The sequence below is a fragment of the Paenibacillus contaminans genome (assembly GCF_003285015.1).
GTDB lineage: Bacteria > Bacillota > Bacilli > Paenibacillales > NBRC-103111 > Paenibacillus_V > Paenibacillus_V contaminans.
This window is the reverse complement of record NZ_QMFB01000006.1, coordinates 1-115343: the sequence shown is the minus strand read 5'-3', so window position 1 is coordinate 115343 and position 115343 is coordinate 1. Positions and strand designations below refer to the sequence as shown.

General features: G+C 50.4%; 86 protein-coding genes, 1 pseudogene and 3 riboswitches. Of the genes and pseudogenes, 15 read left to right on the top strand and 72 right to left on the bottom strand.

Annotated elements, in window-relative coordinates:
* Positions 1–453: 453 nt before the first annotated feature.
* From DQG23_RS12500 to DQG23_RS12485, 4 genes are all read right to left on the bottom strand, one after another.
* Entirely contained in the window at positions 454–1386 is a 933-nt protein-coding gene (locus DQG23_RS12500) for an aldo/keto reductase (RefSeq protein ID WP_113031186.1), read from the bottom strand.
* 5 nt (positions 1387–1391) lie between these two features.
* The gene (locus DQG23_RS12495) at positions 1392–2399 is read right to left on the bottom strand and encodes a Gfo/Idh/MocA family protein (RefSeq protein WP_113031185.1); all 1008 of its coding nucleotides are present in this window, start codon (positions 2397–2399) and stop codon (positions 1392–1394) included.
* 326 nt (positions 2400–2725) lie between these two features.
* A complete protein-coding gene (locus DQG23_RS12490; RefSeq protein ID WP_113031184.1) occupies positions 2726–4528 on the bottom strand; it encodes an NHL repeat-containing protein in 1803 nt (600 codons plus the stop codon).
* A gap of 737 nt (positions 4529–5265) precedes the next feature.
* Positions 5266–6618: an MFS transporter gene (locus DQG23_RS12485; RefSeq protein WP_238177867.1), complete on the bottom strand. Its 1353-nt coding sequence runs from the start codon at positions 6616–6618 to the stop codon at positions 5266–5268.
* Between the two features lie 202 nt (positions 6619–6820).
* Here DQG23_RS12485 and DQG23_RS12480 point away from each other — a divergent pair, with 202 nt between their 5' ends.
* Positions 6821–7096: a hypothetical protein gene (locus DQG23_RS12480; protein ID WP_113031182.1), complete on the top strand. Its 276-nt coding sequence runs from the start codon at positions 6821–6823 to the stop codon at positions 7094–7096.
* A gap of 431 nt (positions 7097–7527) precedes the next feature.
* Here DQG23_RS12480 and DQG23_RS12470 read toward each other — a convergent pair whose 3' ends face one another.
* The 23 genes from DQG23_RS12470 to DQG23_RS12360 form a co-directional block, all read right to left on the bottom strand.
* Positions 7528–7926, bottom strand: coding sequence for a FixH family protein (locus DQG23_RS12470; protein WP_158560431.1), 399 nt, complete (start codon positions 7924–7926; stop codon positions 7528–7530).
* Between the two features lie 159 nt (positions 7927–8085).
* Positions 8086–10527 (bottom strand): bifunctional diguanylate cyclase/phosphodiesterase, encoded by a 2442-nt coding sequence (locus DQG23_RS12465; RefSeq protein ID WP_238177866.1) that lies wholly within the window; start codon positions 10525–10527, stop codon positions 8086–8088.
* A 353-nt stretch (positions 10528–10880) separates the two neighbouring features.
* Positions 10881–11531 carry a L,D-transpeptidase family protein gene (locus tag DQG23_RS12460; protein WP_238177881.1) on the bottom strand — a complete coding sequence of 217 codons (651 nt, stop codon included), beginning with the start codon at positions 11529–11531 and terminating at the stop codon, positions 10881–10883.
* A 109-nt stretch (positions 11532–11640) separates the two neighbouring features.
* Positions 11641–12645, bottom strand: coding sequence for an ROK family protein (locus DQG23_RS12455; RefSeq protein ID WP_113031177.1), 1005 nt, complete (start codon positions 12643–12645; stop codon positions 11641–11643).
* Complete coding sequence (locus tag DQG23_RS12450; protein WP_113031380.1) at positions 12624–13274, bottom strand: D-sedoheptulose-7-phosphate isomerase; 651 nt, start codon at positions 13272–13274, stop codon at positions 12624–12626. Before DQG23_RS12450 ends, DQG23_RS12455 begins: the two co-directional genes overlap by 22 nt.
* A gap of 544 nt (positions 13275–13818) precedes the next feature.
* Positions 13819–14028 carry a hypothetical protein gene (locus tag DQG23_RS12445; protein WP_113031176.1) on the bottom strand — a complete coding sequence of 70 codons (210 nt, stop codon included), beginning with the start codon at positions 14026–14028 and terminating at the stop codon, positions 13819–13821.
* A 185-nt stretch (positions 14029–14213) separates the two neighbouring features.
* The gene (locus DQG23_RS12440; protein ID WP_113031175.1) at positions 14214–14933 is read right to left on the bottom strand and encodes a hypothetical protein; all 720 of its coding nucleotides are present in this window, start codon (positions 14931–14933) and stop codon (positions 14214–14216) included.
* 77 nt (positions 14934–15010) lie between these two features.
* Positions 15011–16102 carry a sialidase family protein gene (locus DQG23_RS12435; protein WP_113031174.1) on the bottom strand — a complete coding sequence of 364 codons (1092 nt, stop codon included), beginning with the start codon at positions 16100–16102 and terminating at the stop codon, positions 15011–15013.
* 40 nt (positions 16103–16142) lie between these two features.
* Entirely contained in the window at positions 16143–17033 is an 891-nt protein-coding gene (locus tag DQG23_RS12430; RefSeq protein WP_113031173.1) for a carbohydrate ABC transporter permease, read from the bottom strand.
* An 11-nt stretch (positions 17034–17044) separates the two neighbouring features.
* The gene (locus tag DQG23_RS12425) at positions 17045–18013 is read right to left on the bottom strand and encodes an ABC transporter permease (RefSeq protein ID WP_238177865.1); all 969 of its coding nucleotides are present in this window, start codon (positions 18011–18013) and stop codon (positions 17045–17047) included.
* 29 nt (positions 18014–18042) lie between these two features.
* A complete protein-coding gene (locus tag DQG23_RS12420; protein ID WP_238177880.1) occupies positions 18043–19602 on the bottom strand; it encodes an extracellular solute-binding protein in 1560 nt (519 codons plus the stop codon).
* 157 nt (positions 19603–19759) lie between these two features.
* On the bottom strand, positions 19760–22117 hold the full coding sequence (locus tag DQG23_RS12415; protein ID WP_113031170.1) for a helix-turn-helix domain-containing protein: 2358 nt from the start codon (positions 22115–22117) through the stop codon (positions 19760–19762).
* Between the two features lie 241 nt (positions 22118–22358).
* Entirely contained in the window at positions 22359–23543 is a 1185-nt protein-coding gene (locus DQG23_RS12410; RefSeq protein WP_158560430.1) for a M20 family metallopeptidase, read from the bottom strand.
* Between the two features lie 155 nt (positions 23544–23698).
* Positions 23699–25432 carry a dihydroxy-acid dehydratase gene (locus DQG23_RS12405; RefSeq protein WP_238177864.1) on the bottom strand — a complete coding sequence of 578 codons (1734 nt, stop codon included), beginning with the start codon at positions 25430–25432 and terminating at the stop codon, positions 23699–23701.
* Between the two features lie 109 nt (positions 25433–25541).
* Entirely contained in the window at positions 25542–26747 is a 1206-nt protein-coding gene (locus tag DQG23_RS12400) for a Gfo/Idh/MocA family protein (RefSeq protein ID WP_113031167.1), read from the bottom strand.
* A gap of 49 nt (positions 26748–26796) precedes the next feature.
* Positions 26797–27675: a carbohydrate ABC transporter permease gene (locus DQG23_RS12395; RefSeq protein ID WP_113031166.1), complete on the bottom strand. Its 879-nt coding sequence runs from the start codon at positions 27673–27675 to the stop codon at positions 26797–26799.
* Between the two features lie 17 nt (positions 27676–27692).
* Positions 27693–28634 carry an ABC transporter permease subunit gene (locus tag DQG23_RS12390; protein WP_113031165.1) on the bottom strand — a complete coding sequence of 314 codons (942 nt, stop codon included), beginning with the start codon at positions 28632–28634 and terminating at the stop codon, positions 27693–27695.
* A 73-nt stretch (positions 28635–28707) separates the two neighbouring features.
* A complete protein-coding gene (locus tag DQG23_RS12385) occupies positions 28708–30444 on the bottom strand; it encodes an extracellular solute-binding protein (protein WP_113031164.1) in 1737 nt (578 codons plus the stop codon).
* A 157-nt stretch (positions 30445–30601) separates the two neighbouring features.
* A complete protein-coding gene (locus DQG23_RS12380; RefSeq protein WP_113031163.1) occupies positions 30602–31447 on the bottom strand; it encodes a response regulator transcription factor in 846 nt (281 codons plus the stop codon).
* A gap of 2 nt (positions 31448–31449) precedes the next feature.
* Positions 31450–33210 (bottom strand): sensor histidine kinase, encoded by a 1761-nt coding sequence (locus DQG23_RS12375; protein ID WP_158560429.1) that lies wholly within the window; start codon positions 33208–33210, stop codon positions 31450–31452.
* 443 nt (positions 33211–33653) lie between these two features.
* Positions 33654–33971, bottom strand: a complete 318-nt coding sequence (locus DQG23_RS12370) for an EamA family transporter (RefSeq protein WP_113031161.1) — start codon at positions 33969–33971, stop codon at positions 33654–33656.
* The gene (locus tag DQG23_RS12365) at positions 33961–34290 is read right to left on the bottom strand and encodes an EamA family transporter (RefSeq protein ID WP_113031160.1); all 330 of its coding nucleotides are present in this window, start codon (positions 34288–34290) and stop codon (positions 33961–33963) included. Before DQG23_RS12365 ends, DQG23_RS12370 begins: the two co-directional genes overlap by 11 nt.
* Before the next feature lie 341 nt (positions 34291–34631).
* Positions 34632–36209: a sulfatase-like hydrolase/transferase gene (locus DQG23_RS12360; protein ID WP_146762295.1), complete on the bottom strand. Its 1578-nt coding sequence runs from the start codon at positions 36207–36209 to the stop codon at positions 34632–34634.
* A 156-nt stretch (positions 36210–36365) separates the two neighbouring features.
* Here DQG23_RS12360 and DQG23_RS12355 point away from each other — a divergent pair, with 156 nt between their 5' ends.
* From DQG23_RS12355 to DQG23_RS12340, 4 genes are read left to right on the top strand one after another with little or no spacing between them, the layout of a single operon-like run.
* Positions 36366–37964, top strand: a complete 1599-nt coding sequence (locus DQG23_RS12355; protein WP_337589398.1) for a spore germination protein — start codon at positions 36366–36368, stop codon at positions 37962–37964.
* On the top strand, positions 37915–39147 hold the full coding sequence (locus DQG23_RS12350) for a Ger(x)C family spore germination protein (RefSeq protein ID WP_113031157.1): 1233 nt from the start codon (positions 37915–37917) through the stop codon (positions 39145–39147). Before DQG23_RS12355 ends, DQG23_RS12350 begins: the two co-directional genes overlap by 50 nt.
* Positions 39148–39149: 2 nt before the next feature.
* Positions 39150–39377, top strand: a complete 228-nt coding sequence (locus tag DQG23_RS12345) for a hypothetical protein (protein WP_113031156.1) — start codon at positions 39150–39152, stop codon at positions 39375–39377.
* A gap of 21 nt (positions 39378–39398) precedes the next feature.
* A complete protein-coding gene (locus DQG23_RS12340) occupies positions 39399–40481 on the top strand; it encodes a GerAB/ArcD/ProY family transporter (protein WP_113031155.1) in 1083 nt (360 codons plus the stop codon).
* 108 nt (positions 40482–40589) lie between these two features.
* Here the strand turns inward: DQG23_RS12340 and DQG23_RS12335 are convergent, their stop codons facing one another.
* The 4 genes from DQG23_RS12335 to DQG23_RS12320 form a co-directional block, all read right to left on the bottom strand.
* A complete protein-coding gene (locus DQG23_RS12335) occupies positions 40590–41468 on the bottom strand; it encodes a carbohydrate ABC transporter permease (RefSeq protein WP_113031154.1) in 879 nt (292 codons plus the stop codon).
* A gap of 15 nt (positions 41469–41483) precedes the next feature.
* On the bottom strand, positions 41484–42413 hold the full coding sequence (locus DQG23_RS12330; RefSeq protein WP_113031153.1) for an ABC transporter permease: 930 nt from the start codon (positions 42411–42413) through the stop codon (positions 41484–41486).
* A 12-nt stretch (positions 42414–42425) separates the two neighbouring features.
* A complete protein-coding gene (locus tag DQG23_RS12325; protein WP_113031152.1) occupies positions 42426–44072 on the bottom strand; it encodes an extracellular solute-binding protein in 1647 nt (548 codons plus the stop codon).
* 167 nt (positions 44073–44239) lie between these two features.
* Positions 44240–46510 (bottom strand): helix-turn-helix domain-containing protein, encoded by a 2271-nt coding sequence (locus DQG23_RS12320; RefSeq protein WP_158560428.1) that lies wholly within the window; start codon positions 46508–46510, stop codon positions 44240–44242.
* A 372-nt stretch (positions 46511–46882) separates the two neighbouring features.
* On the opposite strand from DQG23_RS12320, the gene DQG23_RS12315 reads away from it, so the two are divergent.
* Positions 46883–52258, top strand: coding sequence for a glycoside hydrolase family protein (locus DQG23_RS12315; RefSeq protein ID WP_113031150.1), 5376 nt, complete (start codon positions 46883–46885; stop codon positions 52256–52258).
* Between the two features lie 43 nt (positions 52259–52301).
* On the opposite strand, the gene DQG23_RS12310 is transcribed toward DQG23_RS12315, so the two are convergent.
* The 9 genes and pseudogenes from DQG23_RS12310 to DQG23_RS12270 all read right to left on the bottom strand — a co-directional run bounded on the left by DQG23_RS12310 (position 52302) and on the right by DQG23_RS12270 (position 62077).
* Positions 52302–53384 carry a sensor histidine kinase gene (locus tag DQG23_RS12310; RefSeq protein WP_113031149.1) on the bottom strand — a complete coding sequence of 361 codons (1083 nt, stop codon included), beginning with the start codon at positions 53382–53384 and terminating at the stop codon, positions 52302–52304.
* A gap of 119 nt (positions 53385–53503) precedes the next feature.
* The gene (locus DQG23_RS12305; RefSeq protein WP_113031148.1) at positions 53504–54517 is read right to left on the bottom strand and encodes an SGNH/GDSL hydrolase family protein; all 1014 of its coding nucleotides are present in this window, start codon (positions 54515–54517) and stop codon (positions 53504–53506) included.
* A gap of 42 nt (positions 54518–54559) precedes the next feature.
* Positions 54560–56044: a hypothetical protein gene (locus tag DQG23_RS12300; RefSeq protein WP_146762294.1), complete on the bottom strand. Its 1485-nt coding sequence runs from the start codon at positions 56042–56044 to the stop codon at positions 54560–54562.
* Positions 56045–56236: 192 nt separating this feature from the next.
* Complete coding sequence (locus tag DQG23_RS12295) at positions 56237–56515, bottom strand: hypothetical protein (RefSeq protein WP_113031146.1); 279 nt, start codon at positions 56513–56515, stop codon at positions 56237–56239.
* Positions 56516–56576: 61 nt separating this feature from the next.
* Positions 56577–57743 (bottom strand): alanine racemase, encoded by a 1167-nt coding sequence (gene alr, locus DQG23_RS12290; protein ID WP_113031145.1) that lies wholly within the window; start codon positions 57741–57743, stop codon positions 56577–56579.
* A gap of 25 nt (positions 57744–57768) precedes the next feature.
* Complete coding sequence (locus DQG23_RS12285; RefSeq protein WP_158560427.1) at positions 57769–58800, bottom strand: glutamate cyclase domain-containing protein; 1032 nt, start codon at positions 58798–58800, stop codon at positions 57769–57771.
* 75 nt (positions 58801–58875) lie between these two features.
* Positions 58876–60282 carry a hypothetical protein gene (locus DQG23_RS12280; RefSeq protein ID WP_113031143.1) on the bottom strand — a complete coding sequence of 469 codons (1407 nt, stop codon included), beginning with the start codon at positions 60280–60282 and terminating at the stop codon, positions 58876–58878.
* 158 nt (positions 60283–60440) lie between these two features.
* A pseudogene (locus tag DQG23_RS12275) lies at positions 60441–60950 on the bottom strand (alanine dehydrogenase); the annotation flags it as partial.
* Between the two features lie 8 nt (positions 60951–60958).
* Entirely contained in the window at positions 60959–62077 is a 1119-nt protein-coding gene (locus DQG23_RS12270; RefSeq protein WP_113031142.1) for a hydantoinase B/oxoprolinase family protein, read from the bottom strand.
* Positions 62078–62283: 206 nt separating this feature from the next.
* On the opposite strand from DQG23_RS12270, the gene DQG23_RS12265 reads away from it, so the two are divergent.
* Positions 62284–63189 carry a LysR family transcriptional regulator gene (locus tag DQG23_RS12265; RefSeq protein WP_158560426.1) on the top strand — a complete coding sequence of 302 codons (906 nt, stop codon included), beginning with the start codon at positions 62284–62286 and terminating at the stop codon, positions 63187–63189.
* Positions 63190–64195: 1006 nt separating this feature from the next.
* Here the strand turns inward: DQG23_RS12265 and argC are convergent.
* Positions 64196–65146 carry an N-acetyl-gamma-glutamyl-phosphate reductase gene (gene argC, locus DQG23_RS12260; RefSeq protein WP_113031140.1) on the bottom strand — a complete coding sequence of 317 codons (951 nt, stop codon included), beginning with the start codon at positions 65144–65146 and terminating at the stop codon, positions 64196–64198.
* 286 nt (positions 65147–65432) lie between these two features.
* Positions 65433–65774 carry a zinc ribbon domain-containing protein YjdM gene (locus DQG23_RS12255; protein WP_113031139.1) on the bottom strand — a complete coding sequence of 114 codons (342 nt, stop codon included), beginning with the start codon at positions 65772–65774 and terminating at the stop codon, positions 65433–65435.
* 237 nt (positions 65775–66011) lie between these two features.
* Here DQG23_RS12255 and DQG23_RS12250 point away from each other — a divergent pair, with 237 nt between their 5' ends.
* The 3 genes from DQG23_RS12250 to DQG23_RS12240 all read left to right on the top strand — a co-directional run bounded on the left by DQG23_RS12250 (position 66012) and on the right by DQG23_RS12240 (position 69018).
* Positions 66012–67094: a Gfo/Idh/MocA family oxidoreductase gene (locus tag DQG23_RS12250; RefSeq protein ID WP_113031138.1), complete on the top strand. Its 1083-nt coding sequence runs from the start codon at positions 66012–66014 to the stop codon at positions 67092–67094.
* A gap of 199 nt (positions 67095–67293) precedes the next feature.
* A complete protein-coding gene (locus tag DQG23_RS12245; protein ID WP_113031137.1) occupies positions 67294–68199 on the top strand; it encodes a helix-turn-helix domain-containing protein in 906 nt (301 codons plus the stop codon).
* Positions 68200–68205: 6 nt separating this feature from the next.
* Positions 68206–69018 carry an ADP-ribosylglycohydrolase family protein gene (locus DQG23_RS12240; RefSeq protein ID WP_113031136.1) on the top strand — a complete coding sequence of 271 codons (813 nt, stop codon included), beginning with the start codon at positions 68206–68208 and terminating at the stop codon, positions 69016–69018.
* Between the two features lie 105 nt (positions 69019–69123).
* Here the strand turns inward: DQG23_RS12240 and DQG23_RS12235 are convergent, their stop codons facing one another.
* Positions 69124–69888: an amidohydrolase family protein gene (locus DQG23_RS12235; RefSeq protein ID WP_113031135.1), complete on the bottom strand. Its 765-nt coding sequence runs from the start codon at positions 69886–69888 to the stop codon at positions 69124–69126.
* Complete coding sequence (locus DQG23_RS12230; RefSeq protein ID WP_158560425.1) at positions 69888–70655, bottom strand: amidohydrolase family protein; 768 nt, start codon at positions 70653–70655, stop codon at positions 69888–69890. Before DQG23_RS12230 ends, DQG23_RS12235 begins: the two co-directional genes overlap by 1 nt.
* 325 nt (positions 70656–70980) lie before the next feature.
* Between DQG23_RS12230 and DQG23_RS12225 the strand changes: the two genes are divergently transcribed.
* Together DQG23_RS12225 and DQG23_RS12220 are read left to right on the top strand one after the other, a co-directional pair.
* Entirely contained in the window at positions 70981–71811 is an 831-nt protein-coding gene (locus DQG23_RS12225; RefSeq protein WP_113031133.1) for a phytanoyl-CoA dioxygenase family protein, read from the top strand.
* Positions 71812–71920: 109 nt separating this feature from the next.
* Positions 71921–72388 carry a pentapeptide repeat-containing protein gene (locus DQG23_RS12220; RefSeq protein ID WP_113031132.1) on the top strand — a complete coding sequence of 156 codons (468 nt, stop codon included), beginning with the start codon at positions 71921–71923 and terminating at the stop codon, positions 72386–72388.
* A gap of 46 nt (positions 72389–72434) precedes the next feature.
* Here DQG23_RS12220 and DQG23_RS12215 read toward each other — a convergent pair whose 3' ends face one another.
* The 7 genes from DQG23_RS12215 to DQG23_RS12180 form a co-directional block, all read right to left on the bottom strand.
* The gene (locus DQG23_RS12215; protein ID WP_113031131.1) at positions 72435–72818 is read right to left on the bottom strand and encodes an iron chaperone; all 384 of its coding nucleotides are present in this window, start codon (positions 72816–72818) and stop codon (positions 72435–72437) included.
* A 520-nt stretch (positions 72819–73338) separates the two neighbouring features.
* Positions 73339–75672 carry a universal stress protein gene (locus DQG23_RS12205; protein ID WP_113031129.1) on the bottom strand — a complete coding sequence of 778 codons (2334 nt, stop codon included), beginning with the start codon at positions 75670–75672 and terminating at the stop codon, positions 73339–73341.
* Positions 75673–75989: 317 nt separating this feature from the next.
* The gene (gene kdpC, locus DQG23_RS12200; RefSeq protein WP_113031128.1) at positions 75990–76598 is read right to left on the bottom strand and encodes a potassium-transporting ATPase subunit KdpC; all 609 of its coding nucleotides are present in this window, start codon (positions 76596–76598) and stop codon (positions 75990–75992) included.
* 26 nt (positions 76599–76624) lie between these two features.
* On the bottom strand, positions 76625–78655 hold the full coding sequence (gene kdpB / locus DQG23_RS12195; protein ID WP_113031127.1) for a potassium-transporting ATPase subunit KdpB: 2031 nt from the start codon (positions 78653–78655) through the stop codon (positions 76625–76627).
* A gap of 20 nt (positions 78656–78675) precedes the next feature.
* Positions 78676–80355, bottom strand: coding sequence for a potassium-transporting ATPase subunit KdpA (gene kdpA / locus DQG23_RS12190; protein ID WP_113031126.1), 1680 nt, complete (start codon positions 80353–80355; stop codon positions 78676–78678).
* A gap of 29 nt (positions 80356–80384) precedes the next feature.
* Positions 80385–80462 carry a K(+)-transporting ATPase subunit F gene (gene kdpF, locus DQG23_RS43745; RefSeq protein ID WP_113031378.1) on the bottom strand — a complete coding sequence of 26 codons (78 nt, stop codon included), beginning with the start codon at positions 80460–80462 and terminating at the stop codon, positions 80385–80387.
* 132 nt (positions 80463–80594) lie between these two features.
* Positions 80595–81020 carry a hypothetical protein gene (locus tag DQG23_RS12180; protein ID WP_113031125.1) on the bottom strand — a complete coding sequence of 142 codons (426 nt, stop codon included), beginning with the start codon at positions 81018–81020 and terminating at the stop codon, positions 80595–80597.
* Positions 81021–81176: 156 nt separating this feature from the next.
* A riboswitch (cyclic di-AMP (ydaO/yuaA leader) is annotated at positions 81177–81352 on the bottom strand.
* A 135-nt stretch (positions 81353–81487) separates the two neighbouring features.
* Positions 81488–81686, bottom strand: a riboswitch (cyclic di-AMP (ydaO/yuaA leader).
* Between the two features lie 334 nt (positions 81687–82020).
* Positions 82021–82190: riboswitch (cyclic di-AMP (ydaO/yuaA leader) on the top strand.
* Positions 82191–82326: 136 nt separating this feature from the next.
* On the opposite strand from DQG23_RS12180, the gene DQG23_RS12175 reads away from it, so the two are divergent.
* Positions 82327–82839, top strand: a complete 513-nt coding sequence (locus tag DQG23_RS12175; RefSeq protein WP_113031124.1) for a hypothetical protein — start codon at positions 82327–82329, stop codon at positions 82837–82839.
* A 125-nt stretch (positions 82840–82964) separates the two neighbouring features.
* Here DQG23_RS12175 and DQG23_RS12170 read toward each other — a convergent pair whose 3' ends face one another.
* From DQG23_RS12170 to DQG23_RS12100, 15 genes are all read right to left on the bottom strand, one after another.
* Positions 82965–85175, bottom strand: a complete 2211-nt coding sequence (locus DQG23_RS12170; RefSeq protein WP_158560424.1) for a tail fiber domain-containing protein — start codon at positions 85173–85175, stop codon at positions 82965–82967.
* Positions 85176–85987: 812 nt separating this feature from the next.
* Positions 85988–86638, bottom strand: coding sequence for a phage tail-collar fiber domain-containing protein (locus DQG23_RS12165; protein ID WP_113031122.1), 651 nt, complete (start codon positions 86636–86638; stop codon positions 85988–85990).
* Between the two features lie 35 nt (positions 86639–86673).
* Complete coding sequence (locus DQG23_RS12160) at positions 86674–87051, bottom strand: sensory rhodopsin transducer (protein WP_113031121.1); 378 nt, start codon at positions 87049–87051, stop codon at positions 86674–86676.
* Positions 87052–87215: 164 nt separating this feature from the next.
* Positions 87216–88241, bottom strand: a complete 1026-nt coding sequence (locus DQG23_RS12155; RefSeq protein WP_113031120.1) for a mannonate dehydratase — start codon at positions 88239–88241, stop codon at positions 87216–87218.
* A gap of 27 nt (positions 88242–88268) precedes the next feature.
* The gene (locus tag DQG23_RS12150) at positions 88269–89132 is read right to left on the bottom strand and encodes a phytanoyl-CoA dioxygenase family protein (protein ID WP_113031119.1); all 864 of its coding nucleotides are present in this window, start codon (positions 89130–89132) and stop codon (positions 88269–88271) included.
* Between the two features lie 6 nt (positions 89133–89138).
* Positions 89139–90344, bottom strand: a complete 1206-nt coding sequence (locus DQG23_RS12145) for a M24 family metallopeptidase (protein WP_113031118.1) — start codon at positions 90342–90344, stop codon at positions 89139–89141.
* A 57-nt stretch (positions 90345–90401) separates the two neighbouring features.
* Entirely contained in the window at positions 90402–91880 is a 1479-nt protein-coding gene (locus tag DQG23_RS12140; RefSeq protein ID WP_113031117.1) for a hypothetical protein, read from the bottom strand.
* A complete protein-coding gene (locus DQG23_RS12135) occupies positions 91877–92728 on the bottom strand; it encodes an amidohydrolase family protein (RefSeq protein ID WP_113031116.1) in 852 nt (283 codons plus the stop codon). Before DQG23_RS12135 ends, DQG23_RS12140 begins: the two co-directional genes overlap by 4 nt.
* Positions 92725–93510 (bottom strand): amidohydrolase family protein, encoded by a 786-nt coding sequence (locus DQG23_RS12130; protein ID WP_113031115.1) that lies wholly within the window; start codon positions 93508–93510, stop codon positions 92725–92727. The genes DQG23_RS12135 and DQG23_RS12130 overlap by 4 nt, the downstream gene beginning before the upstream one ends.
* An 18-nt stretch (positions 93511–93528) precedes the next feature.
* Positions 93529–94566: a phosphotriesterase family protein gene (locus DQG23_RS12125; RefSeq protein WP_238177878.1), complete on the bottom strand. Its 1038-nt coding sequence runs from the start codon at positions 94564–94566 to the stop codon at positions 93529–93531.
* Between the two features lie 72 nt (positions 94567–94638).
* Positions 94639–95523: a carbohydrate ABC transporter permease gene (locus tag DQG23_RS12120; RefSeq protein WP_113031113.1), complete on the bottom strand. Its 885-nt coding sequence runs from the start codon at positions 95521–95523 to the stop codon at positions 94639–94641.
* A 19-nt stretch (positions 95524–95542) separates the two neighbouring features.
* Positions 95543–96442 carry an ABC transporter permease gene (locus DQG23_RS12115; RefSeq protein WP_113031112.1) on the bottom strand — a complete coding sequence of 300 codons (900 nt, stop codon included), beginning with the start codon at positions 96440–96442 and terminating at the stop codon, positions 95543–95545.
* 152 nt (positions 96443–96594) lie between these two features.
* Complete coding sequence (locus DQG23_RS12110; protein WP_113031111.1) at positions 96595–98262, bottom strand: extracellular solute-binding protein; 1668 nt, start codon at positions 98260–98262, stop codon at positions 96595–96597.
* Between the two features lie 212 nt (positions 98263–98474).
* Positions 98475–100145, bottom strand: a complete 1671-nt coding sequence (locus DQG23_RS12105; protein ID WP_158560423.1) for a response regulator transcription factor — start codon at positions 100143–100145, stop codon at positions 98475–98477.
* Positions 100120–101892, bottom strand: coding sequence for a sensor histidine kinase (locus DQG23_RS12100; RefSeq protein WP_113031109.1), 1773 nt, complete (start codon positions 101890–101892; stop codon positions 100120–100122). Before DQG23_RS12100 ends, DQG23_RS12105 begins: the two co-directional genes overlap by 26 nt.
* A gap of 256 nt (positions 101893–102148) precedes the next feature.
* On the opposite strand from DQG23_RS12100, the gene DQG23_RS12095 reads away from it, so the two are divergent.
* Positions 102149–103378 carry an RNA polymerase sigma factor gene (locus tag DQG23_RS12095; RefSeq protein ID WP_113031108.1) on the top strand — a complete coding sequence of 410 codons (1230 nt, stop codon included), beginning with the start codon at positions 102149–102151 and terminating at the stop codon, positions 103376–103378.
* Between the two features lie 71 nt (positions 103379–103449).
* Here DQG23_RS12095 and DQG23_RS12090 read toward each other — a convergent pair whose 3' ends face one another.
* The 6 genes from DQG23_RS12090 to DQG23_RS12065 form a co-directional block, all read right to left on the bottom strand.
* The gene (locus tag DQG23_RS12090; RefSeq protein WP_113031107.1) at positions 103450–104778 is read right to left on the bottom strand and encodes a glycoside hydrolase family 125 protein; all 1329 of its coding nucleotides are present in this window, start codon (positions 104776–104778) and stop codon (positions 103450–103452) included.
* Positions 104779–104868: 90 nt separating this feature from the next.
* A complete protein-coding gene (locus DQG23_RS12085) occupies positions 104869–105693 on the bottom strand; it encodes a carbohydrate ABC transporter permease (RefSeq protein ID WP_238177862.1) in 825 nt (274 codons plus the stop codon).
* On the bottom strand, positions 105686–106573 hold the full coding sequence (locus DQG23_RS12080) for a carbohydrate ABC transporter permease (RefSeq protein WP_113031106.1): 888 nt from the start codon (positions 106571–106573) through the stop codon (positions 105686–105688). Before DQG23_RS12080 ends, DQG23_RS12085 begins: the two co-directional genes overlap by 8 nt.
* Positions 106574–106640: 67 nt before the next feature.
* The gene (locus DQG23_RS12075; protein WP_113031105.1) at positions 106641–107972 is read right to left on the bottom strand and encodes an ABC transporter substrate-binding protein; all 1332 of its coding nucleotides are present in this window, start codon (positions 107970–107972) and stop codon (positions 106641–106643) included.
* Between the two features lie 123 nt (positions 107973–108095).
* Positions 108096–109703, bottom strand: coding sequence for a response regulator transcription factor (locus DQG23_RS12070; RefSeq protein ID WP_238177861.1), 1608 nt, complete (start codon positions 109701–109703; stop codon positions 108096–108098).
* Entirely contained in the window at positions 109678–111459 is a 1782-nt protein-coding gene (locus tag DQG23_RS12065) for a sensor histidine kinase (protein WP_113031103.1), read from the bottom strand. The genes DQG23_RS12070 and DQG23_RS12065 overlap by 26 nt, the downstream gene beginning before the upstream one ends.
* Positions 111460–111697: 238 nt before the next feature.
* Between DQG23_RS12065 and DQG23_RS12060 the strand changes: the two genes are divergently transcribed.
* Positions 111698–114934 carry a beta-galactosidase gene (locus DQG23_RS12060; RefSeq protein WP_192894584.1) on the top strand — a complete coding sequence of 1079 codons (3237 nt, stop codon included), beginning with the start codon at positions 111698–111700 and terminating at the stop codon, positions 114932–114934.
* Positions 114935–115343: the final 409 nt, after the last annotated feature.

The following is a 115343-nucleotide window of genomic DNA, read 5'->3' as shown; positions in this document are numbered from 1 at the left end:
ATTGCATGCGCTGCAGTCACGTTTTACCCACTTGGAATCGAGCTCGGCTTGCTTTCCCCGTCTGCAATCCGAAAACGCCTGTTTACAGCGGGTATTTTGCTCGGCACACCGGCAAATCGGTCTTCTAAGCCGGCAAAATCTGACTCCAGCGTAAGGCCAACCTCGACTTCTTGCTCCAAGTCGGCTATTTCGGACTACGCATATTGAAGAGTTTTATGGACAGGTATGTGTATCGATGAAATGTAAAACAAATAGATTCGTTGATATCACAAGGATAACCGGCTACGCCGTCCTTAAGGACGCGCGCGTTTACCGAGAAGTCGAACAATCAACGGAGGATTTACTTTCTGCGACTTTACAAAAGAACCTTCATTTCCACTTCTATCGTGGTCATGAAGGTTCTTTTTTATCTTCAGCTGCATGGCCGCTTAGCCGTACGAATAACCGTTAAGCCTAATCGGCCGACAAATCCAGCCATGCGAGCTCTTCTTTCGTTAACCGCACGTCCGCCCCCACTTTGCAGGAGTCCATTTCTTCCTGATTTTGCGGACCGATCAGCGCTGCCGACGGGAATAGCTGATTCAAAACATATGCGAGCGCGATTTGAATCGTCGTTAATCCTTTGTCGCGGGCCATCCGCTCGGCACGGTCAAAGCGCTCCCAGTTGGCGTCGTTATAAAAGACGCGGACCAGATCCGTATTCTCCAAGTTATCGCGCGTAAAACGGCCTGTAAAGAAGCCCCGTGCTTGCGACGACCAGGACAAGAGCGGAAGCTGGGTCGCTTCATGCCAGCGGCAGGCTTCTTCGTCGACGGAAACGCATCCCGGCCAATACGGTTCTTTCGCTTTCGCCAGGCTTAAGTTCGGACTGCTGAAGCTGAAGCCTACAAGACCGTTCTTAGCCGCGTAATCGTTCGCTTCCTGAAGCCTCTCGTGCGACCAGTTGGAGCCGCCGATCGCCCGAATGCGGCCGGCTTCGATATGCTCGTTTAACGCTTCCAGTATAACGCCGACCGGCATCTCCGGATCGTCTCGATGGAGAGCGTATAAATCGACGTAGTCCGTCCGCAAACGCTCTAGGCTTATCGCCAAATCGTGGTCGATGCACGCTTTGTTGACCCGCGGCCCGTTCGCGTCATGATGCGCGCCTTTCGTCAAAATGACGATATCGTTCCGGTTGCCGCGATCGGCCATCCAATTGCCGATCGCTATCTCGCTAAGCCCCCCGCCGTAGCCATATGCGGTGTCCAACGTATTGCCGCCGATCCCGATATATAAATCAAGCAGTCCGTTTACCTTCTCCTGAATTTCCGGCTTGTAATAGTCGGTACCCATGATGAGCTGGGTAACCTTCTTATCGAGTCCCGCAATGGTAATTGCATTCATTTGTCCTATTCCCCCAATTGTACGCGAATGCGCTGATCGGCAGACTGCAGGCAGGCATCCAATATTTTCATATTGTGAACGGCATCTTCAGGCGCGAATCGAGGTTGTCCTCCCCATACGGCTTGAGCGAAATCATCCGCCTGAAGGGCATATTGATTGACGGGCTGGAACGTTTCCTCACGCTGCTCGCCGCCTACGAAAACCGAGAAAGCGGATGCTTGATCCGGCGCGGCTACAAAAGCGGATGGAAGATAAATGCGTCCTTCCGTCCCGAGTATTTCCAGCGTATTTCGGCCGCTCGCCCACATCGCGCAATCGAAGGTCAACCCGATGCTGTCCGGGAACTCGACAAGACCCGACGCCATCATATCCACGTCTCCATGCTCCGGCGAGAAAAACGCCTGAACGGTCGCCGCAACCGGCTCCTTGCCCAATATGTAACGAGCGGCGGAAAACGGATAGCAGCCGATATCGTAAAGCGCCCCTCCGCCCATATGGCGATGGAAGCGGACATTTCCCTTTGCCCCGGACGCATTAAACGTAAATGTGCCGTGAATGCCGCGGATCGTTCCGATCTCGCCCGATTCGATAATTTCTTTAACCCGGTCATATCTCGGATGGTGGCGATACATGAACGCTTCCGCCAAATGTACGCCTGCTTTCCCGCAGGCGGCGACCATTTCTTCGGCTTCCGCCGCATTCAGGGCGAACGGCTTCTCGCAAAGCACGTGTTTCCCCGCTTCCGCCGCGCGGATCGTCCATTCTTTATGCAAATGATTAGGCAATGGGATATATACCGCATCTATCGATTCGTCTTCAAGAAGCGCTTCATAGCTGCTGTAAGCGACTGGAATGCCCAAGCTGCCGGCCGTCGATTTTACCTTCTCTTCATCGCGGCTGGCAATGGCCGCTACCTCGCCTGTCTGCGACTGCATAATCCCTGGAATGACAGAACGAATCGCGATGCCGGCGCAGCCGATAATTCCCCATCGAAGCTTTTTCCCGTTGTTCATCCTTCTCACCTCGTATGATATTAGTACGACTATATTGACATTATAGATTGGCGTTAATTAAATGGAAATAATATTTTATTGATCGAAGATAAAACAATATTGTCATCTGTACGATTCCTCAACAAGCACCCTGTCCATTCCTCAGGTCAAGCGCAGGTTTCTGCGATTCATCCGCCAGGATAAACGGCTTCTTCGTCCTAAACGCTTTCGAAAAAAACGTCTTCGTAAGCATACGCTAAGTAAAAACTTGATAAGTGAAAATATAAAAAACTTATATTAAAAAAGAAACGAAGCACCCTAACCTGGGTACGTTCGTTTCTACGAAATCACTTTTTATGCAGTGCGTATAAAGAAGTTTGGACCGAGAAATAAATATCTCCGGATTCCGTAACGGTCGCGCAGCGAATCTTGCCTGGCAGACCGGCGATTAAAGAGGCCTCTCCGGTCATCACATCGATTTCGAGAAGCTCCTTCCCGCAAAATGCCCCAATTTTCCGGTCATCCAGCTTGACGATCCAGTTGCATTCCGTTTGTGTAGGTATAGTGTGGCCAAACGATTTCGCGGCAACATCGAACAAGCGTATTTCTTTCCCGACGGCAAGAGCGACTATTCCGTTACCGGCAGCGATGCCATATCCGGTTTGTTCGCCTTCGGGAAGCTCGACCTGATGCACCAGACCTTCGCCGGGCTTCCATATACCGAACCGGCAGCCGATATCTTTGCGGAAGGCAAGTCCGCTAGCGCCGCCGTTGGTCGTAAAATACACATACTCGCCGTCAGCAGCCACCCCCGCTACCTGCTGCTCCGGAATCGGGTCGTACCAGCTTTCCACTTCCATCGTTTCGGGATCCAAGCGGGACAATCCTCCTCTGTACGTCCCGTATTTCGCAGACCATCCTGTCCATATGGCGCCGTCCGGTCCGATGACGCTTCTTCCTTCCGGCCGGATCAAATCCGGTTTTACGGAACGAAGCGTTTGCGGATTCACATTGTTCACTTGATCCCATTCCTCCGCCGGATCATAAACGATATGATCTCCGCCGGCGTATGCCGACATAAATAACCGCTCGCCGACAAACACCATACCGTACACTTCGCCGCCGTGATTGGAAACCGACGAAGAATTCCAATATTGTCCGTTTTCCGGATTGCAGCTGAAAATCGTTTGACCGAAACCGCTCGCTCCCCATATTTGGCCTCTGCCGTCAGGTACAAGCGCAAATATTTCGGTAACGGGCGCCTCGGCCGGAATCTTTCTCAATTCGATGTCGATCGGCTTCTCGCAGTCCGATTCGGCGGCAGGCGCATCCGCAATGAAATAGTCTTGTCCCCTGAAACCCGCCAATTTTCCGCTTTTCAGCTTGATCACAGACACGTTCTGACCGTTACGTAGCAGAACTTCTTTAGGGCTGAGCCGCCCCTCCAGTCCGCCGGCTTCGAGCGGCTCGAGCGTTTGCGGATGATAAAATGCCATGACGCCATTCGCTTCCGTACAAATAAATTGTTCGTTGATCTCTTTGATCGTCGCGCCGGGTTCGCCGAAGTCCGAAAAAATGCCGTCTTCGATACGGTAAGCCTTCAATCCGTTCGTATCGAATCCGAAGGAGACGAATATGTAGCCCGGCGCTTCTCCCCATACGGGGCGGCTGTATAAATTTTTCTCGTTGCCGGATACTTTGCCGAGATTTTTCAGCGTATGTGTTGCCGGATCGTATTGCATAAGCGAGCAGCCGGGATAAGTTCCGCCATAAACCTTATCGTCGGAGCCAAGTGTCATTTGCCAAAAATACTCTTCGCCAAACGACTTGAGCGGTTCCGCCCAAGTTCTGCTTTTCAGATCGAAAACATGCAAATAAGCCTGCTCCACGCATGTTCCGATAACCAGCTTCTCATCATGCCAGTTTACGATTCCCCATGCGCCGTTTCCGACGGGAAGCTCGAAAGATTCCCCTTCTCCCGTCAACGCATCGATCAGTATGATCGTGCCCGTACCGCCAAGCGCGAAGTTGGACAACACATACTTTTCTTTGCCGTCCTGCGGATCGACGACGGATGTATGGCCCAAGATGTTAAAATTACGGCAAGGCATCGCCACATAACGATATTCGGCCTCATAACAAGTGCCCAACGCAGAGATTCCTCCTACCTATACACCTCTTAAATACAGGTATTATAGTTGTATTTGAGCATAGTGTAAAACGCTGCCATCCTTCAGTCAATACCTATTTTCCGGTTTTTGGATGCTTGTAAGGGAGCCGTTCGCCGTGCCTGGCACAATGCCGGCTATGAAGAAACCAATCCGTCTATTCTTGTAGAAAGCAGCCTAGCAGGCTGACCATGATCTACGATTCACTGCCCGTAAGGAAAAGGCATTGCAGTAAGACAAGCCTCGCTATCTCTCGCCGAAAGCCCATGTTTTGGGGCATATTAAGGAAAAGTTTACTATTAGTTAGAAAAACCTCACTCTTTCTAACAGAAAACCGTATTTTGGTGAGTTCATGAGGCAAACGCAATTATTAGTGAGGCAAACGAAATTGATAGTGGTGTTTGCCCCACTATCGGGACAGAAGGAGCATTTTACCGGTGAAATAGTGAGGACAGCCTCATGAACAATAAGGTTTTTTTCCACTAAGCACATGGTACGTGAATAACCATTACGATAACCGTGTTAGCTTTCGTATCCAGGTCTTCATCAATCCGTTGACCGCATCAAAAAGCAAGGTTCCGGTGCTGTTGTGCCTCGTAAGAACCGTCGGTTTATGATTAGAAAAAAAGCCGCCCCCCGACGGGAGACAGCCTTTCTTCAATTACGTTGTTTTACTGTTATTAACTGTGCTTTTATGTAACCGCCGCAGCTCCTGCGTCCTAATCCCTTTGCGGTACGACTGTCCGTCTGGAGTCCGGCAAACGCACCGTCAAAAACAAAATAATAACGCCGATCGCTGCACAAACCCAAGCCATACCGTGCAAATGGGAGGTCGTGATATTGGAGCCGAACAGCATGGTAAGCAGACTGGACGACAAAATCGTGCCGATAAAACGCGAGGTCATAAACAGCCCGGAGGCGATCCCGGTTTCTTCCTTGGCGACGAACTCGTACAAAGCCGTTTGCATCCCTAAATTATTGAAGCCGTAGCTGATGCCCGACACTGAAAGCACCAGAAAAATAACCGCTGCGCTCGTCTGGCCTTGTATGATCAGCAGCAGCAAAGTACCCAGGATGACGGTTGACGTTCCGAGGAGAAGAGCCGGCTTCGGACCGCGCCGGTCGATCCAGCGGCTGGCAAGCGGCGTAATGACGACGCTGAAGCCTGCAACCGAAAGCATGACGAGCCCGGTATGCTCCGCATCCAATAAACGTACTTGTTGCAGATATGAAGGCATTCCGAACATGATCGAGTAGAAAACAAGATTCATCAAAATGAACTGCAAGTAGATCATCGTAACCTTCCCGTTTTTCCGCAGGAAGGCGACATCGATGAACGGCCGCTTTTTGCCGAGCTCGAAGCGGTATAACACGACGGTTAGTACCGTGCTGACCGCCAGCATCCACAAGCTGAAGCCATCCTTAATGGAAAGCAAAAACAACAGCCACATGAAAATCGCCGATGAAAATAACGCCACGCCGGTCCAATCCATGTCCGACAAGCTGCCGCTCCGTTTCGGATCGCGCGGAAATACTTTCCATGCCAGCAAGAAGGAGCCCAGAATAAAAGGAAAATTAAACAAAAAGATTAGCGGCCAGTCTCCGTAATGAACGAGCAAACCGCCGAGCGTAGGTCCGAATGCGGCGGAAGTGCTGGAGAAGACGGATAAAACGCCCAGCGCTCTCGCCTGGTTGGACGTAATTTGACTGCGGATGATTCCCATCCCGGACGGAAACAAAGCGGAGCTTCCGAATGCCTGGATAACGCGAAATGCAATCAGCCAGCCGAAGCTCGGCGATAACGGCGCAAGACAGGAAGCAAGCGTAACCAGCAGCAACCCCATCATAAACACCCGTTTGCGGCCGAACAAATCGCTCCATTTGCCCATGACCGGCTGACCGATGGCGCTCGCGAGATAATAAGTGGAAATCAGCCACGAAACGTCGGCGAAGGTCAGCTCGAAGCTTTCCTGCAGCCGGGTCAAGGCGACCGAAATCATCGTCGTATTAAGCGGATTTAACAGCGTGCCTAAAGCTACGGCGGATATGAGCAGCAATTCCGTTCTTTTCATACCCCGGGAAGGTGCGGTAGTCACAATCATTCACCTCAATCGATTCTAGGTTCGTATGGTCTATTTATCATAAACCAAAATGCAGCGGCACGGAATGACAAGTTTATTTCGTCCATTGGCCGTTCATCCATTTTTGATCATCGCGGGACCCCGTGTTCGACATCTGAATACGTTATTAAAGCTATATTTAGGGGGAACTCCAATGAAAATCTGGAAGCCGGCCGCACACGCGGACTCGCAGGCAAAACCGTTCTATCCACGACAAATTCCGAACGTAAAATCGACTCCCAAAGCAAGCCCGCCTCCTAAACAGACCCCGGCCGGGAATGTGAAGGTGATCGTGAAGAGCGCCGGCCCCTCAACTCCCGGTACGGTTCGGAAAAAGCGTGAACTTCCCGAAGGCGAAGTACTTAACAGTTCTTACGACGAGCTGAGCGGCATCGCTCCGGATGTTATACCGAATGAACTCCTACGTTAAGCATCGTCATAAAAAGCTCGTTTCGACTCGGCACGAAACGGCATGGAAGTCTGATAAACCAATAAACCGTTCGGCAGCGGCCGAACGGTTTATTGGCGTGATGCCATATCGTTGATACGCACCAACCTTCATCTTGTATACTAGTAGTGTGACAGCTCCAAAGGCGCCGAATAACATAATTTCGAATCCAATTTGATAAAATTTCGAAGAAAGGAATAAACTATGCGCAAACGAACCAACCATATTTTCGTTCTGCTGATCGCGATCGCTTGTCTCATTCCTTTTCTGCTCTTATGGTTGTTTGTACAAGTCATGAAATCTTTATGATCGAGCATGATAAAACGCCTTCCGCCGCCATCTCGCGCTATACCCTCACGATTAAGCTCGCATACCGAAAAACCGCCGGCAATCGCTCAGCGGTTTCCAACCCTTTATTGAACCGTAGCGGCTCCGACGACCAGTTCCTTTTGCGGACTTACAATGCTGTCCCGGGCCGTAACATGTGCGGTTATTTCATAAGTTCCGTCTTGGGGGAACAGCTTTTTGATCCGATAAACGCCGTCCTGCCAATGAGCTGCGACAATACTTTCCGGGTTGGCATGATCCTTCTTTTTAATTTCGAATTTGACTTCTTGCGCGTCTTTGACCGTTTCGGAGCCCTGCTTCACGTGAGCTTCAATTAAAGTGGCCCTTCCTGAATATACGGGATCCTGTACCGTCTTGATCTCGACTTGAACGGGCTCGGATTGAACGGCGCTTCCTGAAGTGCAAGCGGTTGCGGACACAAGACTTATAATGCCGATAAGCAGCAGCGATAATTGTTTTTTCAACTGGTTGTACCTCCTCATGGTGTTGGATGATGCGGGATGGATGTGTACGTTTTCTTTACACGTTTAACTTTATAGGAGAACCATCCGCATGTCACCAACCACTAGGGGGATTGTGCAACCAGCCACTGTAAAATATTTCAATCGGCAATGCCGATCGTATTATCCGGAATGCTTTTCTGCGTTTATGCTGACCCATAGCTGCTCCCTGAAAACCGTCGACATTTCCTCTACCGAAATCGGCCTGCTGAAAAAAAATCCTTGCGCCTCGTCGCACAACTTCTGCTGAAGAAATTGCAGCTGCTCCCTCGTCTCTACGCCTTCCGCGATCACGTTCAAATCCAAATAATGGGCGATTTTGATTATCGTCTGTACAAGCGCCGTGTCCTTCGCATCCGCTAAAATGTTTTGCGTAAACGATTTATCGATTTTTAAGCTGTCGATCGGAAAAAGCTTTAAATAGCTCAACGACGAATAACCCGTTCCGAAATCGTCGATGGAAAGATGGACGCCCATGTCTTTGAGCTTCCGCATTGTGGAAATGGCATATTTGGAATCCTGAATGATGCTTTCCGTCAGCTCAAGCTCGAGATATTTAGGATCGAGTCCCGTTTCCTCCAGCGTTCGCCTGACATGCTCGACAAAATGGCTTTGCTGAAACTGGCGCGACGAGATGTTCACCGCGACCCGGACGGGCTGGAATCCCATGGACTGCCATAACCGGTTTTGCCGGCATGCCTCAACCAGCACCCATTTCCCGATCGGAACGATCAAACCCGTCTCCTCCGCAAGCGGAATAAAATCGTCTGGCTGCAGGTCTCCCAGCTCCGGATGCCGCCAGCGAATCAGCGCTTCGATACCGATTACCCTTCCTGTACGAACATCTACTTGGGGCTGATAATAAACTGTAAATTCCTGGCGTTCGAGCCCTTTGCGCAGAGCGTTTTCCAGCTGCATTTTTTTCGTGATCGCTTCATTCATGTCCGGCGTGTAAAACTGAAAGCTGTTTTTGCCCTCTTCCTTAACCCGATACATAGCCGTGTCCGCATGCTTGATCAGCGTATCCGAATCTTCGCCGTCAGCGGGAAACATACTGATGCCGACCGATGGGGTGACAAATACCTCATGCCCTTCCAGCACGAAAGACTGCCTGAAAACGTCAATGATGTGCTGGGCTCTTTTCGTTACTTCGTCAGCGGAACAATTCGGCAGGATAATGATGAATTCATCTCCGCCTTGACGGCAAACCGTATCCGTTTTGCTAAGGCCGTCTTGCAATCTCGCGGCAACCTCCGTCAATAATAAATCGCCGATTCTATGGCCAAGCGTATCGTTGATCGTTTTGAACCGGTCCAAATCGATAAAGAAAATGCCGATCGTCTGCTTGTTCTCCCCCGCCTGATCCAATGCGCGCACAAGACGGTCGTTCAACAAAAGGCGATTCGGCAAACCGGTCAACGGGTCGAGATAAATCATTCGATCGATTTTGGCTTCGGACAGCTTGCGCTCCGAAATATCCCGAATAATGCTGCTGAAATACGTACAGCCGTCTTCAACCCAAGTGGCCAGCGAAAGCTCGATCGGAAATTCTCTTCCGTCTTTATGCAGGCCTTGAAGCTCGACCGTTTTCCCGATCATGTGAGAATTGCCTGTCGCCAAGTAACGCTCCATCCCTTTTTGCTGCGCTTCCCGATAACGTTCCGGAACGATAAGCTTCAGGTGCTTCCCGGAAACCTCGGTCTCGAAATACCCGAAAATATGCCGCGCCCCTTTGTTCCATGAGAGGATAATCCCCCTGCTGTCCGTCAAAATAATGGCGTCGTTGGCGGACTCGAACACGGACCGAAACTTTCTTTCGGACTTGGTGATTTGAAACTCGAATTTTTTGTCCACATAAACGCTTATAAAAACGAAGCTTAAAATCAAAAAGGTACCGATCCCGACCAAGTAAGCGATGAGGGTGCTGTCGAACGAGATTCCCGGGGTTACGGTTACATGCCCCACATGACTGATTTTGGCCGCCGACATCCCTGTAAAATGCATCCCCGATATGGCAAAGCCCATGATTAAAGCGCTTCCCGTTTTTCTCATCCATAGACCGGGTATGCTGGAATTTTGGCGGATCGCAAAAAGCAAGTATAACGCCACCAAAGAAGCCGTGAACGCGATAATCGCGGAAAATACGACAAGCCCCGGCACATACTCCATTTTCGCATCCATAAGCATGGCTTCCATCCCGATATAATGCATGGAGACGATCCCCATCGCCATAAAAAACGACCCGAAAAATATTTGATACGTCCTCATCGTCGGCCGGCTTACCATATGCAGGGCCAGCCCCGAAGACAAAATGGCGGGAACAATCGACAGCACGACCAAAAACAAGTTATAGGTGACGGTGACAGACAGATGAAGGGCAAGCATCGCGATAAAATGCATCGACCATATGCCCATCCCCATCGCAAATGCGCCGCAAAACAGCCATAAGCTGCGCGACAAGCCGTTTCTCGCTCTCGCTATGCGAATTCCCAGATCCAAAGCGGCGAAGGAATCCATGACAGCAAGGAGAATGGAAAGTAATACTAAAGGCACATGATAATTCATCGAAATTGTCTCCATAGAGGGTCTTTTTGTCTCCCTATTTAGATTCGGATGGCTTGCAGGAAAGCACGGTTCATTCATTTTTATTCGCATATTTTGGCAATTACTAACAAATTAATTGTTTAATACCAAACACTATTCGCCAAAATACCGTTTTTTCCTTCCAAAAACTCATAGAAAGTAAAGGAATAGTTCGTTTTTCCTAATTGCGATAAAAGTTTACATCCCTCCAAAAGCGAAGTATACCTCTAATGTTTATATCGGTTACTTTCGGGGAAGCCCCGTTACCCTAAGGAATTTCTTCCCGTAATTTCATAGACAGCAAAAAGAGACCTCGGTAAGAGGTCCCTTTCGCTTTATTCAAGTAATCCAAGCATGATATAAATGCGTTCGCTCACTACACCGTCCTGAGGCATTCGATGATCCCGTTGAAACCGTCTAAGCGCTTCCGCTGTAGAGGAACGAAATTTTCCGTTACATTCCCCCTTGAAGTAGCCTGCGATCTTCAGCCGGTTTTGAATCAGCTGAACGTCGGCGCCGGAATCGCCCTCCGCCAGTCTTCTTGGCTCTTGATTCGCATCGCCAAGGACATGACCGAAAATTGTAACTTTCGTCCCGACCGGTATCATCTCGTACAGCTCTTCCACATCGCGATTTCTCATCCGTATACAGCCGTGGCTCAAATGCCGGCCGATCGAATATTGCTTGTTCGTGCCATGGATTCCGTAAGTCCCCCAAGGCACATTTAATCCCAGCCAGCGAGGGCCGAAGGAGGGTCCCCAATCAGTCCCTTTATAAACGATTTTATACTCGCCGACCGGAGTAGGCGTCGAAGGGTTCCCTACTGCCACAGAATAAGTTTTGAAGTGCTGGCGATCCTTCAACACAATTAGTTTATGGCGAGCCGGATACACCTCGATCGAATAACCGCCTTGGTCCTTCACAATCGGAAGCGAAGGATCCGCGTAAACCGGCTCGGCTAGCACAAGTCCGATCGCAAGCGTCATAACGGCGGCTTTTTTCAGCAATAATAATTGAAAACAATGGATTCTGAACATGTCATTCCCGCTTTTATTGTAATCGTTCCATTGTTTAAACTGCCCTCTTTGTTGCCGGTTAATTCCTCTGAAAATTCGGGTCCGATAGCGCATTCCATGCGACAGACAAGCCGGCATAATCGCCTACATGCTCTTGAAGGCCTGCCGGCACGATCCGGCATACGGACAAAGAACGAGGCAGCGCTTGACGGCGCAGCTCGTCCATAACGATCGGCTCAAGCAATGCGAGCTGTCTTCCGTATATGCTGCCGATTACGATACGCTCGGGATTAAGCAGATCGACAAGCAAGGCAAGCCCTCTGCCGAGCTGCTTGCCGACAATGGCGAATATTTCGAGTGCAAGCGGATCACCAAGCCTAGCGGCTTCCCCGACTTTTTGCGCTGTAATCGCGGCAAGATCGGATACCGAGTGACAAAATGCCTGCGTATCGCCCAGACGAATTCTCTCTTCGGCCATTTTGACCGCCAACTGGGCGATGCCACCGCCGCTGCAAAAACCTTCGAAGGACCCCACTTTGCCATATCCCGTAGGACCATCGTCCTCCATGCGCATATGGCCCACTTCACCCGCCATATCATTGGTTCCGGAATACAGCCGCCCGTTTAAAATAAGACCCGATCCCATTCCGGTCCCGAAAGTCAGGAAAATCATATTGCTGCAGCCTTTGCCGGCTCCCCATCTCCATTCTGCCAACGCGCATGCATTGGCGTCATTTTGCAGACTAACCGGGCAAGAGAAACGTTCGCGAAACGGTGCGCAAGCATCGATCCGATCCCACCCCGGCAAGTTGGGCGGCGACAGAATGATCCCCGCTTCGCTGTCCAGCGGTCCGCCGCAGCTTATGCCTATCGCGGCGAGAGCGTCGTCCGCCACACCGCTCGCAAGCAGCAAGCGTTCCAGCTCCGACAGCAGCGTTTTCATGACATGTTCCGGACCGCGTTCCGTAGGAAATTGAAACTTGGCGATCAGTTCGATTCGTCCGTCGTCCTCCAACACGCCTAGACTAACCGCGCATTTCGTTCCGCCGATATCGATTCCGGCTAACACGTTTCGGTTCGGCATGGGAAAAACTCCTCCTCTAGCATGATGCACAGCGCGTGATAAATAGGCAAATGCCGTTCCTGAATGTCCGGCGTCCGTTCCCACGGCACACATATCGTAACGTCGCACAATGATTTCAGCATGCCGCCGCTCTTGCCCGTCAAGCCGATCGCAGACAGCCCCATCGCTTTGGCCGTCTTAACGGCGAGTACGACGTTGCGGGAATTTCCCGACGTGCTAATGCCGATTAGCGTATCGCCGCGCCTGCCGTAGCCGTAAACCTGCTGGGCGTATATCATGTCGGCGGACACGTCGTTGGCGTATGCCGTCAAAAATGCGGTATGGCTCGAGAGAGAAATGGCGGGCAAAGCGCCTTGCAAACGATCGGCAATATATTCGCCCTCTTCCGGGTAGAGCGATGTAAAACGCGCCCGCTCTTCAGCACCTAACAGCCTGGGTGACATAAAACCCTTCATTAGCTCGCCTACGATATGCTCGCCGTCGGAGGAGCTGCCTCCGTTGCCGCATATGAGCGTTTTTCCGCCGTTCCGGTAGGTCTCCTTCAACCGAAAAAAAGCTTGCTCGATATCGTCCCTGCATTGCCCAAGCTCCGGATATTTCGTTATCAATTGTTTCCATGCGGGCTGCATTCCCATTCTCTCCTTTAGTCCCGGGATGATTGAATAAAACCCGGTGTCTTCGCTATTCGCCTTTTCGTTTATTTTACATCGTATCGTACCGGGTGTATTGGCTTTTTCTATCGAGTCGCTGAACAAATTCAATGGCGTGAAAGGCTCGTAATCAATCATTTTATTACCGACGAAATCGACGGCCACGAGATCAAGGGTAACCGGCTTCGCCGTCCTCATTAGGGACAAGCGCGTTTACAGAGATTTAGAGCCGCTTCCACGATGTACTCTCTGAAAATCAAGAAAACCGTCCGGAAATCACGGACGGTTCTTTGGTGCTTGGCTGTACGTTTGCGTGTGGAGGAGGTAGCGGGTTGGGACTTCAACTGCTCTTGAAATTCGTGTTTCATTGAATGAGCGGTAATAACACGATTTCTAAGGGCCCATAGCGAAGCTCCTTTACGGCCCCATACCCACTCCCTCCGTTCCACACTGGCATGCTTCTGTTACACCCATGCCCCTTACCGGTCTTCTAGCCATTATCCTACCTTCTTGCCCCTCCCCGCTAGTCACTTGCATGCACTGTTGTCCGATTTTGCCCACTTGGAATATAGTGAGGCTTCCCTTTCCAACCCTTAGTCCGAAATCGCCTGCTTGCAGCGGGTATTTTGCTCGGCACAACGGTGAACCCGCTCTCCAAGTCGGCAAAATCGTACTCCAGCGTAAGGCAAGCTTCGATTCCTTGCTCCAAGCGGGCAATTTCGGACTCCGTCATATATAGGAGCCTCAAAGGCAGCATAGGGATAAACGGCTCTGCCGTCCGTTAAAGGACTGACATGTTTATCGAGAAAAATTGAACAATCACGAAGACATGCTTTCACATGACACAATCGTAAACTGTGGCGGCACTTCCGGATCGCCATCGTACATCGTTTCGAAGTCAAGCATTCTCGTTCCCGATTATTTCATCGCAAACAACCGGTTTACAGCCGGCAGGCTTACGATGCCCGAGTAGTGGTGAATATGGACTGTCCCGGCACCGCCTTCTTCTTCTATCGGCGTCGGCTGCTCGATGACGAAATCGGCGAAATGCGGAACATTAAAGGCGACATAAGCCAAGCCGATCGCATCGGCCGTCTTCTCGCGGCGTTCGGTCAAATCCGGGTACAGCACCGGTCCGGTATCCACCTGATACAGGTTGCGCGCATCATGAATATTCATCGTTTTCACCGGATATTCGATAATCGCCCGCAGTCCGAGCTCTGCGTTATGGAGCTCGGTTTGGGCTACAAGCGGAAAGCCGTCGTTTGTCGCGCTGCGGATTTCGTCATTCGATTCCAGCAGCTTGCAATTTTCCGGATCCTTCAGTTTATATTGCTGTCCGCCCCACATCGTCTCGGCAAGCGGAGTCGACTTATAGTTCGCGTTTAATCTTGCTGTCCGCCGGAAGACGATTCCGTATTCCGGGCCGAAGATCGGCGTGAAATCGTAGTTCTCCGCGAAGAACAAATCCTTCTCCGCGAACGTGTCCTCGCTTTTGCATGAAGCGCACTGATAGTAATCTTCGATTCGTCCGCTTCTTTCGTCAATGAAGCGCAAACGCGACTCCACCCAGAAGCGAACCGAATTTTCAGGCCACAAGCCGGCGATAAAAGATAATCCGTAATGAATGGGCTGCATGATAACATGTCCTCCTTAATGTTTCTTGCTCAAAGTAAACCGCGACCCGGTTTGACCGGCGTTTGCCGGGTCTGCCGCTATTGCCGGCTCAACGCGGACAAAGCGATGCGGCGCATCCGCAACCGGTTGAGGCAGCCTCCGTCTTCTTGCCCGCCCGCGCAATAAGCGAGCAGCAGCGCATCGCCCGAAATGTGGATCGCCGTATAGCAGCATCCGTTCTTGTCCTCTTCGCGTTCGGCGAGGAAATACCTTTGCCATGTACGTCCCTCATCTTCGCTGAAGGCGCCGACGAGCGGCGTTCTCCCCGCGGTTCCCGGAGCAAAAACACGGGTCTGGTAGTTCGGAATCGGGTTCCAAACGGCGATCAGCTCGCCGGTGCCGGGGATCCGTTTCATCGAAAGCGGAGACGCCGGCGATGTAAATGTCGACACGTTCGGCTTCGTCCAGGTCTCCCCTCCGTCATGCGAAAACGTCTCGAATTGCGTTCCCATATCGGTCCGGCTCCATGACCAAAGCGTGCCGTCCTTCCGTTCGATAACGCCCGGTTCCTGCAGACCGGTCGTAGAACGAGGCTCGTCGAGCCACACCGCCGTTCTCGCTTCGCGCCACGTCTTCCCGTCGTCGTCGGACAAGAAGAAAAACTGAATGCCGCGATGATCGAAGCCCGACCAGTCCGTCGTGCTGTTGCTGCTGATTTTATGGAATGCGGCCGGGATGACTAGCCGGCCCGAGGTCAGCCGGATGACGCGGTCGTTGTTCGTCACGTAATAGCCCAGCGCGGGCACGCAGCAGGCGGCTTCGCTCCACGTTTGCCCTTCATCGGACGAACGGCGCAGATGCAGCCTTGTATCGTGCCATCCCCTGCGAATCAAGTAGAACAGCCCGATATCGCCGTTCTCCATCCGCAGCAGCGAGACGCTCATGACATTCAGCGCCTCGTGCTCAACAGCCGTCACGATAATCCTGGCGTCCGACCACGTATGCCCGTTGTCGCCGGAATGACGCGCTGCGAGGCAGGCATATCCGTCATCATGACTGGAATGACCCATAAAGCTGCTGTAAATAAACAAGATGCTCCCGTCGCGCAGATCGAGAAACGCGCCTTCGCTGTTTCGCGGGTTTCCCTGCGAAGGGCCGATGTCCAATACGATTTTTCCTAGATGCTCCATTGCATTTCCTCCTACCCGGATCATGAATTTTTATCGTGCATTATCCTTTGATCGACCCAATCATCACGCCTTTGACAAAATGCTTCTGCAGAAACGGGTAGACGAATAAGATCGGCAGCGTCGTCACGATAATCGCCGCAGCCTTCATGCTCTGTGCGGTCGGCCGCTCATGCATGGCGGCGATCATACTCTTGTTGATGTCTTCGCTGGACATGGAAAGGATAATGCGCCGCAGAATGACTTGAAGAGGCATTTTATTCAAATCGTTAATAAAAATCGTCGCATCGAACCAAGCGTTCCAATGATAGACGGCGTAAAACAAGCCGATCGTTGCGATCATGGGCAGGCTGAGCGGCAGAACGATACGCAGCAAAATGGTAAGCGGCGAAGCTCCGTCGATCGTTGCGGACTCCTCGAGCTCATTCGGAAGCTGGGTAAAGAAATGCCGCATGATCAGCAAATTCCAGGCGCTTATCAATCCCGGCAGCACCAGCGCCCAGAACGAATTAAGCAGGTGCAAGCCTTTTATCAACAGATAGCTGGGGACGATTCCCCCTTCGAAAAGCATCGTCACAAAAACGAGCGTTACAAATACGTTGCGGTATGGCAGCTGTTTGCGGGCCAAAGCATAGGCCATCATCGCCGTAAAAACAAGATTCAAGAAGGTGCCTATACAAACCCGCAGCAGCGTTATGCCGTATGCATTGTAAATGATCGAACCGTTACCGAGCAGCAGCTTGTATGCGGCGAAATCGAATTTCTCGGGGAACAAGATAAAGCTGCCCCTGCGGATCAGCTCCGCCTCGCTGACGAGTGAAGTCGTCATGACAACGATGAACGGCACGATAAACAACAACGAAAGCATCGTTAATCCAAAATAATTGACAAGCTGAAACATGGATACGCCCAAGCGAAATTTCTTTGTCCTCATTGCCGTCACCTCTACCATATGCCGTCGTGACCGAGTTTTTTCGCGATATAATTCGTTCCTATGATAAGCACAAGTGCGATAACAGATTTGAACAAGCCGACAGCCGCAGCGAACGAATACTGCATCTCGAGCAAGCCTCTCCGGTACACGAACGTATCGATGATATCGCCCACATCGTAAACGGTAGGCGAATAAAGCAGCAATATTTGCTCGAAACCGGCGTTCAGAAGCCCTCCTACTGCGAATATGAACATGATGACGACGATAAACATGATGCCCGGCAGCGTTATATGCCACATTTGCTTGAACCTGCCGGCTCCGTCGACGACAGCGGCCTCATACAGCTGCGGGTCGATGCCGGCGATAGCCGCGAGGTAAATGATCGTCCCCCATCCGACCTCCTTCCAGATGCCGGAGACGACAAGCACCGACCGGAAGTACGACTTGTCGCCGAGGAAAAATATCGAATCAAAGCCGAGCTTCTGTAAAAAAACGTTGACGATGCCTCCATCGGTCGTAAGGAGTGTCGTGACGAGTCCGGCAACGATGACCATGGACAGAAAGTGCGGCAAATACGATATCGTCTGCACGATCCGCTTAAACGCCTCGATGCGAACCTCGTTGATCAGTAACGCAAGAATAATCGGTGCAGGAAAGCCGAACAGAAGCCGGTACAGGCTGATCAGCACCGTATTGCGCATAATGTTCCAGAAATAATACGAATTGACGAAATTCTCGAAATGCTTCAATCCTACCCACTCGCTCGTAAAGATACCTTCAAATCCGTCGAAGGGAGTCACATCCTTAAAAGCGATGACAACCCCGTACAGCGGGATGTAGTGAAAGATGAGAAAGTATATGGTTCCGGGCAGCAGCAGCCAGTAGAAGAGCTTATTTTTCTTCAATAACGTCAGCCTGACGTTCCGTTTGCTTCCTAACGTTCCCGTTCCATGCGGGATGTTTTCCGCCTGCGCTTTCAACCTGTTCCTCCTCGCATTCGTTTCCATAACTATTTAAATTTGTTGTACTGTTCGGTGTATACGTCGATCCATTTCGCAAGACCTGCTCCGTTCAGTTCCTGCAAAAATTTGTCGTAACCGTCCATCGGCCGCGCTCCCATAATGAACTTGACGATTTCTTCGTCGATCATTCGCTCCAGGTCTGCCCGGTTGGGAAGCTTATCGGCGATTTCCTTCTGGTCGAACTTGAACGTTACATTCGACACCGCCGTTTTTTTGGAACGGGTCGTATCGCCGCTGTATTGACCCAGATAGTCGAATTCCGGTTTCGCCGCCGGATCGCTCATCGCATATTGGACGGTATAAGCGAATGTATCCCCGACGAGAAATTCCCCTACGTAGTCCTGGTTTAAATTCTCGATCACCCGATTTTTCTCGTCGACATATTTCCAATTTCGGTCTTTAATGCCGGCGTACAGCAGAAAAAAGTTTTCGATATCGGCGTTGATCCAATCGAGCAGCCGCATCGCAGCTTCCGGATTTTGCGACTTTTTGCTGACTACCCAGCCGGTGCTTGAAGCATCCGTCATTGTCATGACGCTGCCGAGCGGACCTTTCAATTCGCCGGCCACTTTATATTCAGCCGCAGGCACATTTTTCTGCAGCTCGTGCTGAACGGCAAGCACGATCGTATCGTGCACTACAGCGGTTCCGACGCGGTTTTGCTTGACAAGCTCGCGAATGCGCTCCGTATTTAAGGCGAACGATTCTTTATAGATGTAACCTTTCTTGTACCAATCGGCCATTTTCTCGATAAATTGCTTGTAACCGGGATGCATAACCGGCGGCTTGACCTTGCCGTCCGTATCGACGAAAGGTCCGTAGCCGACACCCATGAATCCTGCGGCGAGACCCAAATTCAATCCGACAAGGTTGGTTATCATCGGGATCGTTTGTCCGTTGCCGGCCGGATCCCTTTCTTTAAGCGCTTTCAAAACAGCTTCATATTCATCGAACGTTGTCGGCAGCTGCAGCTTGAGTTCGTTCATCCAATCCGACCTCACGAAGGCCGCTTTCATCGCCAGTCCGGGAACGCTGGGAACACCCCATATTTTCCCGTCTTTATCGGTCAAAGCTTTCCACGAATCCCCCCACTCCTGCGGCCAAAGCTTTTTGACATTCGCCCCATATTTGTCGAGCAGCTCGCCGACCGGCTGAATCGCTCCGTTCGTCCGGTAATTGATCGTATCCCCCATAAAAATATCAAGCGGCTCGTTCGAGGCGAGGAGCAGATTAAGCTTTTCCGCCTCCTGCCCTTTGGGCGGGATGATGGGCACGATCTCGATTCCGGACTTTTCGATAATCGTTTTTCGGACCAGCTCGTAATCCTCCGGCTTGCTCAGCTTCGAAGCGTTGCTCATGGCACCGCTTGCATAAATGTACACCTTCTCCGGCTCCTTGGACTTTCCCGTATCATTCGTCTTCCCGGTTGTCTGTTCTCCTGTCGCCGATGCCGGGGAAGAGCTTCCGTCTTTACCGCCCGAGGAACAGCCGAATAGGGTCACCGGCAGGAGACAAACCGCCGCAGTTACCGCCAAGCCCTTTCTCATCTTGTACACAAAACGACCTCCATGTGATCCGATTTCAGTTTTTTTTGAACTGATGCCCCCATGCTATATCGCCCGAAAAAACTTTGAAACACTCATGTTTTGACATCGCGGAAGAAGTCAATATCGGAGGATGATTTGTCAAAAAAAGCGCAGCGCTTCACTTCTCCTCATACGATTTCCGGTATTCGCCGGGCGTTTTGCCGGTCAACTGCTTGAAAATCCGAATAAAGGAATTCACTTTCGTATAGCCGAGACGATCGCAAATATCCTTTACCTTCATGCCGGTTTCCAGCAGCATCTGTTTGCTTTTCTCGATCCGTACGATCGTCACGTATTCCATAAAGCCGATTCCCTGCTTTTCCTTGAACATTCGGCTTAAGTAAGAAGGATTCAATTGAAGCCGGTCGGCTACCCACGTCAGCGACAGCTCGTCGGCGTAATGCCGCTCGATCAGCCGGATCGCTTCTTCTACGTACGTTCTGCTCTTCGTGCGAAAAGCGCTGTCTATCCTGTCGCACAAAAATTGAATGACTTCCTCCAGCCAGCTGAACGTTTCGTTCATATTTCTTTTTTGCAGCAGCACCCCGTACAAATTCGTCTTGGTCTGCATGGCCGCTTCCAGATCGAAGCGCAGCTGGTCTGCCGTTTCCATGAAGCTGGCAAGCAGCTGCACGAATACCCTTTGCACTTGATGAAAATGCAGACACGCCTGCTGCGATTTCAGATCGGCGACGAACTCCGCCAGCATCCGCTTGGCATTGAGGGCATCGCCGTTTTTAATGAATCGGTTCAGCGTCGTTTCTTTTTCCTTGGGATAATACAAGGCCGGCGTCCCCTCCAACCGGACATCCTCGATGTAGACGACTGCACCGGCACCTGCGATATTGCGGCAGCGCACCGCTTCTTCCGCCTCCTCGAAAGCTCTCTTTAATCCGTTCGCATCGCTGCAAAACCTTCCTATGCCCATGAGGCTGTGAATGCCGAGCGACAACTTGATCTCTTCCTGAGCGGCTTCCGCCAATGCGAAAATATCCGCCATCCGCTCCTCTTCCCAGTTCATTAGAACAGTGAATAAATCATTCGCCATCTCCACTACAATGACATGACGCTTCAATGCGAAGCATCGTTCAAGCTCGTCTTTCATCCGCAGCTTATTCAGGTTGTCATTCGCAAAATCGCGGCCGGCGCTTCCCGGCTGCTCGTAATAAACGTTCAGCAGAACAATTTGCTCCAGGCAGAAATCGATGCCAAGAAACGCCATCCGTTCGACCGTTTCCTCTTTGTCGTACTTGTCACCTCTGACGAGCGAGACGAGAAACTTTTCCCGGTAGGCCGGCAAGCTCTCCTTCAGCCGCGACTGCAAGCTTCTTCTATCTGCGATCGCTTCCTCGAAGCTCGACTGAATCAGCTTGAATTCGTCGAGCGGCCGCATCTCGTCCGGCCTTCCCTTTTCACTCTGGCTGATGTTGCGAATGTAGGTCAGAAGCCGAAAAACGGGCAAGTACATGCTCCGGCTCGTCATGAAGGCCAACCCCGCTGCAACGGCTACCAAAATGAACGATTCCATCAGCAACAGCCCCCGAAGACTGGAGACATTATCGTAAAGCCGGTTCAAATTGACCGTAGCGACAAATGTCCAGCCAAGAGCCGACGACGTCTTGTACAGAATGAGCCGGTTTTTCCCCTCTTCGTCGAGCACGGCCGGCCCTACCCCGGGAGCGTCCGTTTTTTTCCGCGACATCAGCTCGTCACCGATCCGCCCGTATTCGTCCGATAAACCATCGGAAACGATCAGCTTATTTTCAGCCGACAAAATGAAGAACTGCCTCCCGGCTTGATTTTCCAGCTTTTTGATCACATTGTCGTACAGCTTCCGGACATCGAGGTTTACGATTACAACGTTTTTCATGCTCGGCGATTGGTAAATAAGCGGCAATATTTGCCTCTGACTGCCGTTTCGCTGCTTGACGTTCTGAATATCCATAAAATAAGGATACGTCATAACCTGCTCGGGGAGCCGCATCTTTACAGGCTCGCCGGGCTGCTCTTCCGGATAATCGACCGAAGACAGCACGATTTCCTTGGCCCGGTCGATCAATTGAACCGAATGGATATATTCATTGGATGACTTCATATTATCCAGCATATTCCATACCTTTTGCTTGCTGGAAATATACCGTTCCAATCCGGTTAAATCCTCATCCTTCAATGTCCCGGAAATATGCTCGTAATAGTGTCCCTGAGGAAAATTTTCAAAGGCGCGCAACGAACTGTCCATCGTCAGCTGTTCGACGCTTTTGCCGATTTGGTTGACGATGATTTCCACCGCCGTCGCCGTCTGGTTCAGATAGTTCGAGTTGGCCGTATGAAGCTCCAGCTTGATTGCGGCCATCGTATTCCGGTAGTACAGAAAACTAAGCAGCATGATCGGCAGCAGCGTAACAAGCAGCGTGAACGTCATTAGCCTGAAGTAATAATTGCGGCTGCGCCTGAAAAGCGGCCATCTGTTTAACATCCGTTATCCCTCCGTTTGTATAGGTAACGATGGTGGATTCGATAGCTGGAGTATGCTAGCCTCATCATAATCTTTAATTCAATAATCCGAAATGCTCTTTTCTTGACATAATCGATAATTCTCAGCCTCTACCGCAAAAATTTTAACCTTTCCGGAAAATCCAAACAGACCTAGCGGATACATCCCGCTAAGTCTGTTTTACCTTCCGTTTGAACGCTCTCTTCGCAAAACGTTATTTAAGCTAACTGGCGTTTCTGCTGCTGCTGCCGCCGGTCTCGACAAGCTCCCGAATAAATTGCAAATACGCTTGAGCCGCCAGCTCCAGCTCGCGAATTTCGACGTATTCGACTTCGCCGTGCGCCGTACTTTGGTCCGGGCCATGACATAACACAGGAATGTTCATCGCTCTGGCCAGTATTCCGGCGTCGGTGACAACCTTCTTGCCGGCGAGCGGCAGCTCGATGCCTCGCGCCTCACGGACCGCCCGCTGCAAAGCCGATATAGCCGGATTCGCGGAATCGAGCCGATAGCCGTCCCTCACCTTGCGCATATCAAGGTCGATTTCGACGCCGAATCGCGAAGCAAGCGCATCAAGCAACAGTCTAAGCTCATCCTCCACTTCGGCAAAGTTCTGCTCCGGCCGGTAACGTCTGACCCCTTCCAGAACGGCCCGGTTCGGCAGCTGATTATAGAACTGGCCGCTGTGCATCGACCCGATAAAATAAGAAGCATGGCCGATATCTTCGATCCACTCCTTCTCGAGCTCGGCATTGCGTTCTCTCAGCATACGAACCGCTTCCGACGCCACCTCGATGGGATGCGCAGCGCCTGGCGGGGAGAAAAGCTGGTGAGAGGGCTCGCCCTCCCGCTTGATCGTAATGAGGAATGTCGCGGAACCGAGCTGGGCGATCGTACAATCCCGCGTAGCCCCCTCCATGACGATTGCCGCATCGGCTTCAAGCTTGACGTTATCCGTCAAAGCGACCAGGTCCTCGCCCCTCCCGCCGGGACTTTCGTGCAGGCTGTTCGCTACGATGATAAGCTTTCCGGTAAACCGGTCCTCCGATTGCCGCATGGCCCGGACGACCTCCAGCACGCAAGCGAGCGAGCCTTTCATATCGCAAGCGCCTCTGCCGTAAATACGCCCGTCACGAACCTCAGCCGGTTCATGCGGAATGGGAACGACGTCCATATGGCCGTTGAACAAGATCACAGGACCTCCGGAGTCATCTCCGTAAGTCGCAACCAAAGTCGGATTATCCTTTATCCATTCGTATTGCTGTACCTGACATCCCGCTTCCCTCAGCATGTCATGGTAACGTTTGGCGATCTCATTCGTATTTCCCGTTATACTTTCGATGCGTACGAGCTCCAAGGTGTCCCGGACGATCCGGTTTACATTCAATTGCGGAAGCTGGAAGGGCATATATTCATCCTCTTTTCGCATAATGCCATCGTTTTGTATTCCTTAGCTCGATGTATTTGCCAATGTCCCTCTTGCCGTCCTCTTCCTGTTGTCCACATCGAGCGCAAAGCCCGTATTACTCGCATCGCCGAATATTGCTTCTCGCCAAACCGGCGTTATCCTCTCCCGACGATCGGCGGTACGAAAACAGCTTCCTCGTCCGAATCCGGCCGCAAGAAATCGAGATCGCAGCCTTCGGGAGCCTGCAGTGAATGGTCAGCGAACATACGCAAATAGCCGCGCTTGTGACGCAATGGCGGACGACTCCATACAGCCAGTCTTTCGGCGATCTCTTCGTCGCTTACATGCAGGCTGATCGTCGACGCTTCGATATCGAGCTCAATCCAATCCCCGTTGCGAACGATCGACAGCGGGCCGCCAACCGCCGATTCCGGCGAAACATGCAAAACGACCGCGCCATAGCTCGTTCCGCTCATCCGCCCGTCGCTTATACGAACCATATCCCTTACGCCTTGCTTCAGCAGCTTGGCGGGAATCGGAATCGAGCCCCATTCCGGCATGCCCATCGCAACAGGACCGCAGTGCTTGAGCACAAGAACGCTGCTTTCGTCGACCTCAAGCTCCTCGCTGTCGATCCGGCTTAACATGTCGGCGTAATCCTCAAACACGACGGCTTGACCGCGATGACGGAATAAATGCGGGGATACCGCCGACTTTTTGATTACCGCTCCTTGAGGAGCAAGATTGCCTTTGAGTACGGCCAAGCCGGCATTTTCCTTAAGCGGAGCCTCAAGCGTCGCGATGACCTCCGTTTCCGCCGGCCAATCCTTGCGGTCCTGTCCGTATGTTTGCGCGACCGTTAACCCGGTTGCTGCAAGACAATCCCCGTCCAAATGAGGAAGCAGCTCGCGAATAACCCGGCTTAGTCCGCCCGCACGGAAAAACTCATCCATGCTGTACCGGCCGCTCGGCTGCAAATTCACGAGCAGCGGAACTCCCTCTGCAACGCGGGCATACCGTTCGATCGGGATGCGGATATTCAGTCTGCCCGCAATCGCGGTAAGATGAATCGCAGCATTCGTCGAGCCGCCGATCGCCGCAAGCAGCTTGATCGCATTGCCGAACGCCTCTTCCGTCATAAACCGCGAAGGGGTCAGGTTCTCCTTGACCATTTCGACGATCCGGAACCCGGTTGCTTCTGCCGCCGTTTTGCGCCGGGCATCGTCCGCAGGAATGCTTGAAGTGCCCGGGAGCATCATCCCGAGCATTTCGGACATGCTTTTCATCGTCGAAGCCGTCCCCATTACAGGGCAGCCGCCTAAACCGCATGAGATCGACTTCTCCAGCTCCTGCCATTCTTCATCCGTAAGTAGCCCGGCTTTGTAATCATCCGTATATTTCCATAAATCGGTTCCGTAATTGACCTCTTTGCCGCGAAAGCTGCCCGAAGAACGGTGTCCGGCCGCCAGCTGCAGCGCCGGCAGGTTGCAGCTCGCCGCGCCCATCAGCTGGGCGGGAGCCGTCTTGTCGCATTCGCAAAGCAGGACGACGCCGTCGATCGGCTGCGACCGGATGCTTTCCTCGATATCCATGGAGAGCAAATTGCGGTACGGCAGGTCGGAAGGCTTCATAAAATCCGACGGGGTTGATATCGTATGGAGCTCGATCGGGTAGCCGCCGGCAAGCAGCACGCCGCGTTTGACGAACTCGACAAGCTCTTTGTGCGGATAATTACAGCTGTTAAAGTCGTTCCACGCATTGAAAATGCCGATAATCGGCTTCCCTAGAAACGTATCCGGATTGTGGCCCATGGCCCGCATAGCCGATCGGTGCTGGAAAGCCAGCTCCGCATTGTCGCTCTCGAACCATTCACTGCTGCGATATTTCACAATAAAGCTCCTTTCATTTGGCACCGCGCCGCGCCGCATGCAGTTCCCGACGCGATGCGGCACGGCTTGACGGCAGTGTACGCCACCGTTTTATTTCGACGGTCATGTTCTACTTTCGTCTGAAATCCACAAATTTGACCGGGGTTCCGCCGGACGCCATCGATTGCGCGGACAGCGGGAACACGGAGCTCCAAGTCACCGCATCGTATACGTCGATGGCCGGTCTTCTGCGTTCTTCGATCGCGGACAAAAACTCGTCTAGCACGAAAAAGTCGCCTCCGCCGTGACCGGACTGCTCCGCTTCCTTCGCCCAGCGTTTCCAAAGCGGATGCTCCCACTTGTCGGCATGGCTCCAAAGCGATTCCCATTCCGCCTCCGGCGCTTCCGCTTTGCCTTCCGAATACGAAACGCCCTTGGATACGTTCTCGATCCAAACGAGCGGATCTTCTCCCGCATACCGAGGGGATAAATAAGCGCCATTCGTTCCTTGCAGCGTATAGTGCGTCATATTATGAGGCCTGGACGATTGAATATCGTACTTAAGGGCGATAAGCGCTCCCTTCTTCGTACGGATTAGCGTGACCGTCGAATCGCCGTTCTTCCAAAAATCGGCTTGCGAGCCCGGATGCTCCTCGCCGAAATGCTCGCCGAAGTACTTCGCCCCCGCTCTGCTTTTGGAGGAAAAGGTGACAAGCGAATCCAGCTCGTCCCCGCCTTCGCGGTTAATCCCCATCCACTGCGCGACCGGTCCGAGCGAATGCGTCGGGTAGGTGCTCCCCTCGTAATCCCGCAGCAGTCTGCCGCGCCATGTCAAATTGCCCTCTTTGTCGTGCAGCAAATTGCGGACATCGTGAATATATCCGCACTCCGCATACGTCAATTCTCCGAATAAGCCTTGCTGCGACATATGCCCGACCATCATGTTCGGCCGCATGTAGCAGTAATTTTCCGCCATCATATACGTCATGCCCGTCTTCTCGACGGCTTCCGTCAGCTTCCAGCAATCCTCGAGCGTATGTGCGGCGATGACTTCGCTGATCACATGCTTGCCCGCTTCCATCGCGCGAATCGCCTGCTCGGCATGGATGAACAGCGGCGTCGCCAGGAATACCGCATCCACATTGGAATCGTCGATAAGCCGGTCATAGCTGTCATAAGCGCGGATACCCGGAAACTCCTCCCGCCACTTCTGCAAAACGTCCTCATTGCTGTCGCATACGGCAACCAATTCTACGCGTCCCGCCAGCCTGGCCAAGGAGCGGCTGAAATAACCCCCTCTTCTTCCTCCGACTACCGCTAACCGAATTGCCCCCATATCCGTTTCCTCCTCGTTTGTCACCAATTGGAATTCGATTAATTATACATTAGCCCTTGATCGAACCGACTAGCAAGCCTTTTATAAAATATTTTTGCAGGAACGGGTAAACGCATGCGATCGGCAGCACGGTAATGACCGTAATGGCCATCTTGAACGTTTGCGGCGTAATCGAATAAACCTGCGTTTGCCCCTGCTCCTTCAGCTGCTCCAAGGAATTGAACTGGTTCAACGTGTTGTAAAGCACATATTGCAGCGAATACAGATTCGGCGACATCGTATTGTAAATTTGCGTATCCATAAACGCATTCCACTGGTTGACGCATTCGAAAAGCACGACTGCCGCGAACACCGGCGTACAGATCGGGAAGATGACTTGAAAAAACAACCGCAAATCATTCGCCCCGTCTACGACAGCCGCTTCCTCAAGCTCCTTGGGCAGCGCCTCGATATACGTCTTGATCAGCACCAGATTAAATACCGACACCGCACTCGGAAGGATATAAATTAGAAAAGTCCCTTTGAGCTGCAAATACCCCATGAGCAAATACATCGGGATGATGCCGCTCGAGAAATAAAGCGTAAAAATAAAATATTTGCGGAACCATTTCACGCCGCCAAGCTCGCTCCGCGTCAGCACGTAGGCCGCCATCGACGTAATAAACAGCATCACAGCGGGGCCTATCACCGCCCTAAGCGTCGAGATGCCCGCCCCTTTCAGAACAGCCGGGTCTTCCAGCGCTTTCTTATAGGAATCGAGCGTAAAGCCTGTCGGAAACAGCACGAGTCCGCTTTTGAGCATGCTTGGGGTGCTTAACGAATAACTGACGACATAGATGAACGGAATAAGCATGGATGCCAAAACCGCCAGCATGAACAGCGTGTTGCCGATATCGAAAAGGGTGCCGCTTACGGATCGTTCCCTCATAATGTTCTCCCGCCTAGTTAGAATATGGCTCTTCCTGTCGCCTTTTTGGAAATGGCGTTCACCGAAATGATCAGAATCAAGCTGATGAATGTTTTCATGATGCCTACGGCCGTCGCATACGGGTAGTTAAGAAGCTGCAGGCCGTATTTGTAAATATAGATGTCCAAAACCTCCATCTTCTCCCAGTTGGTCGCATTCGTGAACAAATAAAACTGTTCAAAATTGGAGTTCAAAATCCAACCGCTGTTCAATACGAGAAGCACGATGAGCGTCGGAACAAGCGAGGGAATCGTAATGTACCACATGCGATGAAACCGATTGGCCCCGTCCATTTGCGCCGCCTCGTAGTAATCGTTCGGAATCGACGCGATCGACGAAATAAAAATGACGCTGTTATACCCGAGGTACTTCCAAACGCCGAGGGCGATCATAAAAATCCAGGCGTACTTCGGATCTCCAAGCACGTTGATGCCTTCTTCGATAATCCCCATATTCACAAGAAGCTCGTTAATCGCCCCGGACGAAGAAGCGAACAAAGCGCTGGAAAGCGAGTAAATGATGATCCATGAAACGAAAAACGGAAAAAAGGTAATCGTTTGAATCAATCTTCCGAAAAAACGCTGCCTCACTTCGTTCAACAACAAAGCGAAGACGAAAGCCGTTCCCAGATTTGCAACCAGTGACCCGATGTTCATCGCCAATGTGTTGCGGATCAGATAAACGAAATCTTGACTTTCCGTGAAAAAGCTCGTGAACTGCTGCAGCCCCGTCCATTCGGCGGGAAAGAGCTTGAAGCCCGGCTTGAAATTGATGAAAGCGATTATCCACCCGAATAGCGGCAAATACCAGAATACGAACAACAACAATACCGCCGGCAAAAGCATCAAATACAAGTAACGCTGCCTGAACATGCGGGATGCTTTCTTCCCTTTTAACGGATATGCAACGGCGTTGGTCATGACGGCTGCCTCTTTCCCGAAGCCGGCGGAGAGAAGAGCGGTGCCACCCTGCGCTTCCCCCCGCTCCGGCCTGTTATTTAAATTGGTTCAATTGCGTCTGCTTTTCTTGATACAGTCTGTTGTATTCGGCTACGACCGTTTCCGGCTTCAATTGCTTGTAGCTAGCGATAACCGATTGATACAAGCTTTCGAATTCCTCATCCGTCTTCGGCGAAATGATCAGCGTTGCCGAATTTTTGATACGGAAATCGATCATTTTCTGATGAAGCGCGCCGAGCGCGGACGTCGTATCGATGACCACCGTACTCGCGATTCCGGTATTAGCAGCCTCGCCTGTCTTGAGGAAATAGTCCTTCGAATTTTCCCAGCTCAGCTTCTTATAAGCGTCTCTCATGCCTTGCGTAAGCTGCAGCTCGTCTTGCATGGCCGGATCGAGCTGCATGCTGTATGGAACGCCGTCAGGTGCGGTCGATAACACGCCGCCAAGGAAATCGAACAGCCCGAAGCCGATGCTTCTGGCCGCATCCGCGTTGGTCAACGACTTCTTGAACGCGTCCGTCGGTACTCGTTTACCGTTTGCGATCGTATATTCGTCGCCTTCGATGCCCGATTGGAGCAGAACCTTCCCTTCTTCCGTCGCCGACCAGGCTAACAGCTCCATAATGCGCTCAGGATGCTTGGCATTCTTCGTTATCGCGTGAATGGCGTGCGGACGCGTATCTTCGACGCGAATTTGCCGCTTCTCGTTGCGCTCGATCTGCGTTTTGCTGCGAATCGGCATATTGATATACTGCTGTTCCGGATAACCTGCATCGACAAGACCCTGATTAGCCCCGGTAAGCGCCCAAACGGCGTACCAGGAGGACAACGTTCGGCCGCTGTTCAGCTTCTCATTGTATTGGTCCAGCTTATCCGTGAACGAATCTTTATCCAAAATGCCTTCGCGGTACAGCTTGTTGAAAAATGCGAGACTTTCCTTCACATATTCGTTAGTCATCGTATCCTCGAATTTCTTGTCCACCTGATTCCAAAGCACGCCCAAATTTCCCGCCGCCGTCGAATACCGTCCGCCCTTCTCGTACATGATCGAGGAAATGCCCTGCATGCCCCACGGCTCCCCGAAAGGCACGATCATGCCGATCGTTTTCTTGCCGTTCGTCGTCGGATTGTCTTCAAGCCCTTTCTTGAGAAACTTGATGTAATCATCCGTCGATAACAGCTGCGGCCAGCCTTGCTGCTCCAGCACGTCGATTCTGACGCCGACGTCATTGACCTCTACGACGTTCTTGAAGTCGGCGGGCACGCTGCTTTCCCATTTGTAAAGCTTGCCGTCATGGGCCGACAGCTTCCAGAGCGGAATCTGCACCTTGTACCGCTCGGCGAATTCAGGCGACTTCTTGACCAAATCGTCGATCGGCAGCAGTGCTCCGGCTCTCGCGTATTTGTCGAAAGTCGCGTTGTCCTGAATCGAAACGATTTCCGGATAATCGCCGCCCGCAAGCATCAGGTTCAGCTTATCCGCATAGTTCCCGGGCGCTTGCACATATTCGAACACCATGTTGAATTTCTCTTTGATCTTTTTGCCGATTTTCGTCTCGTCGCTTCTTTTGATCTGGTTGTTCGTCTGCGTGAGAACTTTGATGACATATTCCTTTGCGTCCGGACTTTTGGAGCTTTCAGCCGCCGAAGGCGAGCCTGCCGGTGCACCGCTCGGAGCGGCGTCCTTGGTTTTGTCGGCGCTGCATGCCGTCACGAACAAGAGACTGCCGGCAAGCGCTGCGGAAACGAGCTTTTGACCAGTACCTTTCATTTTGTTTCCTCCCCCAACATGTTATAATCTAACTTTAGTCGTAAGTAAAAATAACTTTGAATGTTATCTTTACTTCGTATTTATTATAGATCGGCACCGGTCGGACCGAATATGGCGGTTCTTTAGGTCGGGGATGTTCATATTTTAGGCAGCGCTTTCAAACCTGCCGGCTCCCGCTATTGATATAAGCTTCCCGATACTGCGTAGCCGTCAAGCCAGTGCTTCTTTTGAACGTTTTGGCAAAATGAAAATAGTCCAAATAGCCGGACAGCTCGGATATTTCCTGTACCGGCGTCTGCGTAGTTACGAGCAGCTCGCAAGCGTATGCAATTCTTTTCTTAGTCAAGTACTGCAGGAAAGTATCGGAGCCTTCCTTGCGAAACAGCTGGCTGATGTAGCTAAGATTCAAATCCAGCTTCTCCGAAATGACCTGCAGCGAGATATCTTCCCGAAAGTGTTCATCTACGAAAGCGACGATTTTATGGAACGTCGACAGCTGCGGGCTTGGCTGGCCCGCCGTTTTATCCGAGGCGATCCCTAGCCTTCTCATCAATTCCTCGATATACGGCTTCATGCCGCCGGCATCGTGCTCCTGCAGCAAAGCAAGCAATTCGTTCGAAGCTTTCTTTACGGGCCGGTCCCGACTGTATTTGACGAGTATGTCCGTTATTTCCTCTTCGTCGAACGGTTTCAGACAATATTCGAGAGCGCCGTATTGAATCGCTTTTTTGGCGTACTCGAATTCTTTGTAGCCAGACGTAATGATAAAGCTGATATCCCTGTTCAGCTCATTGCTTCTGCGCATGACTTCAAGCCCGTCCATGCCCGGCATCCGAATGTCGGTAAACACCAAATCCGGCGTCAACCGTTTGATTTTGTCGTAGCCTTCTTCGCCGTTAAACGCCTCGGCAACGATTTCGAACCCGAGCGAATGCCAGTCTATCGAGTTTTTCAAGCTCTTGACGACCCACTTCTCATCATCGATCAGCATAACTTTATACATGCTCAGCCCTCCTTGTACGGCAATCGCAGAACGACTTCGGTCCCGGCGCCCTCTGCGCTTTGAATAGTTAAGCCGTATGGCTCCCCGTAAACGGAACGCAGCCGGCTGTGAACGTTGACGACGCCCAAATGCTCGCTGTTTTTGATCCGGTCCAGAAATTCGTCGCCGGAAGCCAGCTCCGCGCGAATGGCTTCCAGCTTCGCTTGGGACATGCCCAGCCCGTCGTCCTTGATGAGGATTTCGATATCGCCCTCCGGCGACAGCTTGCCGGCGAACAGCAAATTCCCTTTGACCATTCTGTCCTCAAGCCCGTGCGTGATAGCGTTCTCCAGAATGGGCTGCAAAATCATTTTAATGACCTTCGCTTGAAGAAGTTCGTCGGGAAAATCGATATGAACGTCAAACCGGTCGTCGAACCGGAACTGCTGCAGCTTCAAATAAGCTTTGGCAATTTCCAGCTCCTCCCGCAGCTTCACATCCTCCCGTCCTTTGATGCTGTAACGCAGCATTCTTCCAAGCGCGCCGAGCATTTCCCGTATTTCATGCGCCCCCGTCTCGCTTGCCATTCCTTTGAGCGACTCGAGCATGTTGTATAGGAAATGCGGATTCACCTGCTGCTTCAAGTACGCCAGCTCCGCTTGCTTCTTCATGAGTCCGAGCGCCATGATGCGCGTTTTCGAGGAAACGACCTCATTCGTCAAATGATCGATTTCATCGAGCATGCCGTTGAATTTGTCCGCCATCACCATAATTTCGTGATAACCGAACAGCTTCAGCCTTTTTTGCTCGTGATAAATGTTTTTAATTTGATGGACTTGAATGAACCGCATAAATGCGCGTATCGGTCCGATTATATTGCTGCTGATGATCCAGACGGCCAAGCACATGAGCGGGACGAAAAATGCGAGTATCCATAAATAGACTTCTCTCGTCTGATCCAGCCCGCGAAACAAGTCGTCCTTCGAATAAATGTTGACGATTTTCCCTTCCATTTCCCGAAGCTCCGCCGATTGGACGATGAACTTGTCGTCACGCGAATTCGCAAACGCTTCCAAATCCAGCTTGTTTCCGATCATTTCCGGTACGCTGCTTGAACACACGATACCGTTCCGGTCCAAGACATAAAAATTCCCGAAGCTGTTCTGCATCATCGTATCGAACTTCGGAAACAACGTCTCCAAGTCCAAAATCACAACCATATGACCAAGCGGATAGATCGGAAAAATATTGTTGATCGTCGTCCCCACGGCGAAATAATGATGTGCGACATTGCTTTCTACAATTCTCCTGAACCCGTAATAGTACGGCTTTAGATGCGTGCCGTTCGTATCCCTCATCTTCGCGATCGTATCCATGATCAGCCGCTTTTTATTCAGATCGGACATGAGGTTCAGGTTGTTCCCGTTCTCCCCGACGATCGTCATATCAACGATGCCGTTCTCCAGCTGGATCACCCTCGTCACTTGCATATCGACCTTCTGGAAGGCGTCTATCTTGTCGAGCAAATCCGTCGTTTTCAAATATTGATGCACATCGGCGTTAATACCTGTGTTTAGAAGCAATCCGTCGATCGTATCGATTTGCGACTCGATATACTGCGTAATTTTATCCATCAGCTCGATGGAATACTGCTCGTTTTTGGCGTAGATCATCTTTTTGGACTGCGTATACGTGACGAACATGACTAGAACGATCGCCGTCAGGAACAGAAAAAACATAAGCAGCAATTGCAGCTTAATCGGGCGCTTTTTTAAAAAATCCACTCTATCCCCTCCATGCAGCTTAACGATATTGTAAGAGATAACCGGAAGGGCAACAAGAAGAGATTGATAGCGCTTATTTTCGGGAACGGAAACGCCTCTGCCTTCCATTATAAATTCGTGCGTTTGCCCTAGGCATGTCAAATTTTTAGATTGATATGTTGATCTTTTAGTTTCGTTTGGCGGCAAATCATAGATTGAGTAAGCGGGTGCTTCACCTTATACGAACCAGCGATTTGACTGCGGGGTTTATCACCACAAATTCAGGCTGCTAATCTAAGCTCATGAACGGTTAAAAATATGCAACAAAAAAACAGCGACCGAATCGGTCGCTGCCTGAAATCACTGCCGTTAGCTTATACGAAGAAATCGCACAATGCTCAAGCTCCTAGCTTCGACTTGCCGTAAGCAACCCGCCCAAACATCAACTAATTTTCAACCGACTATCACAAAAGCAGCATAAGCAAGCCCGAAATAATAAAAGCGACGCCGGCGATTTTATAAATCCCGACAGTTTCTTTAAAAAACCATTTGGCAAACAGCAGCGTCCATATGAAGCCGAGCGCATTTGCCGGCATCACGAGCGTATAAGGAAGCTCTTTAAGCAAGTAAATGTTAAGCAGGGCGCCCAGTCCGTAAAACATGAAGCCGATCAGCAAATGTAGCTTCTTCGGCCGAATCGCAAAAAATTTGAAAAAGACACTGCCGAGCGATCCGAATAAGGTCATCATAAACAGCAAGCCGAGAAACCATTCATTTTTCATACGATGTCAGCGTCACCCCAATCCCCAAAAGAACGACCGCCGCCCCCTTCTTCAAGGTTATCGCTTCGCCCAGAAATAAATCGCCGTAAAACAACGCAAAAACATAACTCAAGCACATTAACGGATAAGCTACGGACAGCTTTTCCAAGGAGAAAGCTTTCAGCATAAACACGGCCCCAGCTCCATAGCACAAAAATCCGATTCCCATATAAAGCAGGTTGACGTGGCCCCATTTCCAAAAGAGCTGTCCCGTAGCCGTCAGCAATGCGGAGACGACCATCATCGCCTTCCCTGCGTGAAGGCTTTTTAGCTTTTCCATCGCAGCTCCTCCAAACCCAAACATATTCCAAAAATGTAAATATACAAACTACCTTTACCACGATATAAATAACGGTAACGAAAATAGACTTATCAAGTACAGCACCGGCCGGGATAACCGCTTTTATTCTCTATGTATATCAAGTATCGATAAAAGTGATTTAGCATCAAAATTTTGCAGTCCTTCATAAAACGCCACATACCATTCTATAGTATTTTATCGTGCGAATCCACCTGTATTAGGTATATCTATCAAATGATTGATAAAAATACGATAGCCCGTGACACTCCCTATCAGGAAGCCATGGGCTGGATGCGAAACGTGATTACGGCATTTCATCTTTATCTCGTAAACGTAAATTCCGGCGTACGCGCGATTTCCTTCTCCTTATCGTCTTCCACGACGACATGCACGGACCAAGGGTCCGAAGCGCTGACAAGTGCGGACGTAACGACTGCAGACACGGTATCTTGACTTTTCCATGTCGTCTTTAACGGTTGTCCGTTGATCACCACTTTGCTGCCTAGACCGAAATGCTTGCCTGTAAGCGTAATGATCCCTTCCCCGCTCAGCCTGCTTTTCCGTTCGAACGACGCGCTGTCGATACGGAAATCCGCATATCCGAACACGAACGGGCGATTTGGCTTTTGAGCCATAGTTTGAGCTTCCGACAGCATTTGCTCTTGAAATTCCTTGTACTGCCGCAGGGCAGCTTCGTCCGTCCGGATTTCGCTCTTGGCGTCATCAGGAGGGATGACAGGCGTTTGCTTGCTCAGCTCTCGTAAAAATTTTGTATACGCCGTGTCAGGAAGCTTTGCATGCTCCAATAAAGCGGGCAGCAGGAAGGAAGCGTTCATCTTCAAATCCTGCTTGTTCATAGGCAAAAAATTATCCCATATGACGAACGGCGTGCTGAACATTTTCCACCATTCCTCGGGATCGTCCTCTTTCAGATAACCCGCTTCCCGGTAAACCTTATAGTCTTTCTCCAGAAAAGGCTGGTGATCGCCGAAAAACAAAATGACCGTCGGCTCTTTGGAAGCCGCATAATATTCCACCAATTCCTGCAGTGCGCGATCGGCGCCTGAAAGCCCTTGAGCGAGCGTCTCCAGCAATCCTGCGGAGCCTCCCGGCAGGTTCGCCTTCACTTCGATCGTATTCGCCTTGAATTTACCCGGATAATAGTGATAGTGATTTTCCATCGTATTGGCAAATATAAAGTCCGGCTCTTCCGTCGCCGCAGCTTTCTCGATAATTTGACGCACGACCGCCCGGTCGGCCATATAGGGCCCCTCGTAATCGCGCGGAAAAAACTCCAGACTAATAAACTGCGAGAAGCCGAGCCGTTTGTATACTTCCGTGCTGTTAAAAAGATAATGAGGAGCCGGACTAATTGCCGTCGAAACGTAGCCTTGCCCGTTAAGAATGGTCGCGAGAGATTCGATCGGATGCGTGACATGCGATTCGTACGCGATCGTATTTTTCGGCAAAAACCTCATCGCGTTCCCCGTCAGCACTTCGAATTCGACGTTGGCCGTACCGCCGCCATGCTGAGGAGAAAGCATCCAGCCGCCGGAAAACGTCTTTCGCAAAGAATGAAAAAACGGAATCGGATCTCTGCTGAACTGGACGTCGAGCTGCGTCGGATCCCAGAACGATTCGCTTAGCAGAACGATAACGTTCGGCTGCTTCTCGGCGGACAGCGCGGATACCTTAGCTGTTATTTGCTCGTCCGGTACAGAAGGAATCATACGTGCTACCTCGACGATTCGCCGGGAATCGGAAACCAGGGCCATAAGGAAAAAAACGGCAAGCAAGCACACGATCGACGCCGACCGCAGGCTTAGCTTGCGCTTGTATGTATGCGGCATATAAAGACCCTTTCCCGATAAAATCCGTAACATTACAGCCACTTTCACGATACACCATCCAATAAACTATGTAAATAGCGAGCGATTCTCCCATCTTTGGAAAATCAGAGAATTTCATTACACAAAACATCACTAAGTCTAAAAGGTGTAAAATATTCCATCTAAGGGGAAGCTAACAAGCGACTCAAAAACGATACGAGGTACATGACGATGTCCTTCTTCCAACGGTTAAACGGCATACTCAAGAAAAAAACCGCAATGCGGCGACCTTCGCCTGTTCTGCCCAAAAACGCGCTCACTGATTCCGGTAGCGAGCCATCGGCAGCAATTGGCGATAGGTTATCCTGGTTTCAGCTACGTCTTGTACATAGTTCCGACGTCGTTATCCACGAATTTGTTGCAGGTCCACAAATAAAATGCGCGCTTCTATATATTAAAGGCATGGTCGATAGGCACACGCTTCAAAAGGTCCTTAAGGAGCTCGTATCTCTGGATAAGACGATGGATTCCGTATCCTTCTCCAGCCTGATCTTCGAACGCTCTCAACTGCCGCTGGACGATACGAGTATTTTTCGCTCGGTTCCGGAAGCATTAACCGCTATTCTAAGCGGCCAAGCCCTGCTGCTTGTCGATCGCGACGAAAATATGCTTGCACTGTCCGTCACCTCCTTTGATAAGAGAGCCATCGAGGAAGCGCCCAATGAAATCGTGATCCGCGGCCCGCGCGAAGCTTTTATCGAAGATTACGAAGACAATCTTACATTGATCCGAAGAAAGCTGAAGACCGCTAATTTTAAATCGGAGACGATGCAGATCGGAACGGAATCCAAAACGACTATCGCGATCGCCTATATGCAAGGAATTTGCAAGCAAGAATTGATCGACGAAGTCAGAAAGCGGCTATCCGACATTGAAATAGACGGTGTATGGAGCACAAACTATATCGAAGAATTCATTGAAGATAATCCGTATTCGCCCTTTCCACAGATCCAATATACCGAGCGTCCGGATGTGGTTGCCGCTTCGTTATTGGAAGGTCGGGTCGCGGTGATCGTGGACGGGGCGCCCAACGTCCTCCTTGCTCCGGTCACTTTTTTTATGCTGATGCAGTCGGCGGAGGATTATTACGATCGCTTCATTCCAGCCACCGGCATTCGCTGGGTGCGCTTTACGTTTCTTTTCGTTTCCCTCTTGCTGCCGTCCATCTATATCGCCTTAACGACCATTCACCCGGAAATTATCCCGGACAAGCTGCTCAAAACGATAGCCGCTTCCAGGGAAATCGTGCCGTTCCCCGCCCTTGTCGAAGCGTTTATCATGGAGATTCTTTTCGAGGCTTTGCGCGAAGCGTCCATTCGCATACCCAAATCGATGGGACAAGCCGTGTCGATTATCGGCGCTTTGATTATCGGCACCGCGGCCGTCGAAGCCGGAATCGTCTCCTCGGTCATGGTTATTATCGTGTCTCTGACAGGAATCTCTTCCTTTATCATCCCGCATTTCGATCTGGGTCTTTCTTTTCGTTTACTCCGGTTTCCGATCATGTTTTTGGCGGGAACGTTCGGTTTGTTCGGAATCGCTTGCGGCTTGATCTTAATTTATCTTCATATGGTCGAGCTGCGCTCCTTCGGGACGCCGTACCTCTCCCCGCTTGCTCCTCTGCGATTCGGCGAACTGAAGGACGTTCTGTTCAGAGCGCCTTTATGGTCGATGAAATCCCGTCCCGGGAACGGTCCGAACCGGAGAAGAGTACCTGCGGCAACGCGCAAATGGGCGCAAGTCAAAAACGAGGAGGGCGATTGAGATCAAACGGTTACTTCTAGCAATAGGGGCGTGCCTTTCGCTCGGGTGCCTATCCGGCTGCTGGTCCACAGTCGAATTGAACGACCGCTCCTTCGCCAAAATATTGCTCGTGGATAAAACAGAAGCAGGAATCGAATTAACACTCGGATTCCCCCTGCCCAACCAACTCGTTCCCAACCAGGCCGGCGGAGGCGGAGGCGGAAAAACCGATTACCCGTTCAGCTATGTCACCAAAACGGATAAAGAGATAGCTAAGGCCTATCGAGCGATCCAATCGGATTTATCCCGTAAAATCGCTTTCGGCCAGTTGGAAATTATCATAATCGGCAGAAGACTTGCGGAAGATGGTATTGGGCCGGTTGTGGATTTCATTGCGCGCGAGCCCAAGCTGCATATCAATTCATATCTCTTCGTTTTGGATGGCAGTTTAAAGGAGTTCGCCAATATCCCTGTCGGCTTCGAAAGATTTCCGGTTGATATTTTGACCGCATACGCCGAGGAGCAAGTGACGGTGGAAGTTACGCTGAAGGATCTTTTAATGGCGAATTACTCGGGGGGCGACTTGGTCATTCCGACAATCGTCTTCGACCGGGAAGGCATGGTCAAGAAAAAGAAAGGCGAAAAATGGCTGGGTACAGACGGCGCGGCCATTCTCCGAAACGGCCGAATGGTAAGCAAGCTGAACACGAAGGAAATGCGGGGCGCTTTATGGATTCTCGGCAAGTTGCAGGATGCGGAGGTCAACGTCACTTCTCCGACTGATGGAAAAACAATCAGCTTCCTTGTTACGAATGCGACGACACGGATTAACCCTGAGACCGGGAGTCCGTTGAAAATTCATATTAATTGTAAGGCGGATGTGGATGTGCTCGCAAATGAGTCCGATATGACGCTTGATACCCCGGATCAATTGAGAATACTTGAACGAAGTCTCGGCGAAAAGCTGGAGAAGCGGATCGCCCAGGCGGTCGCGGTTTCTAAGGAGGCGAAAGCGGACGCCTTTCAGCTCGGAAACTACATCCGCTGGTATTACCCCCGAAAATGGAAGGAAATGAAAAAGGACTGGAGACAATTATATGCCGATCATATAATCGTCGACCAACATGTCGATGTCGCCATTAAACGGCTCGGAGCGGCAAGAAAACCGGAAGGCCAACGATTGCATGCAGGCAAGGAGGAATAAACATGCTGACCATCGCCGCTGTTTTTGCCGGACTAGGTTTCTTCGAATGGCGCTACCTACAGAAAAACAATAGGAAAGGCAGAACGATGCGTCTTGTTATGGGTACGGCCATTTTCTTGTTTCTCTGCTTGGAGATTCTGTATGCGGCAAGAGAACATTGGACGATCGTAACATTGATAGAAACGATTTTCGGCCCGCTCCAACATGCCGTGTCGGCGAATCGGGGATAAAACATAAAGGAGAGCCTTAAGGTGCAAAAGATCAGTCCGCTGCAGCTTTATATGTTATTCAGCCAGTTTCTTTACTCGACGACAATCGGATTTTATATTCGCCCGCTGGCTCAGCATGCCGGTTTTTCAGCATGGATATCCGTAGCGCTCGGCTTAGTATTGGGGCTGCTCCTTGTATATTGGTCTTATCGTCTGGCTATCAGAAGGCCGAGCCAAGCATTCGGGCAATACGGCCAATCGATTGTCGGAAAGTGGATTCATTATCCGCTGAGCATCGTGATGATCTTCTCTTTCCTGCTCGCTTCGGCGTTCGTGTTGCGGGAATTGGAGGATTTGGTCGCCGAATTTTATTTAAGGGATACGCCGAACTGGGCGATTGCCGCTTTGTTCGGATTATGCATATTCCGTGCGGTTCGATCAGGACTCGGAACCATATTCATTGGTGCTCAAGGCATCTTTTTCATAAGCATCATTACGATCGTCTCCGTCCCGCTGCTCGTCAGCCATAAGTTAAATATGCAAATGGCCGTTGCGCTGTGGACAAATTTCGATCCCCCGGGAATATGGAACGGCGCCCTTCTGATGACGGCTTTATTCGGCGAGATGGCAATTATACTGTTCTTTTTCCCCAGCTTCGCTCAAGCGGACAAGACGATGAAAGCGCTCGGCTGGGCGGCGGTCACTTCCGCGATCATTACGCTGACCGTCCTATTGGCGATTATTTTACTATTCGGCCCCGATTTGACGGCGAATTTGTCGGTACCGACGTTGGAGATGATCCGCTATATCAAATACGGCTCCTTTTTTGAAAACCTCGATCCGCTGCTAATCGTCTTCTGGCTCTACAGCATGTTTATCAAATGCAGCCTGTTTATGTATGCAGCCGTCATCGGATTGACCCATATTTTCGGGCTAAAAGACCATAAGCCGTTAAGCTCCTTTATGACCGCTGCGATGATTATCGTCTCTTTGGTTATGGTCCGGACCGGAATGGAGGTCGAACATTTTCTGCAGCATGGAGAGGTCGCTTTCCTGCTTTTCACGGAGCTGATTCCGGCAGTTTACCTTGCAGTCGACAGCATACGCTCTGCTCGGCGCGCGTAATACGCGAGGCTGCTTCCTGTTTACGAAGGCTGTAAAATTTCAGAAAAAAACCGCCTGTGCCTACAGACGGTCGCAATATGAACGAAGATTCGAATATCCTCTCTATCCTTACTCCTTCACCGCTCCGATCATGACGCCTTTCACGAAATACTTTTGCAGGAAAGGGTACAAAAACAAAACCGGCACGGTCGCAACGATTATGGCTGCGTATTTGATCGTTTCCGCAACGAGCGCTTTATTCATATCGCTGGCTCCGGTAGTCATCGCATCCGTGCTGTTGGTAATCAATATTTCCCTCAACACAAGCTGAAGCGGATACAAGTCGCGGTCACGCAAGTAAATTAGCGCATTGAACCAGGCGTTCCAATGACTTACCCCGTAGAACAGGATCATGACCGAAACGATCGGCATCGACAAGGGAAGAATGATCCGAAATAAGATCGTAAAATCGTTCGCTCCGTCGATTTTGGCTGATTCTTCCAAACTTGCGGGTATGCCCAGAAATGACGTTCTCATGATAATGAGATTATAGGTGCTGATCGCTCCCGGAATGATGAGCGCCCATCTCGTATTCAACATGCCCAGCTCGCTCACGAGTAAATAATTCGGAATAAGCCCGCCGCTGAAAAACATCGTAAACACGATCATCATCATAATAGGATTTTTCAGCATAAGCGTTCTCCGCGACAGTGCGTAAGCGCCGAAGGAGGTCATCAGCAAGTTGATCGCCGTACCGACCGCCACATAAAACAGCGTATTGGCGTAACCCACCGTTATCATCGGATTCGCAAAAACGAGACGATACGCCTCCAAGCTGAACCCCTGAGGAAACAGGATCAACCCCCGCATCCGGATCAATTCGGACGGATCGCTCAAGGAAGCGAACAATACGTACAAGAACGGGTACACGGTCCCTACGCACAATAACACTAAAAAGCCGGTGTTGCAGCTATCGAAGAGACGCTCTCCGAGACTTCTGTTACTCATACAAGTGTCCCCTCTTTACCATAATCCCGATTCGGTCTTCTTTCGGCTCCAGTAATTGGCTAAAAACAGCAAGGTCAGATTGATCAACGAATTAAACAAGCCGATCGCCGTCGTGTAGCTGTAATCCGATTCCAATATCCCCTTGCGGTATACGAATGTTCCGATTACGTCCGCCGTTTCGTACACGAGCGGATTGTACAGCAGCAGGATTTTGTCCGTTCCGACGACCATAAAGCTTCCGATTTGCAAAATCAGCATGATGATAATCGTCGGCATGATTCCCGGTATCGTGATGAAAAACATCTGCTTCAATCTTCCCGCTCCGTCAACCTTGGCAGCTTCATACAGCGAAGGATCGATATTCGTGATTGCCGCAAGAAATATGATCGAGCCCCAGCCGACATTTTGCCAAATACCCGAACCGATATAAATCGTTCTGAACCATTCCGGCATCCCCATGAAAGGAAGAGCCTCTATCCCGAAGAAAGCAAGCACCTGGTTGACAACGCCGTCACGAGCCAGAAAGTCGATCAACATGCCGGATATAACCACAATGGATATAAAATGCGGCAAATAAGTGATCGTTTGCACCCATCTTTTGAACATATTTCGGCGAACTTCATTTAATAGCAGGGCAAGCACGATAGCGGCCGGAAAAGCAAAGATCAGCTCATAAAGGCTCAGCAGCAGCGTATTCCGCAAAATCCTCCAGAAAAAAAAGCTGTCGAAAAAACTGACGAAATGATCGAATCCGACCCAGGGACTTCCGAAGAAACCCCTGGAGGGGGAATAATTTTTGAAGGCGATCTGTACCCCGTACATCGGCGCATAATGAAAAATCAAATAATATGCGGCCACCGGGAACAGCATGAGATATACGTATTTATTAGTCCGAACGTCTCGAAGTAGCCGTCTCGCGTAGCTGTTTTTATCGCTAGTCATCATGAAACGCTCCCGTTATCTCTTGTTATAGCGGTCTAATGCGGCCTGCTTGAGCTTGATCGCTTCGTCGACGCCCATTTTGTTGATCGTCTCGACATATTTATCGAAGCTGCTCAGCGGCTCCAAGCCCATAACAAATTTATTGAACATTTCCTGATAATACGTATTGATATCGTTCATCAGCGAAGACAGCTTGCCGCTTTCCTCCGCCGTTTGCGAAATGAGAGGTAGCAGCTTGGCGTGATCCGCTTTCGTCCAAACGGCGGAAGCTTGTTTTTGCTCGGGCATAACGATCGAATACTGCTCCGCCAAACGTTTGTCGTATACGTACGGACCGGAGAAGGTGCCGTGCGTGTATTTTGTCACCGCTTGCGCCAGCGTAAGCTTGTCAGGGTTGTTCGTCATGAGCTCGGTCAACTTGGGGTATCCGTTCTCCAGCTTATAACTCACATTCTCGGTCCCGAAATTGAACAGCAGGCTCCCGGCTTCTCCGTAAGCGTAATCCATCCATTTGACGATTTGCTCGGGGTTTTTGGTTTGCGCGCTGATTGCCGCCCCTCTGCCGGCAAAAGCGGTGTCCATCTGGCCGATCGATTTGCCGCCCGGCTCCAGCACCGGGTACGGCGTTCCGACAAGCTTGAAGCTCGGGTTGACTTTGGTTACCGCCGTTGTGTAAGTTCCGATTCCGTAACCGACATTCATGGCCATGGAGCCTACCAGTCCCTCGGTCATCTTGGCATCCTTCAATTTTTGGTCGATCGTCGCAAAATCTTTGTCGATTAACCCTTCTTTATACCAGCGATTCAAAAGCGTCAAATACTCCTTGAACTTGGGATCGGTCGGTCCGAATTTGATCTTTCCGCCGTCCGCATAAAACGTGGTGGTAATGCCGTATGCGCCGATGAAAGCATGTCCGACTTCCGCTACTTTCGGATCGAACAAAAGCGGAATCTCATCCTTCTTCCCATTCCCGTTAGGGTCTTTATCCCGGAAAGCGATCAGCACCTCTTCCCATTCCTTCAATGTGGCCGGCACCTTCAATCCGAGCTTATCCAGCCAGTCTTGCCGCATAGCCGGTCCGTTAAATACGCGGACGCTTTCGTCCGGGTTAAGATAAGGCATCACGTAAATATTGCCTTCGTCCGTCGTAATCAGCTTCTTAAATTCCGGATTGTCCTTCAGAAGCTTCGATAAATTAGGAGCATGCCGCTCAATGAGCTCGTTCAGGCGTATAATCTTTTTCTCGTTGATTGCATTGTCCGGACCTTTGGGAGCGATCGTCCATTGATATTCGATCACGTCCGGCAAATTACCCGAAGCGAGCAGCAAGTTAAGCTGTTCTTTGTCTTGTCCTACCGGCGGATGCTGGAATTCGACCTTGGTTCCCGTAATTTTCTCCAATTGCTTATAGACTTCCATTTCGGCAAACGATTTCATCGTACCGGCGACGCCGGCGTTCATCGCAACCCAATAAGTAAGGCTTGCCGGATACTTAACTTCTTCTTTAGACGCCGCTTCTTTCCCCGGGCTTGCACTAGCGGGCGGTGCCGATGGTTCCGAAGCGCTGCCGCCGCAGCCCGCCAATGCGCCGATCGCTAACGCGGATGTCGCCATCACGGCGATCCATTTTTTCTCATTCATTTTGTTTTTGTTTCCGTTCATGGAATGAGCCTCCCTTATCCTGTATAATCCGGCTGTCTTCGAGCCGCACCCTGATCATAGCGATGCCGGCCCATCCGGAAAATAATCCGATTGCAAGATCGGTCACCGCTCTTAATATTTCGAGGTATACAGTTTTAGCATCATGCAACCGAATTCAATCCGAGCGCCTATTCCTTCATCTCGCGATACTGCCCGGGCGTAATGCCTTCGATTTTTTTGAACACGCGTCCGAACCCGATATGGTTGGAATAACCGACCCTGCGGGAAATTTCCCCGATCGTCAAATCGCGGTCGGCCAGCATGCGCTTGGCTTGCTCCACGCGATATTCCGCGATTGAGTCCGAAATGTTTTTACCGGAATATCTTTTGAAGAAAGCGGATAAATACTGCGGCGTGATGCCGAACCGATCGGCGATCATCGTCAAGCTGAGGTTGCCGTCGTGGTAATGCTCCTCCACAAACTTCCGGATTCCGACGTACAAGCGTTCCCCTTGATCGGTGCGCTCGTCTTTGGCCGCCGCGCATATATCGTGAAGCAGACGTTTCACTTGCTCGAGCATGTCGGAAGCCGTATGACAGGACGCGAAATACGTAGACGGGTCTTCAAGCGCTGACGAAAAATGTCCCTCCGAACCGGATGCTTGTATGACTTTCAGAAGCGAAGCTAGTATTTCCAGAAAAAGAAACCTGCTCATTTCGGGCGAAATGGTGCCGATGGAGAAGTTTGCGTCGTAGATTTGGGTCAAAATATTGACCGCATTTGCATAATCGCCCGTTTTGGCGTAGTTAATCAGCAGCACTTCGAACTCCATCGGGTAATGATACAATTGCCCTTTGCCGCCGCTGTCCGGTTCATGGAAAATGATCGTATTGGAGCCCATAACAACCCGCCGTTCCAAGGCGAACAGCGCCTCCAGGTAACATTTCCAAATATGCTCCGGCTTGTCTTGCTTCCGGCTGACCGCAATCGTCAGATTGAAATGGAAGCGGGTTTCCGACTGCTCCTTCAGAACGAATATCCAATCATCCTCGCCGGCCAGAGGCTCGTTCTGTACATGCTCCAGCACGGCCAGCCGGTTCCGTTCCAGCTCGACCACGAAGCCGCGCCCTTCAAGAAGCTCCATGCTGATATTCGTCAGGATGAACCGGACAAGCGCCAGCTCCTGCTCGGTTTCGGATTTCATAAACCGTTTGCCGTCCTCGATATCGATCAAGAGCACGCGGAACGAGCGGTTCTCCAAGCTGACCTGCATAAAATCCAACGAAGCTTGATCCAAGGAGGAGATGTCGACATTGCCTTTAATAAGCCGGGAAATAAAGTTGGATTGAATGAGCGGCGCTTGTTTTTCAAGCGTGGTTTTGAGCGTTTTTTCTTCCTCGAACGATTTCAGCAATGTGCTGTTTATCATTTCGAATTCGTTCATTTTGCCGGCGCCTGAGGTTACGCTTCGTTTCTGGATCACGCGGATCAATTCGTTAATCGGTCTATAGTTCCGATAAGCCAAATAGAAGGAAATGGCAATTCCCGCAAAAACGCCGACGACAAGAAGCAAAACAAACACAAGCTTGACACGTTCAATTTGCTTCATGACCACTTCATTCGGCACGACCGAAACGTATTTCCACCCGTTCTCCCCGGTAGCGTAGGAAACGAGCAGTTTTTCACCGTCCTTGTCCATCTCGAACGATTCATTGCCGGTATTCAGCCTGTTTATTAATTCATCCGATACGTATTGCTGGTTGGGCGAAGAGACGAGCTTATTGCCGTTCCGATCTATGATAAAGGTCGAGCTGTTCCCGTCCCAATCGATACGCTTCAGCAAATCGAGAATTTTCTGTTCATTGATCAGAATGACGACCGACCCTTTCAGGTTCACGTTTTCTTCCACCGGAAGCGATTGGATGTAGGCAAGCATCCGCTGCGTGGAACCGTTTTCCGAAACGTCCGTCGAAAGAAATTTCTGGCTATTATGCCGGGAAAGCAATTGCGGCATGTCGCCGAGATGATCAAAATGCTGTATTTTTCTAAAATACAAGTCCTGATCGGTTTGCATCGTCGGCGTAACCACCATGCTGCGATCCGCCAAATAAATAAACAAGGAATCCAGAAAATCGTTTACCAGGATGAACGATCCCATATCCTTCATTAGCGCAATCAAACGGAGCTGAACATCCCCATGCCCGCTTGAGGCATTCGTAAGCAGCCATTGCATATTGGCATTCATGGCAAGCTGCAGGCTTAGCCGGTTCACTTCCTTGATTCTGCTGTCCGTCAATTGCCGGGCTTGTTCGAGCATCGCATAATTCGATTTGTTTACATTGCCGACAAGCGATTTTTCGAGCACCTTATATCCGGCAGCCCCGGCAATTGTCGGTACGATGAGGATGCAGAAATACGAAATTAATATGGCGGTTAGCACGCTTCTTCTACGCAGCAAAATCATTCCTCCAGACGGCCCGTACCCTATCGTTGCGCCACGGAAGGATCCCGTCCAGGGATCCCCGAATGTTATTTTTAATAACTATATCAGGTGTTAAAGGCAGTGCAAAGAGCCGCCAAATGAATACTCCGGCATATAAAAAACGGAGTTCCCCGTACTGGAGCGGTTTGCGGGACTGTCGTACCGTAAGCGATATTAAATTTAGTTGCCTCACTTATACAATAGATACCTGCCCGATTTGAGAAATTATGCATTTTGTATACCGAAATGTAATTGTTCGCGCTTTAATTGTGAAGCTTGTATCCGCTATAGTGGCTGTGAGTCGGCCTTCAAGGCCGGCAATAAAAACGAAGGAAAGGAAGCGTTTACATGTCAGCAAGCAAAAGTAGGAAATGGTTGGCTTGCCTATTGATCGCGTCGATGCTGGTTGCTTGGATACCGTGGTCCAAAGCGGAGGCGGCGGGAGCCGTATTAATCGATGACGATGCGCACAGCTTATCTGCGGCAGGCTGGACAAGACAGTACGCACCAAGAGCAGGCAATTATATGACGGATGCGCCGAATTCGCTCGGCAATCCGTCGGATATTCCGATGAAACAGGTTTTACGCGGGCAGTATTTGTTTTACAGCTCGGCAAACGGGCTCAGCAATACGATTAAGAAAGAGGTTCCGATAGGATCGGGAAGGTGGTACATCGAATTTGAGGCGCGTATTGCGGATTTGATTATGCCGTCCGACAATCCCGCCTGGAACGGCTTCACTGTGGACACCGTTGCAGCCGGCAAACGTTATCGCGTTACGTTCAACAGCAAAACCGGCGATATGGACTCCGCATTCAAAGTGCTGATTATGAAAAATAGCTCAAGCGCTTATGAGGAAACCTTGGTCAAGCTCGATGATTTCGCCGATGTTCATAAATGGGGAATTGAATATGACGGGGAATCAACCCTGACCGTAACGCTGGACGGCAAAAAAATCGCTAGATCGTCCGGCGTTAATATAGCAACCGGATTTGTCGATCAAGTACTGCTGTATAATAGCTCGACGTCACTGCAATCAGGAACGAACGAGGTCTATTTGTACAGCTATAAACTTGTGAAAGGAGAAAAATTACGGTACAGCGAACAAACGGTGAACGACGAGGCATTAAGCTTCGCAGCCGCAGGATGGACGGCAACTGTTCCGCAGCAAGGTCAATATATTATCGACAGCGACCATTCCCAGGGCAACCCCGACTCGGTGCCGCTCAAGCCGGTATCCAAAGGGCAATACTTGTTTTACGGCGATGAAACGGCAACCGCCTCCTCCCCTGCTGCGATATCCAAATCGTTGCCTATCGGTAGCGGAGCCTGGACTTTGCAGTTCAAAGCGCGGATTATCGATTTGATGGCTCCTGCCGCAACCGGTGCGGATACCGGATTCATCGTCCAGGTCGCGGCCAATCAGAAGGCGTACAAACTGGTATTCAACGACCGGGATAAAATAACGGCGGTTAAAGCCGATCATGGCGGCTCATACAGTCAGAAACGGATTGACATGCCTACGGACGATTTATTTCACGCTTGGACCATTTCCTATGACGGTAACGGATCCATCTATGTGGATGTTGACGGAAAAGCAATTGCGGAATTCGGCGGGATGGGAATGAGTACTTCCGCGAATGACGGGATTTCCCTGTTCAGCGCCGCTCAGAACCGACTGTCCGGCACAACGGAAGTATACATGGATTCGGTTCAGCTTACGACAAGCGTGATGCCGGCTTGGGCGCAAACCAAATCGGATGCTTATTCGGCCGAGAAAGCCGTAAACGTGTTGACGGATTTCTCGGAACGGCTGTCGGATCGGAATTGGGTACGTTCGGCTGCTCCCGCGAACGGTAACTATATTTCTGACTTTGCCAATTCGCTCGGCAATCCGAACAATATTCCGATGCTTGCAATTCCACAAAGCCAGTACTTGTTCTACGCTTCTTCATCCGGCACTGCCAGCTCGATTACCGCCAGCCCCTTAAGCATCGGCGCCGGTCCATGGTTCCTGGAGCTTGACGCCAATATCGCCGATCTGATCACGCCTTCGGCCACCCCCATTTCCAACGGGTTATCCGTCGAAGTAATCGCCAATGCCAAGAAATACAAAGTGACCTTTAACAGTATGGGATCGAACGGGAGTATGAAGCTGCTTGTGTTGAAGGACGCCGGCGGGAACGTCGCGGAGAGTCAGATTACACTTCCTCCGGACGGAACGTTCCATAAGTGGGGAATCGGTTTTGACGGCGGCTCAACGCTGTCGGTCATTCTCGACGGCCAAATCGTCACGCGTGTTTCCGGAGTAAACGTGCCGGATACTGCCCCGGATCGGATCGTCCTGTATAATAACGCTGCCGATCTACAGTCAGGCACGAACGAGGTTTATTTGGATTATTTGAAGCTGGATAAAACAAACGTGCCGGACTGGGTATTCGCAGCGATTGACGATAACGGTGAAAATTTGAGTCTGAGCGGATGGACGAGATCGAATAATCCGGCCGGCGGAAATTATATTACCGATTACCCGAATTCGCTTGGCAACCCGAATCAGGTCCAGATGCTGCCGGTTTCTTCCGGCGAATATTTATTTTATAGCTCGCAAAACGGCCAATACAGCCATATTTCCAAAGATGCCTATATCGGATCGGGCTCCTGGTATACGCAGCTGGAGGCGCGGATCGCAGACTTGCCTACCCCTTCTTCCAATCATGCCTGGCGAGGGTTCTCGGTGGATATAACGGCGAACGCCAAGCGTTACAGGCTTTCCTTAAACGGCAAAGATTCGAACGGGAATATAAACATCTACCTATTGAAGCCGGGAAATACGTATGAAAGGAAGCAAGCAGCCTTGCCGACGAGCGGCGGACTCCACAAATGGGGCATCTATTTTGACGGTACCAATAAAATATCCGTGGATCTGGACGGAACGGTAGTTGCTTCATTCACCTATTCGAGTATAGCCGTTACCGGCGCGGACGGCATAAAGCTGTTTGCCGACACGAGTAATCTGCAGTCAGGCACGACCGAGGTGTATGTCGACTCGATTCGGCTTCTGCGCAGCTTCAAACCGAAGCTTCACGTGCCTAACCTTACCTGGAACACGCTTCTAAACGACGATGCCTCCAGTTTAAGCGCCGCAGGCTGGACTTCAAGCACGCCGCCGCGAACCGGCGTATACATGATCGACGATGAGCCGAACTCGCTCGGCAATCCGAACGGGGTATCGCTGAAGCCGGTTCCGTCCGGTCAATATTTGGCCTATGCCGACGATACGTCGACCAGCGGACATTACAGCAGCATGAAGCGCAATGTCACACTCGGCGCTTCCGCATGGACGCTGCAGTTCGACGCCAAAATCGTCGATCTTGCGAAAGCGACGAACTACTATTTATGGAAGGGGCTCGCTTTTAACATCTATGCGAACAACAAGCGGTATATGGTAGCGCTTAACAGCTACGATCCCGCCAAAGGAACGATCAAGGTTTTCTTGATCACGAACGGCACGAACAGCTTCAAGGAACGGGAAGTCTACCTCCCGACGGACCAAAACTTCCACAAATGGGAAATCGTCTACGATGGAGACGGAGGCCTCTATCTCGGTTTGGACGACAATCTGATCGTCCAAGCGAATGATTCGGGAATTGCCGCCGCAGTCAGCGACAACATTACGATCAATAATTTGGCCAAGGACGTATATACGACGGGAACCAACGAGGTTTACATCGACCATATCAAGCTGACGCAAAATAAAATTCCGGACTGGATCAACTATTACCCGAACATCTCCGGAGTTACGGTCAAGCCGGAGGCCAGTTCAAGCGCCATACCGGTCGTTGTTAATATCGGAGGAGCCGATCCGGGCTGGTTCGCGAATCCGAACGTGCAGGTGCAAGCCAGCGTACTGGATGGAACGGGTTTGTTAGTCGCAAGCGGCAGCCATCCGCTCGATGCCCCCACTGTCAGCATGAACGTATATGGCGGCGGCGGATCGGGCGTGCGCCGGCTTGTCGTCGAGCTGCTGAACGGCGGAGTTTCGGTGGATAAAGTAATGAAAGAAGTCGATCTGTTCCCCGCCGTCACGGCCGTAGCGCCCGAATCCGCGCTCACTTCCGTTTCAGACGCCGTCTACTTGTTCACGGCCGTCGATCAAATGACGAACGGCAGCGGACAGCAAGCGGTTTCGGCTGGTTGGCAAAAAGCCGGCTATGTTTATAAGGGTTTGGAGGAGGGCGTTACGGCGAACGTGTACAGTATTATCGAAAGCACGGCTGCCGCTCAAACCTTAACGCTGCCCGTCGATTTATACGGCTGGTTCGGCGTTTATGTCGGCTATGCCTCGGGAACGGAGCGGTTCGATGTCGCGGACGGCAGCGGAACGAAAACAATCTCTTTCGAGCCGGTTCATGCGAAACGCTTATACAGCGAGCAGACGATCGGCGAAGAGTTCGTAACGGCCGCGAACTTCAACGGGCGAACGCTAAGCTTCACCCCGTCTCCCGGCAAGAAGGCGAGAATCGCCTATATTAAATTGCGCGGTTTGACAACAGAGGACATTGCGGAATATACAGCCGCGGATGAAGGCAGTCTCGGCAAAAGAGCGATTTACAACAATGATGGGTATACGCATTTTTCATCCTTAAAATACAATAACGTTGCTGCTCTTCAAAACAAAGCGGTGAACATGTTTGCCGGAACGGACGTCGGCGGTGTCGACTGGGCGCTCGGAACGACCATGCAGTTGAATTACGATAGCCAATACGCGGGGATACCATTCGATTCGTTTACGGAAGACGACCCCACGCTGCGGGAAATCGATATGCTGGCTAAGGGAACGATTCAAAATATTTATGACGAAAGCGGCAAATGGGCGCCTGAGGTTCTCGCACAGAGCGCTTCCGCCAATGGAATCGACCTTAACATTTCGCTGCGAATGAACGCTTTTTACAGCATGACGTCGTTCCCAGCGCTTAACGGGCAGTTGTATAACGATTACACCGGGACTCCATACGAAGCAAGACAGCTGGATGCCAACAATAATCCGACGTTCCGGCTCAGCTACTACTATTCCTCTTTCAGGGATTATATCAAGAACATTTTATCGGAAGTCGCGGCCATTCCCAACGTCAGCGGGGTGAACCTTGATTTCGGCAGATACCCGTACTTGTTCGGGAATGAATTGACCGACGTTGCAAGCAGAAAATCGATTATTACGCAATTGATGAGCGAAATCCGGACAGCTTTACCGAATAAAACGATAAGCGTGCGTATCCCATACTGGAACTACGAAAGCTACGGGCTGGATCCGCAAGCTTGGATCGATCAAGATTTGATCGATATTCTGATTCCGTCGAACATCTCATACGAGGATTTCTTCGATATTTCTCCGTTCATGAGCATGGTCGAAGGCTCGAATGTCAAGCTCTATGCCGGAATTGTCAGCGATCTATCGGGAACGGATTTAACGAAGGAACAAGAAGCGATCATCCGCAACGGCGGAACCGTCGAAAACACGAAGCGGACGCTCAGCAAAACCCAGTACCAGAAACGGGCGTACGATGTTTACGAAGCGGGCGCCGACGGGGTTTACATTTTCAACGACTGGTGGAACGGCAAAGGAATCGTCGGCCTGCTGGGAGATAAAGTTAAGGTGCATAAATGGCATTATTTCGATTACTACAGCCAGTTAATCGAGAATCCGGTGTTTATTACGGCGCCATAATTAGGTTAGTACACCATCAAGTCTAAAACTAGGAATTGATGACCTATTTACGAAAGCAAACACGGAGTATTTTGAGCTGGCTGGTCATCTGGTTGAATTGCTGAAACAAGTAATAAAATTCATCTTTATTTGTATGAGCGAGATTCGTATCGAATTGGCCGACTTCCACCTTTTTGAAAGCTTGCATCATCTTCCGAAGCGGCTTATGAATAAAACGATACAGCAGGAACGAGGCAATGACAAACACGATAATAGATGCGACAGATAAGACTATCAGCCATTCCTTGAAAGAGTGAACAGGCAGCAAAATTTGATCCTCTTCGACGACCGTGACAAGCGACCAGTTGGGCAGTTCAAACGCTTTGGTAAAGCGGAGATAGTTTTTATCGTCGATTCGAAAAGCGTTCCCCTCATGCGCAGAGCTGTTTAGATTAAACGACATGACTTCATCCGTTGCGCCGACGGCCGGAATGACCGAGGGTGTATTCGTTTCGTTGCTCCAGATGAACACCGTACCGTTGCCGGTCGAATTCAGGCTGCCGAGATCGACGCTTATTTTTGAAATAGATAGCTCGACGATCATTAAGTAATTAATCTTGGTCATGTAAGGAACGCCCAGTACAAAAAAAATACGACCATCGATTGAAGTCAACCCCGAAGCAGAAGCCTTATTCGTAAGAAACCGGGAAAATTCATCCTGATCGATGTCTTTCATGCCGGTGGACGAGGAAATTCGTCTTTCGATGCTAGGAATAATCACGAAAGCTTCCTTAATGTACCTGCTCGATTCTGAAAGCGTACGTAATTTCGACTGCAGATCGTTAATCGCTTTCGCCCGTTCGTAATCCCTTAGCGTGTCCGGGCGAATGCTGATGCTCTGCAAATCCGGATCATCCGCCAGGTCCTTCTGCAGTTTGGCGATACGTTCCAATTCCGAGTCCGTCGCGGATACGAAATAATCCGACTTCTGTTCCATCAACATTAAAATTTGCTGTCTGATTATGTCAACACCCGAATTGCTCATTAAAGAGACAATAATGTAAATCGGAATGAGTACAATGAGGACAACTGTGAACAGCTTCAGCAAAATCCCATATCGGAATGGGAAAAATGTCGATAGTTTCATGTATCCGTCCCCTTTTTTCCATCATCGCTATAATCCATCCTAACATATCGTCAGCAGGGGCAGCCAAATCTAAATTTGGCTTGCCCCTGGTTCTACGCGCAGCGCATTATGCTCGCTGATTATGGAATTAAGTGACCAAATGCTTTGAAATAAATAGTATGACCGTAATCGCCCGGATGATTAACGTTGTTCAACAGCATGCTTTCATGGGATTTGCCCGCTTGAAGTTCCTGCATCCACAGCGCATGCACATCGGCGACGCCTGTCCCAAGCTCCCTGCTCAGCCGCAGCAGAATGTCCGCATAGATGGCCAGATCGCCGCTGGAATGTTTCCAGAGCGGATTCGAAATGCAGGGCGTAACAAGTACGATTTCCGCATCCGTCTTCCTCTGAATCTGCAATACCATCTTCCTAATATTCTCCTCGAATATTCCTGGCGGAATGCCGTTCCGGATATCCGGTCCCATCGTACATTGATCGTTCATGCCGTAACCGATGCTTACCAAATCGGGCTTAAGCGCAATCACGTCCTGCTCTAATCGTTCCAGAGCAGTCGTGCTGCCTTCACCCCCCAGCGCTTTATTGATGACCTCCAATTCCGCTTCGGGATAACGCGCTCTCAGATCATCGGCGAACAGGTTATAGAAAGCGAATTCATCCCTGCTGGCATCGCCGCCAGCGCTAATGCTGTCGCCGAATACGATGTAGCGCAGCGGTTGTCCGGCTTCTAGCTTCCGGATCAGACGGTCTAATGTGTTCACCGGAGCAAGAACGGATATCCCTTCATTTACTTCGTCTTCCGACTCATAATCGTAGTCAATATAAATCATATAATCACGATTGCTGTAATCCGGATAATCTCTGTGATCAAAGCCTTTTATGCCGTATACAGGATGATTACCCCAATCCGGGATCCGGCTGCGCCTCGTTCTACTGATCGTACCTGCCTTGCAATCGATGACGTAATCCTCACCCTCAACGTAAACCACATTGCCTTTATCCGTTGAAACAGCATGGCTTCGGGCATATACGCCTGGTTGAATGCCAGAATAGCGTAATTTCTGCCCTTTCTCTTCCACTAGTACAATCGTTTCCATAAGCTGCCGCTTGATGTATGGGTTGTCAATTGTCATGTTGAATAGTACCTCCTGGTTCCTAATCGCTTGTGACGGCAATTAAGGATAAGCGGTCGCCGTTAATGTCCCTGCATCGCTTACCGTTATTTTATAGCTTGTATTATTGGGAGATTTCAGAATGAACCCTTCTCCCGGTGCGTCAAGTGCCGCATTTATCTGATTAATAAACGACGCACGTTCAACGGTGTCGCCTTCCGCGGTCAACCCTAGTCCTGTTACCAGTATGGACCCCCCGCTTCCTACGATTTGAAAACCAGCTCGTACGGCCGATACCGGAGCAGTAACCGATTTTACGATGCGTCTCCACTCTGTGGTCGAGAGGTCCGCGAGCACGATCAAGTCTTCCGCCACAACATTATTTGCTGCATCGACCCATACGACAGATACTTTCTGTTCCAAATTCCCCGTCGTGTATTTTGCCCAGCCGCTGAACACAAGCGAAGCGCCTCCGAACACCGGAAATTTGGAGGAATAGATGTAGGATATTCCCGAGGTTACCTTTACCTCAATGCACGAGCGGAAGCCCGCCGGCACGTCTGCCGTATTTTTGCGAAAATAGACTGTTCCAGTTCCCGTATAGACATACATATTCCAGTCTGACTTCTGATCCGTATCGGATGCCGTAGACATATTTTCACCTGTCGTGTCTACGCTTGCAGCAATATTTAGATTGCGGTCCTGATCGTTAATATTGGATTCGTAAGTAACTCCGGATACGACTTTCGTAAAACGCGTGTTTTGCACATATACATTTTCCCTGCGCGCACTTGTCACTTTATTGGCGGTCCATTCACTGAAATAGGACTTGTCGATATTCACGCGGAATTTGGGCGCTGCCGCCAAACCATTTATAATATAGGCAGGAGAATCGAAACCGGCGGCCCGTTTGGCAAAAAAAGTATTGAGGTTTAACCTGCCCTCGGCCCCGGGAGCGATTTCAAATAAATTTTTGTTAATGCCGCCCTGATATCCCGCATCGTCTTGCGTTATTGTGGCTTTGCCATCGATATATCCCCATGTGCTCCCAATTTCGATCGAGCAATTGGTGAGAATAAAGTTATTGCCTTTGAAACCGTAACCTTCCGTGCTGGAAACTTTAAGAATTTCGCACGAATCAATGGATAACACACTATCTTTCGCATAGAAGCAATAAGCATTCACCGCCGAATAGGGACTGGAGGCGACGGTATCCCATTCGCTTGGGCCACAGTCGAACAACCCGCCTATAATTTTCAGTATGCCGTTTGGCTGATTGAGAATGAGGCAGTTCTGCACAGCTCGGAAATGAATGCCGTATATAAAATTCTCGCTCTGCGGAGCGTCAAGCGGATTGGGATCGTCCAGGTATGCGCCATACTGGATACCTACCTGGCAGCGGTTGACCTGCAGCCCATAAACTTTAATATGCTCCGCAGGCCTCGACGCACTTATCGATACCCAGTGTATGCCGCATTTGTAAGGCTTAAAGCCCGCACCGACCCTGATGTTGTACAGGTTCAAATACAAGCCGGAAATCGCCAGCACGCAATCTCTCATCTCTTCCGTATCAGTGCTTTCAGAAATTCCGAAAAGCCAATAACCGTTAAAATCAATATTTTGATCGCTACCCGTCATTTTGACTGACTTAACATTGTAGTTTCTCGTGAATATGACAGGTCTTCCCGAGTCAAAAGCGGCTTGTACGCAGTCGGTATCATCGAAGCCGGTCCCAACTTTCTAATAGTCCGGCGAAACGGCACGGCTGCCAAATTCCAAATCGATCCGCGTAAAATTTTCGTTCACGTCAGTCACGTCGATCGGAGTCGTCCGTTTAAGCTTTAGGTTGTCTGTTAAAGTCGTTGCGGCAAAAGTCGATTTTCCCGATACCAAGAATGCCGCCGTCGCAACGCCAAGAGCCCCGATCATCTTTCGCCTGCTTATTCCCGCCGGTTTCACGTTTGCCGCCTCGTGTCCCGAAGCTTCCGTTTTCTGCTTGTTTTCCTCATTCATATTCACATTCTCTTCCTCCAATCATATTGGAATTTAATATGTTGGCCTTAGCTTCCTGCATCTTCCTTTATTCGCTTTCCTCAATTGCCCAAATTCCCCCATCTCTCCAGTATATATAGGGCACAGAAGAAGGATTGATAGAAGTCCACAATTGTGCGGATGAAATGTCTAATCGCTGGCATATTTCGTTCACCGTGATTTCTTCTCCTCCCTGCTTACCGATTAGAGTTACTTCATCGCCAACCGAAACCCCAGGCACATCCGTAACATCAATGCGAATATGCTCAAGACTTATTGAACCTCTTATCGAACATCTTTGTCCGCGAACAAGTACGGTATTATCTTTATTTTTAGCGGACAGCCCATCTCCTAAGCCTATAGGCGCCACTCCGAACACACTATCCCTTGTCAAAGTGTAAACACCAATCTGCTCGCCTTTTTTATAGTTTTTCACGGATATAAGTTTGGATCGAAGCGCCTTAAAAGCATTCTGAAGGTGAAGGTCTATTTTACGAATCATAGGCTCTGGATCGCTAAACAGTCCCCCGCCTATGGAAATACAGTTCATCCAGGTCTGCGGCATTGAAATAGCAGCAGGACTGCTTGCGGCTTGAAAATAGGGAATATTACATCCGGATTGTTTCAAACGCGTTGCCAGTCCTTCAAACCTCTCCCACTGTTGGTCTACGAATGCCCGGTCACTCGGGTCTCCTAGAGCTGCTCTCGCTCCAATATGAGTATATATTCCATCAATAATGTAGGGGGTATGGTTATTTATAAATGCAACCATTGTCTCCACCTCTTCCAACGGCACACCAAGCCTGCCCAAGCCGGTTTCAACCTTAATCCAAATCTTTAATGGAACGTCTTCTCTTAAATAAGCCTGGTACAATTGAGGGTCATTTGCGTTATAAAAGGTAGGCATTAAATTATGCTCCGCATAGAGATGTGCTGATTGTGGAAATGAATTTCCAAACACTTGAATTGGAGCTGTTATGCCACTCTTTCTAAGCTTCCTGCCGTCTTTTACACTTCCTACAGCCAAAATTGGAATTCCATTACTAACTAAATGATGGGCTAACGGCACAAGACCATGTCCGTACCCGTGAGCTTTAATTGCACCAATGATGATTGCGCGTCCCTCTAGCATTTGTGTATATTCGCGTACATTATTTGTTACAGCATCAAGATCAATTTCTACCCAAGTCGGACGAGCTAATTGATTGATTTCCATTTTGTCTCCCCTCTTTCATCCTGCCTCACGAATCGACACTGTGCCTTCTCATTCCCTGCATGACACTTTCTCTCATTAATTTAATCAAGGCAAGATGAATTGGAGCTCGGCAGCCATCTACACTTGGCATATTAGTGGCTCCAATTGTGTCATGAAAATCAGCATCTGCACATGCTTTAAGCACTCTGTCTTCAATATCCTCAGCTACCATTGCATCAAGCTCTCCTGTGCTTGCTGCCAGTAGACAAGAAATCGCATAACCTCCCCAATTCGAAATCGTTGCAGGCACTAACAGATCTACCTTCGTCGAAGGTACAATTTTTACACCATGGTTTACCTTCTCCCGGATGGTTTCCGCAATATTGGCCATTCCAATTTCATTGCCTCCATCACCAATGCCCATTGTCGTTATGCCCCTGCGGGTTGCTTCGAGAAAGAGATAGTCCAATTTGCCTTGTGAATCGGTATAATCAAATCCCCCCATACCATGAATTCTGCCCAGTTCGTTCATTCCGCCTCTTTCAATGGAAATACACATTGCTGGCTTATAGAATTCGATTAATCTTGCAGCTTCAAGTTCGCCTGTTTGGGCATCCTGGGGAAAGGGAATAACCGCTGCAGTTGGTACGCAAGCGAATCCTCTGGAGCTATCAATAGAAGCCGCTAAATTATCGGGAGGAGAACAATGCATGCCAGACCCATTAACGATTTTCTTCATCCCTTCAACCAAATAGTCGTCTGTCACAATGATAGGTAGTGCTTGGAATGCGATTCTTAGGCTTCTTGCCAAAGCTACTGCTCCCGGAGGACCGTCTGATTCACCGAAATGCGGCACATTCCAATATTGATCCGCCCACCCGGTTACTATGAATACATAATCCCCCGGCTTGATGGATTTCTTCAGCAACTGGATTGATGAATAGCTAAGAGAATCCTCCTGTTGAGCTCGGGCCGCTTCATATAATACTGCAATACTTCCTCTGGCTGAAATATCCACCGTCATTAGTTTATCAAGGGCTTCGCCAATTTTCCTGACACCCGCATCTGTAATTTTCATTGTTAAACCCATTCCTTTCGCTTTGATTATGACAAGTAAAGTTTAGGAGTATTTTATATCTATATTTGGTAATAACTAGGTATTTAACATTTTATTAATTAGTGTAATTGCCTCTTCAACGATTATTTCAAAAGCATCAGGCACCAGCTTTGACCAATTCGAGTAATTCAGTTCATGTCCCCCACGCGAAAACGCCTCTTTGAATGGAATATATCCTGCATTTCCGGTAGCATGTACGATATAAGTAAAATCAGCTTTGGAGTGCTGTTTAATTTTTAAACCGCCCTCTACGAATAACTCTCCAGGCAAACCAACATATACGGCATTACCGATCCGCAAAACTTGAAGCTCATATTCATAATAAGCTTGCTGCTTTCGTTGATTATTGACATCCACGACCTGAGCAGCCAGTACCCAGTCGTGATCTATAATTTCGTTAACAGTATCTACCCAAAATGGAGCAGGTTGTTTTACGAGAAGCGCTTCTGCTGCCGCCAGTTTGTCCGGATCGGGCTCTCTAATCGGGATTTTCAAAACTTTAAAAGCCCAATCGAGTGTAACCTTATTTGTAAAGTCCATGCGAGAAATCACTTTCTCTGTCTCGGTTGTCAGCAACTTTGCCATGCGGGCAGAGTCCTCGATATAATCCGGATCGTAATTGCCCCAAGGGTTAATGTTTCCGCAAGCCCCATTCAAAACAAGGGAAAAACAATTAAAGCCTAATTTATCCGCCAGCTGTAATGACCATTTGCCTGGCCAGTCCGCTGTCACAATTCCCACTACACCCAGCTCATGAACAGGATGACAGGTATAATTCAATATGGCCGCAACCACCTCCGATTGCGCATTCTTAAAGCACATGACCCCGACTTCTGCATCAATAGGGCCTTCCAGATAAAGGCTGTTCGCAAGTATCCCTCGCGGCATTCCAATCGATCCATCCCTCATTACCATTCGCCTATTGAAAGATGCCCTGCCTTCAATTCCACTAGCTACGCCATATTGGACGAGCTTAATATCAGAAGCAGCTTGTTCAATTGCTTCAAATATACGTTCCATGGCATAGTTATGATAACTGGCTTGCTGTCCCCTCACCCATTCGAATTCCTCTGGAAAAGGAAAAGTGTCACTGAATTTGGTATAACCAATGGCTGGGGCTCCATGATTCTGGGTAGCATGTACCATCACGGACTCCCAATCGAATCCGAAGCGCTCAACAGCCCAATTGCGGATTATGTGAATATATTTTTCGATTATAAAGGTTACATCCAGTGATACAATTAATACTTTGCGCTGATTGGATTGGATAATCATAGCTTTTGCATATAGGGGATCCTTAAATAGTACTGCCGACCGCTTACAATGAATAGTGCCCATTAGAAACGTGCCTTCAGGCGGTGTAATATCTGCCGCGCCACACCCAAGTTCAATCGATAATTGCGTCAAATTGTTGTTTTTCAGACCTTCCATGAAATTCGTCATCGTCGATTCCCTCCTTCATCTGCATACATTACAACAACACTGAAGAATCTTATTTTCTGTATATAAACATTTTCTCGGTTACCGCTGGTCTTCCCACACATTTGCAAACCCATCCCCCCAGATCATACTTAACTATGAAGTAGCTAAGCTGATTCTCATTATAGATAGCGGGTAGTAGAGTTCAAAGAGTAATGTTTTGTCATCGATGTTACTTCGTTGTCCTGAAACATGTTGGCGACCACGTAATGGATGACGCCGTGTTTTTCGTAGGTCGGATTGTCGTGTGTCGTAATCCGGTCGGCTGTTTCCACGATTCCGCCCTGATCGATCGCGACGTCGATAATGACCGAACCGGGCTTCATCGCTTTCACCATTTCGTCCGTCACAAGCTTCGGCGCTTTAGCGCCGGGAATCAATACGGCGCCGATGATAAGATCGGATTCGGCTACCGCGACGGCAATCGACATCGGATCGGACATCAGCGTCTGAACCTGGAAACCGAACAGATCCTCCAACTGCCTTAGCCGTTCCACGGACGAATCGATAATGGTGACAAGCGGGCCCAGTCCAACGGCCATTTTCGTTGCCTGCGTACCGGAGACCCCACCGCCGATAATCGTTACTTTTCCTCTTTTGACGCCAGGGACAGCGCCGAGCAGCACGCCTTTCGCTGAATTTAAGACGAAGGTCGTTCTGGAAGTGTTGAGAGAAGAACAGACGGTGAATGAGATCGTGCTTTGGCCAGCGCGCCGTAGACGACACAGGACAGGAAATGCCCGACCAAATGCCTTCCATTCACCGGAGCCGGGAAAAGCGGATTGAGAACGCTGCCTTCTGGCGCGACTACCGTAAACGGACGGTAAGAACCTTCGTTGCGCGGGGTCAGCGAGTCGATGGCGCACTTCACCGGAAAACAAGTGTATGCGTGCGTGTAGTTATAAGGAACGTTAATCGCATGGCCGATCTGCGGCGATGACCCCGTGAAATCGATGACCAGTTTATCCCCGGTAACCGTAACTTTAACCTTCAACTCGATAGGTTCGCCGTCGTAACCGTCCGTTTGCATTTCATGACTATATTCACCGTCCGGAATGGCTGTGACGGCTTTGCGCATGGCTTGCTCCGCTTTATCTTGTATTTCGCGCGATATCGGAGAAATGTCCTCGATCCCGTTTTCCTCCAGCAATTCGATCAGCAGCGCCGCTCCTGCGCGTCCCGCCGCGATCTGCGCGTGAACATCGCCAAGCACTTCGTCCGGAACCCGCACGTTGCCGCGCAAAATTTTGATCAAATCCTCGTTCGCCTTGCCTTCCTTGTAGAGGAACAACGGAGGGATGCAGATGCCTTCCTCGTAAACCTCCCTGCCGTCGGAAGCCCAGCCGCTGCCGCCCATATCCGCCATATGGGCAATGCTTCCCGAGAAACCGACCAGCTTATCCCGGTAAAAGATCGGAATAACGCAAGTGATGTCCAGCAGGTGACCGGACGCGATCCACGGATCGTTCGTAATGACGACGTCGCCGGGACGCCATGATTGCCTCGGATAAATGTTCAAGATACTTTTCAACGCGCGCGACATGACGCCGTTAAAGGAAGGAATGCCGATCGTATTCTCGGCCAACGTGTCTCCATTTTCGTCGAACAGCACGCAGGAGTAATCGTTCGATTCCCGCACCGTCGGCGAGAAAGATGTTCTCTTCAAAATCGTTGCCGTCTCGTCCGCGATAGGAATCAGGCGGGTCCATAAAATTTCCAGCGTGATCGGATCGATTCGGGTTGCTTCAACTTTCGGCATTGTGGCTTGCCTCCTAAATTGGGATGGATTAATGCGTCCAACTAGCTGCTTTCATCCTCATTCTAGAATTGACGGCCAATAGCGTCCAATATATAATATTCATCACTGATATAACTAAAATGGAATATCTAGATATTGAATAAATACTGTTATAATAGATTAAGTGGCCATTTTCTGAAATAATGATTAGGAATGGTGATGCAGCCATGCAGCTTCAACTTCTGGAGTACTTTCAATGTATCGCGAGGCTCGGAAACTTCACGAAAGCGGCGCAGGAGCTTCACATCGCGCAGCCCGCGCTGAGCAAGCAGATGGCAAGATTGGAGAACGAGATCGGCACCGAACTGTTCATTCGGACGGGCAGGGGAATCAAGCTTACCGAGGCAGGCAACAGACTGCTGTTTCATAGCGAGCGGATTTTGGCGGATTGGGAAATGGCCTCTCGGAGCATCAAAGATTTGGGGCTGTCCGGGCGCGGCTACGTGAGATTGGCCATGTACCCGACGTTCGTATGGTATATGCTGCCGCAATTTTTGCCGGAGTTCGTGAGCTGCAACGAATCGATTGATTTGGAAATCGAGCAGGGGCTGAGTGAAGCCGTCTTGGATTGGGTGCTCGGGCATCATATGGAAGCGGGAATCGTCACCGCCTCCGTTTCCCATCCGCAATTACGCGAGCTGCCGCTTCATATCGAGGAATTCGGCTTGCTAATCCCTTCCAGCCATCCATGGTCCTGTAGGGACCTTGTGCCGCTCGTCGAGCTTCATCAGCAACCGCTGATTCTCTCTACCTTAAATCGCTGGTACGAGAGCTTCATCCTGCCGCTGTTTAAGCAATTGGCTATACAGCCTCAGGTTCGTCTCGTCGTCCATCAGTACGATGTCATCAAGGAGCTTGTCCGCGCAAACCTCGGCGTTGCTTTGATTCCCGCCAACGCATACCGTATGTGGCAAAGAACGGAGACGAGCATCGGGAGTGAACTTACTCTGGTTCCGATCGATCCGCCGCTGCAGCGTCAGCTTCTCTGGATCGAGCGCCACGACAGAACGCGTTCCGACGCGTGCCAACTGTTTTTGGATTATATGACAGCCTACTTAAATACGGAGAGATGAGAATATCCGTAAAAAAGGACGTGCCTCGCACGGGTAAAGGGAGCAATGGGGTGACTTTGGGAGATTAAACCGGCTGTGCTGCCTTAATTCGACGAATGTGGCATGTAACTCCACAGCCATTTCACGCACGGCTAAAGGGAGTATTGGAGTAGTTTGAGGTGATTTAGCCGTGCCATACACGGCTACAGCGAGCAATGGGGTCACTTTGGATGATTTAACCGTGCCTCGCACAGCTAAATGGAGCTTCGGGTGACTATTGGTGATTTAACCGCACCTCACACGGCTACAGCGAGCAATGGGGTCACTTTGGATGATTTATCCGTGCCTCGGAGACTGTCGATTAACTCAGCATGATGCATAAGACTGTATTAGCTAGGCCGACCAAGTGGCTCATGTGTGACATTAAGTCGCTAAAAGCTTAGTTTGCTGGAGTAATCCGTGTGTTTTGAGTAAGAATGAGACGTTACAGGAGTTTCGAAACTCTTCACTATGCACTCTAGCGTATATTTACTCCAATTGTGGAAGTTAATCGACAGTCTCCCTCTCACGGCTAAAGGGAGCTCAGAGGCGCTCTCGACAGTACTCACGTGAAATAGAGGTAGTGATTCTATGTCGTAATGATGATTATGCACGAAACGTGCGATTAGTGGAGAAAACCTTATTGTTTCTGAGGCTAGCCTCACTATTCCAACGGGAAAACGCTCGTTCTCGCCCGGTAGTGAGTCAAACGCAATTATTCATTTCGTTTGCCTCACTAATAATTGCGTTTGCCTCATTACCTCGCCAAAACACGGGTTTTCCGTGTGAAATAGTGAAGTTTGCCTCACTGATAATAACCTTTGCCTCATTATGACGATGACGAACTGTTGCACGATCAAATGCCTTACACCCTTAAAATCTATAGGATAAAAGTTGAAATGCTACAAGGTCAATGAAGTGTTCGGCGGATACGCCGTCACTTCCTTTTTTCGTCAGGGGGGGGATTCGAGAGCTTCTAACTGGGAGGCTACTCCAAACAATTACGCTCGTCAAAACCGAGCATCAGGTTCAAATTTTGAATGGCGGCGCCCGAAGCGCCTTTGCCCAAATTATCGTATCTGGAGACGATTTGGAAACGGTCCTCCCGGCCGAAAACGAATATTTCCAATTTGTTCGTGTTATTGCATGCCGTTATCGGAAAATAGCCGTCGTCAAGAAAAACCTCGGAATTATAAGGCATAACGCGGACGAACGGCTCCGAGTCGTAATAGGCGGACAACAGTTCGTGAACATGTTGAGCGGTGACGTTCTTGTGCAGGTACCTGCTTGTTAATGGAATCGACATGGCTTGACCTTGAGCGTAATTCGCAATAATAGGCGTAAAAATAGGTTCATAGGCAAGGCCAGCATACATTTTCATTTCAGGCAAATGCTTATGATTTTGCTGCAGCGCGTAATGTCTCGGTACGTCCAATTTGCCTGCAGCGACCGCCTCGGCATCCTCGTACACTCGGATTTTGCTTCTTCCGCCTCCGGAATAACCCGTTACAGAGTAACAGGATACCGGGTAATCGCTTGGCAAAACGCCGGCATCGACCAGCGGTCTGACGCTTAGAATAAACCCGGTCGCATGACAGCCGGGAACGGATAATCGAGTCGCCGTTCGAATGGCGTCTCTTTGGTTTTTCAGTTCCGGCAGCCCGAATACCCAGCTAGGGTCCGTTCTGAATACGCTGCTCGTGTTTATTATTTTGGTCTTGGTGTTGGTAACAAGCTCCACCGACTCCTTGGCGGCAGCGTCCGGCAGGCATAAAAACACGATATCGGCTTCATTAAGCAACCGGCTCCGCGCTGCGGGTTCTTTTCTTTTATCCGACTCTATCGTAAGAATGTCCAGCTCCGGTATTTTGGAAATATAATCAAAGATTTTCAAACCAGTCGTGCCTTCTTGCCCGTCGACAAACACTTTGTATCCCATCGTCGCTCCCACCCGCCCATTTTTATTATTATTCATTATTTTGTATAATAATACACTCGATTGATTTCGGAAGCAATCCTGTTTTCAAAAATAGCCTGTCGAGGCGTTTTTTTCGAAAAATCGAACACGTTTCCGGCATGAGAGCAATTGGCGCCATATTCGCTCTTCAATCTTCCGCCAGACATACTGAGTTTTGGCGCCGCTATCGTGATATCCTTTCCCGCTAAACCAAAAAAAGCTCTCCATATCGGAGAGCCCCAAACTTGTTCCGCTGCATGCGGCCGCGCTATATTTTTTTCACAAACTCGGATTTTAATTTCATAGCGCCGAATCCGTCGATTTTGCAATCGATATCATGATCGCCGTCGACTAAACGTATGTTTTTGACTTTCGTGCCGATTTTGATAACCGATGAGCTGCCTTTCACTTTCAGATCTTTGATCACCGAAACCGTATCGCCGTCATTCAGCACATTTCCGTTCGCGTCTTTCACGATCTTTTGATCGCCGCTGTCGCCGCCTTCCGCTTGCAGCGTCCATTCATGAGCGCATTCCGGGCAAACCAACAAACTTCCGTCTTCATACGTATATGCGGAATTGCATTTTGGGCAATTGGGTAAAGTCGACAAGTTGATCCTCTCCTCGATTCCATATTCTTGTGCAAGTCTTGCAAGTCCCTTAACAAGTATAGGAGATATTCGCCCGGATTTCCACTTTGATGGAAATGTTCAAGCATCGCTGGGATTTTCTCTTGCAAACGAAAACCTAAAAAAGTGATAACTTTACACATAGAAATGCCATGTTCCCTTGATCGGCCGTTCGATAAGATAGTTGTGAACCTATTAGTCGTCAAGGAGGAATTACGAATGAAACGTTTAAAAATCGGCGTCGTCGGACTGGGCGAAGTGGCGCAAATCATTCATCTGCCGCTGCTGGACAGGATGGATCAAAAATTCGAAATTGCCGCAATATGCGACATATCGGATAGACTATTGTCCTTTATTGGGGAAAAATATCGCGTGCCCGAAGCCCGCAGGTTTACGGACTTTCGTTCGCTCGTTCGGCTGTCTGAGCTGGATGCGGTATTCGTGCTGAACAGCGACGATATCCATAAAGAATCCGCGATCGCCGCATTGCGCGAGGGAAAGCACGTATTCGTGGAAAAGCCGATGTGTTTGACGAAAGAGGATGCGGAAGCGATCATTCGTGAGAAAAATGCCGCGAACCGCCAGGTCATGGTAGGTTATATGCGCCGATTCGCCCCCGCTTTTCGCCTTGCGCTTGATGAAGTGAATAAGCTGGAAAAGATCAATTACGTGCATGTCCGCGATATTATCGGTTATAACAGGTTTTTTATCGAACAAAGCAGCGAGGTGTATCGGCCGAACGATATTCCCGCCCATTTGTCCGAAGAACGCTCCGCTAGAATCGAAATGCAATTTCGCGAGGCTCTCGGAGAAGACGCGGCGGCGGAAACGCGCAGCTTGTATGCGCTGCTGACCAGCCTGAGCTGTCACGATTTATCTGCGATGAGGCACATGCTCGGCATGCCGAAGGGCGTCGTTTCCTGCGTCGTATGCGAAGATTTTTGCCATGTGCTGTTCGATTACGGAAGCTTTATCGCCAGCTATGAGGTCGGTGTGGACCGGCAGCGAAGATTCGATGCTTTTATCGAGGTTTACGGGCCGGAGAAAACGATCAAGGTTCAGTACAATACCCCGTACATCCGGCAGCTGCCCACTGCTTTGCATATCAAAGAAACCGTAGAGGATGCCTACGAGGAAAGAACGATCCGTCCGACTTTCAAAGATGCTTATGTTATCGAGCTCGAGCATTGGTATGACGTCGTTGCGATAGGCGCAGATCCGATCACGACAGCGGAGGATTCCTTGCTGGATTTGGAGCTTTTCGAGATGATTATCTGCAAAATGGCCGTGGTGAAGCCTTAAGCGTTCGCAGCGTTCGAAACGTTAAGCGCCGGATGATCGGTATATCCCCACTCAGCATCTAGGGCGAGCGCATCAAGCCCCCGCGGTTTTGCTGGACAGCTTTATACCAACCACGGAAAGCCGCGCGCAGTACGGATAGCTTTGCCGAAAGCGGCTGCAACTTCCGCCGGTACGATTCCCGATTGACGGCGCTTATGATATGCTGATGATAGTGTTGTACGATTATGCTCTAAAGAATGGAGGAATCGCGATTCTTATGAACGAGTCTCTTCTGTTTTTACTGGAGCATGCGGATATCGACGTTGTCAAATTTGACGTTCATGCGCGCCGGGAAATCGGCATTTTCAATCGCGTTCTGAAATCCTTCTATATGATGACCTATGTCAAACAGGGAAAGGCCAAGCTTCGTGTCGGCGACCGCACGTATGTGCTTAATCCCGGCACGGTTATTTTTATCCCTCCCCATGTAGAGCACGATCAATTTAAGGATTCGGATGAAGAAACGGTGTTTCTCTGGTGGCACTTTACCTATAAAATCGATCATTGCATCGATGTTTTGGCTTTGTTCGATATTCCTTATGTATATCGCCTATGTCAAAGCGAGCAGTTCGAAATTGCCTTCGGCCAGCTCATGCACGCTTACGGCCACAACCACCCGATAACGGCGGCCATTTACCGGAAAGCCAAAAGTCTTGAGGTGCTGTCCATCCTACTGGACAGCGCGCTCAGCCATGAGTCCTCCGCCGTTCGGCCTCCGATCACAACTCCCTTTCTCGGCCTGTTGTGCGGCATGATCCGTCATATCGGCTCTAGGCTGACGCTGAAAGAAATAGCCAAGGAGCTTCATCTGAACGACGCCTACGCGAGCGCCCGGTTCAAGGAGCTGTTCGGGACCTCGCCGATCCTTATGCACCGCCAACTGAAAATCGAAAGAGCCAAAACGCTGCTCGCAACTGCGGATATGAGCATTATGGAAATAGCCGAATCTCTCGGATTCGAAGAATTGTCGAATTTTTCCAGGTTTTACAAGTCGATTGTCGGCATTTCACCTATGCAGTATAGGAAGAATATCAGGTCTTCGCAGCCGGCTTTTACGAGGAGGTAAGCAAACATGCTCGGAGCGATAGCCGGAGACGTAATCGGTTCCGTTTATGAGTGGCACAATACCAAATCGACGGACTTCCCGCTTTTTAGCCGTTTATCCCGATATACGGACGATACCGTTCTGACGGTCGCTGTCGCGGACGCTTTACTGCATAGGCAGCCAAGGAAAAATTGGTTTTCGGATAAGTTTTATGCAAGAGCGTCGTATCGCAATTCGCTGCAAAAGTATGCCCGGATGTTCCCCGATGCGGGTTACGGGCAAATGTTCGAGGAGTGGGCGAAAGCAAGCTCCGACAAACCTTATCGTTCATACGCCAACGGAGCTGCGATGCGAGTATGTCCGATCGGATTCGCGTTCGACAACTTGGAGGATGTTTTGCGGGAGGCCAAACGTTCGGCTGAGATTACCCATAATCATCGGCACGGTATTCGCGGAGCGCAGGCGATCGCCGCTTGCGTTTTTCTCGCTCGAACAGGGGCGTCCAAGCAAGACATGAAGCTATTTATAGAGAAGAATTTCCGTTATAAGCTGTCTAGAACGCTTGACGAAATACGGCCAAACTATGTTTTTGATTCGAGCGCCAAAGGCTCGGTACCCGAAGCGGTCATCGCTTTCCTGGAATCCGAAAGCTTCGAGGATGCGATTCGAAAAGCCGTCTCGATCGGCGGCGACAGCGATACGATCGCCAGCATGGCGGGAGGTATAGCACATGCTTATTACAAGGAGATTCCTCCCGATATTTGGTCCTCCGTCGAAATGAAGCTCGACTGGAAATTCAGAAACGTAATCAAGCTTTTTACGGAGAGGTACAATGTATAAGGGTAAACGCGTGCCGGCGTCTTTAATGTCGGGTTTTACTTTCCGGCATATAAAAAACGCCCCGTTACCGGAGCGTCCCACGTTTTATCCACCTAATGCGCAAGCCTATGCGCCGCCAAATACCGTTTTGCCGTTATCGCCCAAAATCGCTTTCTTCGACTCCTCGTCGATTTCGGCCAACTGGACGAGAAGCAGCGTGCTTTTCAAGCAATACAGCGGATGTTGGGAGCCGTACAAAAGATGCTCCTTGTCGAAGTCTTGCAATAGTTTCTCAACGACGAACATTTGGTCCTTCAATCCGGAAGCGTCGAAATAAACATTACCGCGCGTTTGAATCGTTTCTTTCAGCGCCTGCAGCTCCGCGTAACGAATATTCAATAAAATGACGTCAATCTCCGGATTTTCCTGCAGAAATAGCTCAAGCTCAGCCATGGCAAGCACGGACGGGGCAAAAATATGATTCAGCCGCTCATCTTCCATCCGGATCGTAATCATAAGCGGAAGACGATGCTCTTTAGCCTTGACGCATAACAATTTCATATCGGGATCCTGCAGCGAGTATCCGTGAAAAGTCGGATAAATCCGGAGCGCTTTGCTGGAAAACCGGCGAACGCCTTCATCTATGTCTTCTGAAAAACCGGGCATCGCCGGATCGATCGTTTGCACATGATGATAGGAAGAGCCTTTGATCATTTCGTGCAGTTCTTCATCGCCTTCAAAGCAATCATTGTAAAAAATGCTGTTCAAGGACGAGACATACCCTTCCTGAATACCGTTCGCCGCATGAACCTCCTGCAGATCGCGAAGCGTATTTTTGTACAGCTTGCGAAACGGCCAATGGCCCAATAAACAATTCACGTCGATCGCCATTATTTATTCCCTCCGAGCGCAGGGCGGAATCCCCTATCAAAAAGCTTCAGCGTATTTATATAGTAGATTAGCTCTTTTTCAGCAGGCGTCAAGTCCGCTTCTTCGATTTGTCCGAAGTTCAGAACGTATGTGCACCCCGGCATGTCTGAACCGAATAAAATCCGGTCCGCGCCTATTTGCTTTACCGTGTAATCGATCTCGTCCCGGCGAAATAACGATCCCGAAATATCGACCCATACGTTGCTGCAGCTCCGGATCGCCTTGATTCCGTGATAGCAATTACCCCCGAGATGCGCCATTATGAGCTTGGCCTCCGGATAACGGCGGGAGAGATTAGCGACATGCGTGCCCACCGTTTCATCAGGCAACTGATTGACCGCTTTATGGAAAGAATGAAGCAAAATCGGCACGTTATATTCAATGCACTGCTCAACAAGCGGATATACAAGCGGATCGTCGCAGTAGGTTGCAATCCACAGCTTCATGCCGGACATCCCGTACTCTTCGATCCCTTGCTTAAGAACGTCCAAACTGTTGCCGTTACGGGGGGTCGCATAGCAATATCCCTCTACAAGCTCCGGATATTCCTTCATAAAACGGTACACGTCCAGGTTATGCTGCCCGATTTGCTGCTCGTCGGGATATTGCGCGGCAATTCCGGAAACGTACATTTTGGAAATGCCATATAGCTCGCAAGCCTTCAACAGATCGCGGGTATGCGCTTCATATTGCCCGCCCCATACATGGGTATGCATATCGATGATCATAATAATCCCTCTGCCTTTCCGGAAATGTCCCCTTCTAACATTGCTTGTTACATCCCCAATGCAATCACCAATAGTGTATACCTGTTTCATACATGTGTCAACGAATCCATACCGTGAAAACCTGCGCGGGATGTCTATATTCCGACGATAAACAGGATGCAATTTTACAGTTGTTTTTGACAAACGATACGGGGGAGCGAGACAAAGCCGAACACCCTGATGCCCGCTATAATGGGAAGCAAGAGACGAGGCATTTCGGCTGCGCCCGATTGACGGGATGCCAAGCCCTTTGCACAAACCGTCTATTTGAAGGAGGAGCAGTGTAATGACGAACGAAGCGTTAAATCTTCCCGAGCTTTCATCCGACTATTCCTTGACGGCCGAACAAATTTCCGATTACCAGCGAAACGGCCATATCATGCTGCGTCAAGTCGTATCTCCCGAGGAGCTGAGCGTTTACCGGCCGGTCATTTCCGACTTGGTTAAAGAGCTCAACTATCACAACAAGCCGATTCACGAACGCGACACTTACGGCAAAGCGTTTATTCAAATCGGAAATCTGTGGGTCAAAAGCGAAGCTGCCCGCCGATTCACCCTCGCACGCCGGTTTGCGAAAATCGCTGCCGAGCTGCTCGGAGTAGACGGCGTTCGCATCTACCATGATCAAGCTCTCTTCAAAGAGCCGGGCGGCGGCCATACCCCTTGGCATCAGGATCAAATCTATTGGCCGCTCGATACGGACAAAACGGTTACGATGTGGATGCCTCTCGTTCCGATTTCGCCTGAGGTCGGTACGATGAGCTTCGCTTCCGGCTCGCAGGAAGCCGGTTACATCAGCAAGCTGGTCATTTCGGATGAATCCCATCGCACGCTCAAGCAATATATCGATGGAAAAGGCTTCGATATCGTCAATTACGGGGCAATGGCGGCCGGTGACGCCACGTTCCACAACGGCTGGACGCTGCATAGCGCGCCGGGCAACCCTACCGATTCGATGCGGGAGGTTATGACCATCATCTATTATGCGGACGGCACGCGGACACTCGAGCCGGACAGCAACGCAAGACGCAGCGATTTCGCGGCTGTTTTCCCTGACCTGAAGCCCGGCGATATCGCCGCGAACGCCATTACGCCGCTTGTTTATAAGAAAGAATAGTCGCACCAAGAAAATAACCGCCGGCTTCATAAGCAGGCGGTTTGTTGCCGTTTCCCGATTTATGTACGCTCTCGAATTATCGTAGACACGTAAGAATCTATCGTATAAAATGGAAACTATTACCTACCAAAATTTAGGAGTGATTGATCTGAAATTAGAAAATGAAAAAAATACCCTGACTGCTGTGAATTCCGAGGTTATTAATTCAGACTTTAAAAACTGCAATCTTAGCGGGATGGCTATTCAATGCTGCAATCTTAGCGGAATGAAAATGAATGATGTAAATCTTACGGGGCTTTCCATTTCCGATGCCAATTTGAGCGAGCTTAAGATAGACGGCGCTCAATGGGGCGGGGCGTTTTTTCGCTGGATCGGGTACGGCAACCAGAACCAGCCTGATGTAGAACACAACAAACAACCCGTACAGTTCTCAAATTGCAACTTGCAGCAAGGATCGTTTACGGATTGCAATTTATCGAATGTGCGGCTGGAAAACTGCGATATTACCGGCCTTGTCATAAACGGCGTGGATATCGAGCTTTTATTGAAGCAACATGCGTCGAACGAGCAAAAGTAAAAAGTAACGGGCAAGCAATATAATTGCTTAGCCCGTTTTTTCGCCGTCATTTCTTCTTTTTCGACTTGGCGCTCGCTTTTTCCGTATTTTCAGCCGCTCTATATTTCACGATCCTGCTAATTAAATCATAAGGCATCGGTTTATCCAAAGGAAATTGCACCGATCCTTTAGCTCCTTTGTAGACGGACAACTCCTTTTTGAAAGCTTCAATCCCGCTTGGAGCCGGATAAAAGCCGATATGATTTTTGTACCCGGCAAAATGCACCAAATTCCCATGTAGTGCAAAAGTCGGCATTTGATAGCTTATTTTTTCCGTCGCTTCGGGTGCGGAATCTTTAATGACTTTTCTTACCGATTGAAGGATTTCTTGAATCTCCTGAGAGAATTGAGCGATATACTCGTCTATTGAAGCGAACGCGTTGCCTTCCATGACGATATCTCCTTTCGGAAGCTTTACTATTCGATGACGGCACAGGGTGTTAGTTTTTCTTTATATCAACTTAGATCAAAGGTCGACCATCCGGCTTGAACAATAATTCTTTGCCATTCTCTGAAACGTCTCTTCGCCCAAAATGACGTAAACTCGATCTTGGTAGTCGGACAAGTAAAAAATTCGAAATACGGCGGTTTTCCGCAAATATCTCTTTGACCGATACATCTACTCCTAACGCGCAGTTCGTTTACATCCTCATCATTCAAGTTTTTAATCCGCCGGTGGTGCTCAATCCAATTCTCATTGCACACAGCAAAATCAATAAATCGCTCATTATTGTGCTCATCTCGCAATACTAACCCGTGATTGTTAATACTCAATATTTTCATATTGCTTTCCTTTCAAGTTAGCCCGGCGATTTCTACTGGATCGTATACCTTAATAGTAACTTTCAGTACCCCTAATTACAATTGGGAATTGACACTCCATCCATTTTATTGGTTCAACTTATAAAGAACTACATACTCCCCGAAACGATCGGGTCATAATCGGCGACAACCAAAACATCCATATGGCGGGTGGAGCGGAGCAGTTTTTTCACGATCGAGCCTTGCCGCAGCTCTTTCCAGAAGGATATCTTGGATTGGCCGATAATCATCTGCGTCGCACGGTATTCGTTTGCCTTCTGCACCAGCACTAGCGGCATTTCTCTTCGATGCTTCGTTGTCACGATTTCGAATTTGCCGCCCAATCGTTCGGTCAACGTGCGTAACGCTTCCAGCCGCTCATCCTTCTCGAAACCGTCAACGTTCTGCCCAAGCCGTACATACGTCACATACCAGACTGCCTTTAAACGGTGGGCGATGCGAAAGCCCCGGCGAATCAAACGCTCGGCATGCGGAGTGCGATTTACGCAAACGTAAATCACCTCTTTGCGCCGCCACGGCCCGCGGAGTGAGCTTGAGCGCTCCCAGGACTCCAGCCGCTCATCCACATCGTCCGCTATTTCCCGCAGCGCCAGCTCCCGAAGCGCGATCAGGTTCCCGGTTTTGAAAAAATGGTTAAGAGACTGCTGCACTTTATCCGCCGCGTATATTTTGCCGTCCCGCATTCGCTGCTGAAGCGTCTGCGGCGTGACATCGATCAACTGCACTTCATCGGCCAGCTTCAAAATATGATCGGGAACCGTTTCCCTGACCCGTACGCCCGTTATTTGCTCCACGGAATCGTTCAAGCTTTCCAGATGCTGCACATTAACCGTCGTAATAACGGAAATACCGGCGGCCAAAATTTCCAGCACATCCTCGTACCGCTTCTTATACTTGCTGCCCGGGACATTCGTGTGAGCAAGCTCGTCGACAAGCACGACTTCCGGATTTTTGCGCAGAATCGCTTCCGTATCCATCTCTTCCAGCCGCGTCCCCTTATATTCGATCGTTTTCCGCGGAAGAACGTCCAGAGCGCCGACTTGAACGAGCGTTTCTTTCCGGCCATGCGTTTCAAGCAACCCGACGCAGGCTTGAATGCCTTTCTTAAGCAGATCGTTGCCTTCCCGCAGCATCGCATACGTTTTACCGACTCCAGGTGCCGCACCGATATATACTTTGAAACGTCCCCGTTTCATTTGTTTGATTTTGTGCTCCAGTTCTTGCGAACTCAAACGCCGAAACAGCTCCGCTTCTTCTTCAGGCTTGGACATACGCGCCGGCAAAATGCGCTCCCCCTCATGCTCCGCACGATCCGCCACGATGAAAATATCGATGTTGCGCGTCTTTTTCAGCATGTCGTGAACGATCGAACCCTGCCAAAACTCCTGCCATTTCGTTTGCTTCGAATGTCCGAGCACGATGCGCGTAACGTTGTTTGCAAGCGCATATTGAACTAAAACGTCAGGCAGCGACCTTCTGGAAGGCAAAGGAAGCTCCTCGAATTCCGCGCCGATCCGTTCGACCAGCTTCAATAAGGAGCGTTTGAATGCGGCAGCTTCCTTGCTCAGCTCTTTGTCCGGGATCGTAAACGTTACGACAAGCAGCTCTCCGTTCAATCGCTTGGCGATTTGCTGTCCCCTGCGCACATAGATGGAGCCGTTCCAATGGTACTGCATCGAAACCAAAATACGCTCCGCCGCACCCGAGGGTCCGACCAGCCCCAATTGTTCCCGGTACCTTTCAAGCGATTCATTCACGCCTTCGGCCACCAAACGAAGAGACAGCTCGCGCATAACCGCCAAATTGCCGCGTTTGAGCATTTCGGCGCTTTGTCCCCGCAGGCTTCCTTCCGCAAAACGGTTCAGCATCGTCTCAGGAGTCACATCAACCAAAATGACCTCATCGGCAAGCTCCAGCGTGTTCGCGGGCACCGTATCGCAAACCTCGATGCCGGTCAGTTTTTTGGCGATCTCCCCTACATCTTCAAGCTCATAAACGTTTGCAGTCGTAATGACCCCGATTCCACGGCTAAGCAAAAATCGGATATCGTCAAGCCTTGTCGGGAAACGCGCCTCCTTCCGATTCCGGTGGGCAAGGCCGTCCACAAGCACGACCTCCGGATTTCGCGCGACTAAAGCGTCGATGTTCAAGTCCTTTTTTTCCGTATCGTCTTTAAACCAATGGATGCTCGGAATTCGTTCTAAGTCGCCGAGCTGCTCCATCGTTTCCGGACGCCGCATCGTAGAAACCGCACAGATGACGACATCGATCCCCTGCTGCTTTAAGGTTTGTCCTTCCCTGAGCATGTGATACGTTTTCCCCGACCCGCTTACGGCCCCGATATAAACTTTAAGTCTTCCGCTGTGCAGCTTATAGATGGACAAGAGCAGCTCTTCCGGCGTTTTCCTTCTGAACGTTTCCATACTGACCTCCTTTCTCTTATCGATTACGTTGCTCCGGCAAGCTTTATATGTTTATTAGTATGGCAAATCTTCTAGGGCGTGTCTGAATACTCCGAGGGGAACAGATTTTGCCGAATTTTCGTTCTAGGCAAGGCGCGTTTGGGAAGGCGTACCGGGGTACGGCAAGCAAACGGAACGAAGCATAGGGCGAAAAGGCGGTGAAAGATGACCCCGAGCGGGTTTTCAGACACGTCCTAAATAGTTGTATAGGGCGGATGGCGGCAAAAAGAAAAAGTCCGGATAAATCGGCTTTATCCTGACTTTTTCTCGTTATGGGATTATTTGTTCAAAAGCGCATCCAGCGCCAAGTTCAGCTTCAGCACATTAACGCGCGGCTCTCCGAACACACCCAGCTCGCGGGCTTCCGTATGCTCGTCGACAAGCTTCTCGAGCTGTGCGGCCTCCAGCCCCGTCAGCTTGCTGATCCTCGGCACCTGCACCTTGGCCGATTCCGGAGTGATATGCGGGTCCAGACCGGAGCCGGAGTTGGTGATCAAGTCGATCGGAAGCGAGCTTACCGGAACGTCCGGGTTATTTTGCTTCCATGCTTCGATCGATTCCTCCGTGCGCTTCAGCATATCCGGGTTGGAAGGCGCATAGTTGTTGCTCCCCGACGCTTCCGCTTTATAATCGATGCTCGATACGCGGCCTTGGAAGTGCTTGGGGTCGTCGAATTTTTGCCCGATCAGTTCGGAGCCTACGACTTCCCCTTCGCTATTTTCGATCATGCTGCCGTTCGCTTGCGACGGAAACAGCAGCTGCGCGGCACCGGTACATAGAAGCGGGTAGACAATTCCGCATAAAACGATAAATACGAAGCTGATTCTGATTACGATGCCGAGTGACAAACGGGCCGTTTCCGACCCTGCATTCGCCGGGTTGTTCATCCTTCTTCAACTCTCTTTCCCTATGGTCAAATCCATACATGCACGATCAGATCGATCAGCTTAATTCCGATAAACGGTACGATAACGCCGCCCAAACCGTAGATGAATAAGTTGCGCTGCAGCAATTTGGCCGAGCTCATCGGCTTGTAGGCCACGCCTTTCATGGCGAGCGGAATGAGCAGCGGGATAATGATCGCATTGAAAATTAAAGCCGATAAAATAGCCGATATCGGCGAGCCCAGGTTCATCACGTTTAAAGCTTCCATTTGCGGAATGGCGATCGTAAACATCGCCGGAATGATCGCGAAATATTTGGCGACGTCATTGGAGATACTGAACGTCGTTAAGGCGCCGCGGGTCATCAGCAGTTGCTTCCCGATGGCCACGACTTCGATGATTTTGGACGGATCGGAATCCAAATCGACCATATTGGCCGCTTCCTTCGCCGCCGTCGTACCGCTGTTCATCGCCAGCCCCACATCGGCCTGTGCCAGCGCAGGCGCATCGTTCGTTCCGTCCCCCGTCATCGCCACGAGTTTGCCTTCCGCTTGCTCCCGGCGGATGACTGCGATTTTGTCTTCCGGCTTGCTCTCCGCTATAAAATCGTCGACACCGGCTTCACGCGCGATCGTTGCAGCAGTCAGCGGATTGTCGCCGGTACACATGATCGTTTTGATGCCCATCTTTCGAAGCTGATCGAATCGTTCGCGCATCCCGGGTTTGACGGTATCTTTGAGATAAATCAAACCGAAGAGCTGCGCATCGACCGCAACGGCGAGCGGCGTTCCGCCTTCCCTCGCGATATCGTCGCTTTTGGCGCTCAAGTCGCCTGGAATGGCGCCGCCTTGCGCTTCTACCCATTTCCTTACGGCATCGACCGCGCCTTTGCGCACCTTGCGGCCGTCCTGCAAATCGATGCCGCTCATCCGGGTCTCCGCTTTGAATTCGATGAATTCCCCGCCTGCTGCGACGGTATCGTTATAGGAGAGCCCCTGCTTTTTCATAAATTCCAGTACCGATCGGCCTTCAGGCGTTTCATCCTTCACGGAGCTTATCGCAGCCCATTCCGCTAGAGCAGTCCCGCCGGCCGCTCCGACCGGAATCAGCGCGCTCGCCATCCGGTTGCCGAAGGTGATCGTTCCGGTTTTATCTAAAATCATCGTATTGATATCGCCCGACGCCTCAACCGCTTTGCCCGACATGGCAAGCACATTAAACTGCGTAACCCGGTCCATGCCGGCGATGCCGATAGCGGAAAGCAAACCGCCGATCGTTGTCGGGATTAAACAAACGAGCAAGGAAATAAGTACGGGAACGGTAAGCTCGATTTCCAAATAGTTTGCGATCGGCGCAAGCGTGATGACCACGATCAGGAAAATGATCGTCAAACTTGTAAGCAGCGTATTCAAGGCGATCTCGTTCGGCGTCTTCTGGCGCTTGGCCCCTTCTACCAGTGAAATCATGCGGTCGATAAACGATTCGCCCGGATCGTTCGTAATCCGAACGATGATTTTGTCGCTCACCACCCGGGTTCCGCCCGTTACGGAATTGAAATCGCCTCCGGCCTCCTTGATGACCGGCGCGGATTCACCGGTAATCGCGGACTCATCGACCGATGCGAGGCCTTCGATCACTTCGCCGTCGCCGGGAATCATTTCTCCTTGCGATACGGCCACAATGTCCCCCTTGCGCAGCTCCGTCGACGGAACAAGCTTGATGCCGCCGTTTACGACTTTGTTCGCAGTAATTTGCGTCTTTGACTTCTTCAAGGAATCCGCCTGCGCTTTGCCCCGCCCTTCGGCGAGCGCCTCTGCGAAATTGGCGAACAGAACGGTGAACAGAAGGATGAAAAATACCGTCAGATTGAATCCGATATCCTCTTCCGTACCGAAATATCCGGGGAAGATCGACATCAGAAGTACGATCAGCGTTCCGACTTCAACTACGAACATAACCGGATTTTTCATCATCGCGATCGGATTAAGCTTGATGAAGCTGTCCTTCACCGCATGTTTCACGATACTGCCGGTTAACAGCTTTTTTCTTTTCGCACTCATTTATGATGTACTCCCTTCTATTAACGGATTGTCAGATGTTCGGCTATTGGCCCCAACACAATCGCCGGCAAAAACGTCAGCGCGCCGATAATCAGCACGGTACCGACTAGTATTCCGACAAACAAACCGTTATCCGTGCGGAACGTGCCGACCGTTTCCGGAACGGGCTGCTTCCGCAGCAAGGAGCCGGCGACGGCAAGGAGCGCAAACATCGAAATATACCGGCCCAGCAGCATCACGAGCCCCGTCGAAATATTCCAGAACGGCGTGTTGTCGCCAAGGCCTTCGAAGCCGGAGCCGTTGTTCGCCGCGGACGACGTGTACTCATAGAGCACCTGCGAAATTCCGTGGAAGGACGGATTCGTAATTGCCGCTTTGCCAACCTCCGAAATCAGCGCAATCGCCGTCGGAGCCAAAATAATTAACGGATGCGCCAAAATCGCAATCGCAATCAGCTTCATCTCGCGGGCTTCGATCTTTTTGCCCAAAAATTCGGGCGTCCTGCCGACCATCAAACCTGCCAGGAAAACGGCCAAAATCGCATACATGAGCATGTTCACAAGCCCGACGCCTTTTCCCCCGAACACGCAGTTCAGCATCATCAGCGCAAGCGGCGTTATGCTGCCGAGCGGCGTCAGCGTATCATGCATATTGTTGACGGTGCCGGTCGTAGCCGCCGTAGTAACCGCCGTAAACAAGGCGGATTGCGGAATGCCGAAACGCACTTCTTTCCCTTCCATGCTGCCTTGGGAAGCGTCGATGCCGAGACGGTTCATCACCGGGTTGCCGTTCGATTCCGAGACATAAACAAGCGACAGGAACATGACGAACAAAATCATCATCGCCGAAAAAATGACCCAGCCCTGCTTGCGGTTTTTGGCAAACAGACCGAACGTATAAGGAAGCGCTGCGGCGAGCGACCACATGGACAAAATTTCAATAATATTGGTCAGCGCATTCGGATTTTCGAACGGATGAGCCGAATTGACTCCAAAAAAACCGCCGCCGTTCGTACCCAGATGCTTGATGGATTCCAGCGAAGCAACCGGTCCGATCGCTATGTTTTGCTCCTGCCCTTCCAGTCCCGTTACCGATATTGTCGGCTTGAGCGTTTGCGGCACCTGAAGCGCCACCAGAAGCAGCGTCACGATAATGGCCAGCGGGAAAAACACGCGGGTGTGAGCCTTTACGAAATCCTGGAAGAAGTTCCCCATCGTCCGGCCTTTGCTCGTAATCGCCCTGATGAACGCGATTGCCACACACAAGCCGGTCGCAGCCGAGGTGAACATCATCATCATGATAACGGCCATTTGGGAGAAGTAAGATAAGCCCGTCTCCCCGCTGTAGTGCTGCAGGTTCGTATTCGTCATGAAGCTGATGACGGTGTTGAACGAAAGCGTCTGCTCCATATTGCCGATATCGTTAGGATTAAGCGGCAAAAACTTCTGCAAACGTAAAATCAAGTATGAAACGGCCACCAGCACGACATTCGTTAACAAAAAGCTGAGCCCATACGTTTTCCAGGTCATTCCCTTCGCGTCTTTCAACCCGATCAGGGCGAAGATAGGCCTCTCCGCAAAGGCGAAAAATTTATCCGTACCGTTCGATTCATTCTTGAACACATGATATAGGTAAGTGCCTAACGGTTTAACGAGCAGCACTAAAAAAACAATAACGGCGGCAATTTGAATAATGCCCATGGTACGCAACGTCCTCCTTATTCAAGCCTTTAAAATTTTTCCGGGTTAATCAGCGCGTATATCAAGTAAAGAAAAATGAATACGGCAAAAGCATAAACGACGATCATGTTCGTTCGCCCCCTGTCTCATCGACGATTCGGCCGCACCAGAACAAGAAACCGGAAAACAGCGCATAAGTACCTGCAAGAATCAAAATCATATAAATGTCCGTCATGACGGTTTGCCCCCATTCCTTCCCATTATTTCGCTTCCCCTTGTTTCACCGGCGATTGGATCAAGAACGATACTTCATCGCCGTTCGTATGAATGACATAATCGGCACCGAGTCCTTTATAGACGATTCTCGGATTGCACGATTGCGTTATGACGTAGACCGGCTTTGACGTCCACGTTCGGCATATGCGAAGATATCGGCAGCATAAGGTAAAGCTTTTTTCAAACAAATAAATGTTGCCGATCGGGTAGTCCGGTATGTGCCACGTTTGTTCTTGCGTCGTATCGATCAAAATGATGTTTTTCACGCCAATTTCATGCAGGATTTCCAGCTCCCGCTTATTATTGACGATCGCCGCAAAAGGAATGCGCTGCAGCAACAGCAAACGAATGAATGAAAGGCCTGCTTGACTCGGTGCGGATACCAAAATATACTCCTTGGACATGTCCATCGATATGTTTCCTCCTGTGATTTTCCCGGATTTGTTCAAAAAGGCGACTTATTGAACAACCTCTATCAGGCATCAAAAAAGAAGCCTTCAGGAAGAGGTACTCTTCTCCGGCTTCTTCGGCACAGGATATAAACCGTGTCAAAGCACGAAAAATGTTGCCTCTCTCGGGTACGCTTACGAGGTTAGCTGACGGATTCGGGCGTGAGAGTCGCCCTACCCCGGCGTCCGTTTCCGGCGCCGGGGATTCACCCCAGGAAGAAGCGATCAAGAATCGCGTTCTTCGGTTGGTTCCCCCGTTCCTTTTCCATTCAAGGATTCAGCGATTGAAAACCTTTTTCAAAAATAGACAGCAGAAAATAACCACAGAGGTCTAAGCCCTGTGGTCGCAGCGAACGATCACAAGCTTCATCATCCTCTCTCCATGCAACGCCTTCAGTTAGAAATCAAGTGCGATTCCTATAACCAAATTAGCTGCGTCCCAACGCTTACGAGGTTAGCTGACGGATTCGGGCAGTGAGAGTCGCCCTATCCGAACCGAAAATCCATGGCTCTTCGATTCGGAATTCACCCCAAACGATGCAGCAACGGCTCTCACACCGCTTGCGCACCGCTTTATTGGTTCCCCCGTTTTCCTGGTCTGGCAAGGAAATTAAGCGATTCAGTAATGGGAAACTTCGTCATAATCATGAGTTGAATCATACGCTCGTTGCTTCGGTCTGTAAAGAATCGCCGCGATGCAAATCCGGCACTGCCAAGCATTGCAGACGGCTAAATTCATTTCGATCTCCGGATTCCTGCATGATACTCTCTATTTCTCGGCTTTTCTGCAAAATCAAGAAAATAGCAGCTAGCCGGAGCAAATAGATGGAAAATAAATGAAGCTTGCTTTTGAAATCGCTTTCTTATAGTAAAAACGCCAATAAATCACGTTTAACCCTCCGATTCGCGTTTTACATGATTTACGGAAACGTCGTATGATTCCAATCAATAACCCGATATTTCCGTATCTATGTTGAATTCCCGTGAGGGAAACGGGGGAACCATCCGGGCTCGTTCCTATATAGAATGGGTCCATGGGGTGAATCGCTTGCTTGCTTACGCCGGCAAGTGTAGGGCACTCTCAAGCCCGAATCCGACAGCTAACCTCGTAAACGCATTGAGAGAGAAACCTTTACCGGCGCCTCTGCACCCTAATCCGAACGTGCGGAAAAAGCCCGAGTGCAGCGTTTTCTCTGCTCTTTAGGGCTTTTTTTGCATGGACGGATTTGCGGGCTATCATTTCCAGCATATAAGGAGAGTGCCGACTATGGCATCGATTACAGAGTTTGCGCCCGGTTTGTACGACTTGACTCTCATGAACTGCAAAATCGATTCTATGGAGCTGTTTCGTTTTGACCGCGCCATCATGAAACATCCGGCTCCGCGCGCAGCTCCCAATGCGCAGTTGGGCGATAGGTGTTGGCAGTCAACCGCACACCCCGAGAAATGCGGCGAATTCTGCTGCGGGCTGTTCAAAATAACGAGCGGCGGCTATTGCGGTTGGGGGACGTTCGCCATGACTTATCCGCAAGGGCATTTCGACCTTGTGCGCTGGGCTTCCGTTTATATGCGGCTGAAAGGTCTTCCCGTGGCCGAAGCTCTGCAAATCGTCCAAACGGGAAGCGGCGCCTGGGGCGCGGAACGAAGAGGAACCGCGGAAGCTGCTTTGATTGATTTGGCTGACAAGCTCTTGCTGCAGTCATCCCAAGAAAATAAGAACGAACTTGCACGCCATCACGCTTATTTAATCGAAGTATCCGAATCTTATTTTTCATTCTAATGCGCACCATTACGCAGGCAGGCCGCTTGCTTCGTTCCTCACTTCATGACCATCGCCTGTCTCCAGCCGCTCCCGCTGCGCTGCCGCAGCGGGAGCGTATGTTTTCATACCGGACACGCCGTACCTTAAATCGCCGCCAAAATAAACATCGCCAGCTCGTCATACCGCACGCCATAACGGTTCCCTGCATGCAAGCGTCGATTCTTCTTCTCCGGCTCGATTTCGGTTCCGTTCTCGTCTTTCACGGCCGGTACGGTATCGAACGCGTCGTCCCATTCGTCATAACACAATAAGCCGTACTCAAACCCGTCTAATCCGTTCTTCTCGAAAATCTCCTTGACGGTTTGCGCGCCGACGCCAAAATGCCATCTCGCCTTTTCGCCTTTTTGGTTAATCGATTCCTTGAACTTGAACTTCCCGATATGTTTTTTAATCTCCAGCGCCGCTGCCCGCTCTTTGTCGGAAAGCTGCTCGATCGGCGTTTTTTCCCTTTCGTCCGACGTATTGATCGAACCGGTCATTGCATAAACCGTGTTGAATCTGCCGGCCGGCTGGCCGATATTTTGAACCCCGTCCAGCTGCGGGTTAAGCGCACCGTAAAAATAAACGCCCGCTTGATTATGCACCCCGCCAAGCAAAATTTGCCCCGGTCCCGCCACGACCCCGCGGCCGATCGCAATTCCGTCATCCCCCGTTGTCGCCGTAAATGCGCCTAAGCAAATGGAGCCCGTCGAATCCCCGTCCTGGTTACGCGTTTCCCCGAGTCCCGCCTCGTAGCCGACAAAAACGTTCAACTCCCCGTAATTCATCAGCGCACCGGCTTTGGCGCCTACGCCGACATTTTTGCCCGCAAGCGATTTATAGAGCGATTCATGCCCCATTGCCGTCGAAAATTCGGTGCCGCCGAAGAACAGCGACTTTTCACCGAAGGCGCAGTTGTAATTAAACGATTTGTTATTGGACAAACTTTCATTGCCGCCTCGTAACGCGTTAGCTCCTACGGCCGTATTTTGCCATCCGGTAACGTTATGATACATACTCTGCGTGCCGACAGCGGTGTTTAATTCCCCGCTTTTGTTGTACCTTAAAGCATCGGAAGCAAAGGCGCTGTTGCCGCTGCCGGTCTCATTGGCGCCCATCGTGTACGTGCCGAAAGCGCTGTTCGTAATACCGGATACATTGGCGTTAAGCGCATGCGGACCGAGGGCGCAGTTGTAATTGCCAGAAACGTTGGCTTCCAAGGTTTTGACACCGACTGCGACATTGGCAAATCCCCTCACATTGGAGGAAAGCACATCTACGCCGAACCCGATATTTTCGCTGCCTACCGTCTCTCCGGAGCCGAAAACATTTTTGCCGAAGCCTACGCTTCTCGTGCCGCCCTCCCTAAACAGAGGCTGTCCGCGAAGATCCAGCCCGTTGATATCGAGCCGTCTTATCGCTTTATCGGTATGTACGGCCCACTTATCCCCGATCGCGTGACCGGAAGCGGAGGTCCACTGCACGAAGAGTCCCGAGGAGCCAAGCGCTTGCGGTGTCGCTTTAATCGTCAAAGGCGTCGTAACAAGCGTATCGTCAGGCAAAATGACGGACTCGTCCGATATCCAAGTCGCGCCGTTGTCCGTAGACCATCGCCAGCTTGTATTCGATGAGGTGCCCACCTCGATCAAAAAAGTGATGTCGAAGCCTCCGGTAAAACCGCCGGTTATCAAAGCGTCATTTGCTCCCGTACCGGTAAATGTTTGAGCATATACGCCCGTGTAGTTGGTTAGACTGCCATTGCCGATAAACTGGGACTTAAGCTTATGTCCGGATAACGAGTATTTGTATGGTTTGGTCAGCATCACCAGGCCGCCGTCGGCCACATTGTCCGCTGCAATAATCGCCTGCGTATCGTCCGTCGTTCCGTCGCCCTTCGCTCCGAACCAATTGACATGGACAACCCCGTCGTAAATTCTTTTGAACCGCGCGCCTGAGGAGGAGACGAGAATCGTTCCCGTGTTATCGGCGGAAGCAGTATCAGACGGATCATAGTGAAATACGCCTTCCTGACCCAAATCGGCGACATAGTATAACGTGTCCGCATCCGGACTACTCATCGCACGCAGCTCCGCAATCGTTGTCGACACTACGAAATTCATGCTCATCAAATCTTTCACTTTCGTCTTCTTATCCGCAGAGTCGGCGAAAGCGGGCGAAACCGTTCCGTTAAGCACACCCATCGAAGCGATCGTAGCCCCCGCCATCCCTAACGAAGCCAGCAGCTTTCTTCTGCTGATAATGCCGTTTCCCTGCTTGGAGCTTTCCGGCTCAGCCTGTTTGTTTTCTTCCATCATCGATTTTGCCTCCTTATTAATTGGTATAGACGAATTAAGGATAAACGGCTTCGCCGTCCTAAACGCTTTCGAAGAAAGCGACTTCGTAAGCATACGCTTAAGGACAGGTGCATTTACCGGTAAAATATCAGGCTTAATTAATTGTGAAACATATAAATTGATATTTTAATAATATCCGGCGGCCTTTATTTTGGCGCTTCGCTGCGTAAGCCGCTTCTGCGAGAGCATTTTGCATTTCTATGGTTTACGTTCATAAGTAGGAGCGATGACTCGAGTTCTGAAGAGTTATTGAGGAAAAGGTACTTGTTAGGGAAACAAACGGTATTTGTTTTCGGCGATTACTCGTGTTCCGGCGGGTTTTGGGGGTTGATTGTGTAACGGATAGTCGTCGCCATCAATCCGAAAACTTCATAGTTTGGATGGATGCTCCACGCCGCTCACGACTTGTTTCGTAGAGATATAATAAGGAAAAGGTTACTGTTCATAAGGCAAACCTCACTATCAATCGCCAAAAACCTGCGTTTCGGAGGCATAATGAGGCAATGGTTATTATTAGTGAGGCAAACGAAATTGATAGTGTTGTTTGCCTCACTGTGGGGCGAGAACGAGCGTTTTACAGGTGGAATAGTGAGGACAGCCTCATTGATAATAAGTTTTTTTCCACTAGGCGCTCTCCAAGTTTGTCAATTACGATTTCCCTATGTGCCTGAGGTAAAGAAATTGAAAGTTACCTTCCCTTCATTAACAGGTGAGAGCAGGCGTTTAACGGTTAGATAGTGACGTTCGCCCCATTCTCTATGAAATCTTCTCCGCTAGATGCAGGATCTACTCGAGCCAGCGATTTCTCTCTCGCACTGCGTGCATTTTCCCGTACACGTCGAGGCTTTGCTTGAAAACGGTCGTCCGTTTGCGAACTCCTGTGGTGCAAACAGAGCCGCTTGGGCTGCCGTCTCTAATGGAAAACGGAAACGAACGGCGAAATTATCGCCTGCTCCAGCGTCGAGGTCAAGCCTGTCGATACCCTTGGCTTGTTTGGAAGCTATCAGGTCTCCTTCGGCATCATCGCGGCTCCGATCATCAACACCCTTGGCTTGTTCGGACACCCTCATGTCTCCTTCAGCAGCACTGCGGCTCCGATCTTCGATACCTTGGATGCGCTCGATGGCGATCATGTCTCCTTCGGCGTCGAATAAGGCTTGTTCTCGTGCCGCGAAGCTGAGCGAGCCGGGCGGTATCGCAGCTTCAAATATCAAGACACCGGGTGATTGCGGATCGCGGATCGGCGGCGATGCCGCTCCCCGCCACTTTTCGTTCGCCAATGCCGTCATGGTCGGCATAAGCGCTGGATTGGCTTCCGCCCCACCGTCGCCGAGCGCCAATTGCGTGATGAAAAGCGGCTTTTGCAGGGTGGCTCGTGCCAGCTTATCAAGGCCAATGCTTGTTATAATAGCGCCTGGGTGCATACGGCACTCTCCGATCTCCGATGGAGGTTCTCTCTTTATTCCGAATATCCGATCAAGCCGATATACGCCAAATTCGGCTGGGCGATGTCCATGCGGCCGTATTGGACGATCACTTCAACATTGCTGCGGAATCTTAACGCATACTGCTGCTGCCGTTCCAGCCGAACCCCGCCGATCTCGTCGGGATGGTCCATACGAATGCACTTCACCCTTCGGGCATCGACAAACAGGGTAATATCCAAATCCGGCTCCCGGTTCTCGTAATAGATGTCCATCCAAATACTTGCAGCCTCATCCTGACAATTCAGTATCATAATCGCTTCATGGCCTTCGAACTCGTTTACGTCGACCTTTCCTTTATACGGCAAGTATCCGTCGACGATGTACCAGCTTTTGGCCCCTTGTTTATTCATGAAAACCTCCCTGTCTCCTAGCTACTGACACTCTCTTGTCTCAGTCCCTGTCTTTTGACTTCTGACCTGTCTCCTGTCTCAGTCCCTGTCTTTTGACTTCCGACCTGTCCCTGCCTCAGTCCCCGTCTTATGACTTGCGGCCTGTCCCCAGTGTTATCACTCCCCTATCCATGCTCGGCTGCTGCGATCAAGCCCTGGATGTAGCCGATCGCATGCGCCCGCGCGCGATGTCCCCAAGGCGTGTCGCCGGCAATTTCCGGAACATGATCGTCCAAAATGAATCCGTCAAACCCCGTGCTTTTCAGCAGCCGGATCATTTCCGCCGGATTGTAATTCCCCTCGCCCAGAAAACACTCGTCGAAGCGCGGAACCGTTCCCTGTACATCCCGGAAATGAACGTAAACGATTTTCCCTCGTGGTCCGAAAAAGGAAACGAGCTCTTTAACATTGTCCGCCCCGCCCTCCATGGACGAGCAGCTGCCGAAGCATAGATCGAGCCCCCAGGCATCGCTGTCCGCAATGTTCATCGCTCTGACGAAGCTCTCCTTATTTCGGAATAAACGGGCGACGCCGCCGAGCATGTTCACGGGCGGATCGTCCGGGTGCAGCGCCAGCTTCACGCCCTCTTCTTCGGCAACCGGAATGACCGCTTTCATAAAATACTCGTAATTTTGCCACATCCGCTCTTCCGTTATGATCTCGTCGGGTCCCGTTTCGATCAAGCTTCTTAGCCCCGCATTTCCTTCTGCTACGGCATTGCCTGCTGCGGAACGGGGAGTATCCGGAGCAACCCGTGACAGATCGAACGAGGAAACCATGGCTCCTCCGCGCCCCGGTGTTGCGAATGAAGTGCGCCAGACCCCATTCGGCATAAAATGATAGCCCAGAACGGGTATGCCCGCTCGCCCCATATTTCGGATCGTCGTCCGGTAATGCTCGATTTGTTCGTCGCGGCCTTCGATACCAAGTATCGCTTTATGATAAAAAGACAACGGCACGTTCTCCAAAACTTCCAGCTTCATGCCGTATCGCTCAACCGCCCGTTTCAGTACGAGCAAATCTTCAAGCTCCCAATGCCGTTCCCCGGGGAGACGAGGGGTGTTCAGCTGCACCCCCGTCACGCCCAACTGGCGGCCGAACGTCAATGTGGCATCGTCCAGCTCGTTAAATTGCCCGATGGCCAAACGCATCCGAACTCCCCCGTTCTTTTATGAAAATCACCAAGGATCGACCCCAAGCAGCTTCCGGCCTAGCGGCGTCAATTGCACCGGCCCGTCATGGTCGTTTTTCTCCCAATAGCGGGGATCGACCTGATTGCCGGCTCTTCCCTGGTGGTTTCGTACGCTCTCGATATACATTTCGGTTTCTTCTTGTGTCAGCTTATCTTCGGGAAACATAAGCACATATTGGGCGAAACGCGGCTTATCCGATAAATTGTCTCCGCTACCGTGAGCCAACATAACGTCCCAAATGAGCAGGTCGCCGGCCTCCCCCGGAATCGGCTCGACTTCGTAACCGGTCAAATCGGGCTGACGCGGATCGCGGCCTTCAGGCTGCGCCTTCAAATACTCTTCCATGTTGCGGTAAATGCTCGGCACGCATTGAAACCCGCCTTGATTGGCCGCCGTATCCGCCAAATAAACGACTCCTTGCAAGGGACGCGGCTGCTCGAGCGGGAATTGAAGATCGGTCGTATCTTCATCCCAATGAATGAAATTCGCGCTCAAGCCGGGATGATCCGCGCGTTTAGGGGGCTTCATGCTGACCCGGTCCAAGCTGACCCGAAGCTTTTTCTCGCCTATAAGCTCTGAGAAAGCTTCATACACATTCGGATGCTGGCGAATATCCCACATGGCCTGATGATTGTAGAGAGGAAGCATCCCAGCCGCTTGGCCTTCCCAGAACGTATCCATCCCTTTGGCCGGCGTGTACCAGCCTTCCGGATCGTCGGGGCTTTTGCCCATAAAATCCCAAATTACTTGAACCAGTCTGTCGCAATACGATTTGGGAACCGCATTTTTAATCAGCACGTACCCGTTTGTTTGGAAAAATTCTTTCATTTCCTTCGTAAAGATCGACATGGTGCTTCACCCTTTCGCCGGTACGGTAATCGTTCCGTATCGTTTCCAATTTTCGCTTAATGTTCTTACTAATGCCGACATCGATTCGTATCCTTCTTCCGTCACGAGCAGACTTTCCTCTATCCGGTTGGAGCCATGCGGATGACCGAATAAACTGACGTCCATATTCACGGTCATCCCGGCTTCGAAACGGACAGTCGAGCCGGCGTCGGGATAAGGCGATTCGGCTTCCGCCAACCCGCAGCCGTGCAGCGGCGGGTATAAATCGAACCGGGTCACATCCTTCGCCGTAAAGTAACTTTTTACCGCTCTTACCAGCTCCCCCTGTTCGGCACCCGCTCTCAGCTTCGACAACGCGGCTTCCTCCGCCTCGACAAGCAGCGAAATAAAGGCGCGCTGCTCATCGCTTATCCGGCCTGCGACGAAAGGAAATCCGACCGTAGCCACATAACCTTCCACCTGCACGGCAAGCGCCGCTAAAATCATATCGCCGTCCTTAATCTCCTTGCGTGAAGCTCTCCCGATAATCGTGTCGACGCGTTCCCCGCTAGTGACCAGACAAAATGGCACGTTTTCGGCTCCTAGTCTCACGCATTCTCCATAGGCGAGCGAAGCCAGCTCCAGCTCGGTCATGCCCGGCCGGACGCGTTCGACCATCAGCCTGTAGCCCGCATCGGCTATTTTCGCCGCTTCCTGCAAACAAGCAATTTCCTTCGACGATTTCGTCATTCTTAATTGGAACAGCAGCTCCCCTGCATCGGCGATTTCCGCGCCTTCCCAGCTGTCTGCGATTTTCGCAAGCAAAGCTGCGGGCATGGCATCCATGCCGGCTACGCCTATTCTGCTTATCGTGCCGCGCGCTTGGAGTTCACGGCTAATCGCCTTCAAGCTCGTATAATGCGCCATGGGATATTCGATCTGATCGGGTACGGTTACGCACGCAAACTCGGGAATGAGCCTGACGTCCCGCCATGCGCTCATCTCGCGGCAAAACATCTCCCCTTCAGGTGCGGCGACGACGATCGGTTCCCCCTCCAGAGGCACGATAACGGCGCCCCTTTCGAATAAAGGCCAGTAATTGCTTAAGTAACGCAGATTTTCCTTCCTGTATTCATCTCCATAAATCAAGCATGCATCGATGCCCCGTTCCTTCATTAAAACTTTCAGGTTCTCCGCCCTAGCGGCGAACTCCGCCTTCGGAATCTGCAACATATCGCATCGCCTCCTCTAGTAAACTATGAACGATCCAACATCACCTCCTTGAACATGCTAATCGATCACTTTGCGAATCCCCATAAAATCGGCGATATATCCGAGCTCTTCCGTCTGGTCGCCATAGGAAATGATGCAATGATGCGCGAAGCCTTCTTTAATCAAATCTTTGAGAAAAAGCTTGATCGGCTTCGCGAACCGGATGACGGCCGTAATTTCTTCGCACGGAATGTTCGCCGGAATATGCAGCGCATCTCCTTTGAGGATGAGCATTTTGTAGCCTTCTGCATCCATAATGAGATGGGTAACGGTGACCGTTCCCGGCTTCAGCGTATATTCGAAACCGAAGCCTTGCCCTTGCAGTCCCCACTGTTCGGGAGAACGGTTTACCTTCACCGAATTTCTGTCCGTCGCATAATCCGTATTCGCATAACCGTGATGTACCATCAAAATGGCGTTCAAGTCCTCGTCGTACTCTCCCCATTCGGCAAAAGCCGGAGTAAGACCGGTCAGCCTGTTCAAGATGCACATCATGATCAAGCCGTGAATATCCCCCTCGGTATTGACGACATACTTGCCCTCTTCATGCAAAAGGGTGTTGGCCAAATACGCCGTCGAACCCGTCTTTTCCTCGGTATAATGCTGACCGAGCAGCGTAACGGCATCCAGCCGGAATCTTTCGATCGTGGTTCTAAGCGCTTTATAAAATCTGGCCGAGCGGCGAATGTCCTCTTCACCGAGATCGACGATGTCGAAGCGGCGCTTCGTCTCCGCGACGACGTCCCGGATTTCCTCATCGCCGGCTTTGCCGAATTGCTCGAGCAGATGCTCCACTTGAATGGCGATCACATTCGGACCGAGCGTACCCTTGATCATCGTTTTGTCGTATTCGAAATCATACATCCCGCGAAACACATGACCGATTACGCCGATGTTCATCCGCTTCAGGCTCAAATACGTCTTGTATGCTGACGCATATTTGCGTATTTCCTCGTAAGCCGCTTCTTCCTCCAGTGTCCCGACCACCACCTTCAGCTGTTTGTACCACCCCATCTTGCGGAAGGTAGCCGCCAGCTGCAAATTGGCGATCAGACCGCTGTTGCGGATAATGTGCTCGTAATTGCCGTCCAGGCTGATCGTCCGGTTTTGCTGTACGTTGAACATCACGACCGGAATATGGCTCAGATGCGACAATGCCTGAATCGCCATATAATCCGGGCAATACGTTCCCGCCACATACACGATCAGATCGACCCGCTCTGCCGCAAGTTTGCGGCCGGCTTCCTCCGCCGTGTCGAGCGTATGCGTGAGTCCCGGCCAAATAACGCTGCCGAAGCGGCGCGCAAGATTGTCATAAACTACCGTCATATCCTTCTTGACATTGTCCAGCAGCGTCTCCGGGAACATCCGCCAATATTCGAAAAATCCGACCGTCAGCAAACCGACGCGCAATTCCTTCGTTTCCGCACGTTCGGATAACAAGTCGCCGTATACGTTCCCTTTAGCCACCTCGAACGATTCGATCATTTCCTTCATGCTCCGCTATTCTTCCTTCCTCTTGTTGATTTCGCTTTATCGGGCAATAAACGCATGGCATTATGATGAATGATGTTGCGCATATCCGAATCCCCGATGCCGGAGAACAAAATGCTGCCCAAACAATAGTGCGGATCGTACCACGGGAAGTCCGTTCCGAAGAGCACCTTCTCCGAGGAAGCCCGCTCCACCATTTTTTTGACCATGCCGCTTAATCGGTGCGTATCGCAAAGCTCCAAATAAACATTGGGGAGAACGCGCGCGATTTCGATCGCATAGTCGCATTCGCCGGGAGCCGAATGACCGAGCAAAAACGTGATGTTCTTATAAGTTTTGGCCAGCTTCTCCACCATCTGCGGCGGATTATAAGGACTATGCCCCCATGTATGGGATAGCAGAAGCAGTCCGCGGTCATTCGCGAATTCATAAAACTTGCGGTACTTCTCGCCATCCAGCGGATATTTATGATAGTCCGGCAAAAATTTAAACCCGACATAACCGCTTACACCGTCGTACGCTTCCAGATCCCGCTCCCAATCATGATCGTAATGCGGATTGACGACATAGTAGCCGTAGATGCGATCCGGATATCGTTTCATCGCTTCGAGAATCTCCGAATTGCCGCCTATCGGATCGAACAATGCGCTGTGCGGAGCCGATATGATCCATGCGATATTTTCCCTGTCCATCGTTTGCAGCATCGTCTCGAGCTCAGCCTCCGGCAGATGCGTTCCGTAAAACGGCCCCATATGCGTATGCATATCGATGATCGGGAGGCTCGATAATTTCCCAGTCTCCATAAACTCTTGGGCCAGCTGCGACTTATTCGCCATCGCGTATGTCTTCATAAGATCACCTCGCCCAGTATTCGCTCGATATTGTTGTGCGCAATATTTTCGAGGTGCTCCCGTGCAATTCCGGAGCCGAACAAGGTCGCAAGAGGACCGCCCATGTTGTTGCTTGGAAAGTCCGAGCCGAACAGGATGCGTTCCGAGCCGAATTTGCCGCAAATTTCTTTGATTTCTCCGGCTGTCTGCATATCTCCGCTCTCGATGTACACGTTTTTGTACGTTTGCAGCAGCGGGTAAGTAAACCGGGAATGGCTCCAAAGACCGTAGTTGTACAAGATCACCGTCAATGCCGGGAATTCCTTGAGGACGTCGTATATGCCTTGCCAGCCTTCGCAGGGCGACAGGAAAAGCGGGATTCGGGACGCCGCCATTTCGCCGAGCAAATCTCCCATCGTAACAGCATGAAGAAAATAACGGTTGCGTTCGGGATAAGCCCTCAGCATACTGACCCGGTTCGCCTTCATCCGCGGAAAAAGCTGAGCCGGCGAATAGCCGTTGTCGGTAATCGGCGGCAGGATCGTCCAGGTAGGAATCAGCCGATCCGGCGCCTTGACGACCTCCGCCAGAATGCTCCGGTTCCCGTAGCCGGGGTCGACGTCCGCCATCGCATTGTGGCTCACCACCGCTCTGTCGATTCCGCAAAAATCAAGCTGCTCCAAAAGCTCCTCCGCATCGCGGGCTTGTTTTACTTTCTCCCTTACCCAGAAATTTTCGTGATTGACGATTTCATAATTGATCGTTTTATAACCGATCGCGCAGCTGCAGTCGATCACTTTCATAAGCACACCTCATTACGGTTAGTCGCAGGCATTGTCGAGGAATGCCGCAGGATTATCGCACATCAGGGCTCTGATGTCTTCGGCGGAGATGCCCTCGTCTTCCATCATCGGGACGATATTGGTCAGCATATGGTCATAACCCCATCCGCCGTACCGATGCAAACAAGTCTTCAAACAGACGTCGTTAGAAACCAAAATTTGCGAAAGAAACCCGCAGCCGATCTGCTCCTTGATCGCCCTGACCCGCTCGATATCCCGGGCGAACAGCCCTTGCAAAACGCTCCTATGACGCTTGTCGGCATAAAACTCCTTGCCGAAATTATCGAACTCGATATAGACGCCTTGATTCAGCAAAGCCTTCAAATAATCCATCCGGATATCGACGTCGATATGATTGATGCATATTTTATTCGCCGCCGCACCATTTTCGGTGAGGATCCGCACCACCTCAAGTCCGGTCGTGCCCCATAAAGACGTATGCACGTGGAGGCCAAGCCCAGTTTCCTGTTGAACGATGGCTGCCGCGATCAATGCCTTTTTCTCGTTCGGATAGATGACCTCGCTCGTCCCGATTTCGCCGATCACGCCCGCTCTTACGTTCGTCCCATCGATCCCGAAACGGATTTCCCGGCGAAGCTCGTCGGCGATCTGATCGATCGTCTTCGAATCCATGTCCGGCGGATGAGAAGCGTTGATGTAATAGCCGCAGCCGGCGATAATGTTGATCCCGACCTCTCTCGATACACTGGCCAGCAAAGCCGGATCGCGGCCGATGCTCCGCAGCGTCAAATCGACGAACGTATTGCCGCCGGCCCGCTTGAATGCCAGCAGCTCGTCCTTGATGACCTCCTCGTCGTCCAGCACTGCATTATCCAGCACGGCATACGGATTACGGCGCAGATGTCCCGAATTGGCGAGCGTTACTTTTTGCTGAGCCATCGCTTTGGCCGAAATGGTATGTGCCGCAGGCACAAGGTCGCGCAAATCGATAAAGGCATGCTCGTGCGGCAAAATCCAGCCTAAGCTGCTCGTTTCAACCTTGCCTGTTACAGTCATGACAGACAATGCAAACCGCCACCTTTTAATTTATGGTATATATAGTTATTATTTACATTTAAAAGGATAGAGCTACCCCTTCACGCTGCCCAATACGATGCCTTTCACAAAATACTTTTGCAGGAACGGATACAGCAGCAGCACCGGTAACGCGCCTACGAAAATTTGTGCGGATTTGAACGTACGATCCGAGATTTGGGATAACCTCATCACTTCCTGCGCGGTCATTTGACTGAGATCTCTGCCGATCACTACGGTTTGCAAATAGCTCGAAAGCGGATAATGATCCGGACTGTTCATCAAGATAAGACCGTCAAACCAGGAATTCCAGTGTCCGACTACGCTGAATAATGTTAATGTCGCTAGAGCCGGTTTCGAAAGCGGAATAAAAATTTTGAACAAAATGGTCCAATGCTGCGCGCCGTCGACAAATGCCGATTCCTCCAATTCCCGCGGCAAGCCCCGGAAAAAATTCAGCAAAATGATGATGTTGAACACGGGTACCGCTCCGGGTAGCACAAGCGCCCAGATCGAGTCAAGCAAGCCGACAGCGCGTATGGTCATATACCAAGGAATAAGGCCTCCGGAAAACAAAATCGTAAACACGAAGATCCAAGCGTATAACGTACGAAACCGGAATGCGCCTTTTTCTTTGGACAAAGGATACGCCGCCATAACCGTCAGTATCATACTGAGGCTAACGCCCAACAGCACCCTTTTGAACGTAACCATAATCGAAGCGAGAAACTGCGGCTTGGTAAATACAAATTCGTAGGACTGCCATGTAAAATCGACCGGCCAAAACAAAACGTCCCCGGCTTCCGCCGCCCACGCTGCGCTTAATGAAACCGCCAAAATATGAACGAGCGGAGCGACGCAAAGCAAGGCGAGCGCGATCAAGCATGAGTAAATGAGCAGAGTAGCGCTCCGTTCCAGCAGATTCGAGCGATATTTCATACGTAAGCTCCCTTGTTTTTTAGAAAATGCGGTAATTGGCAAACCGGTATGCCAGCAAATAGGAAATCGAGATCAAGATTAAGGAAATGACGGATTTGAGCAAGCCTACCGCCGTCGATAGCCCGTATTGCATTTCTACCAATCCCATTCGGTAAATCATCGTATCGATAATATCTCCCGTCTCGTATACGGCCGGATTATACAGGTTAAAAATTTGATCGAAGCCCGCATTCAGCACATTACCCAAGCTTAACGTCGCAAGCAGAACGATAATCGGCATCATCCCCGGAAGCGTAATGTACAAAGCTTGCTTCCATCTGTTCGCGCCGTCCATCATGGCGGATTCATACAGGGACGGGTTAATGCCGGCTATAGCGGCCATGTAAACGATCGTGCTGAAGCCGAACTCTTTCCATGCATCGGACAAAACGAGAATATAGCGAAACCAATTATTGTCGCCGAGGAAAAAAATAGGCTTGCTGCCGAACGCATAGGATAAAAAGCTGTTGACTATCCCTTTGGTCGACAAAATGTCGATAAGGATGCCTGATAAGATGACCCAAGATAAAAAATGAGGCAAATAAATAAGCGTCTGAATGCCGGCTCGAATGAGTCTCAAGCGGACTTCGTTCAGCAAGATGGAAATGACGATCGGCAGCACGGCTCCGACAATCATTTTCATACCGGCAATGATAATCGTGTTCCATACCGTCTGCAGGACGAATGGAATTTCAGTCATATATTTGAAGTTATTCAGACCGACAAACTTCGACTGGAATATCCCTTGCGCCGGGTAATACTTCTGGAACGCAATCCACACGCCAAACATCGGAATATAGCAGAATATCAACAATAAAATAAGCGAAGGTATCATCATCAGATGAAGAGGCTTTTCTCTTATCCATTTATTCGCCGCCATATCGATCCCCCTTCATCTCAAGTGTAAAGCTTGCCTGCGTCTTAAACGCTGACGTTTACGCAGGTGTAGAGCTTATTCGCCCGCTTTCCGATAGACGATTCAAGGGCCGCAATCATTGGAAAACGACCCTTGTCGTCCTGCTCCCGGAACAACTACTTTACGGACTTGCTCCAATCGTTCACTTCTTTGGTAATTTGCTCTCCGCCAAGCTTGTGCCAGTTGTCTACGAATTTATCGAATTCTTCGATCGGCGCAGCGCCCATAACGATTTTCGTGAACGTTTCGAACTCCAGCTTGCTCAGCGTAGCGGATTTATCCGTCATCGTCGGTGTCGGAGCTCCGTAGAATGCGTTATTCACGTATAACTTTTCATCCATGATTTTGCCGAACAGCTTCCATGCAGGATAATAAAGCGTCCAACCGTACAAGTTGTTCTCGCCGTTTAAAGCTTTGGTAGCATTCTGATAGATGGTTTTCGCATCCATCTCCTTGGCTTTCGATGCGTCTTTCGTATCGAAGGCTTCAACCATTTGTTTAAAAGCAATATCGGTTGCATCGTTCGTATGAACAGGGGCGAACGCTACGTATTGAATGGAGCCGTCGTCCTTATCGTACATAAACTTGTAGTAATTCTCCTGATTGGCCTGTTTGCCGACCGTGATACTATAATAGAAGTTAAACATTTTGATGAGCGCTTCCGGATTTTTGGCGCCCTTCTTGACCACATAATACTCGAGCACGGGTGATCGTAAAGTAACTTTGGTCGGATCGCTGTCAATGGAAGGAACGAGGAACGGCTTCCATTCGGCTTTCGGATCTCTGACCTTCAAGTTATGCACAAGCTGGCCGAACCAATGCGCGGCAAACGATATGCCTACTTGACCTGAGGTAAGCATTTCATTCCATTTGCCCCAATCCTTCACGGCGAATTCCGGATCGATGGCTCCGTCCTTGTAAAGCTGCTGCATGTCGAGCAGCGCCTTCCTCATTTCCGGTTGTACGCTGCCGTAAACGATTTTTCCGGAAGCATCTTGCGTCCAAACGGACGGATAGGCGTGAAATCCGTTATAAATGCCCAAATCTCCGATTTGACCATTTACGAAAGCAAGCCCCACAGTATCCTTCTTCCCGTTTCCATCCGGGTCGTTATTCGTGAACGCCTTCGCAATATCGAATAAATCCTGCATCGTTTTAGGCTCGGGCAAGTTCAAATTTTTCAGCCAGTCCGTACGGATCCAGAGAAGCGGCGAACCAGCTCCAGCAATCGCCGATGCCGTATTCGGAATCGCATACAGCTTCTTGCCTACCGACGACGCCTTCAAAGCAATGCTGTCTCCGACGGCATATTGCTTCTTCGTGTCGGCCGAGGCGTATTTGTCGTACACCTCCGCCAAGTCCTCAAGGCTGTTCGATTCGATCAATTGATTAAGCTGCTCCTGATTGACTCTCATAAAATCCGGCAAGGAACCCGAAGCGATCGACATATTCAATTTGTTGTCATATTGAGAGGCATCCGCCACCCATTCCGTTTTGATATTGATGCCCAGTTCGCTGGCCATCGCTTTCATCCAGACGTTGTCTTCATTCGTTTGCCCGTTCGGCAGCTTCAGGTTGGAGTCGATCCGTTTGACCGTGCTGAGCGTAATGGGGGGATCATACTTGCCTAACGGATTATTGTTCGTCGATGCTGCCGGCTGGCCGGTCGAATTGGCGGTAGCCTGAGCCGGCTCCTCGGTTTTCTTTTCGGTCGTGCATGCCGACAGTACGATCGACATCGATAATACGAAGCACATGGATGATAGCAGCGCTTTTTTGGTCATTCTTTTTCCCCCTGATTCGGATTTTTTTGTTCATTCGGCCGTCTACATTTGCAATTATACTAAGCGGGTGTAAGCGCAACCACTTTCCGATTTCCACTTTCACTATCTTTTGTCCACTCGATTAGCGTTTTCCTATAAACGGAAATAGACATGCTCGAGGTGCATGTCTATGTGAGTAGAGCAGCAATACTTAACGTTGAATGCAAGCGATGCTAAGTGTTCGTTCTCGTGTGCATATCTCTGTATTCCTGAGGCGTAATCCCTGCGGCGTTGCGGAAAAAACGGTAAAAATACGGCTCCGACAAAAAACCGACTGCGGCGGAAATCTCGTAAATTTTCATTTCTGTCTCTTTGAGCAGCGTCTGCGCCCTGGAGAGCTTCGTATTCGCGATATACTGAGACAGATCTTCTCCCGTAATTTTCTTATACAACCGGGACAAATATTTGGAATTATGTCCGACGACATCGCCGATACGCACAAGCGAAACATCTCCGTCGAGATTGTCGTGGATATAACGATGAATTTTTTTCACAACCGTGTGCTCTTCATGCTGCATGCCGGCCTGCGTTTTGGCGAAAACCGCCGACGAAATGCCATGCAAATATTCCGTAACGGCTCCCCATGACGAATGCGATTCCATATGCGTCAGCTTGCTCGTATCCAGCTGCGGACCGAGATCGCCGATCCTATCCCGGTTTATGCAGGCGAGAAACATCGGAACGAGCGAATAGTAGATTTCCTGGCGGATTCCGGATTCATCAGGATAGCGGGCGCCTTCATTCATGAGCTCCAAGTAAGTGCTATCGAACGCTTCCTTCTGCCCGTTTTCCAATTGAAGCTTTAGCAATTCCAGCCGCTTCTTCATCTTGCCGGCATTGAAGGGAGCGGATTGCGGTTCCGGCGCCGTACTGCGGCAGGTCAACAGCAGCTCCGTCCCCATGCCGAGCCCTTGCGAAAGCATCCGGTTGTACGTTTCGTACAATTGGCTTGCCTCCGTCCATGGGGCAGGATTATTATCCATGACGAAAGAAATCGGCACCTCCAATAATTCCTTGCACGTTTGCTGGATCGACTCGAGACTCCCTTGAACGAAGCTTGCGCAATTGCTCCATTTATTCTCAGAATCCGAAGGATCGTGCTGGCTGCCGGATTCCTCGGAAGCTTTCGGTTGAATGAACCACAGCACTCTGGAAAACTCCATATCTACGGAAGCCATATGGACGGAGCCTTGCAAAAACTCGCTCACCACATTTTGAATGGCATAGGCCAGCAGCCCGCGATCATAAACGCTGTAGCTCGGCTTATAGCTGTCGATCCTTGCCAAAACCATCAGCACTTCCCGTTCGGCATCCAGGGGAACCGTCAGCTCGGCGAACTGCTCGGAAAGCCGGCGAACGGCGATGAAGTCACCATGGACAATATTGCGCAGCAGCTCCTTCTGCAAAGCGGGGAGCGCCAAACGGAGCTGCTTGTCCGCTTGTTGCATCAATTGCTCCTTCCGGAGCTCCTCCCGGCTGTATTCGATGGCCTTTTCAACGGCCCGGACGATGGCTTCATCGCCCTCCGCCTTCAGCACGTAATCTACGCCGTTGTAACGAATCGCTTCCTGCACAAATTGAAAATCATTATAACCGGTCAAAAAAATCAATTTGCAGCGCGGCCACTGTTGGGTGATCTTCTTCTGCAGCTGCAGCCCGTCCATCTCCGGCATGCCGATATCCGTTATGACGATGTCCAGCCGCATCTGCAGCAATAACTCCAGCGCCTCCTCCGCGGAGTATGCTCCGTATACCTCCAACGGCCATTTTTCATGCTGCGAGAAAAAATCAACGAGTCCATTCACAATAATCGGTTCGTCATCCACAATCAGCAGTCGGTACATGCTCATTCTCCTCCATTTGCGGAATTTGGATCGTTACCTTCAGTCCGCCCAATTCGCTTCGTTCGAAGCTGAGCCCCGCGCGGGATGCGTAATGCAGCTGCAGCCGCCGATGCACATTAACCATCCCTGTCGTTTCCCGGTTGATTGCGCCTTCATTCAGCGAATATACGAGACGTTTAAGGTCTTCCTCCTCCAAATGCTCGCCGTTATCTTCGATATGAATCCGTAAGCAATTGCCGTCTTCGGCTGCAGCCGCGATACGAAGCATGCCGTTCCGCCGCTTTTTTTCCAGCGCATATTTATAGGCATTTTCCAGCAGCGGTTGAATGATCATCCTAGGCACCCGGATTGCATGAAACGACTCCGGCAGCTCCGACCAAACGACCTCAATCCTGTCCGCAAACCGGATCTTCTGAATTTCCGTATAAATGATCGCGTGATTCCATTCGTCCGCCAAGCTGATTTCGCTCGCCCCAGTCCTCGTCAGAAACAAAAAATACTTGCCAAGATAGTCCGTAAACCGGGTTACGTCCGGCAATCCGTAGGAAGCGGCCATCCGGTGAAGCACGAAGATCGTATTGTACAGAAAATGGGGATTGATCTGCGACTGCAGCTGCTTAAGCTCGGCCTGCTGCGTATGAATCCGCTGCTCGTACACCTCATGAATCAGCTCTCTCAGCCGGTTCACCATCATATTGAATTGACCGTACACATACTGAAACTCATCATGCTTCCTATGCTTCAGATAAATGTTGTAGTCCCCGTTCTCCACCTTGCGCAACGCGCGGACCATCACCTGCAGCGGACGATGGATCAGGAGATACAGACGTTGCGAATAAACGAATACAAAAACGATGGACAGCGCGGACAATATCCAAAACAGCTGGCTGTACCTGTTGAGAAGCCCGAAAACCTGTCGGTCGGGAACCGCCACCAGAAGCGTCGTATTCGAATAGTTGGAGCTGCGGTAAGCGCCGAAATAATTTTCTTCGTCCAATGTCAGATTACCGAAGCCGCTATTTTGCGGGTCGGACGATCCGTTTAGAAATGCCTGTACGGCATTTTGCGGCTTCTGCTCCGATGAACCGGAAGCATTGGAAAGCATCCATGTATTCGCCTTATCCATCAAATAAAATCTTCCGTCTTCCTTAGCTGTAATTTTCATCAGGGATTCGATCAGCAAATGGGGGGATAGCTCGATTTTAAAATAAAAATTCGTTCTCGCTCCTGAATTGGGGGGATCGTACAAAGCTAAAATCAATTGATTTTGCCAGCTTACGATCTTGGGGCTATGGTCCGTGTTCACTTCCCGAATCATCGCTTTTTCTTCGTCACCCATCGGCTTCGAGTAGCTCATGATGCCGATCGTTTTTTGAATATTGGGGATGTACACCTGCACGTCCTGGACAATGCGGCTGGAATCTTTGAACAGCTGCAGCTTGCGGGACAGCCGGTTGACGGCCGCCAGCCTTTCATAATCGGTCAAAATAATCGAAACCGTACTCAGCTGCTGGAGGTCCTCGTCGTACATATACTCCGTTTTGAGCTTGGCCACATGATTGATTTCCGAATCGATCAGCTCCGAATACGAGCTTATCCGCGATTCCATGGAGCCGGCAATTTCCTTATGGAGAATGACGCCGCTCGTGTGGATGATAACAAGAACCAATACATAAATCGGGATAATCACGATCAAAAAAAGAACGACGACCCGCTGAAATATATTCGGGCTTCTTAAGTATCGCAACGATTTCCGCCTCCTTGAACGAATCGGACAGTATTCATAGACAAAACCTGTAAGCGTTATCAAGGAAGTTTCATCATTTTACCATAACAGTGATAGATGTGACAGAGGGTTCGTTCGTTTCCTTTCTCAAAGAAACATCAATATAAACCGGACTATGTTCGAGGTGTAAATCAAAAAAAATATTTTTACTCCGGCTGTGGCTTTTCCTCCTGGTGCGGTGTCTAATGGTATGTAAGATCAAGAGGAGGTTCTTACAATGTCTGGAGCTCACGACAAAAAACCTGTTTATCCGGATGAACAGGGCAACATTCAAAAGTTCGAAATCGCTTATGATCGCTACCGCCAAAGAATCTGCAAATATATATCGTTGAAAATAAATCCTATGATTGCAGATGACTTAACGCAGCAAGTTTTCGTGAAGGCAATGGAAAACATCCAAACCTTTAAAGAAAACTCCAGCCTGTTCACCTGGATGTTCAAAATCGCTCAAAACTTAGTGAGAAATGAATATAGAAGTTTATCGCGAAAGAAAGAAATCCCTTATGATTTTACGGATTATGAATCACAGTCTATTTCTCTTGATTTTGCCAAGTATGTTGAAATTCGTCTCGACATTCGTTCTGCGTTACAAAAACTGAACGAGCTTGACCAACAAATCATTTCATTGCGCTTTTTTGTCGACTGTACCTTGCCGGAAATTTCCAAGATCGTCGGCATGCGTGAGAGCGCGGTAAAAAACAGATTGTACCGTTCCTTGGAGAAATTAAGAAAAGAATTGAAAGAGTGGGGTGACATTACTATTATGTCTATTCAAGATATGATATCGATTGTTAGCAAAAGCGAAACGAAAGACAATAATAATAGTCTGGAGAAGGTACAGCAGGACTTATTCAATGAACTCAAAAATAATGTCGATACCATTTCATCCAAGTATAATCACTACCCGTCCAAAAAAATAATCATTGAAATGTATCCGGATCTTCCGACTTTCCATCAAGCTGCCGGAGAAGCAAATGCCCCTAATTGGTTCATGGGCACGATTGAGGAAAATAAGCTAAAAATCGTATCTCCGTTAAACCCGGGACCGGAGCATACGTATCACTCCATTCTGAGATCGACTGTACACTTATTTACAATGTGGTTGATCAGCGACATTAACCCCCTCGCTCCCAAGTGGCTGCGTCAAGGTATTGGCGGGTACGAAGCCAAGCAAATGTCCCAAGAATTTATTAAAAACACGACTTCAGGCGTTATCCGCGATTCTGCTGTGCCCTCATTCGAACAATTAAATGACGACAGTTGGGATTTCGAAACGATGAAAGGATTTCAGTTTTCTTATTTGATCGTGGAATTCATTGTTGAAAAATACGGGCTAGACGCATTAAACAAAATCGTTCGGAATTCTCATGATTTTAACGGAATTTTTCAACGTTCCGAGTCCGAGCTGCATGAGCAATGGGTGGAGTATATGAGAAACAAGATGTAAACAAAGGACCTCGAAATCCGCTGCCAAGCGGAGTCGAGGTCCTTTTGATCGATTATTGGGCTGTTACAGTCTTAGGCTTGTTCAAACAAGCCCCGCTCCATAGCCTTGTAAACCAGCATGGCGAACATGCTGTTCGACCATGCAAACCATGGGCGCGTAAAGATCGCCGGATCGTCGGCATGGAAACCTTCGTGCATGAAGCCGGTACCCGCGTCCGTCGCTTCCAGCAATTCGATCATTTCCATCATTTCGGTGTCGCTGGAAGCCGTCAAACCTTGCATCGACAGCGCCAAATGCCAGACGTAGTCCGGAGGCGTATGCGGACTGCCGATGCCTTTGGCCGCTTTGCCTTCGAAATAATACGGATTGTCCTTGCTTAAAATAAACTTCCGCGTATTCTGATAAATCAGATCGTCGACGGACGTATAGCCGATATACGGAATCGACATGAGAGAAGGCGTTCCCGCATCGTCCATCAGGCAATAATTGCCGAAGCCGTCCGTTTCAAAAACATAAATCGGCCCGTATTGGGGATGGTTATGGATTCCGTATAACCGAATACCGTGCTCGATTTCTTCCTCCAACTTTTCCATTTCCGCAGCAAAGCGTTCGTCTCTAAACACGTACTTGGCAATCTCCCGCAATTGCCGCAGCACGGCCACGACAAACATATTCGACGGGATATTGTAATGAAAGTCGCAGGCGTCGTCACTCGCGCGGAAACCGGACCAGATCATCCCGGTATAGTTGACCGGCATTCCTTTGCCTTCGTTGCGCAGCGTGTCGATCGCCGGACAATTGCGGCGCATGAACGTGTATGGCGAACGCTCTCCATGGCGCTGCTCCACCTTCCACAGATCAACCGCCGCGCGCATAGCCTTGCGGAAGTTTTCGTCGAAAATGTCGGTATGTCCAGTTTCTTTCCAGTACATATAAGAGAGCTGCATCGGGAAACAAATGGAATCGAGCTCGAATTTCCGCTCCCACACCCATGGGGACATTTCCGTCTCGTCATTGGCATCCCAATGCCAGTCGTTCGGTCCTTCATTAAACGCATTGGCATACGGATCCTTCAAAATATAAAACATCTGCCGCCGGATCAAACCGCCGATAATGCTCCGCAGCTCGGCATCCTCTTTGGCCAGCGGCACGTAATGGCGTACTTGCTCAACCGAATCGCGCAGCCACATGGCCGGAATGTCGCCGGTAATAATAAAGGTCGTTCCGTCACCCATCCGCTTCGTTGTCGTTTCGAGCGTATTGGGGAAACAATTGGCAAACTGTGCAAGCAGCTTAGACCGATGCGCCAGCTTTTTCTCCGCTGCAGCCAACACCTGCTTCACGCCTTGCGGAACGGTCATCGAACCCAAATCGATTTTCGGCAGCCTGAAATGCTCCATGCCCGAGTCCTCCTCGAATCGTACTTTTTGAATGCAGCTATGCGTCTACTTCCAGGCCCCAGGGGACTGACGGCTGCCTTGTCGCAGGACTTATCCTTTGACGGCTCCGGCCGTCATCCCTTGCATCACTTTTTTTGAGAAAGCCAAGTAAACCAATAAAACCGGTAAAACGACAATGACCATCGCGGCCATCATTTGCGTATAGTTAGCGGTATATTGCCCGTTGAAATTCGTCAGCCCGATCGGCAAGGTGTGCAGCGCCGGACTCTTGAGCAGCACAAGCGCGAACGGAAACTCGTTCCAGGCGCCGAGGAAAAACAAGATGACCGAAGTCGAGATGACCGGCAAGCAAAGCGGCATGACGATGCGCAGTACCGTGTTCGTCGAGCTGCTACCGTCAATGCAGGCGGCTTCTTCGATATCGATCGGCACCGACTTGATGAAGTTCTCGAATAGGAAGACGGCCATCGACAAATTAAACGCTACATACGGAAAAATGAGCGTGATCCGCTTATCCAGCAAGCCGAGTGCTTTGAATTCGGTGAATATGGGAATGAGCAAGCCGTGAATCGGAATGAGCATACCCGTCAAAAACATAAAATAGATCGCATTGCGGAACGGAAATTTAAATCTGGCCAAAATATAAGCGGTAAAAAAGCCGAATAATATCGTAAAAATTACGGTAAACACGCTGACAAAGGCGCTATTCCAAAAGTAGGTGCCCATTTTGCCGATGCGAAACGCATCGATATAGTTTTGAAACTGAGGGCTGGACGGCAAGGACATAATATTGAGATTGAACTCTTGCGACGTCTTCAAGGAAGAATAGATCATCCAGATCAAAGGGAAAATACAAGACACGGAGACGACGAACAAAAAGACGTTAATCGCGATCTTGCCGATAGTCTTAGTCACGGTTTTTCCCTCCAATCAAACGGCTGATCAAAATCAAAGCTACGCTCAAAATCATAATGCCTACGGAAATCGCGCTGCCGTACCCAAGCTTATACGCTTTGAATGACGTATCGTACGCATACTGGGCCATAACCGTCGAGCTGCTGCCCGGACCGCCGCCCGTCATGACGAAAATACTGTCGAACGCCTTCATATTCCCGGCAATACAAAGCATGACCGCGATTTTAATCGTCGGCGCCAGCAAGGGAAGCGTAATGTGAAGCATTTTTTTGAAGCCGGTTGCGCCGTCCAGCTCGGCCATCTCATAAACTTCGCTGTTGATGCTTTGCATCGCGGCCAGGAAGATAATCAAGTAAAAGCCGATATACTGCCACACGATCGGTACCGTAACGGAGTACATGACAATACCCGGATCATCCAGCCACGGCTTGATCCACGACTCCAGCCCGACGGTGCGCAACAGCCAGTTGAGCATCCCGGCATCCTGGTTATAAATCATTCCCCACAGGAAACCGATAACGACGGAAGAAAGCACGACGGGAATGAAGATGACCGTGCGGTGAAATCCTTTCCACTTCGCCAGCTTCGACATCAGGAATATACTAATGACGAATGCGATGCCGATTTGGCCGACGACACTGAAGGCGACAATTAGCAGGTTATTCAAAAAAGCGTGCCAGAAATTGCTGTCCACCAGCAAGTTCCGGTAATTATCCAGCCCGATAAATTGCATCTTGGGGCCGCCCGACCATTTAAAGAAGCTGTACCGTACAGCCAAAACGACCGGAACGAGCACCATGAAGGCAAACAGGATTACGCTCGGCATCAAATAGGTGAGAAAAGTAATCCGTTTAGGGCGGATAGCCGTCGAACCGTTCATCAGGCTCCCTCCTTTACGCTAATCTGCCGGGCATTACGCCCGGCAGCATTTCGACTACAGCTTCGCATTAATTTTTCATTTCGTTCTCGTATTCTTTCTGCATAGCCTCCGCCGCTTGCTGCGGCGTATATTTGCCGATCATCAGCTCTTGCATCGTCGTATTCATCGACTCCGTCAAGCCCGGGGACAAGCGCGTATCGTAAATCGGCGAATATTTGGTCGTTTCGAGCATTTTCACGAGCTTTTTGCTGAGCGGCGACAGTTCGATGCTTTCGATGTTGTCCACCTTGCTGGAAGGAATGTCTCCGTATTTCAGGACGAGCTTCGCAGCTTCGGAATCAGTCAAGCTTTGGATCAGCTTTTGAATATCGTCCATTTTGGCCGGATCGACCTTGGCATTAACCGCGTAAGCCCAGCCGCCTCCGCCCGAGACGCTGTTTTGCTCGCCTTTGGCGCCTTCGATCGCCGGGAATACCGCAAGCTCCGTCTTCTCGACGATGTCTTTCGGTCCGCCCGTTTCAATAGCGTTCGACGCCCAGGAGCCCTCGATGAACATCGCCGCTGTGCCGTTATAATACAGCGTTCTTTGCTGGTTGTTATCGATGCTGTTCATATCCTTATTGAAAGCCCCGATATCCACGAGCCCCTTCAAAGCGGTCAACGATTGTACGAATTCGGGATCCGTAAACTTCGCGCCCTTGCCTTCGATCAGGCTGTTGAACCATTCCGTTCCGGTAAAACGGGTCCCGAGCGTACTCATGTAAGAGGAGTTCACGACCCATTTCGCTTTATTGCCGAGCGCGATCGGCGTAATGTTTTGTTTGTTCAATTCCTTGATCAGCGTTTCGAAATCGCTCCACGTTTTCGGGAATTCCGGGAATCCGGCTTTCGCAACCAAGTCTTTGTTGTAGTAAATGACATGCGTAGGTCCGCCGGTCATTTGGACGCCGTAAGTTTTGCCTTCGACCGTATAAGGATCCAAAACGCCTTCGGTGAAGCCGTCTTTCCAGGACGCATTTTTATCCAATTGATCGTTCAGCGGGCGAAGCAAGCCGTTTTCTACGAAAGTCGAAACCATCGACGGCTTAACGAGAAACACGTCCGGCAGCTCGTTTGCGGCAGCCAATGTTTTGATTTTCGTTTCGTAGCTGTCATGAGACTGTACTTCTTCGTCGAACGTTACTTCGGCATGCTCTTTTTTGAATTTCTCGATCAAGTCCGCCTGATGGCTCGGCTGTGCCGAATTTTTATCGTACATGTGCATGAATTTGATTTTCGCTTTCGGCTTGTCCGACGCTCCTCCCGCTTCCGTGCCGGTTTTCGAGCCGCAGCCCGCAGCCACCAGCGCCAAGCTTGTAACGAGCAGCGTTGCCGTTAATCCTTTGGAACTTTTCTTCATCGCACAACTCCCCTTTGCCGTTTGTAGGTGTTCATTTGTTGTATAAGGTGAGTATAGTAAAGTTCAGCGCGCAAAAAAGTAGACATATCTATGAAAATATCCGTTAATTTGTCCTGTTGCCGATTATATGCGGTTTCGATACTCTTTCGGGGTCAAACCCGTAACCTTTTTGAAAATATGCGTGAAATATTTGTAATCGTTATACCCGACCCGCTCGGCCACTTCATAAATTTTGGCGCCGACGTCCTTCAGCAATAACTTCGCTTTTTCCACGCGATACTTATTCAGCCATTCCGTAAAATGCTGCCCCGTCTCTTCCTTGAACACTCGGCTGAAGTAGTTCGGCGTCACGAAAACATGGGACGAAACATCCTCCAATCGGATATCTTCCGCATAATGCTCCTGTATATATTTGATCGCAGCGGAGACGATATGTTTGAACCGCACATTTTTGTACGCGGCGATCGATTCGATGAAGGCGGCGAATAAATCGCCGAGCCACCGCCGTATATCTTCCGTCGTCTCGTACTTTTCAATTTCGTCGTACGGATTCAAAAACGCGTGCTTGCTTTCGCCGGGATTAACGCCCATCTGCTCCAAATGCGCCATCGCCAAAATCACCCATTTCAAACTTAGAGCCTTAATGTGCTCATAAGGGACATGCGATCGGGCAAACTGATGAAACCGCTCGTCGAGCAGCTCGTCGATTTTCGATTGATTCATGATGCTTAGCGATTCCAACAATTCCTTATCGTTCTCGGAGGGCAGCGGCAGCGCCTGCTTAACCTCGTTCCCGGACTCCGACTCCCCGTAAACGATAATTTGCCCCTTCCCGCGGTACACTTTGCTTTGCATGGCGGATATCGCATGCTTGCCGCTCTCGGGGATGTCCGCCAGCCCGCGCACGTAAGCGCCGACGCCGATAGTAACGGACAATTTCATATATCGGGCGACGCAGCGCTGCACTTCCTCGCAGCATTCGATCATACGATGTTTGTTTTTCATATTGGCGTTCACCAATACGTTAATGTAATCAAAATCGCTCTGGCATACCGTGCAGGAGAACACCGATGAAAGGACTTCCTCCGTAATATTGGCGACCGCATAAAGGGTTAACTCTTTATCACGATCGGAAGCGCGCTCCGTTATTAGACGAAAATCGTCGACGTCGACGACCAGTACCGCATATTCCGGCCCTTCCAGCGATACGTTCATCTGAACCGCTTGTTCGACAATTGCATCGCCGTCCTTATTTGCGCCTTTTAACAAACGGTTTACCCACTTGCGCTGAATAAAAGAAAAATTTTCGCGGATCAAATCGAGATTGCTTTGTTCTTCTTCTATTTTTTTGCGTTCCCGGGCGATTTCATCCGATATTTTAAGAACGAGCGCCTCCAGCTCCGCGGCCCCGACCGGCTTCATCAAATATTCGTTTACCCCGATTTTCAGCGCTTGTCTGGCATAATCGAAATCGTCATAACCGCTCAAGATAACGATCTTCGTTTGCGGAAACCGCTCCTTCAAATGCCGGGCAAATTCCAGTCCGTCCATATGCGGCATGCGAATGTCGGTCACCACGATATCCGGCAGCAGCTGCTGAACCGCTTCCAGCGCTTCTTTTCCGTTGCGCGCCTCGCCGACGATATCCACATCCAATTTCCACCAATCGATGGACGTGCGGATGCCCTTGCGGATAATGGACTCGTCATCTACGATCAAAAGCTTGATCATCTTCATTCTCCCCCTTCGTCCATGGCTGTATCACCTTCACGACCGTCCCTTCCTTGCCGTTCATAAACTCGACGCCATACGTTTTGCCGAAATACAGCTGAATCCGGTCGTTAATATTTTTGACGGCGAATCCTTTATTGTCGCTCCCCGTTTCCCGCATCAATTGCTCTACCTCCTCCAAATCGACGCCATAGCCGGTATCGCTTATGTAGTAAACCAGGCGATCGTCCTCTCGTTTGATGTCGACGCGTATGACGCCGGAGTCGCCCTTCTTCTCGATCCCGTGAATGATGGCATTTTCAACGAACGGCTGAATGACAAGCTTGACCGTTTGACAATCGAGCGCTTCCTCTTCGACCTCGATTTGAAAATCGATGCTGTCCTCGTATCGCTTTTGCTGAATGACGACATAATGTCGAATATGCTCGACTTCAGCCCGAACCGTCGTGAGCTCCTTCCCGCTGTTCAAGCTGAGACGGAACAATTTGGATAAAGCCTGCACAAGCTCCGACGTCTCGAACGCTTTCTCCATCCGGCTCATCCAATAGATCGTATCCAGCGTGTTATAGAGAAAATGCGGATTGATTTGCGCTTGGAAAGCTTTCAGCTCGGCCTCTTTTTTATGGATTTGTGCCGTATACACTTCCCGGATCATTTCCCGAAGCCGCTCCAGCATGTGATTAAAGCTTTGCCCCAATTGGGCGATTTCATCATTTCCCGAAGCCGCGATGCGGACGGTGAAGTCTTCCCCTTCCACCTGGCTCATCAACCGGCGAAGCTTGCGGATCGGCAAAATGATTTGCCGCGAAAACAAATACGCCATCCCCGCGCAAACGAAAAAGCTGATGATCGTCGTTATGACGATGATTTGGGGAATGACCTGATTTTCCTTGAGCAGCTCTTTTGCAGGCACCAGATGAAGAATATGCCAAGGCAGCTGCTCGATTTGGTCATAGGTCAACAAATACGGCGTACGATCGATGGTCAGCTCACGGTATCCTTGATGCTGCTCCAATGCCGGTTGAGCGCCGATTATATCCGAAATGGATCCGGAGACGCTGTTCCCGTCCGTCGAAGCGACGATAGCGTTCCGCTCGTTCAACAAATAAAAGTGGTCCGTCCCTCCGCTTTGCCGGCTTTCGAAGAGCGAGCTGACCGCATCCAAATCCATATTCATTTGCAAAACGCCGAGCGTCACGGAAATATTGTTGATATCCTTGATCGCTCTTTCATAGGAGATCACTTTCTTCTTCGCCCCGTTGCCGAGAACGATTTCGTTCAAATACCAGAGGGGCTCTCCCTTGCGCGCCAAAATGCCGGCAATCTGCTCCGTCTGAAGCGGACGAACCGCGCCGCGCACATTCAGCCTGCTGCCGTTCATGCCTTGCAGCTGGATGGATTGCACGAACGCTTTCATATTCGGCAAGTTTGTCAGAAGCTGCTCCGTTATTAATTTTTGCCCGTTATAAGCGGCCGGATCGGCTTCGACGTTCATCCGCAAAAATTGCCTGACCTCGCCCGATTGCATCACGAAAAGCGACGTATCGTGGAAGTACTCGAACATGAACTCGAGATTTTGCCCGATTTGCGTCACCGTGTTTAAATCGGACACGCTGACCTTCTGGCGGATAATTTCCGAAGACTTTACATAAGACAAAATGCCGACAACAAGCAGCGGAATCAGCACTAAAATGACCGTAAAAAACAAAATTTTGTACTGCAGGCTCACAAATCGCTTGCCGTCCTTACGACGCATGATAACGCGCCCTCCTTTCCGAAAACGGACGGATGTATCCGCCGACATTATGTTCATTCTTTTACGAAAATGAATATAGCATACATGTCCGCAAAGCGAAACAACGCCGAAATCCGGTCTGGCCGGCTTCCCTTCTCCATAAATTATTGGACATTTCCATAGTATTTTTTATAGTTTTCCCGTTAGGGGCATGATAGTGTTTGACTGTATGAGCATCGGACGAAAGGAGCAACCTGTTATGAAATCCATCGTTATTTTCTATGATCCCGCTTTTCCTTATCATGGAGACCGTATCGGCGAAGCATCCGTTAAAATGCTTAGAGAAAAGGCGCAGCTTGTCGGCGCCGACTCGCTCGCTCAAGCGCTCGACCGGCTGGAGGGCGGATGCTTCGTCAATTTGCACGCCCCGTACTTCCCAAAAGACAGCTGGAACAGCATCGCAAGCTACATGGAACGCGGCGGGTCATTGCTCAGCATCGGCGGCGCCCCGTTTCGCATTCCGGTATACCGCGAGGACGGAAAGTGGGCATGCGAGGTCGAGCAAACGTCGTACCATCAGCATTTTCATATCCATGAAGCCATGCCTGTCCAAGCCGATCCGTTCGAACGTTTGGAAGCGGCGGCGGACAATCCAATATTTGCGCCCTTTGTTCAAGGGCTAACGCTGGAACCGACCTGCAGCCTCATTCTGCATGTGACCACAGAAACGTCATTGCCGCATGAAATGGGTTCATTGGGTCCGATGAACGCCCATATCCAACCGCTGGTCAAAGCTATTTCCAAGGAAGGCCGTGAAGTCGGCGCTCCGGTCGTGCTGCTTGAAAATACGCGCGGCGTATATGCCGGAAGCCGGTGGATGTTCGTCAATCAGCCGCTTCGGGCGGCATTTTGGGATGTGGGAGGCGCAAACGCGATTTTGGCATGGGCGGACTACTGCTCCCGCGGCGTTACGGAAATGTGGCTGAAGCCCGGCTATGCCAGCTACGATCCGGGCGACCGGGCGAAATTTACGTTCCAATGGCAAACGCTCGGGCGCCGCTCCGCAAATAATGGCGAACGTTCCAACACGGAATGGACGCTGGAGCTTGCCTTCGGCAAAGATTCGAACAGCGAGCCGCTTCCCGAATGGAAGCAAACGTACACCCTGGCAAACTCCCCCAACCTGCAATCGATTACGATCAACGTGCCTTTGAATCTGATCGAAGGACATTACGCGATGCGGGCGGATCTTGTTTCCAATACCGGGGAACGCAGAACGCAACGCCAAGGCATTTGGTGCCGGGATGAGCGTTTGCTGCAGGAAGGCGAGCCGCTGACGTGCGACCGCGACTATTTCCACAAAAACGGCCGTCCGCTGCCACTTGTCGGCATGACGTATATGACTAGCGACGTGGCGCGCAACTTCGTCTTTTTGCCGAATGTGGCCGTATGGGACCGCGACATGGCGGCGATGAAAAAAGCGGGCATCAACTATATTCGCACAGGCATTTGGACCGGGTACCGGAATATTATGCTGCTCGACGGCCATCCTTCGGAGGAAGTGCTGCGGGCGATCGACGCCTTCGTATTGACGGCGAAAAAGCACGACCTGGAGCTGACTTTTAACTTTTTTTCGTTTACGCCTGAGCTATGGGAAGGGTTGAATCCGTATCTCGATCCGCGCAGCGTCGAAGCGCAGAAGCGTTATATTTTATCGATCGTTTCGCGCCATGTGCATACGTCGAACGTCCATTGGGATTTGATCAACGAGCCGTCGATGTTCGATCCGAAGCGAATTTTCTCCAAAGGCCCGCGCAGCTCGCACGATCCTTTCGAAAAAGCGGCTTACCGGGAATGGCTGAAGCAGCGCCACGGCTCGATTCGCGTGCTGCAGGAGCGTTGGGGAATGTCGCCGGCTATGCTTCCCGATTTCAATTCCATTACGCCGCCGGAACCGACCGACATTAACGCGGACATCCAAGACATGCATTCCGGCAAAAAAGGAACGCGCTGGCTGGATTACTCGCTGTTTTCGATGGACATGCTGAACCGTTGGGCGAACGATTTAAATGAAGCGATTCGATCTGTTGCTCCGCATCAGCTTATTACGATCGGGCAAGACGAAGGGTTAAACGCTCAGCGTCCGTCCCCGTTTTTCTACGAGCAGGCGGCGGATTATACGACGAACCATTCCTGGTGGCAGATGGACCAGCTCGTGTGGGACGGCATTTTTGCCAAAACGCCGAACAAGCCGAATGTGATCCAGGAAACGGGCATCATGTATGTGGAAACGCCGGACGGGATGGCCAAGCGGAGCGAGGAAGAGCTGCGCAACATCCTGGAGCGCAAATACGCATACGCATTTTCCACCGGCGGCGCAGGCGCGGTACAGTGGCTGTGGAATACGAATTACTTCATGAACAACGTCAACGAATCGAATATCGGGGCGCTGCGCGCGGACGGCACGGAAAAACCGGAAGCGGATGTCTCCTACGATTTCGGCCGGTTTATGGAGCAAATTCGCGACTTGTTCGCCGGACGCAAGCTGGAAGATATCGTGATGATCTTCCCTTATTCGAACGACTTATCCAATCGCTCCTTCGCCGTCGAAGCGACAAGCCGCGCCACGCGGGTGCTTGCGTACGAGCTCAACGTTCCTTTCCGGGCCATGGGCGAATACCAGCTGCAGGCGCTGAACGATCAGCCGGCCAAATTGATCATTGTGCCGAGCGCCCATAATTTTAGCGATGCGGCCATGAACCAGCTGCTCGACCATGTCGCGGCCCATGAAACGACACTGCTTTTTACAGGACCGATCGGCTTGGACGAGTACTGGCACCGAAGCGGCCGTCTGGATGAGATGCTTGGAGCCCGCAAGCTCGGCAACGTGCTGCGCGAAGAAAGGCTCGTGCTCGATGGTGAGCATCTGCGGCTCTCTTACGGGGAGCGCAAAATCGCCATGCTGTCGAAGGAGACGGCGCAAGCGGCGGCCGGCGAGAGCATAGCGGCTATGGGGAATGCCGCAGCTGCAGGGAAAACGACAACCGGCGAGGAAATTGCCGCTGTTGAGAAAACGGCGGTTGCAATTGGAACAGCTGCTTCTGGCGGCTCGGCATTGCGAAAAGTGAAGCTCGGTAAAGGGACGCTTCTCTGGTGCGGATTGCCGGTCGAAATGAACGATCGTACGGATGCGATCGCCTCATTGTACCGGCATGCGATCAAAAAAGCCGGCGTCGCACCCGAGCTGCTTTGGGAGCAAGGCGGCGAATTGCCGGGCGTGTACGGCCGCAAGCTGAGCTTCGCCGACGGCGAATTGTTTATTTTCGTCTCCGAATTTGGCGAAAATGCCGATATTCGCGTAACAAATCCGGCTACGAACACAACCTATTCGTTTACGCTGGAAAGCGAGCGCACCGTTATGTTTGCTGCCGATCACAGCGGCAAGCTGCTGGCGACTTACCGCCCGCAACAAGTCGAGGTTATGGTGCATTCCTGAGCAGAATGAGTGATTTTAGGTCCGAATGCGCTGGATGGACCGAACCCGAAAATTCAGACGAACATTGAGAAACCCGCCGTTAGGTTCGGAGCCTGCGGCGGATTTTTTTTGCGTGCCTCGAAATCGTAAACATCGAATAGCTTTGACGGTTACTCTGAATCTACGTTTTCATTGCATGTGATTTGTCTGACCAATGTAATCTAGCCATTTCGCCACCATGCGAAATGGAAAACATCCAGTTATTTTTTGAGAATATAGCAGATTTATCGATTTTGATGGAAAACATACATCTAATAACATCGAAAATACCTAAATTCGATTAATCGTTTCAAATTACCTGGGGTTTTTCAGACTGTTTAGAAAGTACCTTTTTATGCAGCAAGGAGGGGGCCACGCATCATGAAATGGT

Bases quoted from the DNA above. Each gene is read 5' to 3' on its own strand.
- DQG23_RS12500 (WP_113031186.1), bottom strand. From the start codon at position 1,386: ATGAATGCAATTACCATTGCGGGACTCGATAAGAAGGTTACCCAGCTC.
- DQG23_RS12495 (WP_113031185.1), bottom strand. From the start codon at position 2,399: ATGAACAACGGGAAAAAGCTTCGATGGGGAATTATCGGCTGCGCCGGC.
- DQG23_RS12485 (WP_238177867.1), bottom strand. From the start codon at position 6,618: ATGAAAAGAACGGAATTGCTGCTCATATCCGCCGTAGCTTTAGGCACG.
- DQG23_RS12480 (WP_113031182.1), top strand. From the start codon at position 6,821: ATGAAAATCTGGAAGCCGGCCGCACACGCGGACTCGCAGGCAAAACCG.
- DQG23_RS12465 (WP_238177866.1), bottom strand. From the start codon at position 10,527: ATGAATTATCATGTGCCTTTAGTATTACTTTCCATTCTCCTTGCTGTC.
- DQG23_RS12460 (WP_238177881.1), bottom strand. From the start codon at position 11,531: ATGACGCTTGCGATCGGACTTGTGCTAGCCGAGCCGGTTTACGCGGAT.
- DQG23_RS12455 (WP_113031177.1), bottom strand. From the start codon at position 12,645: ATGCCGAACCGAAACGTGTTAGCCGGAATCGATATCGGCGGAACGAAA.
- DQG23_RS12450 (WP_113031380.1), bottom strand. From the start codon at position 13,274: ATGCAGCCCGCATGGAAACAATTGATAACGAAATATCCGGAGCTTGGG.
- DQG23_RS12445 (WP_113031176.1), bottom strand. From the start codon at position 14,028: ATGACGGAGTCCGAAATTGCCCGCTTGGAGCAAGGAATCGAAGCTTGC.
- DQG23_RS12440 (WP_113031175.1), bottom strand. From the start codon at position 14,933: ATGCAGCCCATTCATTACGGATTATCTTTTATCGCCGGCTTGTGGCCT.
- DQG23_RS12435 (WP_113031174.1), bottom strand. From the start codon at position 16,102: ATGGAGCATCTAGGAAAAATCGTATTGGACATCGGCCCTTCGCAGGGA.
- DQG23_RS12430 (WP_113031173.1), bottom strand. From the start codon at position 17,033: ATGAGGACAAAGAAATTTCGCTTGGGCGTATCCATGTTTCAGCTTGTC.
- DQG23_RS12420 (WP_238177880.1), bottom strand. From the start codon at position 19,602: ATGAGAAAGGGCTTGGCGGTAACTGCGGCGGTTTGTCTCCTGCCGGTG.
- DQG23_RS12415 (WP_113031170.1), bottom strand. From the start codon at position 22,117: ATGTTAAACAGATGGCCGCTTTTCAGGCGCAGCCGCAATTATTACTTC.
- DQG23_RS12410 (WP_158560430.1), bottom strand. From the start codon at position 23,543: ATGCCCTTCCAGCTTCCGCAATTGAATGTAAACCGGATCGTCCGGGAC.
- DQG23_RS12400 (WP_113031167.1), bottom strand. From the start codon at position 26,747: ATGGGGGCAATTCGGTTAGCGGTAGTCGGAGGAAGAAGAGGGGGTTAT.
- DQG23_RS12395 (WP_113031166.1), bottom strand. From the start codon at position 27,675: ATGAGGGAACGATCCGTAAGCGGCACCCTTTTCGATATCGGCAACACG.
- DQG23_RS12390 (WP_113031165.1), bottom strand. From the start codon at position 28,634: ATGACCAACGCCGTTGCATATCCGTTAAAAGGGAAGAAAGCATCCCGC.
- DQG23_RS12385 (WP_113031164.1), bottom strand. From the start codon at position 30,444: ATGAAAGGTACTGGTCAAAAGCTCGTTTCCGCAGCGCTTGCCGGCAGT.
- DQG23_RS12380 (WP_113031163.1), bottom strand. From the start codon at position 31,447: ATGTATAAAGTTATGCTGATCGATGATGAGAAGTGGGTCGTCAAGAGC.
- DQG23_RS12370 (WP_113031161.1), bottom strand. From the start codon at position 33,971: ATGAAAAATGAATGGTTTCTCGGCTTGCTGTTTATGATGACCTTATTC.
- DQG23_RS12365 (WP_113031160.1), bottom strand. From the start codon at position 34,290: ATGGAAAAGCTAAAAAGCCTTCACGCAGGGAAGGCGATGATGGTCGTC.
- DQG23_RS12355 (WP_337589398.1), top strand. From the start codon at position 36,366: ATGACGATGTCCTTCTTCCAACGGTTAAACGGCATACTCAAGAAAAAA.
- DQG23_RS12345 (WP_113031156.1), top strand. From the start codon at position 39,150: ATGCTGACCATCGCCGCTGTTTTTGCCGGACTAGGTTTCTTCGAATGG.
- DQG23_RS12335 (WP_113031154.1), bottom strand. From the start codon at position 41,468: ATGAGTAACAGAAGTCTCGGAGAGCGTCTCTTCGATAGCTGCAACACC.
- DQG23_RS12330 (WP_113031153.1), bottom strand. From the start codon at position 42,413: ATGATGACTAGCGATAAAAACAGCTACGCGAGACGGCTACTTCGAGAC.
- DQG23_RS12325 (WP_113031152.1), bottom strand. From the start codon at position 44,072: ATGAACGGAAACAAAAACAAAATGAATGAGAAAAAATGGATCGCCGTG.
- DQG23_RS12315 (WP_113031150.1), top strand. From the start codon at position 46,883: ATGTCAGCAAGCAAAAGTAGGAAATGGTTGGCTTGCCTATTGATCGCG.
- DQG23_RS12310 (WP_113031149.1), bottom strand. From the start codon at position 53,384: ATGAAACTATCGACATTTTTCCCATTCCGATATGGGATTTTGCTGAAG.
- DQG23_RS12305 (WP_113031148.1), bottom strand. From the start codon at position 54,517: ATGACAATTGACAACCCATACATCAAGCGGCAGCTTATGGAAACGATT.
- alr (WP_113031145.1), bottom strand. From the start codon at position 57,743: ATGGAAATCAATCAATTAGCTCGTCCGACTTGGGTAGAAATTGATCTT.
- DQG23_RS12285 (WP_158560427.1), bottom strand. From the start codon at position 58,800: ATGAAAATTACAGATGCGGGTGTCAGGAAAATTGGCGAAGCCCTTGAT.
- DQG23_RS12280 (WP_113031143.1), bottom strand. From the start codon at position 60,282: ATGACGAATTTCATGGAAGGTCTGAAAAACAACAATTTGACGCAATTA.
- DQG23_RS12270 (WP_113031142.1), bottom strand. From the start codon at position 62,077: ATGCCGAAAGTTGAAGCAACCCGAATCGATCCGATCACGCTGGAAATT.
- DQG23_RS12265 (WP_158560426.1), top strand. From the start codon at position 62,284: ATGCAGCTTCAACTTCTGGAGTACTTTCAATGTATCGCGAGGCTCGGA.
- argC (WP_113031140.1), bottom strand. From the start codon at position 65,146: ATGGGATACAAAGTGTTTGTCGACGGGCAAGAAGGCACGACTGGTTTG.
- DQG23_RS12250 (WP_113031138.1), top strand. From the start codon at position 66,012: ATGAAACGTTTAAAAATCGGCGTCGTCGGACTGGGCGAAGTGGCGCAA.
- DQG23_RS12245 (WP_113031137.1), top strand. From the start codon at position 67,294: ATGCTGATGATAGTGTTGTACGATTATGCTCTAAAGAATGGAGGAATC.
- DQG23_RS12240 (WP_113031136.1), top strand. From the start codon at position 68,206: ATGCTCGGAGCGATAGCCGGAGACGTAATCGGTTCCGTTTATGAGTGG.
- DQG23_RS12235 (WP_113031135.1), bottom strand. From the start codon at position 69,888: ATGGCGATCGACGTGAATTGTTTATTGGGCCATTGGCCGTTTCGCAAG.
- DQG23_RS12230 (WP_158560425.1), bottom strand. From the start codon at position 70,655: ATGATCATCGATATGCATACCCATGTATGGGGCGGGCAATATGAAGCG.
- DQG23_RS12225 (WP_113031133.1), top strand. From the start codon at position 70,981: ATGACGAACGAAGCGTTAAATCTTCCCGAGCTTTCATCCGACTATTCC.
- DQG23_RS12220 (WP_113031132.1), top strand. From the start codon at position 71,921: ATGGAAACTATTACCTACCAAAATTTAGGAGTGATTGATCTGAAATTA.
- DQG23_RS12215 (WP_113031131.1), bottom strand. From the start codon at position 72,818: ATGGAAGGCAACGCGTTCGCTTCAATAGACGAGTATATCGCTCAATTC.
- DQG23_RS12205 (WP_113031129.1), bottom strand. From the start codon at position 75,672: ATGGAAACGTTCAGAAGGAAAACGCCGGAAGAGCTGCTCTTGTCCATC.
- kdpC (WP_113031128.1), bottom strand. From the start codon at position 76,598: ATGAACAACCCGGCGAATGCAGGGTCGGAAACGGCCCGTTTGTCACTC.
- kdpB (WP_113031127.1), bottom strand. From the start codon at position 78,655: ATGAGTGCGAAAAGAAAAAAGCTGTTAACCGGCAGTATCGTGAAACAT.
- kdpA (WP_113031126.1), bottom strand. From the start codon at position 80,355: ATGGGCATTATTCAAATTGCCGCCGTTATTGTTTTTTTAGTGCTGCTC.
- kdpF (WP_113031378.1), bottom strand. From the start codon at position 80,462: ATGATCGTCGTTTATGCTTTTGCCGTATTCATTTTTCTTTACTTGATA.
- DQG23_RS12180 (WP_113031125.1), bottom strand. From the start codon at position 81,020: ATGGACATGTCCAAGGAGTATATTTTGGTATCCGCACCGAGTCAAGCA.
- DQG23_RS12175 (WP_113031124.1), top strand. From the start codon at position 82,327: ATGGCATCGATTACAGAGTTTGCGCCCGGTTTGTACGACTTGACTCTC.
- DQG23_RS12170 (WP_158560424.1), bottom strand. From the start codon at position 85,175: ATGATGGAAGAAAACAAACAGGCTGAGCCGGAAAGCTCCAAGCAGGGA.
- DQG23_RS12165 (WP_113031122.1), bottom strand. From the start codon at position 86,638: ATGCACCCAGGCGCTATTATAACAAGCATTGGCCTTGATAAGCTGGCA.
- DQG23_RS12160 (WP_113031121.1), bottom strand. From the start codon at position 87,051: ATGAATAAACAAGGGGCCAAAAGCTGGTACATCGTCGACGGATACTTG.
- DQG23_RS12155 (WP_113031120.1), bottom strand. From the start codon at position 88,241: ATGCGTTTGGCCATCGGGCAATTTAACGAGCTGGACGATGCCACATTG.
- DQG23_RS12150 (WP_113031119.1), bottom strand. From the start codon at position 89,132: ATGTCGATCTTTACGAAGGAAATGAAAGAATTTTTCCAAACAAACGGG.
- DQG23_RS12145 (WP_113031118.1), bottom strand. From the start codon at position 90,344: ATGTTGCAGATTCCGAAGGCGGAGTTCGCCGCTAGGGCGGAGAACCTG.
- DQG23_RS12140 (WP_113031117.1), bottom strand. From the start codon at position 91,880: ATGAAGGAAATGATCGAATCGTTCGAGGTGGCTAAAGGGAACGTATAC.
- DQG23_RS12135 (WP_113031116.1), bottom strand. From the start codon at position 92,728: ATGAAGACATACGCGATGGCGAATAAGTCGCAGCTGGCCCAAGAGTTT.
- DQG23_RS12130 (WP_113031115.1), bottom strand. From the start codon at position 93,510: ATGAAAGTGATCGACTGCAGCTGCGCGATCGGTTATAAAACGATCAAT.
- DQG23_RS12125 (WP_238177878.1), bottom strand. From the start codon at position 94,566: ATGACTGTAACAGGCAAGGTTGAAACGAGCAGCTTAGGCTGGATTTTG.
- DQG23_RS12120 (WP_113031113.1), bottom strand. From the start codon at position 95,523: ATGAAATATCGCTCGAATCTGCTGGAACGGAGCGCTACTCTGCTCATT.
- DQG23_RS12115 (WP_113031112.1), bottom strand. From the start codon at position 96,442: ATGGCGGCGAATAAATGGATAAGAGAAAAGCCTCTTCATCTGATGATG.
- DQG23_RS12110 (WP_113031111.1), bottom strand. From the start codon at position 98,262: ATGACCAAAAAAGCGCTGCTATCATCCATGTGCTTCGTATTATCGATG.
- DQG23_RS12105 (WP_158560423.1), bottom strand. From the start codon at position 100,145: ATGTACCGACTGCTGATTGTGGATGACGAACCGATTATTGTGAATGGA.
- DQG23_RS12095 (WP_113031108.1), top strand. From the start codon at position 102,149: ATGTCTGGAGCTCACGACAAAAAACCTGTTTATCCGGATGAACAGGGC.
- DQG23_RS12090 (WP_113031107.1), bottom strand. From the start codon at position 104,778: ATGGAGCATTTCAGGCTGCCGAAAATCGATTTGGGTTCGATGACCGTT.
- DQG23_RS12080 (WP_113031106.1), bottom strand. From the start codon at position 106,573: ATGAACGGTTCGACGGCTATCCGCCCTAAACGGATTACTTTTCTCACC.
- DQG23_RS12075 (WP_113031105.1), bottom strand. From the start codon at position 107,972: ATGAAGAAAAGTTCCAAAGGATTAACGGCAACGCTGCTCGTTACAAGC.
- DQG23_RS12070 (WP_238177861.1), bottom strand. From the start codon at position 109,703: ATGATCAAGCTTTTGATCGTAGATGACGAGTCCATTATCCGCAAGGGC.
- DQG23_RS12065 (WP_113031103.1), bottom strand. From the start codon at position 111,459: ATGCGTCGTAAGGACGGCAAGCGATTTGTGAGCCTGCAGTACAAAATT.
- DQG23_RS12060 (WP_192894584.1), top strand. From the start codon at position 111,698: ATGAAATCCATCGTTATTTTCTATGATCCCGCTTTTCCTTATCATGGA.